89 protein-coding genes, 11 tRNA genes and 1 rRNA gene (1 of these 101 running past the window's edge) are annotated in these 95,815 nt (G+C 46.6%); 72 read left to right on the top strand and 29 right to left on the bottom strand.

Going from position 1 to position 95,815, the window contains the following annotated elements:
* Positions 1-3: 3 nt before the first annotated feature.
* The 20 genes from rrf to glmS all read left to right on the top strand — a co-directional run bounded on the left by rrf (position 4) and on the right by glmS (position 12,805).
* Positions 4-120: ribosomal RNA gene (gene rrf, locus BLS14_RS27755) — 5S ribosomal RNA — on the top strand.
* Between the two features lie 84 nt (positions 121-204).
* Positions 205-280: transfer RNA gene (locus tag BLS14_RS27750), tRNA-Asn, on the top strand.
* Positions 281-283: 3 nt separating this feature from the next.
* Positions 284-356, top strand: a tRNA-Thr gene (locus tag BLS14_RS27745).
* Between the two features lie 10 nt (positions 357-366).
* Positions 367-438 (top strand) — tRNA-Glu (locus BLS14_RS27740).
* 6 nt (positions 439-444) lie between these two features.
* A tRNA-Val gene (locus BLS14_RS27735) sits at positions 445-520 on the top strand.
* A 10-nt stretch (positions 521-530) separates the two neighbouring features.
* Positions 531-605, top strand: a tRNA-Gln gene (locus tag BLS14_RS27730).
* Between the two features lie 16 nt (positions 606-621).
* A tRNA-Lys gene (locus tag BLS14_RS27725) sits at positions 622-694 on the top strand.
* 10 nt (positions 695-704) lie between these two features.
* A tRNA-Leu gene (locus BLS14_RS27720) sits at positions 705-786 on the top strand.
* Positions 787-794: 8 nt separating this feature from the next.
* A tRNA-Gly gene (locus BLS14_RS27715) sits at positions 795-869 on the top strand.
* 20 nt (positions 870-889) lie between these two features.
* Positions 890-966, top strand: a tRNA-Arg gene (locus BLS14_RS27710).
* A gap of 16 nt (positions 967-982) precedes the next feature.
* Positions 983-1,056: transfer RNA gene (locus BLS14_RS27705), tRNA-Pro, on the top strand.
* Between the two features lie 9 nt (positions 1,057-1,065).
* Positions 1,066-1,136: transfer RNA gene (locus BLS14_RS27700), tRNA-Gly, on the top strand.
* A 576-nt stretch (positions 1,137-1,712) separates the two neighbouring features.
* Positions 1,713-4,505, top strand: a complete 2,793-nt coding sequence (ppc, locus tag BLS14_RS27695) for a phosphoenolpyruvate carboxylase (protein WP_090954858.1) — start codon at positions 1,713-1,715, stop codon at positions 4,503-4,505.
* Positions 4,506-4,760: 255 nt separating this feature from the next.
* The gene (sigW, locus tag BLS14_RS27690; RefSeq protein WP_017692117.1) at positions 4,761-5,327 is read left to right on the top strand and encodes an RNA polymerase sigma factor SigW; all 567 of its coding nucleotides are present in this window, start codon (positions 4,761-4,763) and stop codon (positions 5,325-5,327) included.
* A gap of 135 nt (positions 5,328-5,462) precedes the next feature.
* Positions 5,463-6,077 (top strand): zf-HC2 domain-containing protein, encoded by a 615-nt coding sequence (locus BLS14_RS27685; RefSeq protein ID WP_063567043.1) that lies wholly within the window; start codon positions 5,463-5,465, stop codon positions 6,075-6,077.
* Between the two features lie 425 nt (positions 6,078-6,502).
* Entirely contained in the window at positions 6,503-7,342 is an 840-nt protein-coding gene (gene cdaA / locus BLS14_RS27680) for a diadenylate cyclase CdaA (RefSeq protein WP_063567044.1), read from the top strand.
* Entirely contained in the window at positions 7,335-8,816 is a 1,482-nt protein-coding gene (locus BLS14_RS27675) for a CdaR family protein (protein ID WP_063567045.1), read from the top strand. Before cdaA ends, BLS14_RS27675 begins: the two co-directional genes overlap by 8 nt.
* Before the next feature lie 73 nt (positions 8,817-8,889).
* Positions 8,890-10,230 (top strand): phosphoglucosamine mutase, encoded by a 1,341-nt coding sequence (gene glmM / locus BLS14_RS27670; RefSeq protein ID WP_064640679.1) that lies wholly within the window; start codon positions 8,890-8,892, stop codon positions 10,228-10,230.
* Between the two features lie 330 nt (positions 10,231-10,560).
* Positions 10,561-10,728, top strand: a complete 168-nt coding sequence (locus BLS14_RS27665) for a hypothetical protein (protein WP_176854796.1) — start codon at positions 10,561-10,563, stop codon at positions 10,726-10,728.
* 244 nt (positions 10,729-10,972) lie between these two features.
* Positions 10,973-12,805 (top strand): glutamine--fructose-6-phosphate transaminase (isomerizing), encoded by a 1,833-nt coding sequence (gene glmS / locus BLS14_RS27660; RefSeq protein ID WP_063567048.1) that lies wholly within the window; start codon positions 10,973-10,975, stop codon positions 12,803-12,805.
* A 366-nt stretch (positions 12,806-13,171) separates the two neighbouring features.
* On the opposite strand, the gene BLS14_RS27655 is transcribed toward glmS, so the two are convergent.
* Positions 13,172-13,822, bottom strand: coding sequence for a nitroreductase family protein (locus tag BLS14_RS27655; protein ID WP_090811292.1), 651 nt, complete (start codon positions 13,820-13,822; stop codon positions 13,172-13,174).
* 129 nt (positions 13,823-13,951) lie between these two features.
* Between BLS14_RS27655 and BLS14_RS27650 the strand changes: the two genes are divergently transcribed.
* Positions 13,952-14,317, top strand: a complete 366-nt coding sequence (locus BLS14_RS27650) for a MerR family transcriptional regulator (protein WP_063567050.1) — start codon at positions 13,952-13,954, stop codon at positions 14,315-14,317.
* 43 nt (positions 14,318-14,360) lie between these two features.
* Here the strand turns inward: BLS14_RS27650 and BLS14_RS27645 are convergent, their stop codons facing one another.
* On the bottom strand, positions 14,361-15,035 hold the full coding sequence (locus BLS14_RS27645) for a VOC family protein (RefSeq protein WP_090954852.1): 675 nt from the start codon (positions 15,033-15,035) through the stop codon (positions 14,361-14,363).
* A 22-nt stretch (positions 15,036-15,057) separates the two neighbouring features.
* A complete protein-coding gene (locus BLS14_RS27640; RefSeq protein WP_090954850.1) occupies positions 15,058-15,939 on the bottom strand; it encodes a LysR family transcriptional regulator in 882 nt (293 codons plus the stop codon).
* Positions 15,940-16,099: 160 nt separating this feature from the next.
* Here BLS14_RS27640 and BLS14_RS27635 point away from each other — a divergent pair, with 160 nt between their 5' ends.
* A complete protein-coding gene (locus BLS14_RS27635; RefSeq protein WP_072735611.1) occupies positions 16,100-17,293 on the top strand; it encodes an MFS transporter in 1,194 nt (397 codons plus the stop codon).
* Between the two features lie 64 nt (positions 17,294-17,357).
* Here the strand turns inward: BLS14_RS27635 and BLS14_RS27630 are convergent, their stop codons facing one another.
* The gene (locus BLS14_RS27630) at positions 17,358-18,362 is read right to left on the bottom strand and encodes a helix-turn-helix transcriptional regulator (RefSeq protein ID WP_072735610.1); all 1,005 of its coding nucleotides are present in this window, start codon (positions 18,360-18,362) and stop codon (positions 17,358-17,360) included.
* 88 nt (positions 18,363-18,450) lie between these two features.
* Here BLS14_RS27630 and BLS14_RS27625 point away from each other — a divergent pair, with 88 nt between their 5' ends.
* A complete protein-coding gene (locus BLS14_RS27625; protein ID WP_063567055.1) occupies positions 18,451-18,894 on the top strand; it encodes a VOC family protein in 444 nt (147 codons plus the stop codon).
* Between the two features lie 89 nt (positions 18,895-18,983).
* Here BLS14_RS27625 and BLS14_RS27620 read toward each other — a convergent pair whose 3' ends face one another.
* From BLS14_RS27620 to BLS14_RS27605, 4 genes are all read right to left on the bottom strand, one after another.
* Positions 18,984-19,763: a PHP domain-containing protein gene (locus tag BLS14_RS27620; protein WP_090954848.1), complete on the bottom strand. Its 780-nt coding sequence runs from the start codon at positions 19,761-19,763 to the stop codon at positions 18,984-18,986.
* 64 nt (positions 19,764-19,827) lie between these two features.
* Positions 19,828-20,655, bottom strand: a complete 828-nt coding sequence (locus BLS14_RS27615) for an energy-coupling factor transporter transmembrane component T family protein (RefSeq protein ID WP_072735608.1) — start codon at positions 20,653-20,655, stop codon at positions 19,828-19,830.
* Positions 20,630-22,516, bottom strand: a complete 1,887-nt coding sequence (locus BLS14_RS27610; RefSeq protein ID WP_256336708.1) for an ABC transporter ATP-binding protein — start codon at positions 22,514-22,516, stop codon at positions 20,630-20,632. Before BLS14_RS27610 ends, BLS14_RS27615 begins: the two co-directional genes overlap by 26 nt.
* Positions 22,509-23,399 (bottom strand): DUF8171 family membrane protein, encoded by an 891-nt coding sequence (locus BLS14_RS27605; protein WP_256336707.1) that lies wholly within the window; start codon positions 23,397-23,399, stop codon positions 22,509-22,511. The genes BLS14_RS27610 and BLS14_RS27605 overlap by 8 nt, the downstream gene beginning before the upstream one ends.
* Positions 23,400-23,603: 204 nt before the next feature.
* Between BLS14_RS27605 and BLS14_RS27600 the strand changes: the two genes are divergently transcribed.
* The 5 genes from BLS14_RS27600 to BLS14_RS27580 all read left to right on the top strand — a co-directional run bounded on the left by BLS14_RS27600 (position 23,604) and on the right by BLS14_RS27580 (position 29,919).
* Complete coding sequence (locus BLS14_RS27600; protein WP_079697702.1) at positions 23,604-24,437, top strand: MurR/RpiR family transcriptional regulator; 834 nt, start codon at positions 23,604-23,606, stop codon at positions 24,435-24,437.
* Positions 24,438-24,742: 305 nt separating this feature from the next.
* The gene (locus tag BLS14_RS27595) at positions 24,743-25,693 is read left to right on the top strand and encodes a methyl-accepting chemotaxis protein (RefSeq protein ID WP_063567060.1); all 951 of its coding nucleotides are present in this window, start codon (positions 24,743-24,745) and stop codon (positions 25,691-25,693) included.
* Positions 25,694-25,850: 157 nt separating this feature from the next.
* A complete protein-coding gene (locus tag BLS14_RS27590; protein WP_063567061.1) occupies positions 25,851-27,569 on the top strand; it encodes a spore germination protein in 1,719 nt (572 codons plus the stop codon).
* Positions 27,570-27,622: 53 nt separating this feature from the next.
* Entirely contained in the window at positions 27,623-28,723 is a 1,101-nt protein-coding gene (locus BLS14_RS27585) for a GerAB/ArcD/ProY family transporter (RefSeq protein ID WP_072735605.1), read from the top strand.
* On the top strand, positions 28,720-29,919 hold the full coding sequence (locus BLS14_RS27580; RefSeq protein ID WP_063567062.1) for a Ger(x)C family spore germination protein: 1,200 nt from the start codon (positions 28,720-28,722) through the stop codon (positions 29,917-29,919). The genes BLS14_RS27585 and BLS14_RS27580 overlap by 4 nt, the downstream gene beginning before the upstream one ends.
* Before the next feature lie 270 nt (positions 29,920-30,189).
* On the opposite strand, the gene BLS14_RS27575 is transcribed toward BLS14_RS27580, so the two are convergent.
* The 6 genes from BLS14_RS27575 to BLS14_RS27550 all read right to left on the bottom strand — a co-directional run bounded on the left by BLS14_RS27575 (position 30,190) and on the right by BLS14_RS27550 (position 37,577).
* Entirely contained in the window at positions 30,190-31,047 is an 858-nt protein-coding gene (locus BLS14_RS27575; RefSeq protein ID WP_090954846.1) for a DUF4097 family beta strand repeat-containing protein, read from the bottom strand.
* Between the two features lie 35 nt (positions 31,048-31,082).
* Positions 31,083-33,485, bottom strand: coding sequence for an ABC transporter permease (locus BLS14_RS27570; protein ID WP_090954844.1), 2,403 nt, complete (start codon positions 33,483-33,485; stop codon positions 31,083-31,085).
* A gap of 3 nt (positions 33,486-33,488) precedes the next feature.
* Positions 33,489-34,247, bottom strand: a complete 759-nt coding sequence (locus BLS14_RS27565; RefSeq protein WP_176854794.1) for an ABC transporter ATP-binding protein — start codon at positions 34,245-34,247, stop codon at positions 33,489-33,491.
* Between the two features lie 144 nt (positions 34,248-34,391).
* Positions 34,392-35,834 carry a sensor histidine kinase gene (locus BLS14_RS27560; protein ID WP_063567068.1) on the bottom strand — a complete coding sequence of 481 codons (1,443 nt, stop codon included), beginning with the start codon at positions 35,832-35,834 and terminating at the stop codon, positions 34,392-34,394.
* A 21-nt stretch (positions 35,835-35,855) separates the two neighbouring features.
* The gene (locus tag BLS14_RS27555; protein ID WP_090954842.1) at positions 35,856-36,560 is read right to left on the bottom strand and encodes a response regulator transcription factor; all 705 of its coding nucleotides are present in this window, start codon (positions 36,558-36,560) and stop codon (positions 35,856-35,858) included.
* 198 nt (positions 36,561-36,758) lie between these two features.
* The gene (locus BLS14_RS27550) at positions 36,759-37,577 is read right to left on the bottom strand and encodes a helix-turn-helix domain-containing protein (protein ID WP_090954840.1); all 819 of its coding nucleotides are present in this window, start codon (positions 37,575-37,577) and stop codon (positions 36,759-36,761) included.
* A 144-nt stretch (positions 37,578-37,721) separates the two neighbouring features.
* On the opposite strand from BLS14_RS27550, the gene BLS14_RS27545 reads away from it, so the two are divergent.
* From BLS14_RS27545 to BLS14_RS32795, 3 genes are all read left to right on the top strand, one after another.
* The gene (locus tag BLS14_RS27545) at positions 37,722-38,498 is read left to right on the top strand and encodes a sugar phosphate isomerase/epimerase family protein (protein ID WP_063567070.1); all 777 of its coding nucleotides are present in this window, start codon (positions 37,722-37,724) and stop codon (positions 38,496-38,498) included.
* 27 nt (positions 38,499-38,525) lie between these two features.
* A complete protein-coding gene (locus BLS14_RS27540; protein ID WP_090954838.1) occupies positions 38,526-39,545 on the top strand; it encodes a Gfo/Idh/MocA family protein in 1,020 nt (339 codons plus the stop codon).
* A gap of 110 nt (positions 39,546-39,655) precedes the next feature.
* Complete coding sequence (locus BLS14_RS32795; RefSeq protein WP_176854792.1) at positions 39,656-39,808, top strand: hypothetical protein; 153 nt, start codon at positions 39,656-39,658, stop codon at positions 39,806-39,808.
* 69 nt (positions 39,809-39,877) lie between these two features.
* Here BLS14_RS32795 and BLS14_RS27535 read toward each other — a convergent pair whose 3' ends face one another.
* Positions 39,878-40,825 (bottom strand): aldo/keto reductase, encoded by a 948-nt coding sequence (locus BLS14_RS27535; RefSeq protein ID WP_063567072.1) that lies wholly within the window; start codon positions 40,823-40,825, stop codon positions 39,878-39,880.
* A 21-nt stretch (positions 40,826-40,846) separates the two neighbouring features.
* Positions 40,847-41,851 (bottom strand): Gfo/Idh/MocA family protein, encoded by a 1,005-nt coding sequence (locus tag BLS14_RS27530; RefSeq protein ID WP_090954836.1) that lies wholly within the window; start codon positions 41,849-41,851, stop codon positions 40,847-40,849.
* Positions 41,852-41,969: 118 nt separating this feature from the next.
* Here BLS14_RS27530 and BLS14_RS27525 point away from each other — a divergent pair, with 118 nt between their 5' ends.
* The 3 genes from BLS14_RS27525 (at position 41,970) to BLS14_RS27515 (ending at position 43,812) form a co-directional block, all read left to right on the top strand.
* Entirely contained in the window at positions 41,970-42,806 is an 837-nt protein-coding gene (locus BLS14_RS27525) for an AraC family transcriptional regulator (protein ID WP_063567074.1), read from the top strand.
* Between the two features lie 109 nt (positions 42,807-42,915).
* On the top strand, positions 42,916-43,323 hold the full coding sequence (locus BLS14_RS27520; protein WP_063567075.1) for an Rrf2 family transcriptional regulator: 408 nt from the start codon (positions 42,916-42,918) through the stop codon (positions 43,321-43,323).
* A 39-nt stretch (positions 43,324-43,362) separates the two neighbouring features.
* A complete protein-coding gene (locus tag BLS14_RS27515; protein WP_064640655.1) occupies positions 43,363-43,812 on the top strand; it encodes a nuclear transport factor 2 family protein in 450 nt (149 codons plus the stop codon).
* Between the two features lie 127 nt (positions 43,813-43,939).
* On the opposite strand, the gene BLS14_RS27510 is transcribed toward BLS14_RS27515, so the two are convergent.
* Together BLS14_RS27510 and BLS14_RS27505 are read right to left on the bottom strand one after the other, a co-directional pair.
* Entirely contained in the window at positions 43,940-45,154 is a 1,215-nt protein-coding gene (locus BLS14_RS27510) for a sugar efflux transporter (protein ID WP_090954834.1), read from the bottom strand.
* A 205-nt stretch (positions 45,155-45,359) separates the two neighbouring features.
* Positions 45,360-46,736: an MFS transporter gene (locus BLS14_RS27505; protein ID WP_090811321.1), complete on the bottom strand. Its 1,377-nt coding sequence runs from the start codon at positions 46,734-46,736 to the stop codon at positions 45,360-45,362.
* A 211-nt stretch (positions 46,737-46,947) separates the two neighbouring features.
* On the opposite strand from BLS14_RS27505, the gene BLS14_RS27500 reads away from it, so the two are divergent.
* The 5 genes from BLS14_RS27500 (at position 46,948) to BLS14_RS27480 (ending at position 50,659) form a co-directional block, all read left to right on the top strand.
* Positions 46,948-47,271, top strand: a complete 324-nt coding sequence (locus BLS14_RS27500) for an ArsR/SmtB family transcription factor (RefSeq protein WP_063567079.1) — start codon at positions 46,948-46,950, stop codon at positions 47,269-47,271.
* Between the two features lie 141 nt (positions 47,272-47,412).
* On the top strand, positions 47,413-47,601 hold the full coding sequence (locus BLS14_RS33330) for a hypothetical protein (protein WP_072735590.1): 189 nt from the start codon (positions 47,413-47,415) through the stop codon (positions 47,599-47,601).
* Between the two features lie 84 nt (positions 47,602-47,685).
* Positions 47,686-48,600, top strand: coding sequence for a helix-turn-helix transcriptional regulator (locus BLS14_RS27490; protein ID WP_063567080.1), 915 nt, complete (start codon positions 47,686-47,688; stop codon positions 48,598-48,600).
* Positions 48,601-48,630: 30 nt separating this feature from the next.
* Positions 48,631-49,629 carry a C39 family peptidase gene (locus tag BLS14_RS27485; RefSeq protein WP_256336706.1) on the top strand — a complete coding sequence of 333 codons (999 nt, stop codon included), beginning with the start codon at positions 48,631-48,633 and terminating at the stop codon, positions 49,627-49,629.
* Positions 49,630-49,642: 13 nt separating this feature from the next.
* Entirely contained in the window at positions 49,643-50,659 is a 1,017-nt protein-coding gene (locus tag BLS14_RS27480; protein WP_090954832.1) for a hypothetical protein, read from the top strand.
* Positions 50,660-50,834: 175 nt separating this feature from the next.
* Here the strand turns inward: BLS14_RS27480 and BLS14_RS27475 are convergent, their stop codons facing one another.
* Positions 50,835-52,397 (bottom strand): FAD-dependent monooxygenase, encoded by a 1,563-nt coding sequence (locus tag BLS14_RS27475; RefSeq protein WP_256336705.1) that lies wholly within the window; start codon positions 52,395-52,397, stop codon positions 50,835-50,837.
* Positions 52,398-52,574: 177 nt separating this feature from the next.
* Here BLS14_RS27475 and BLS14_RS27470 point away from each other — a divergent pair, with 177 nt between their 5' ends.
* Positions 52,575-53,285: a MarR family transcriptional regulator gene (locus BLS14_RS27470; protein WP_090954830.1), complete on the top strand. Its 711-nt coding sequence runs from the start codon at positions 52,575-52,577 to the stop codon at positions 53,283-53,285.
* Positions 53,286-53,558: 273 nt separating this feature from the next.
* A complete protein-coding gene (locus BLS14_RS27465; RefSeq protein ID WP_063567084.1) occupies positions 53,559-53,741 on the top strand; it encodes an aspartyl-phosphate phosphatase Spo0E family protein in 183 nt (60 codons plus the stop codon).
* Between the two features lie 61 nt (positions 53,742-53,802).
* Here BLS14_RS27465 and BLS14_RS27460 read toward each other — a convergent pair whose 3' ends face one another.
* Positions 53,803-54,681 carry a carbohydrate ABC transporter permease gene (locus tag BLS14_RS27460; RefSeq protein ID WP_063567085.1) on the bottom strand — a complete coding sequence of 293 codons (879 nt, stop codon included), beginning with the start codon at positions 54,679-54,681 and terminating at the stop codon, positions 53,803-53,805.
* A gap of 12 nt (positions 54,682-54,693) precedes the next feature.
* Positions 54,694-55,653: an ABC transporter permease gene (locus tag BLS14_RS27455; protein ID WP_024631474.1), complete on the bottom strand. Its 960-nt coding sequence runs from the start codon at positions 55,651-55,653 to the stop codon at positions 54,694-54,696.
* A 265-nt stretch (positions 55,654-55,918) separates the two neighbouring features.
* Between BLS14_RS27455 and BLS14_RS27450 the strand changes: the two genes are divergently transcribed.
* From BLS14_RS27450 to BLS14_RS27425, 6 genes are all read left to right on the top strand, one after another.
* Positions 55,919-57,679 carry a sensor histidine kinase gene (locus tag BLS14_RS27450; protein ID WP_090954828.1) on the top strand — a complete coding sequence of 587 codons (1,761 nt, stop codon included), beginning with the start codon at positions 55,919-55,921 and terminating at the stop codon, positions 57,677-57,679.
* Positions 57,654-59,246 carry a response regulator transcription factor gene (locus tag BLS14_RS27445; protein ID WP_176854790.1) on the top strand — a complete coding sequence of 531 codons (1,593 nt, stop codon included), beginning with the start codon at positions 57,654-57,656 and terminating at the stop codon, positions 59,244-59,246. Before BLS14_RS27450 ends, BLS14_RS27445 begins: the two co-directional genes overlap by 26 nt.
* 99 nt (positions 59,247-59,345) lie before the next feature.
* Positions 59,346-60,998 carry an extracellular solute-binding protein gene (locus BLS14_RS27440; RefSeq protein ID WP_063567088.1) on the top strand — a complete coding sequence of 551 codons (1,653 nt, stop codon included), beginning with the start codon at positions 59,346-59,348 and terminating at the stop codon, positions 60,996-60,998.
* A 304-nt stretch (positions 60,999-61,302) separates the two neighbouring features.
* Positions 61,303-62,991: a DUF6138 family protein gene (locus BLS14_RS27435; protein ID WP_090954824.1), complete on the top strand. Its 1,689-nt coding sequence runs from the start codon at positions 61,303-61,305 to the stop codon at positions 62,989-62,991.
* Positions 62,992-63,031: 40 nt separating this feature from the next.
* Positions 63,032-64,108 (top strand): hypothetical protein, encoded by a 1,077-nt coding sequence (locus tag BLS14_RS27430; RefSeq protein ID WP_143021590.1) that lies wholly within the window; start codon positions 63,032-63,034, stop codon positions 64,106-64,108.
* Between the two features lie 645 nt (positions 64,109-64,753).
* On the top strand, positions 64,754-66,196 hold the full coding sequence (locus BLS14_RS27425) for a hypothetical protein (protein ID WP_176854788.1): 1,443 nt from the start codon (positions 64,754-64,756) through the stop codon (positions 66,194-66,196).
* A gap of 211 nt (positions 66,197-66,407) precedes the next feature.
* Here BLS14_RS27425 and BLS14_RS27420 read toward each other — a convergent pair whose 3' ends face one another.
* Together BLS14_RS27420 and BLS14_RS27410 are read right to left on the bottom strand one after the other, a co-directional pair.
* Complete coding sequence (locus BLS14_RS27420) at positions 66,408-67,511, bottom strand: stalk domain-containing protein (protein ID WP_090954818.1); 1,104 nt, start codon at positions 67,509-67,511, stop codon at positions 66,408-66,410.
* A 610-nt stretch (positions 67,512-68,121) separates the two neighbouring features.
* A complete protein-coding gene (locus BLS14_RS27410) occupies positions 68,122-68,328 on the bottom strand; it encodes a hypothetical protein (RefSeq protein WP_063567093.1) in 207 nt (68 codons plus the stop codon).
* A gap of 337 nt (positions 68,329-68,665) precedes the next feature.
* Here BLS14_RS27410 and BLS14_RS27405 point away from each other — a divergent pair, with 337 nt between their 5' ends.
* The 5 genes from BLS14_RS27405 (at position 68,666) to BLS14_RS27385 (ending at position 73,607) form a co-directional block, all read left to right on the top strand.
* Positions 68,666-70,294 carry a copper amine oxidase N-terminal domain-containing protein gene (locus BLS14_RS27405; RefSeq protein ID WP_063567109.1) on the top strand — a complete coding sequence of 543 codons (1,629 nt, stop codon included), beginning with the start codon at positions 68,666-68,668 and terminating at the stop codon, positions 70,292-70,294.
* A gap of 310 nt (positions 70,295-70,604) precedes the next feature.
* Positions 70,605-71,075, top strand: a complete 471-nt coding sequence (locus BLS14_RS27400) for a disulfide oxidoreductase (protein WP_090954814.1) — start codon at positions 70,605-70,607, stop codon at positions 71,073-71,075.
* A complete protein-coding gene (locus BLS14_RS27395) occupies positions 71,075-71,521 on the top strand; it encodes a FixH family protein (RefSeq protein WP_064640639.1) in 447 nt (148 codons plus the stop codon). Before BLS14_RS27400 ends, BLS14_RS27395 begins: the two co-directional genes overlap by 1 nt.
* 172 nt (positions 71,522-71,693) lie before the next feature.
* The gene (locus BLS14_RS27390) at positions 71,694-73,175 is read left to right on the top strand and encodes an alpha/beta hydrolase family protein (RefSeq protein ID WP_090954811.1); all 1,482 of its coding nucleotides are present in this window, start codon (positions 71,694-71,696) and stop codon (positions 73,173-73,175) included.
* A gap of 24 nt (positions 73,176-73,199) precedes the next feature.
* Positions 73,200-73,607 carry a MerR family transcriptional regulator gene (locus BLS14_RS27385; protein WP_063567097.1) on the top strand — a complete coding sequence of 136 codons (408 nt, stop codon included), beginning with the start codon at positions 73,200-73,202 and terminating at the stop codon, positions 73,605-73,607.
* A 114-nt stretch (positions 73,608-73,721) separates the two neighbouring features.
* On the opposite strand, the gene BLS14_RS27380 is transcribed toward BLS14_RS27385, so the two are convergent.
* From BLS14_RS27380 to BLS14_RS27365, 4 genes are all read right to left on the bottom strand, one after another.
* Positions 73,722-74,399, bottom strand: coding sequence for a succinylglutamate desuccinylase/aspartoacylase family protein (locus tag BLS14_RS27380; RefSeq protein WP_063567098.1), 678 nt, complete (start codon positions 74,397-74,399; stop codon positions 73,722-73,724).
* Between the two features lie 95 nt (positions 74,400-74,494).
* Positions 74,495-75,463: an ABC transporter ATP-binding protein gene (locus BLS14_RS27375; protein WP_090954872.1), complete on the bottom strand. Its 969-nt coding sequence runs from the start codon at positions 75,461-75,463 to the stop codon at positions 74,495-74,497.
* A gap of 22 nt (positions 75,464-75,485) precedes the next feature.
* Positions 75,486-76,286 (bottom strand): ABC transporter permease, encoded by an 801-nt coding sequence (locus BLS14_RS27370; protein ID WP_072735579.1) that lies wholly within the window; start codon positions 76,284-76,286, stop codon positions 75,486-75,488.
* Positions 76,283-77,059: an ABC transporter permease gene (locus BLS14_RS27365; RefSeq protein WP_024631448.1), complete on the bottom strand. Its 777-nt coding sequence runs from the start codon at positions 77,057-77,059 to the stop codon at positions 76,283-76,285. The genes BLS14_RS27370 and BLS14_RS27365 overlap by 4 nt, the downstream gene beginning before the upstream one ends.
* A gap of 305 nt (positions 77,060-77,364) precedes the next feature.
* Between BLS14_RS27365 and BLS14_RS27360 the strand changes: the two genes are divergently transcribed.
* From BLS14_RS27360 to BLS14_RS27315, 10 genes are all read left to right on the top strand, one after another.
* Complete coding sequence (locus BLS14_RS27360; protein ID WP_064640635.1) at positions 77,365-78,207, top strand: DegV family protein; 843 nt, start codon at positions 77,365-77,367, stop codon at positions 78,205-78,207.
* A gap of 135 nt (positions 78,208-78,342) precedes the next feature.
* Positions 78,343-79,062, top strand: coding sequence for a response regulator transcription factor (locus BLS14_RS27355; protein WP_275078665.1), 720 nt, complete (start codon positions 78,343-78,345; stop codon positions 79,060-79,062).
* On the top strand, positions 79,059-79,991 hold the full coding sequence (locus tag BLS14_RS27350) for a sensor histidine kinase (protein WP_371121675.1): 933 nt from the start codon (positions 79,059-79,061) through the stop codon (positions 79,989-79,991). Before BLS14_RS27355 ends, BLS14_RS27350 begins: the two co-directional genes overlap by 4 nt.
* Before the next feature lie 129 nt (positions 79,992-80,120).
* Positions 80,121-81,044 carry an ABC transporter ATP-binding protein gene (locus tag BLS14_RS27345; RefSeq protein WP_090954807.1) on the top strand — a complete coding sequence of 308 codons (924 nt, stop codon included), beginning with the start codon at positions 80,121-80,123 and terminating at the stop codon, positions 81,042-81,044.
* Positions 81,037-81,735: an ABC transporter permease gene (locus BLS14_RS27340; protein ID WP_063567103.1), complete on the top strand. Its 699-nt coding sequence runs from the start codon at positions 81,037-81,039 to the stop codon at positions 81,733-81,735. The genes BLS14_RS27345 and BLS14_RS27340 overlap by 8 nt, the downstream gene beginning before the upstream one ends.
* A 104-nt stretch (positions 81,736-81,839) precedes the next feature.
* Positions 81,840-82,652, top strand: a complete 813-nt coding sequence (gene thiD, locus BLS14_RS27335) for a bifunctional hydroxymethylpyrimidine kinase/phosphomethylpyrimidine kinase (RefSeq protein WP_063567104.1) — start codon at positions 81,840-81,842, stop codon at positions 82,650-82,652.
* A 243-nt stretch (positions 82,653-82,895) separates the two neighbouring features.
* Positions 82,896-83,576: a response regulator transcription factor gene (locus tag BLS14_RS27330; protein ID WP_064640631.1), complete on the top strand. Its 681-nt coding sequence runs from the start codon at positions 82,896-82,898 to the stop codon at positions 83,574-83,576.
* Complete coding sequence (locus BLS14_RS27325) at positions 83,525-85,330, top strand: sensor histidine kinase (RefSeq protein ID WP_143038168.1); 1,806 nt, start codon at positions 83,525-83,527, stop codon at positions 85,328-85,330. Before BLS14_RS27330 ends, BLS14_RS27325 begins: the two co-directional genes overlap by 52 nt.
* A gap of 20 nt (positions 85,331-85,350) precedes the next feature.
* Positions 85,351-85,896 carry a CDP-diacylglycerol--serine O-phosphatidyltransferase gene (gene pssA, locus BLS14_RS27320; RefSeq protein WP_090954806.1) on the top strand — a complete coding sequence of 182 codons (546 nt, stop codon included), beginning with the start codon at positions 85,351-85,353 and terminating at the stop codon, positions 85,894-85,896.
* Between the two features lie 13 nt (positions 85,897-85,909).
* On the top strand, positions 85,910-86,395 hold the full coding sequence (locus BLS14_RS27315) for a DedA family protein (RefSeq protein ID WP_063566540.1): 486 nt from the start codon (positions 85,910-85,912) through the stop codon (positions 86,393-86,395).
* Positions 86,396-86,535: 140 nt separating this feature from the next.
* On the opposite strand, the gene BLS14_RS27310 is transcribed toward BLS14_RS27315, so the two are convergent.
* Entirely contained in the window at positions 86,536-87,726 is a 1,191-nt protein-coding gene (locus BLS14_RS27310) for a cation:proton antiporter (protein WP_063566541.1), read from the bottom strand.
* 375 nt (positions 87,727-88,101) lie between these two features.
* Here BLS14_RS27310 and BLS14_RS27305 point away from each other — a divergent pair, with 375 nt between their 5' ends.
* The 5 genes from BLS14_RS27305 to BLS14_RS27290 all read left to right on the top strand — a co-directional run bounded on the left by BLS14_RS27305 (position 88,102) and on the right by BLS14_RS27290 (position 91,375).
* Complete coding sequence (locus BLS14_RS27305) at positions 88,102-88,686, top strand: DUF420 domain-containing protein (protein ID WP_170867957.1); 585 nt, start codon at positions 88,102-88,104, stop codon at positions 88,684-88,686.
* A 72-nt stretch (positions 88,687-88,758) separates the two neighbouring features.
* Complete coding sequence (gpmA, locus tag BLS14_RS27300) at positions 88,759-89,502, top strand: 2,3-diphosphoglycerate-dependent phosphoglycerate mutase (protein WP_090954804.1); 744 nt, start codon at positions 88,759-88,761, stop codon at positions 89,500-89,502.
* A gap of 227 nt (positions 89,503-89,729) precedes the next feature.
* A complete protein-coding gene (locus tag BLS14_RS32790) occupies positions 89,730-89,903 on the top strand; it encodes a hypothetical protein (RefSeq protein ID WP_161490622.1) in 174 nt (57 codons plus the stop codon).
* A 152-nt stretch (positions 89,904-90,055) separates the two neighbouring features.
* Positions 90,056-90,964, top strand: a complete 909-nt coding sequence (locus BLS14_RS27295; protein WP_090954802.1) for an aldo/keto reductase — start codon at positions 90,056-90,058, stop codon at positions 90,962-90,964.
* 84 nt (positions 90,965-91,048) lie between these two features.
* Positions 91,049-91,375 (top strand): thioredoxin family protein, encoded by a 327-nt coding sequence (locus BLS14_RS27290; RefSeq protein ID WP_063566544.1) that lies wholly within the window; start codon positions 91,049-91,051, stop codon positions 91,373-91,375.
* A 204-nt stretch (positions 91,376-91,579) separates the two neighbouring features.
* Here the strand turns inward: BLS14_RS27290 and BLS14_RS27285 are convergent, their stop codons facing one another.
* The gene (locus BLS14_RS27285) at positions 91,580-92,368 is read right to left on the bottom strand and encodes an undecaprenyl-diphosphate phosphatase (RefSeq protein WP_063566628.1); all 789 of its coding nucleotides are present in this window, start codon (positions 92,366-92,368) and stop codon (positions 91,580-91,582) included.
* A gap of 239 nt (positions 92,369-92,607) precedes the next feature.
* Here BLS14_RS27285 and BLS14_RS27280 point away from each other — a divergent pair, with 239 nt between their 5' ends.
* From BLS14_RS27280 to BLS14_RS27260, 5 genes are all read left to right on the top strand, one after another.
* On the top strand, positions 92,608-93,240 hold the full coding sequence (locus BLS14_RS27280; RefSeq protein WP_090954800.1) for a TetR/AcrR family transcriptional regulator: 633 nt from the start codon (positions 92,608-92,610) through the stop codon (positions 93,238-93,240).
* Between the two features lie 176 nt (positions 93,241-93,416).
* Positions 93,417-94,250: a substrate-binding periplasmic protein gene (locus BLS14_RS27275; RefSeq protein ID WP_090954869.1), complete on the top strand. Its 834-nt coding sequence runs from the start codon at positions 93,417-93,419 to the stop codon at positions 94,248-94,250.
* 31 nt (positions 94,251-94,281) lie between these two features.
* Positions 94,282-94,926, top strand: coding sequence for an amino acid ABC transporter permease (locus tag BLS14_RS27270; RefSeq protein ID WP_064640624.1), 645 nt, complete (start codon positions 94,282-94,284; stop codon positions 94,924-94,926).
* Between the two features lie 16 nt (positions 94,927-94,942).
* The gene (locus BLS14_RS27265) at positions 94,943-95,689 is read left to right on the top strand and encodes an amino acid ABC transporter ATP-binding protein (protein ID WP_063566547.1); all 747 of its coding nucleotides are present in this window, start codon (positions 94,943-94,945) and stop codon (positions 95,687-95,689) included.
* A gap of 18 nt (positions 95,690-95,707) precedes the next feature.
* A protein-coding gene (locus tag BLS14_RS27260) for an OsmC family protein (RefSeq protein ID WP_090954798.1) crosses the window boundary here: on the top strand, positions 95,708-95,815 show its 5' end (the start). The gene runs 315 nt beyond the window's last position; the window shows 108 of its 423 coding nt (coding positions 1-108); its start codon is at positions 95,708-95,710; its stop codon lies off the right edge, out of view.

The raw sequence follows: 95,815 nt of genomic DNA, 5'->3' as shown, positions 1-95,815 counted from the left end.
GCGTTTGGTGGCGATGGCGGAGGGGTTCCACACGTACCCATCCCGAACACGACCGTTAAGCCCTCTAGCGCCGATGGTACTTGGACCGCAGGGTCCTGGGAGAGTAGGACGCCGCCAAGCGAACTCTTTCATCCTACATAGAAAACAGGCTCTGCATGTTAACGTTGTATGATGAATTGCATTTGCACTGCAAATGCATATTATTCCCTGATAGCTCAGTTGGTAGAGCACTCGACTGTTAATCGAGTTGTCACAGGTTCGAGCCCTGTTCGGGGAGCCATTTGCTCTCATAGCTCAGTAGGTAGAGTGCATCCATGGTAAGGATGAGGTCACCGGTTCGATCCCGGTTGAGAGCTTTGGAAATGGGGCCCGTTGGTCAAGGGGTTAAGACACCTCCCTTTCACGGAGGTAACAGGGGTTCGAATCCCCTACGGGTCATAGGATGGAGGCTTAGCTCAGCTGGGAGAGCATCTGCCTTACAAGCAGAGGGTCGGGGGTTCGATCCCCTCAGCCTCCACCACTTAACTTAATGGGGATTAGCCAAGCGGTAAGGCAACGGACTTTGACTCCGTCATGCATAGGTTCAAATCCTATATCCCCAGCCATTTTAGTTTTTAGTTTGAGTCATTAGCTCAGTTGGTAGAGCACCTGACTTTTAATCAGGGTGTCGAAGGTTCGAGCCCTTCATGACTCACTTTTCACATGCGCGTGTGGCGGAATTGGCAGACGCACTAGACTTAGGATCTAGCGTTTCACGACGTGGGGGTTCAAGTCCCTCCACGCGCATAGGTTTTGCGGACGTGGCTCAGCGGTAGAGCATCGCCTTGCCAAGGCGAGGGTCGTGGGTTCGATTCCCATCGTCCGCTCCAATCTTTTTAAAGTTTTATATGCGCCCTTAGCTCAGCTGGATAGAGCGTTTGACTACGAATCAAAAGGCCGGGAGTTCGAATCTCTCAGGGCGCGCCATTATTTTCATAAGTATCGGGATGTAGCTCAGCTTGGTAGAGCACCTGGTTTGGGACCAGGGGGTCGCATGTTCAAATCGTGTCATCCCGATTTTTATTTGCGGGTGTAGTTCAATGGTAGAACTTTAGCCTTCCAAGCTAATAGCGTGGGTTCGATTCCCATCACCCGCTTCATGTTTCATTGGAAAGTCTCTGTATATACAGGGACTTTTCTTTTATTTATAGAAACAACATCTCATTATAATACCAATCTCCTCTATATTCGTTTGATAAGTGAAAAAATACCTCCGAACTCCTTCATTAAATTCTGCTAAAAGAATCAAAAAATTATAAATACACTCTTTAATTTATTGCGTCACTGTGATAAAGTATACAAAAGCTTGCTTTGCCGGTCATGTTTCTTTATGTTTCGTCTGGTTTGTAACAATGGAAATCATGCAGATACGAATCTATTCAGGTACAACGAACATTCCCATTCTAACTGTATATTTATGAAAAATTTAGAATAGGTATGAGTTATTCGAGTAATGAAAAGTACGTGAAAAAGGTATCATGCGACAGCATTTGACCATTAATCGAAGCAGAACAAGAAAATGAATAATAAAGCGTGTTTTTGTGCGGTAAATCAGGGTAAATCCCCATTTTTACTAGTAGAAAAATAAAGATTTTCGTACCATTTTATTGTATGATGTTATGAAGGTGTCAAATTTACGTGTACGAATGGAACGATCAGATGGGAGGATAAGCATGACTGAAACTATGGTAACCGCCAGCAAAAGCCAATCCAACAACCTGCTTCGGCGAGACGTGCGGTTCCTGGGCAATATACTCGGAGAAGTTCTTGTCCATCAAGGAGGCACGGAGCTTCTAGATATCGTTGAGAAGATTCGGGAAACGAGCAAATCGTTGCGTGCAGAGTTCTTGCCAGAACTTTATGCAGAGTTCAAAACGATGATCCAGGAATTAGACTCGGAAAATCGCCATCAGGTGATTAGAGCTTTTGCGATTTATTTTCAATTAGTTAACATTGCTGAACAAAACCATCGGATCCGGCGTAAACGGGATTATGAACGTTCTGCAGGGGACGCTGTGCAGCCAGGATCGATTGAAAAAGCAGTACAAGATCTGAAGGAACGTGGACTGTCTCACAAGGAAGTAGAGGATATTCTAGAAGAATTATCGCTGGAATTGGTTATGACAGCTCATCCAACCGAAGCCATGCGTCGGGTTATACTGGACATCCACAAACGGATATCCGAAGATGTCATGTCACTTGATAATCCTACGCTGACGTTGCGTGAACGTGAACAGTTGCGGGAGAAGCTGCTGAATGAAGTCATTACTCTATGGCAGACTGATGAGCTTCGTGACCGTAAACCGACTGTGCTTGATGAAGTACGGAACGGAATGTATTACTTTCATGAAACGTTGTTCCATGTACTTCCGGATGTATACCAGGAGCTTGAACGCTGCCTGAATAAATTTTATCCTGACCATGACTGGCATGTGCCGACGTATTTGCGGTTCGGTTCCTGGATCGGTGGAGACCGGGATGGAAATCCTTCGGTAACTTCAGATGTAACATGGCAGACACTGTTGATGCAGCGTAAGCTCGCTTTGCGTGAGTATCAACGGATTATGATTGAACTTATGGGACATCTCAGCTTCAGCACGAACATCATCCACGTATCGGATGAACTGGTGCAGTCGATTGAGCAAGACCGTAGTTGTGTAACATTGAAAAAAGTGGATATGTGGCGAAATGAAAAAGAGCCATATCGCATTAAATTGGCATATATGATTGCCAAGCTGAACAATGTCCTGGATGAGAACAAAGTAGGACAGCCTGATCGCTATGACGGCGCTCAAGGACTGATGGATGATCTGATGATTATCGATCGCAGCCTGCGTCATCATTTTGCAGACTATGTAGCAGATACGACCATTCGTAAAATGATTCGTCAAGTGGAACTGTTCGGTTTCCATACAGCTGCATTGGATGTGCGTCAGCACAGCAAAGAGCATGAAAATGCGATGTCGGAGATTTTGGCCAAGATGAACATCGTAGAAGATTATGCTCGTTTGACGGAAGATGGCAAAATCGATTTACTGGCTCGTTTGCTGGATGATCCTCGTCCGTTGACTTCCCCTTATCACCAATACACAGAGGGGACCAAAGAGTGTCTGGACGTATTCCGTACGATCAAGCGTGCTCAGAGCGAGTTTGGGGCCGGTTGTATCACAAGCTACCTGATTAGTATGACCCAAGGGGCAAGTGACCTGCTTGAGGTTATGGTATTTGCCAAAGAAGTAGGGTTGTTCCGTAAAGAACATAACGGTGAAGTGGTATCTACGCTTCAAGCGGTTCCATTGTTTGAAACGATTGATGATCTTCATGCCGCTTCGGAAATTATGGAGAAGCTGTTCAACCTTCCGGTATATCGCGCAAGTGTGAGTGGACGGAATGAACTGCATGAAATCATGTTGGGTTACTCGGACAGCAACAAGGATGGCGGAGTGGTTACAGCCAACTGGGAGCTGCGCGTGGCGATGAATGCTATCACCGATGTTGCTAATAAACACGGCGTTAAGCTGAAGTTCTTCCATGGTAGAGGTGGGGCGCTAGGACGTGGAGGCATGCCTCTCAACCGCAGTATTCTTGCTCAACCACCACACACCATTGGTGGGGGAATCAAGATTACAGAGCAGGGTGAGGTTATTTCTTCCCGTTATTCCCTTCAGGGAATTGCATACCGGAGTCTTGAGCAGGCTACATCGGCTTTGATTACCGCTGCACTAAACGGTCTGGAGCCGCAAGAGTCGGCATCAGAGCGTCATTGGGATAGCATCATCAAAGATATTTCTCAAGTTTCCCTGACCAAATACCAGGATCTCATTTTCCGTGATCCAGACTTCTTTACCTTCTTCAAGGAATCGACACCGCTGCCTGAGGTTGGGGAACTGAATATTGGTTCACGTCCATCGAAACGGAAAAACAGCGACAAGTTCGAGGATTTGAGAGCGATCCCTTGGGTATTTGCCTGGACCCAAAGTCGTTATCTGCTTCCCGCATGGTATGCGGCAGGAACGGGACTGCAAAGTTACTATCAGGATAAAGAAGAAAATCTGGTTGTCCTGAAAGAAATGTATGAAAACTTCCCATTCTTCCGTACACTAATTGATACGGTGCAGATGGCTGTTGCCAAAGCAGATTTGGTCATTGCGAAGGAATACTCGGCTATGACTTCCAATGAGGAAGCACGTGATCGCATCTATGGTCAGATTGAATCGGAATTCAAACTCACCAAAGAGCTGATTCTGAAAATTACCGGAGAAGCTGAAATTCTGGATGATGTACCGGTGATTCAAGAGTCGATCCGACTTCGTAATCCGTATGTCGATCCTTTGTCCTACATGCAGGTCCAACTACTGAGTGAGCTCAGAGATATGCGTGAGCGTGGCGAGGATGACACAGAGTTACTGCGTGAAGTGTTGCTTACGATTAACGGCATTGCAGCAGGACTTCGGAATACGGGTTGATCGTTAATCTGCTTAACAATATATGAAGTGAATTTTCCAGCCATATAGATAGTAAAAGCTTAATTCTTTCCTCTGCTTGAGTGAGAGATGAAACGGGACTCCTTCGGGAGTTCCCGTTTTTACTGTTTTTGGCGGATATTTTCCGGCACAGTCTTGATTTTTGACCAAAGTTGATTTACGATTTGATTGGTGAATTACAAGTGTGGACGGGTATCAGAAGGCGGAAGACCCATCAGCATGTCTGGGGGAATAAGGGTGGACAATTTGGAGAACAGGCTTGTTAAGCTGGTACTGAAGGGTGACCAGCGGGCCTTTGCAGAAATCGTTGAATTATACAAGGACAAGCTGTTTCATCTGGCATACCGGATGCTGAACAATCGTCATGAAGCCGAAGACGTTGTACAGGAGACGTTTTTGCGTGTGTTTCGCAATATGGAGAAGTATGATCCGAACCAGAAGTTCTCAACCTGGATATACCGGATTGCAACCAATCTGTGTATTGACCGCTTACGGCGGAAGAAACCTTCTTATTCATTGGATGCAGAATTGAATGATCAGGAAGGGTCTGATGGTTATGCGATGCTTCCAAGCGATGATCGTACACCAGAGAGTGAAGCACTTTTGTCTGAAACACAGACACTAATCCGTGAAGCGATTGACAGTTTGCCGGCCAAGTATAAATCAGTCATGATTTTGAGATATTTACAGGACTTGTCGCTACAGGAAATCAGTGATGTGACAGGTATGCCCGTAACAACGATTAAGACTCGTGTTCATCGTGGGCGTGATTTTTTGCGTAAAAAACTGGAGTATAAGTTGTAAAGGTAAAACGTCTTTTATTTGGGCGAATTTATTTGAAACATATCCGAAACGGATACGTATGTAATGTATGCAAGTCTTATGCGTGCTTTTTGGCGATGCAAGGACTAAGTGATCTAAGAAAGGATTGGCTCTCATATGGATTGCAACTCGGCCGTCTCTTTAATGCATGAATGTTTGGATGAGTCGTTGTCCCCGGCCCAGAAGGTTGAACTGAAAAGTCACCTTGTGACCTGTCCGGATTGTCGCATGCGCTTTAAAGAGTTGGAACAGACGGAAATGCTACTCTTTGCCATGAAACACTATTCACCGTCTGCCTCGGATGAGCTGACCAATCGAATTATGAATGCTCTGCCCCAGCCCAAGAGACAGCAAATATGGCTCAAATGGGTCAAAGGACATCCCGCGCTGACGGCGGCAGCCTTCTTTTTGGTCGTGATGCTCTTTAGCGCCTGGAATTTCTGGAATCAGAATAACGAAATGGTCGTTAAGGGAAATAATCTGGACCAGATCGTGATTGAAGGAAACACGGTTATTGTTCCGGAGGGCAAGTCCATTGCTGGCGATCTTACGATAGAGAATGGAACTGCTCAGGTATACGGTGATGTAAATGGCAATCTGACGGTCATCGACGGACAGTTGTATCAGGCTTCAACGGCACATATTTCCGGTCAGGTGAAAAGTATTGATCAGGCGCTGGACTGGTTCTGGTACAAAATAACCAATATGGTAAATGAAGTGGCTTACCGCTAAATCAGGGTAGATTCTTCAATGGTATATACCAAGCAGGGTACCTCCAGATTGCTGGGGTACTCTTTTTTTATCTAATGACTTTGTAATTTATGGGATTTGTGTTGTTTCTGCGCAGTTTGTGACTCCCGTAACTTGCAACCTGAACGTTAACGTTATAACCTAGATACTAAAGAGAACATACTACTACATATAGATAAGCTTTTTGCATAAATCCAAAGAGCGTCTTTCAATCCGCAAAATATAGATCGAAATAATTCTATTCGTCTATACGTTAGTTGGATCAGAGTGCTCCTTCCTGGCCAACTTTTGTACCTGAGAGTGAGCTTGAATGGATTTTGCAAATGCGAGAAAAGGATTAATTAAATCCTAATGGGTTAATATGAGAGCAGGGTTTACTCATCAATGGGGATAGCGGGGGCTGGCTTATGAACTATTTTGCTGACTTAACGTGGAAAGAGTCCATTAAGGACGTTATCGATATATTGATCGTTACCTATATTATGTACAAATTGATTTTGCTTGTGCGGGGTACCCGTGCGGTTCAGCTGCTTAAAGGTATTCTGTTCCTTGTAGTGATCTGGGCACTAAGTACGTGGCTAAACCTCTATACGCTCAAATGGCTAATGAACCAGATGTTTACGTTTGGTGTCGTTGCGGTCTTTATTATCTTCCAACCGGAACTGCGCCGTGGTCTGGAGCAATTGGGTCGAGGCAAACTGTTTGGACGCTCGGCAGCAGCAAGTGATGAAGAATTAACGGTGTTAATTGGTGAGATTATTAAGTCCGTAAATTATTTGTCACGACGTAAAATTGGTGCACTGGTTGTATTCGAACGGGAAACGGGTCTGAACGATTACACAGAGTCCGGGATCCAGATGCAATCTCTGGTCAGCTCAGAGCTGATGATTAACATTTTTATTCCGAATACACCGCTCCATGATGGAGCCGTCATTATACAGGGCAAACAGATTTCGGCGGCAGCCTGTTATTTGCCTTTGTCCGAGAATCCGTTTATTAGCAAAGAGCTAGGAACGCGTCACCGTGCAGCAATCGGGATTACCGAGGTTGCGGATGCGATCTGTTTGGTTGTTTCGGAGGAGACAGGACAAGTGTCGCTTGCGATGAATGGACAGGTTGTTCGTGATATTAAGGAAGAATCGCTGATTGCCAAACTGTACGAAGAACTGCGTCCAACATCCAATCTGACTAAAAAGAATGGTTGGACTACCTTCTGGAAACGGAAGGGGGGACGTAAAAATGGATAAATGGTTCAATAACAACAATTTTGCCAAGATTCTCGCTTTAGCGGTGAGTTTGTTGCTCTGGTTCATGATACATCTGGATGAAGTACCAACTACGCCAACAATCTCGACCGGGACAACGAATAAGGTTGTGGAGCGCACTGTGCCTGTTCAGCCTTATGGACTCGACAGCAACTCCTATGTACTTACTTCATTAAGTACGGATGAGGTCCGTCTGGAGATTAAAGGGCAGCGTTCGATGTTAACTTCGATTTTTACGAATGATGATTATAAAGTGCTAGTGGATCTTAGTCAGGTGAAGGATGGGTCCAATACACTGCCATTGGTGCCTGATCTGCCTTCCGGGGTTGAGGTAGTCAGCATGGAGCCTTCCATGGTTACGGTCAACGTGGAAAAATTGGGCACCAAATCCTTCGATGTGAATATTGTACCCGAAGGAGAACCATCCGCCGGATATAACGCTGGAACGCCCGTTGTTGAACCTTCAGGTCCAGTTAAGGTAACTCTGCCGGAAGGGCAGCTTGACGCCGTAGAGAAGGTTCAGGGCAGTGTGAGCGTGAAGGATGCGAAGGATGACGTGACGCAGAAAAAAGTGAAGCTTCAGGCATATGATGCCGAAGGCAAGGTCATTGAAAATGCGATTGTTACACCAGAAACCGTAGAAGTCCGTATTCCTGTCAGTCAGCCCTATACAACTGTGCCCTTAAGAATCAAATATTCGGGACAGCTGCCTGAGGGAATGGTGCTCTCCACGGTTGAGCCAAGCGTGAAAGAAGTCTCGGTTTACGGCACAGAGGATGCGCTTGCGGGTATACAGTCCTACGACCAAGTAACCCTTGATCTCACACAGTTCGATGAGGCAGGGACGTCGACAGTTAACGTGGACTTGACGCCGCCGCCCGGTTTTGAGAAAATCGAGCCTAGTTCGATTCAGCTTAAGGTGACGGTATCGCCTTATGATGAGCTTCAGGAGACGACCAAAGTCTTTCCGAACGTACCCATTACGCTTACTGGCGCGGGAAACGGGCTGGAAGGGACACTGGTTACTCCCAAAAGTGGCGGCTTGAATATTACGCTTAGAGGTTCTTCAACGATGCTTGAAGGTCTAAGTAGCGATGATATCAAATTGACTGCGGATCTTGCTGGACTTGCGGTAGGTACGCATGAAATAAAGCTTGAGGCTGACTTGCCTCGGTTTGCCAAACTGGATGAATCATCAGTTGATCTGAGCGCTACCGTCAAAATTAGCGAAAAGTCTGATGATACGACGGTTGCTCCTGGCGAAGATCCGAATGATGAAGGGACGGTGGGGCCTGATCCTTCACCAGCCGAAGTCGAGAATGGGGATACCGAAACTGCTCCTGGAGAAGAAGAAACAGAATCGAATACGGACAATCAGGAGCAGAGCCAGCAGGGGAATACCAGTCGAGGTAATTCCAATAACAGTGGTAGCAGTAATAGTGGCTCCAATCCGTAAAAAAAATGTTCAGATTAGAATTTTAAAAATAACGTTTATGCTCTTATATGATGCGAATAGAAGGAGTTAGATCATGGGGAAATATTTTGGTACAGACGGCGTAAGAGGTGTTGCCAATAAAGAGTTAACGGCGGAGCTGGCTTACAGCATCGGACGTTGTGGTGGTTATGTGCTTGCAGGTGGTGTAGAAAGACCAAAAGTGGTTATCGGTATGGATACCCGAATCTCGGGGCTTATGCTGGAATCCGCACTGGTTGCAGGTTTGCTGTCCATTGGCGCCGATGTAATTCGTCTGGGCGTTGTATCCACTCCTGGAGTGGCGTATATTGCTCGTCTGCTGAAAGCTGATGCAGGGGTAATGATCTCGGCTTCCCACAATCCAGTTGAGGATAACGGAATCAAATTTTTTGGGGGAGATGGCTTCAAACTGTCGGATGAGACGGAGAACCGGATCGAAGAATTGATGGATGCAGAAACGGATCAATTGCCGCGCCCTGTGGGTGGTGGTTTGGGAACCGTAATAGTGGATGAAGAATCCCGTTATCGCTATTTGGACTACCTGAAAACAACGGTAAATGAATCGTTCTCAGGACTCAAAATTGTTCTGGACTGTGCTAATGGAGCAGCTTATGAGCTGGCACCCAAATTATTCAGAGAACTTGGTGCAGAAGTCATTGCCATTGGTGCTGAGCCTAACGGCCTGAATATCAATGAGCAATGCGGATCAACTCACCCGGAGCATTTGAAACAAGAGGTGCTGAAACATAATGCGGATCTGGGCCTTGCTTTTGACGGGGATGCGGATCGACTGATTGCTATTGATGAGACAGGCGCTGAGGTTGATGGTGACTTCATTCTGTGCATCTGTGGTGATGCGATGAATCGCGCAGGTAAGTTGAAAGACAGTACTGTGGTATCTACCGTAATGAGTAACATCGGATTCTACAAAGCAACGGAGAAACTGGCACTGAAAACAGCAAAGACTGCCGTGGGTGACCGTTATGTGATGGAAGAAATGCGCCGTGGGGGTTATAACCTGGGTGGAGAGCAGTCCGGTCATGTTATTTTCCTGGATTACAATACAACAGGCGACGGCATGCTGACAGCGATTCAGCTCGTGGACACGATGAAAGCTTCCGGTAAAAAACTGAGTGAACTTAAGGCGCTGATGACCCAGTATCCACAAGTATTGGTGAACGTTCGCGTTGAAGATAAGAGCAAATACGAGGGCAATTCGGCGATTGAGCAAGCTATTGCTACAGTCGAGCAGCATCTGGGTGATAATGGACGTGTACTCGTTCGTGCGTCCGGGACTGAATCCTTGATCCGCGTTATGGCGGAAGGACCAGATAAGGATGAACTTGAACAATTCGTATCTCAAATTGCAGATGTTGTGCAAAAAGAACTGGTATAGGACCTGATCTATAGGTCTTCCAAACACGGTTGTATCAAGGGAATCACTGTCTCATAAGGTTTAATCTAACAGGGTTTATGCCATACAAACCCATATTCCTACGTCCCGGCCTAGTGAGACCATGGGTCTGTTTATCCGGTCGGGATTGTGGGTAAATATGCCGAAATTGTCACAGGTACTTTGCTCCATTGCAAAATGAACCTGACGTGCATATAATGAGTGGAGTCGTCATTCAGACACAGAAAGTGAGGATCGTAAGGTACTAGTTACACAAGCGCCAGAGCTTGAAGTTGCGCGGGAAGGATTTTGATCGGTATGAATCTTGAAATAATGAAGATGCTACTGAGCAAGATCGACGGCAATCAAGCTGACGAGGTGGAGGTGTTCGGATTGTTCGGCGGGGACCTCCCGGTGATGCACCAGAGCCGTGAACCGGATTGCGGAAAATGGATGGGTGACTGTTCACACAACGCGCCGGTAGGTGCAAGATTCAACTAAAATTCAAATGAATGTGCGCGAAGAGCGTGAACAGTGCGCGGACGGGAAAATGATGTACATTCATGATTGCATCTAATAACAGCTTATGACTGCGGAGCGGCAAGAGGCTGCTCTGATCATTGATAATTGAATAATTGAAAGTTTTCATGATACGTTAGGCAATCATTTTCATTTTTTCGATATGCCGTGCCAGCCTGTTTCTCTTCGTGACACAGTATTCATATACAATCGGAGGAAATAAACTATGTGCGGTATTGTTGGATATATTGGTAATAAGAACACTCAATCGGTATTGGTCGAAGGATTGAAGAAACTCGAGTATCGTGGTTATGATTCTGCAGGTATCGCGGTATTCACACCAGAAGGTCTGCAAATCACGAAAGCTCTTGGTCGTCTTGCGAATCTAGAAGCTAAGCTGGATGGTGCACCACTGGTAGGTAATGCCGGAATCGGACACACACGTTGGGCAACTCATGGTAAACCATCGGATGAGAACTCTCATCCACACACGGATGGAAGCCAGAAGTTCTCTGTTGTGCATAACGGTATTATTGAGAACTACCTGGATCTGAAGGACGAATTGATGGCTCAAGGTCACACGTTCACTTCCGAGACAGATACTGAGGTTATTTCTCACCTGATCGCACGTGAATACAATGGTGATATCGTTAAAACAGTTCAAAAAGTGATCACGTTGTTGCGTGGCGCCTTCGCACTGGGTGTATTGACAGAGCATGAGCCTGAGAAACTCGTAGCTGTGCGTCAAGCAAGCCCATTGATTATTGGTATTGGTGAAGGCGAGAACTTCATTGGTTCCGACATCCCGGCAATTCTGGAACATACACGTAACGTGTACATTCTGAATGATGGTGAAATGGCTGTATTGACACATGATGCTGTCGAATTGATGACGATTGAAGGTAACTTTATTTCTCGGGAAATGATTCGTGTCGATTGGGATGCTGTAACTGCAGAAAAAGGCGGATTCGAGCACTTCATGCTGAAAGAAATTCATGAGCAACCAAAAGCATATCGTGATACAATGCTGGGTCGCATCGATAATGAAAGCAAAAAGGTTCAACTTCCTGAGTTGAAAATGACTGAAGAACAAATCAAAAATATTCGTAACGTTCAAATCATCGCTTGTGGTACAGCGTACCATGCAGGTCTGGTTGGACGTACTGTAATCGAGCAACTGGTACGTATTCCGGTAGAAACAGATGTTGCTTCCGAATACCGTTATCGTTCCCCGATCGTAAGCAAAGATACACTTGTGATCGTGGTGAGCCAATCCGGTGAAACGGCTGATACACTTGCTGCACTGCGTGAAGCACAGTCAAATGGTGCACATGTACTCGCCATCACTAACGTTGTAGGTAGCTCCATTGCACGTGATGCGGACGATGTGATTGCAACACTGGCAGGACCGGAAATTGCAGTAGCTTCTACCAAAGCGTATACTTCGCAGTTGATCGCGTTCAACCTGCTGGGTCTGTACCTTGCACAAGTTCGTGGCACGCAAACAGCAGAAGAGATTGCTCACATGCTGGCAGCAATGCAAGCATTGCCTGAGCAAGTTGAATCCATGCTGGAGCAAGCGGAAGCTATTAAAGGATATGCAGAGCAAATCTCCAAACATGAACATCTCTTCTTCATCGGCCGCGGTCTGGATTATGCAGTAGCACAAGAAGGATCGTTGAAACTGAAAGAGATCTCTTATATTCACTCCGAAGCGTATGCTGCGGGTGAGTTGAAACATGGTACGCTCGCATTGATCGAGGACGGTATCCCTGTCATTGCTCTGGCAACGCAGGAGAACGTTTTGGAGAAAACCGTGAGCAACATCAAAGAAGTGAAAGCACGTGGCGCAGACGTACTGGCAATTACGTACGAAGAGCACGTAGCACCATTGCTGAAATCCGTTGACCAAGCGTTTGCAATTCCTAAGACGCTGCCACTGCTTAGCCCGGCTCTGTCCGTTGTAGCATTGCAATTGCTTGCATACTACGCTTCCCTGGCACTGGGTCACGATGTGGATAAACCACGTAACCTGGCGAAAAGCGTAACGGTAGAGTAAGGGATTGTTAAATTCTTATAATATTTAAGTATAATTAAAAAGGGTCCTGATGACAGTTGTCATTAGGACCCTTTTTGTTATGAACCTTTCCATTATGAATCTAACGTTAAAGTTCCTATGTCGAAATCAGTAGAGGGCACATTTGTGAAATCCTTTGACTGAAGCCAAGTCCATAGGGTAAGCACTCTGGTTATAAGGACCGCACAGAGATTTTATCTATTTTTCGAATGAAAGTAATGACTCTCTACACGATTAATTTCTAACTGGTAATGCCCACGAGCAACAGGATAATTTGAAATGAGTTTAAAAATGATGCTCATAAATAGAGTTCTCCATTGGCATGTTCGTGTTGAAATTTATTGTTGGTTACGCCCAAGTCGTAATCGTTTCAACCGGGAGACGATAGGAAGGATAGCCATCTTTGGCTGCTTTACCTATGGAGATCAACATCACGGGCTGGAAACGCTCTTTATCCAAGCCGAAGGCTTCAGCGATCTTGCCTTTGTCATAACCGGCCATAGGGTTGGTATCATAGCCATGAGCACGGGCAACGAGCATGAGTTGCATGGATATGAGACCTGAGTCAATGAGATTAATATCACGTAGTTCGGATGCGTTTATGTTCGCATAATAAGGTTTTACCTGCTGCATTTGCATATCCATGATGTCTTGTGGCATGTATCCAAGTTCCACTGATTTATTGAAAATCTCTTCCATGTATTCAACGTTATTGGCATCGTAAAACACGGCAATGACAGCCGAGGACGTTAGTGCCTGTGTCTGGTTAAAAGAGGCTAGTGGTGCAAGCTTCTCTTTGCCTTCAGCACTGTCGATGACAAGAAAACGCCACGGTTGCATGTTAATCGCCGAAGGGGCACGTGAAGCTTTCGCCAGTATCTCGGTCATCTCCTGGCGGCTGATTTTGACTTCAGGGTCATAGACTTTAACGGAATGGCGCTCCAAGACGATGGTATCAAAATCATTTGTTTTGTTGAATTGGCCGGTAATTGTATTCATATGGATATCTCTCCTCATATCTAATATTGGTGAGAGTGGGTTATGGGATTACCTCAATTCGTCTCACTATGAGGATTGTAAACTATGAAGTATACTTTATAGCAAGAAAAAGAAACGAGGGCGATCCATATGAAAATTAGTGAAGTAGCCAAGAGTGTAAACCTTCCGATATCCACTATTCGTTATTATGAGAAGATAGGTATTATCACGGATGAACATATGCTGAGAGATCAAAATAACTATCGGATATATGCCGAGAGCATTATTCAGCATCTGGATGTAGTTAAACAATGTTTAGCTGTTGGTTTTACGATCCATGAGATCCAATCTATGATCTCTAAACAGGGATTTTCAAGTAATGAACAAGCGAGCATTATCCAAGCGAAAATAACAGAAATTGAAGATGCTCAGAAAAAATTAGAGAATTCCAAACAAAATCTGTACGATATTCTTAAGGCGGATATCACTTGTGAGGATGGTTTTGGTAAGTATTGAGTCGCACGTCCCTCTTGAGCTTTTCATTCAGTACACTCTAACATCAAATCGAAACAATGGAATACAGACCATCCTGTATACGTAGACTACCGGGTTGCCCCGTTGCAACCTTCACCTCAGTGGCAAAAACGCCGGGTATACGTCCGTCTGGGAACCAGGGCATCTCTTTATCGATTACAATAAACATGCCTTCTGCGTCACCGATGGGGGCAAATTGCTTTCCGTCTCCGGCAAAGGGTTCAAGGTGATACTGTCCATTCATTTTGCTTATGGTACCGGGTACATCTTCGACAGGCAGGCCGATCTCGCTAATGCACAGCAGCTGCCTAGAATCAAAGGTTTCTTCGACTGCATTATCCAACGAATGGTGAGCGATGAACTCCATCAAATTACCACTCGGGTCATAGAAGTAGAAAGCAGTAGCATCCCAGTAGGGGAAATAGAATTCATCTTTATCATCTTTAGAAAGCAAAGAGATGTTTCGATCTTGAACCCACTTCTTGGCTTCAGCGAGTTGGTTTGTCGGAATCGTAAATGCGACATGATAGAAGGGCTTTTCCTGATCAGGAGCTTGCTGAAATGAAAGGACCGAATTTCCTGTGCGAAGCGATACGGACGATGTACTCTCCTCCAGTAGCTCCAACTCCAATAACGTACCGTAAAACTGCTTCATGGCCTCCATTTGATGTGTGAACAAGTTAACCTCTTTTATTTGCATTCAAGTCACTCTCCCTCTGAACTTATCCTTGATTAAAATAATCAATGGTTTTCTCAATAAATGCTTTGGCAGATTGGGTCAGGTAACGGTCGGACCGATGAATGATCTCAAAGTGACGGTAAGGGGCATCGTCCGTGATTCGGATGATGCGTAGTGTCGGTTCATTCATTGCCTTGATCAGTGGATAGGGCAGTATCGTACCGCCAACGTTAGCTTTGACCAGACTAATAATGGAGGTTGCCGAACTTGTCTCCATAATTGTATTCAAGGTGAAACCATATTTCCGGCAATAGCCATCAACCAGTTCTCTGCCTGTGAATCCTTCTGGGAACATTACGGTCTGAATATCGCGCAGTTCCTTAATTCCAATCTCATTTCGTTCAGCCCAAGCGTGGTTTTCCGAAACGACGAGTACGTATTCTTCGCTGCACAAAGGAATGCGGACAAGACGGTCATCTGAAATGGAAGTAAGCTCAATGCCGATGTCTACTTCGTTATCCAACACTTGATTCAATACATAAATCGAAGAAACAACCTTTAATTTCACCTTGGGAAAATGGGCATGAAAATTAACGAGCAATGGAGTAAGACGGTAGTCCAAATCGGACGGTAGGACTCCAATCACCAGCTTGCCTCGCTGATCATTGCGGAATTCAGCTAATGCATCTTGGGTATTCTGTAAATGCCGAACCATTTGTACACAGTGCTCTAAAAATAGCGTTCCCGCCTGCGTCATCACAATCTTTTTGCCTACCCGGTCGAACAAGGGAACACCTAACTCATCCTCCAACGCTCGAATCTGTTGGCTCAAGGTAGGTTGAGAAATACCGATTTTATCTGCAGCACGTGTGAAATGGAGTTCCTCACAAACGACGATAAAGTTCTCCATTTGACGTATTTCCATATGCTTCCCCTCCAATCATTGGTTTTTATAATCATTTTAATAGAAACTATTGTATTGTTCAATCATTATAATACTTCTATACTAGTCTTGCACCACAAAAGATCTACAGCCTGGATCATTAGTGAATGCAGCTATATAACAATACATGAGGTGATCCTTAGTGAAACTGTTTTATATCGTTCTGGCGCTTATTCTGGCTTCATTGAATCTGCGACCACCCATTACATCCATTTCTCCCTTAATGAGTACCATACAAAGTGATCTGGGTATTAGCGGAATTGCAGCAAGTCTGTTAACTACGCTTCCCGTATTATGTATGGGTATATTCGCTCCATTTTCCGTAAAGCTAAGCAGGAGGTGGGGGAATGAGGGCGCGATCGTTTTGGCATTAATCCTCATTGGAGTAGGTACGGCATTGCGGTTGTTCGTGGGTGCAGCACCTCTGATGATGTTTACTTCATTTCTATCCGGTGTAGGTATTGCATTGGCTGGTCCGCTCTTGTCCAGCTTTATCAAACAGTACTTCCCTACGCGAGTTGCTGCCATGGTGGGGGTCTACTCTACAGCAATGGTCGTGGGGGCCAGCATTAGTGTTGGACTATCGGTTCCCCTTCAAAATCTCCTGGGGGGTTCGTGGAAGGGATCGTTAGCGATGTGGGCATTGCTCGCCATCATTGCTTTGCCGATTTGGATGAAATTAGCCTTGTCAGCACGAAAGGATCGACAAACGGGGCAGATTTCTACTGTGAACGTTGAAGCTCTTCCAGTGAAAAATAGTCGAGCATGGGTACTGACATTGTTCTTCGGCCTGATGGCAGCGATCTTCTATTCATTGACTGCATGGCTTGCGCCTGCGATCCAGAGCCAAGGATATACGAAAGAGACAGCCGGCAGCATCCAAACGTTATTTACGTTAATTTCATTGCCGTCTACGTTATTCATTCCAATGCTCGTTCACCGTTACCAAAAACGTGTATTCTGGCTTGTTGGATGTGCGTTAATGGAGTTGATCGGAGTCTTAATGCTGAACCTGTCCGTCAGTCCTTGGCTGGCCGCAATCCCACTCGGCATTGGTGCCGGGGGACTGTTTCCAATCGCTCTGATGCTGCCCATTGATGAGACGAATAATGCTCAGGAAGCCAGCGCCTGGTCAGCCATGACTCAATCGGGCGGTTACATTCTGGGCGCGCTTGGTCCACTGGCGATTGGCTGGCTCCATGATACCACGGGCAGCTTTATCCAAGCATTCTATGGTCTGGCTATAATCATCGTGCTGCAAATCATAGTTCAGTTGGCGATAGGCAATAAAAAAAGCTCTCCAGCGGTTCATGATAAATCAGAGTCCAGAGTTTGACGAAAAAAGATGGATATCGATTTGCGATGAGGTGTAAACATCAAGTGGTTATTGGTGGCGGAAGTTAAATGTGGTCGAGTAAATCCAGATAGTGTTGTTTTAAGGATTCTTTTAAGGTATCAGGCTCCATGATCTTGATAGACTTGCCAAAGCTTGCGAGATAGCGAATGATGAACTCAAGCTCATGGGCTTCATACGACCCGAGTAAATAGGCGTATCCAGATTGTCCAGTATCAGTTCCAGAGTCGTTAATAATCCGCATGGATGGAAACTGTTCTTGCTGGAACAGCTCAACGCCGGCTTCATTAATCAGACATATGAATGGGATAGCGTTCTCTGATGGTTTCCATAACGAGTGGGCATCCTGTAGATTGAGTTCATTAATATGTGATATAGGTTCGATGTCTGTCGCCTCGCATGAGGTGATTCGGTCACATCGGAACACACGGTACGCCTGTTTACCCAGATCATACGCCTCGCAATACCAGTAGCCTTTCATGGCATAGAGGGCGATGGGCTGAATGGTGCGTATGCCGGGCTTGGGTTTGTCGGGATTGGAATTGTTGTCTGGGTTACTGCTATTTCTGCGAATATGTCGATACGTAATCTGTATCACTATATTCTGAACAGCGGCCATCAATAGAAACTCCAGATGCTCACTATCCCGGATTTGCTCGGTGTGTCGGAAAGAGACCCGATGCTGGATTTGTTCAATATCCTGTCTCTGGTTTTCGGATAGGGCACTTAGAAACTTCTCGTGAATGGAACGAAAAGAGATCTGAAAGGGCAGGTTGGTAAAGCTGCGCAATGCCTGCATGGCAAAGTAGAGGGCATGAAGCTCACTTGTATTAAATGAAATGGGTGGCAGCTGCATTTGCTGAAGCAAACGATATCCCCCATAACGTCCATACTCGGCATAAATGGGAGCACCGATTTCCTCCAATGACGCGATGTCTCGTAATGCGGTTCTCTTGGATATCTGAAACTCCTGCATGAGATCTTGCAGGGTGAAGTGTTGTTTTTGATTGATAAAGCGCAGCATCTGGTTCATGCGTTCTGATTTTTTCATAAAAAAACCTCTCAATGGTGCCATGGATTGGCACCTTTTGTCGTTATAGTAAACAGTGTAATCCAATCACACGAAGGAGGCAATACAGATGAATTTTGAAGTGATCCCGTTTCTGTCGATGAATGGAGACGCTGCGGCAGCCATTGCTTTTTATGAGAAGTACCTGGGGGCCAATGTGTTGTTCAAGAAAAATTATAAAGAGATGAAGGAAATGAATCCGGGGTTTGAGTATCCTGAAGGGCAGGATGAATATATAACACATTCGGTACTCCAGATCGGGGTAAATAAATTGATGATTGCTGAGGAAGAAATGGATACGGGTCGACCGTGGCAGCAGGGAAACAGCACGTCATTATGCATTCAATCGAAAGATAAAAGTACGATGACGGAGCTGTATAATTCGCTGGTACAACATGAGCAGGTTAGGGTGTTGGTGCCTTATGAGCAAAACGAGTTTAGTCCGGGGTATGGAATCGTCCGTGATCCGTTCGGAATCGTGATTCAGCTTTGTGTGACGGTGCATGATTTTTAATTAGGTGAAAGTGAATCCGTAATGAGCCTGGAGGATGTATATCCTTTGGGCTCATTTTGAATTCTTTAGAAGTTGTGGTCTTCTTTTCCCTATACTTTTTGCAAACGGGTAGCTTCTAGCTTGGCAAGACGTTTCATCACTTTCTTCAGCATAACGGAGGCTTTGACACGGAGAGGAAGATCGTTGGATATTTCGATGCTGTACGTACCAGCGAGAATTTGCTCTTTGAGCTCGGCAACCGATGCACATGGACGATCCAGCACATTGAACACACTACCGTATTGCAGGCACTGGTGGGTATCGCTTCCGGCAGTGACGGGTTTACCGAGGGACTGGGCGAATGGTTCAACCTGACCGCGGCACGTCTCGATGCCGTATTGATACATATCCTTGGCGTTCAGATCAAAAGCGTCCAGACGTCCCAATAAATCACGATCGAGTTGATACAGCGGGGTGGACTCGCGGAAAGGGTGTGCGCCAATTTTGAGCAAAGGCCATGCTTCGGCCATATCCAACAGATTGGCAAAAGGAATGAATGAACCTTTGGCTGTATATTGCTCCAGGCCGCTGCGGACGGCAAGAATATGTTCTTTTTGACCCACCAGCAAAATATGTCCTGTCTCCTGAATATCCACTTCCATGCCGGGAAAAATGCGCAGTCCATCTGCATCGTAGTACTCCCCGTTGTATGGATAAAGACGATCCAGCGTCTCATAGACCTCGTAGAAGTTGCGGGTGTTAAAATGTTCGGTAAACGCAAGGGCTTCGAGCCCGCTGGCTATGGCTTCGTTGACCATTTCGGTGAAGTAATCGACCGAGAAATCAGAGTTTTTGGATAATTTGCCGTGTGTATGAAGATCAATGCGCATAGAAGACACTCCTTTATTCCATGAATGATTAATGGTATGAATAGTTACAGCATTTTATTTTGAATTACAGAATCTCGTAATGCCCGCCGAGCCAGAACAGCAGTGCAACATAGATTGCCGATCCGGCGAGAAATCCGAGGTCACGTGAGGTGATTTTCAGATGGGCGAGCTTCAGGCGTTTGGACTCAGGATGCTTCATGCCGTACGAGAAACCGCGTGTCTCCAGTGCTTCCACCGTTGTGCGGGAACGTTTGGCGGTAGCCAGCATTAGCGGGAAGAAAGACACAATGAACAGCTTCATATAGTAGACAACGAGTCGCCAGTAGAGCCATCCGTGCCGAGAGGGAACCTGACCCCGCAGTCTGTAGGACAGCATGATGTTGCGGAATTCACCGAACAGCACCGGCAATATGCGATAAGCATAAGAGAGGCTGAAAGAGAACGTCGCAGGCATGCCGAGCGCAAGTAACCCATCGCCGATCCGTTCCGGGTCCATGCCCGAAAAGACGGTGATACTCGCCAGCGAGACGATGGACAGCTTCAAGGTGAGCAGCAGCAGGGGGAATGCAGATTCCAGATTGCCACCGAAGAACAGCGAGATGATAAACATCCAACCGACCTGGCCGATTAATCCTAAGCAGAGAATGATAATGATAAAAGGAGCGGCTCTGGACAATATGGTGGTAGTCACCATCAACAGAAACATGCCGAGCAGCACAGTCCCGTTATGAACAAACCAGGGAACGATGGCAAAAAAGAGATACCAGATCAGCATGGCACGGGGATCAATCCGCGACAGGCTGGCATGTCCGCTGCCATATACGGTATTCATCAGCTCAAGCTGAATGCGTTCAATGGATATTTTGTCAAACCAGTTGCGGACAAGCTGCATGATGCATATCCTCCTTGGTGAGTGATTGATTCAAGAGAGTATCAACAAAAGCCTCGGTTGTCGGTGAAAGTGTCGGTAGACCCATCCGGTGGGAGAGCTCCATGATCTGTGTAAGCGCAAGTCCGGAGCGGCGCAGAAGGGACTCATCCGCAAACACGTCGGCAGGTGTGCTGTCTGCTTCCACCTGACCATTGTGAAGCACGATAACGCGACTAGCCCACTGGGTAACCAGCTGCATATCATGCGTGGCAATGACGGTTGTTCGCACATGCTGATCCAGCTCATCCAGTACACCTATCAGTTCCTCGCGGGTGGCAAGGTCCAGATTGGCGGTGGGCTCATCCAGCAGCATAAGTGAAGGCTTCATGGCTGCACCGATGGCAAGTGTGACACGCCGCTGTTGTCCGCCACTGAGAAGCCGGGCATCCCGCTCTTGCAGCGGAGTAAGCCGAAAACGCTCCAGTACATGTGCAATTTGCTGGTCAGCTTCCGGGATGCGACGGTTCTTCAGGAAATACGCGACTTCTTTACGAACACTGTCTTCGATAAACATTTCGGAAGAGTTCTGAAAAATATAGGCGACCTTCCCCGCCAGCTGCTCCAAAGAGGAACGGTGCGTAACTTCACCCAGAACACTGACACTGCCTTCTTGAGGTAGGCTAATGCCAGCCATCATCTTCAGTAAGGAGGATTTACCCGCACCATTGTTGCCAATCAAGGCAATCCGTTCTCCTTCATGGAGTGAAATATTAACTCCACGAATGACTTCATGTTCTTTTTTGCCCAGTCCTCTGTAACGCAGCCGGGTTTGATGAAACTGTACAATAGGGATCAACGGTTCAGCAGCCGAGGCAGGCGTTGAACGCTTGGTATTTGCAATTTGGCTAGAAACGTCGCGTGCCAAGTTCGAATAGGATGAAGGTTCATTTTGCAAAGAAGCGGATGGAATGGATGGGTAATGCTCGGCAAAATAAACGTTTGCTTCTTCCACAGTAATCGGGAAGCGTCGTTCTGAACCTGAGAGGCCCGCAATTGTTTTTTCTCCCTGCGATAACTCTGCAGCCTGAATAGCTGCCCGTGTAACCTCAGGAGGTTGAATGCCCAGCCGTTCCAGATCCGCAATTCGATTCAAACCTTCCTTAACAGGAAGGTTCCACAAGACCCGGCCTTTGTCCATCAATACCACATCTGCGCAGAAGTCGGCGATAAATTCAGTATGGTGCTCGATGACGATAATCGTCTTGCCATATTCCGTATTCAATTTCGAAAGACACTCATAGATGAGTCTTGCATGCTGCGGGTCAAGCTGTGAGACAGGTTCATCCACGATCAGGATATCGGGGTCGAGCGACAGAGCTCCGGCCAGAGCGAGCAGATGTTTCTGCCCACCACTCAATTCCCAGATGTATCGGTTATGAATGGTATCCAGACCACACATGGCAAGTGCGCGTTCTCCGAGCTCCCGATAGTTGGGCAGTCCGTAGTTGAGTGGTGCAAAGCAAGCCTCGTCCAAGACGGTGGGACGCACGAGCTGGTTATCGAAATCCTGATAGACGTAACCGATCTTTCTGGACAGATCTGCAACACTTCGCCCTTCGGCAGGCATGCCAAGTACATGAACTTCACCGGAGAAGTCTCCTGTGTAGAATTGAGGAATAAGGCCATTGAACAACTTGCACAGGGTGGATTTGCCGCAGCCGTTGCCCCCGATAATGGCTGTAAAACTGCCTCGTGGGAGTTCGAGTGAAGCTCCGTTCAGGACGGGCTCTTCGGAGCCAGGATACGTAAAGATGACATTTTGAATGGAAATGGCAGAATCCGATGCGGAAACAGAAGCTGATGTGGACATTTCATTATGCATAAGGGCGATTCTCCGTACCGGGTACCGTTTTGTTTTTGCTTCGTTTAGCGCGCATGATCAGTAATGTCACCACAGCAACCAATGCGGCAGCTCCGATACTAATCCATATTGAAGCCGAACCATATTGATCTGCATAGTCCGTCTCCCAAACAGCGAAGTTGATATCCATTTCGGACAGGGATTCCGCACCAAAGGCCAGCCCAAGCAGCAGCACACCGATCAGGATCAGTTTCGGACGGAAGAAGCCGATTCCTTCATACTTCATCCCTGGATTACGAGGTTTGATGCCGAGCAGTGGTTCAATTTTGCCATAGAGTAGGGGTACGAGATACAGCGTAGGCAGCAGAGCGAACAGGATGCCTGAGAACAGTACGTCATTCAGAAAGCCACCCCCTTCAATCAGCACAACACTTTCCGCAAGTCCAGGGACGGCTTCCAGCTGCTCCACACCAATCCACACTTTACCGATATCCACCAGTGAACTAAGGAACTGATGAATGATGACGCCTGTCATAGCTGCGATTCCGACCTGTCTGCGATTGCGAGGATCACTGACCATACGTCCTGCGACATACATGGCAAAGGAAAAGGTAAGGAATTTCTCCAGCTCGCCCAGTCCGCCAAATTGCCCCAGCATCAGCTCACCGAAGATCACTTCGCCAAGAGCCGCACCAAGGGCAGCAATCATGGGGTGGAACAAAATGCAAAGTGTCAGCGGAATGAAGGCAAAGTACTCAACAGACAATTCAATCGGTCCAAGCTGGAGCTTGGGAATAAGCTCTGTGAACATGTTGGACAAGCCGTACAGTGACATGGATAGCACAAACACCATCATTTTCTGTGAAGACGTCAGCGTATAACGCTCAGTCATCTTCTTCTTCATCGATACATACCTCCCTGAAAGTTGGTGATCATCATAGCCACAGTCTAGGGGCAGAGTATTAACGGGAAAGAAGACATTTGTAAATCGGATGTAATTTTTATTACACATTAAGATTTTAATGAAAAAAATATTACATACATAGCCCACTTCTCTTCCTTTCAACTGATATACTGAGTGCAGAGCGAGAAAAGGAGTGCATACGGAATGAATTTGTTTACTCATAAAGAACAGCTGTCGCCAGGTCATCTGAAAATTGCTGATTTTGTTGAACGCAATCCGGAAGAGATTCTGTTCATGACGGAACAGGAGATTGCGGACAGGTTGGGGGTCAGTATTGCGACCGTATCCCGTTTCTGGCGGGCGGTTGGATATGACAATGCCAAAGCATTCAAAATCCGGCTTCGTACATCCGAAGACACTACACCTGCCCTTAAATTAAATAAAACCATATCCCGCATGGATACGGACAGCCTTCCCGTTCAGTTACTGGAGGCCTCCGTCAGCCATTTGCAGGAGACGTTATCCCATATGAAGCAGGGGGATCTGGAGCACGCAGCAGCGATCCTTGCTGAAGCACGAAGAGTATATGTGTATGCTCCAGGGCCTTCCGCTGGTTTGGCGGAATTATTGTCCTTTCGGCTATCCCGATTCGGATTGACGGTCATCCACCTCGCCGGAGGTGGCCATGAATTATTGGAATCACTGATGCATATGCAACGGGAGGATGTTGTGCTGCTGATGTGTTTTACAAGACTCTTGCCTGAAGCAGAGGTCATTCTGGATTATGCCAGAGATACAGGCAGTAAAGCCGTACTTGTAACAGATCGGGAAGACCTCTTATATGGATTGGGGACGGAGTTATCTTTTTACGTTAGTAGAGGGGAGCTTGGCGAATTTCATTCCATGGTTACTCCACTACTGTTAATGGAACAACTGGTGCTGGCGGTGGGATTGATGCAGAAGGACCATGCGCTGTCTAAGCTGGAGCGGCTCGCTGACTTGCGCAGTCGGTACGCAGATAAATTGCCGCGAGACTGATGGATGAAACAGGTAGCGTAATATACAGAGACGACTACTGATAACATCAAAGCTATGGAAGGTTATACCATAATTAGGGGCGGTTAATCCGCTCCTTTTTGTGTTAGAATTTGCTCATGAAAAATAATGTTTAGACAGTTAGTTTATTGGGTATAAAAAGTCAAGCCGTAACCGAATTGTTAGAAATTGATTTGGGAGTGATCCAATTGACTGCAATTGGAGTATACAATAATAGAGTCGTCTCTATTCAGTTGAATACATAATTGCACTACAACAGGAACTGCCAGAATGAGAACGGTTTAATCATGGGAAGAAGTCAGGGAGTGGGGATCGCTTTGCCTATAGTAGATGTGGAAAAAAAAGATGTTGTTACCGATGCGCTGGTCATTAAGGCCATGGAGAAAAGTCTGGCTATCATTCGATTCGATATGGATCGACGGGTTACGTATGTAAATGAAGTTTTTGCCCAGACGATGGGCTATTCCGTAGCTGAGATGTATGGCATGCAGCATGAGCAATTTTGTTTCGACGAGTTCGTGAAAAGCCCTGACTATAACGCGTTTTGGAGTAGTATTTTTAACGGTACTAGCTTCCAGGACAAGGTTGAACGCAAGGATGCAAAGGGAAATCCCGTATGGCTTGAAGCGACATATATGCCCGTCTATGATGAATTGAATCAGAATATATTGGGTGTGTCCAAAATAGCTACAAACATCACGACCCGTCAGAATAATATTTCAGCTGTAGTTAATGAACTGAAGACGATGTCACATGATCTGAACGAACATGCTGATATCGGCATTGAGCGAAGCCGTGAGCTGATGTCCAGTATCACGTATATATCTGAAGTTTCCGCCCACAACCGAGCGACACTGAATCATTTGCAAGAACAGGCACGTTCTATCCAGGGAGTTGTTAAAACGATTCGCGAAATTGCGTCGCAGACCCAGCTTCTGGCCCTGAACGCTGCGATTGAAGCGGCACATGCAGGCGAATATGGGCGCGGGTTCGATGTTGTAGCCAAGGAAGTACGCAAACTATCGGCCATGGTCGAAAATTCCATTAATGAGATTCGGGATAGTGTGAATGGGATAACCAAAGAGATTACGAACATTTCTGGCGGAACACAGAAGGTTGAAGGCTACGTGGAGCGAAGTCAGCAGCAGATCGAGGTGGCGTTGAATGATTTTACAACCATTGCGGCGTCTGCACATCTACTTGATGAGAAGGCGCAACACGTAACCAAAATCGTATAGATAAGGTAAACTCCAATAACCCCTAGGGAAGCGGGTGCCAATAGAGGCATCTGCTTTTTGTTGTTCAAAAAAACGGGAATTATTGTGAGCAATCGGGGAAACAATACTCTGGAATACCTGCAAGTTCATAGCGCAGAGAAATGTTGGGGTGAGGGTGATGTGGTCAACGATTTGGTCGTACGTGCCGGAGTGGCCCATATGGTTACAGGCTTTTTTGTTATGTGTCATTCCGCTATCGATTCTGAAAATAACCCGTTGGATTCGTTCTTCCGTGGATCAGGGAAGCTTCGCAATTTCTACAGATCAAAACCAAGGCAATAACGACGAGCAATCTGTATCATCAGGATCTGATGAGAACCAGAGTTTAGAAACAGGGCGTTATGCCAATATCAAGCTTACCGGGAATTATGTTACCGATTTAATTAGTTCAAAGGAGACCTTTGCTCAGAATGCTGATGTACATATTCGAGAGTTTACAATACGAGGCACGAATACAAGGGCAGCGGTCATGTATATTGATGGTCTTGTGGACCAGCAATTGATTGATGAGCATCTGATTACACCTCTGATGATCAGGGGTGTACCGGAACTGCAACAGGAGAGCTTCCTTCATCCAGCCGATATACATCAGATTAAGAACTATCTAAGTAATCAACTTCTGCCTGTCAGCCAGATACAGGAGACCGAATCGTTACAGGAGCTGGCCTTGGGAGTACTTGGGGGTAAAAATGCACTCCTTGTGGATGGCATGCAAGGTGCACTGATGATTGGCACACCCAAAGGAATAAGCCGCAACATTGAAGAGCCCTTGTCCGAAGCATTGCTTCGCGGGCCAAGAATTGGATTTACGGAGCATCTCAGTGACAATACAGGTATACTGCGACGCTTCGGAAGCAATCAGAGTTTGTTTATTCAGAAATTTGAAGTGGGTACCCGGATCAAGAAGGATCTTGCTATCGCGTATATAGAGGATATTGCCGATCCTGAGCTTGTGGCAGAGGTCCAGAGGCGCATAGAAGGATTGGATATGGATGTCATGCTGGAATCCGGTTATGTGGAGCAGCTAATTGAAGACGATGAGCTGAGTCCGTTTCAACAGATCCAAAACACGGAAAGGCCAGACCGCGTAATCAGCGGAATGTTAGAGGGACGTGTTGCCATACTGCTTGATGGTACACCGTTTGCCTTAATTGTGCCCGCAACCTTCAGCATGCTGCTGCAATCTCCTGAGGATTATTATGAGCGCTGGATACCAGGCACATTTCTGCGCATGCTTCGTTTTCTTGCAGCCATGATTGCGCTATTTGCTCCTGCCTTGTACATCTCCTTTATTTCATTTCATCCTGGTCTGATTCCCACGAAGTTGGCATTGACCATTATTGAGACGCGAAATGGTGTACCGTTTCCTTCCATTATTGAAGCTCTCATTATGGAGACAGCCATTGAAATATTGCGTGAGGCTGGTATACGTCTGCCCAAACCGATCGGTCCGGCGATGGGCATCGTCGGTGGTCTCATTATTGGGGATGCGGCCGTACAGGCCGGTATTGTCAGTCCATTTCTCGTCATCGTAGTTGCGGTAACGGCGATCTCCTCATTTTCCATCCCTACCTATAGTGCTGGAATTACACTGCGAATTTTACGTTTTACAGGCATGTTCAGTGCAGCGGCGCTTGGATTATTCGGGGTGATTATGTTCTTCCTGCTTATTTGCAGCCATCTCGTGCGCCTGAAAAGCTTTGGGGTTCCCTATGTCAGCCCAGTGGTTCCGTATAGCTTGAGCGAATGGAAGGACTTGCTGATCCGTGCACCATTAAAAATGATGAGGCGGCGTCCGCGCATGATGAACCCTACCGATCCGGATCGCAAGAAATAGATGAATAGCAAGATTAACATAAACATTTTAAACCAGAGCAAAGAGGTGATAACGTGAATCGTCCCACGGATAAGCTGACGACAACCCAGACCGGAGTCATGATTATCAATTACATGCTGGGCGCTGGGATTTTGACACTTCCGCGTACTACGGTTGAGGCGGTAGACACACCGGATGTCTGGATCTCCATCATCATATCCGGGCTAATCGCCACGTTTATCGGCATTATGCTCGTCATCCTGTGCCGACGATTTCCTGGCAAAACGGGTTTTCAGTTTGTTCAGGAAATAACAGGTTCATGGATTGCTTTTATACTGGGAGCGGTTGCGATTATCTATTTTCTGGTCATTTCGGCATTTGAAATTCGGGTCATGGCAGAAGTAACCGGACTTTATCTGCTGGAAGGAACACCGGTCTGGGCTATTGTTATGGTCTTCATGTGGGTGGGCATCTATTTGAACTCAGGCGGTCTTGGTGCAGTAGCACGTTTATTCGAGATTATTTTGCCCATCACACTTATCATTTTTGTCATTGCGATTTTGCTTAGCAGCAAACTGTTTGAAATTAATAACCTGAGACCCGTATTGGGAGAAGGGATTATGCCGGTATTCAAGGGACTTAAGTCAACTTTGCTTGCGTATACGGGCTATGAAGTGATGTTTGTCATCATGGCTTATATGCAGCACCCGCAAAAAGGGATCAAAGCGGTAATGTGGGGTACGCTCGTTCCGACAGGCATCTACTTAATTACGGTAGTTATGGTAATCGGAAGTCTTTCCATTGAAGGCATGAAAACTCGAACGTGGCCTACCCTGGATCTGATGAGAAGCTTTGAGCTACAGGGATTGATCTTTGAGCGTTTTGAATCGCTGCTGCTCGTGATCTGGATCATGCAAATCTTCTCGACCTTTTCGATCACACACTATGCAGCTACCGTTGGCTGTGCCCAGTTGTTCAAAAGCAAGAAAATTTTACCCGCCATGTTTATCCTGCTGCCTGTAATTTATATCATCGCCTTAATTCCCAAGGATGTGAACGAAACATTTCAACTGGGGGATGCGGTGGGTAATTTATCCATTTACCTATTTGGAATTCTGCCTACAGTCCTGCTGTTGATTAGCATCCTCCGCAAAAAAGGAGGGAAGTACGCATGAGTCGCAAAGTCAGATTAGCGCTATTGCTGCCTGGATTAATGCTGCTGTTGTTTACCTCTGGATGCTGGAGCAGCAAAGAGATTGAGGATCTTAGTGTGTACGTGGGACTGGGTATTGATGTTGCCAAAGAGACAGAATTTGAGAAGAGTGTGAATGAACAGGGTGGACACTATCCGAAAAGGAATAATATCACAGCTACGGTTCAGATTGTTCCTAAGGGATCATCCAAGGAAGAGAGCCAGCAAGGATCACCTGGAGCAGGGAAGTCCTATTTTAACGAACAATTAACAGGCGATTCAGTTATACAGATATTTCGTCAGTTTTCTCTGAGAAGAGATCGGCCGCTGATTGGACATCATCTGAAAGTCATCGTGGTATCCTCCGAGGTGGCCCGGAAATTCAGACTGGATCAACTGCTTGATTTTGTGTTGCGTGATAATGATATTCGGCCAAGCTGTCTGGTTGTTGTCAGTGATCGCAGGGCACTGGATGCATTGACGTCCAACGATCCCAGTGAGATTCCTTCATTCTACCTTACCGGACTTGTGGACAATGTGTATCGTACCAATAAAATTCTGCCACCAGTCTCACTCGCCAAATTGGATGCAACCATGCAATCGGGGTCGAGCTATTTGCTGCAAAATGTCATCTCCTATGAGGGGGAACATAAGTTTTCGGGAGCGGCCATTTTTAGCGGGAAAACGAACCGATGGATCGGAAGTCTGAATCAGACGGACATGGAGGGACTATCCTGGGTACAAGGAAAAGCGAAAGGTGGAGTCGTTAAGACGTATACACACAAAGACGGCAGCACTATAACCTACGAGATTAAACACATAAAATCGAAAATTATTCCCACAGTTAAGGGCGACGATATTTCATTTCATGTTCAAATTGAATCAGACGGCTGGTTTATGGAAAATTGGACAGCTCCGGAAGCGCATGGTTCTGAGCATTATCTGGATGGTCTGGAGAAGGACTTCGGTCATATGGCTGAACAACAGGTAGATCAATTGCTTCACAAAATGCAGGATGTCTACAAGGTGGATGCAGCAGGGTTTGGCGATAAGCTGCGAATCAAATATCCACGGGTATGGAAGAAAATTAAAAATAACTGGGACGAAACGTTTAGTGAAATTCCAATCACGTATGATATTAAAGTTAAAATCACAAATCAGGGATCATCGACGGAATAAGGGGACGTTCTTTTTGTTTTTCTGATCGCTGCAATTAGTTTGAATTGTGCCTACGGAAGTGGTGACGGAAGCGGTAGGTATCTGATCCGTGGGGACCCAAAGCTAATTTTTGAGAAGTGACTTATACAACATGTACAGAGAAGAGCCCTCTCTGTCCGATAACGGATTGTAGAGGACTCTTTTTGCGTGCTTTTTCGATAGACACAAGCCTAGAATCTCTTTACTTAATTGAGGATAAGCGGATTGCCACCAGCTAATGAGCTTAACCAATTATTTGTTCTCCACTGAAATGGAACCCAAGGAAGTCTGTATGGAGAGCAAAGGGCCGCCGCCATTAATGTCTGTTTTTCCCTTTGCCGCACCCGAGACTTTGCCCAAATCTGTCGCTGTTTTCAACGTGTATGCAAGGTTGGCTGGGAGAATGGCTGTGACCGTGCCTACTTCTGTTGAAGCTTTGAGCTGGCTTCCTTCGGCAAGGTTGTTCAGATCGAGACGAATAGTGCCTGCATCGGATGTAATCGATGATTTTCCGTCCACTTCAACTTCGGCAAGTTCAATCGATCCCGTATTGTTGGATACATCATAACTGCCTTTCAGACCGGTGAGTGAAATAGTGCCTACCTCGGTGGATATCTCATACTCCGCGACTTGGGCAGGAACTTCCACAACATAGTTAACAGTAAAATGGGAGTTGCCCAGATTTTTGTTGGCCCAGGACCATATATCCGTTCCATCCTGTCCTTTGGCTTGAAGCTGGACGGACGTCCTCTTCCCTTTGGTTATCAAGGAGACTTCCGCATTCTGGCCGAGTTCTTCCAGCGTAGATTCACCAGAACGATTGTTTAATGCCTGAAGGGTTGTGCGGACATGAAGCCCGCTGTCTTCACTGCGACGTATCTCAATATTTCCAACGGAATTTTCAATAATCAGTGTATTGGAAACCTCCTGCAGGCTTGCTTCAGCAAGCTCCTTGTCTATGGCGTTGCTGCTAATCAACTTCATCCATCCGGACTCTGCACCTTGTGAAGTGCTGCCTTCGGATGGTGATGTGATGGGGTTATTCGTGCATGCAGCCAATAGACTGACTGAACTCAGGGCAACCAGAAGCTTTTTGTATACTCTTCGCATGTTCTTGTCTCCTTCATCCTTCATATGTTCATGTATTATTCAACGACCAGGATACGTGGGGATGCATCTCGGATCACTCTCGAGGATACCCAGGAGCCAAGAGCTGCGGCAAGAATACTTAGACAAGCAAAGATTATAATGCCTCCCCAGTTCAAAATGAGAGGAATCTGTACAATCCCGTATCCCGATAGGACTTTTTCAAGCAGACGCGACAGCACATACACACCGACAACGACTCCAAGTACTGCGCCGATGGCGGATAGAGCTGCAACGCCCATGGCAACGGACAATCGAATTCTTCTAGAAGTCATGCCTATGGACTTGTAAATACCGTAGGTTTTGCTTTCTTTACGAATACTGATTCGGCAGGTACTAAAAATGATGATAAACGTAACGAGAATAAACAACAGACCGATGAGAGCCATGGGGTAAACGAAAATGCTTGCAGCTTCAGCATATACGGAATCAAGCAGGGTTTTCTGCGTGACGATGGAAGCAGAGTCTTTGAATTGTTCGTTTAACTGCTGCGCAATGGTCTCTGCCTGCGATGGATCATTGACATTGATAAAGGCTACATTGACATCCTCATAATTGGGGTTCACACTTCGCACAGCATCAACGGTAATACGCCCAGATACAGACAGGTTGGAGATAGCCTGGTAGACGCCTGTGATCATGAACGTACGCTGTTCACCCTCGATATAAAGGTCGATCAGGTCGCCCAAATCCTTGTTCAACATGCGTGCAACACCTACACCAATCGAAATTTCATTTTCACGTTCAGGATTGGTACCTCTCAATGTTTCGAACCCAAGCTCTTTGTAATTCCCATCAAGTACACTCAGGTAGAGACTGGTGGATTGGCCGGCCATTTTCGCTGATGACTCGGGACTGACGACCCCTGTGATGTTCCCTTGCCAGCCCACATTTTTGATGCGAGGGTCCTCTTCCAGCACCTGCTTTAACTCATCCTTGGGGAAGGTAGATTTGTTCACAACGACGGCGGCGATGTTAGCATTGTCGTAGCCCCACTTGGCAGCTGTCTGATAAATTCCGGTAATGCTGGTCAGTACAACATATCCAAGGACAAGCACAGAGGCAGCCATCGTGGTTAACAGCAGCATCAGAACAGAGCTCTTGGTATTCTTGATCAGATTTCGTATGCCAATGACGGCGGCTACTGGCAGCCGGGCAAATCCAACCCGGTTGGCTAGAGGCGAATTCATGCGTCGGGCCAAGCGGGTATTTTCTGTTTCCGACATACCGTAGCGGATGGCTTGAACAGGCTCGATGCTGCGCGCCTTTTTGGCGTATAACACAACGAATAATATTACCAGCGCAAACAGCAGTATGCCGACTAACATGGCTGCTCCGATGCCTTCCATCGGTACATCTCCATTGCCAGTTCGCAGAGAAGACACAGAAATGTTGATAATGAATTTGGATACAAACACGCTCAGCGCCAGTCCTGGAATAACGGCAATGATGGACAGCAGAGCATATTGAATAACATAGGTACCGATTGTTCTCCCGGAGGTCAATCCCAGTGATTTCAGAATCCCTATTGTTTTGTAGTTGGCCAGAATGGCATCCGAAATGGTAAATCCAATGGTGATGAGAGCGATAACCATCATGACAGCACCCAGGAAAATCATAATGAATCCAATAATCTGATTGATGATCAGATAAAAGGATGAGATACTTTCAAATTCCATTTTGGTTTCCAGAAATGGGGCACCCGTCTCGCTTGTATAACGATCCCAGTAGCTGGAGTTCGTACTGTAATCATCAAAATGGATGCCCATCATGTGAATATCTTTTCCTGCAAGCGTACTAAAATCATTTTGGTAATCCGTACTGTTCATCCAAATTCTTGCCGTATTGGTGAACGGTGCTCCATAAGGAACATCCACAACAATAGCTGAGACTGCGAGGTCAAGTGTGGTAGATCCAGTTTTGAATTGAATGGTATCACCGACAGCGATGTTATAGCCATTCGCCATGGAAGTTGGGATCCATACGCTTCCTTGTTCAGGAGCCGAATGCTGTGTACCACTTGCAAATACAAGTTCATCTACACTCCACGGAGGAGGCGGGGTATTCATCATGTACAGATAAAGGTTAGGGATGTCAGTGCCGCCAAAAGTGATGCCCGACAAGGTGCGGTAAGTAAGCAAAGGTGAGACTTGAACACCGTTCTGGGCAGCCCACCAGTCATGCACAGTTTGGGGATCATTCAGTCCTTTGTCGAACGTCAAGATCTGATGGGACCCGTTGGTCCGACTATGCATTTCCTTGAACTGGTTACCCGTATTGGCCAGAATGATGACAGATGTGGACACCAGTAGTGTAGACAGCAAGATAAGCAAGGTGATAAACAGATTCTGTGTCTTATTTTTGCTCAGGTAGGAAAGGCTCAGTTTCAACATAGCAGCCATAAATTACTCCTTTCCCGACACAAACGCGAAGACCATCGATTCCCGATTCTGGATCTGGTGTTCGTCATATTTGTCAAACTCGAGAATACCTCCAACCTTGCCATCCCGGATAAAGATCAGACGATCCGCCCGGCAGGCTGCCTTGATATCATGCGTAACCATCACAACAGACTGTCCCTTACGGTTGATATCGGTCAGGATATCCAGCACGGCTTTCCCGTGCTCATAGTTGAGGCTTCCCGTGGGTTCATCTGCAAAGATGATGTCCGGTGAATTGATCAGCGCACGTGCAATAGCTGCTCGTTGCTGCTGGCCACCCGAGGTTTGGGAGGGGAGACGGCTATTCTGGCCGTTGATATCCATTGCCTTCATGAGGTGGGTGGCACGTTCCTTGACCTCACTTTTTTTGCTTCCGGCAATGTAACCTGGCAAGGCGATGTTGTCCTGGATGGAAAGATCGGGCACCAGATTGATACTTTGGTAGATGTAGCCGATTCTACGGGTACGGAATTCGGATATTTCCCGCTCACTATAGGCGTCAATACGCTGATCCTGAAAATAAACCTCGCCGGCTGTTACTTGGTCTAGTCCGCTTAACAGATAGAGCAGCGTTGATTTGCCTGAGCCGGAATTACCCATGATGACCGTGAAGTCCCCTTCATAAATATCAAGATCGACGTTGCGAATGGCATGGTATTGTTCGCTTCCAGTATTATATGTCTTGCATAAGTTTTGAGCGCGGATAATGGATGTTTTGGTCAAGCAGATCACTCCCCATGACAGTATACGATTCATTCTAATAGGGGAATGTTGAGAAAGACTTATCAAATTATGAATAAAGTATTACAGCCCTATTGGTAAATGGATTGAGATGAAGAAAAGAAGGTTGGAAATGAACTTCTATGCTCAGCAGATTGGAAGAGTAAACTGAAACAGAGTGCCCTGTCCCTCTTTGCTGGAAAAGGAAATATGTCCTCCATGGGCTTCGATTATACTTTTGCAGATGGACAAGCCGAGACCGGTTCCCTCATGAATATTCCTTGCGGAAGGTGAGGAATTCCCCCTAAAATATCGTTCAAACACAAAAGGCATATCCTGAGCTCGAATTCCCTGCCCTGAATCGGCGATACTAATCCTCAATTTACCTAAATCAAGTTCCGCGTTAATCCGAATAGAATCTCCCGGGACGGTATGTTTGAGCGCATTGGAAACCAGATTGGACAGGACCTGTTCAATTCGTATGGGGTCCATTCGGATAAGAACATTGGGAATATGCTCCGGCTCCTCATAAATCAGACCGTTCATTCGTACGATATGTCCAATAGGGTTCAACATCGTTTCAAATGCGGATCGACTGTAAACCTCACGCGGCTCCACAGAAATCTGCCCCAGCTCCTGCAATGCATGAACAAGCAGGTCCTCGACAAGACGAGCTGTTTTGTCCGTATTGGTCTGCATGACTTTCATATACTCCATCAGAGTTTCTTTATCGGAGCATATTCCTTCCAGAATAGCTTCTATGTAGGCTTTTACTGTTGTAATAGGTGTTTTGATATCATGAGAAATATTGGTAATGAGTTCTTTTTGCGCAGTTTCCTGCCGGATACGAAGTTCGCTTAAATGCATAATTTCTGTACGCATCAGATCAAACATGGCGTATAGTTCGCTCATCTCATCCATGCGGTTATACTGTACCGGTTCATTATATTGTCCTTTGAGAATGGATTCGGCATGTTTCTTCAACTGATGAATGGGGGAGAGCAGCTGTGTCTTTAATTTTCTCTTCATCAACACTAGATAAATGCCAAGAACCATAGAGGTGATCAAAAGCGTACCCAAAATAAAGAAAGGGAATGTCACCGTTTCTTTCACCATAACCATTGCCTTAGGAATCGTGAAGAGGGCATTGCCAATCTGGCTTCCTTCGGGACCAGCCATAAGAGGGAAAGCGATGTTAAGCGAATCGTTTCCGTTCGTGGCCTGTGCGGCATGATTCAGATCATAATGCAGGGCTGATCGCAGATTGACTTGTTTTCCTTCGGAGGTGGGAGAAGAGGACAGCAATATAGTCCCATCCAATCCAACATAAGAAAGCTCTACCCCGTTTTCCTTGACGATAGAAAGAAGATTTTCTCGTACTCTTGTTTCCTGCAGGAGATGAATATTCTGTTCCAGGTTAAGCAGGATGGGGTTAACCCGGAGACGAACTTGCTGGATGGACACAGTAGACTCAGTCGAATTTCGGTTTTCTAGCAGATTAAGAAATAAAACCAGACTACATCCGATCAGAATAAACAGGAGGAAGAACGATGCTTTGAGCCATCGTGCCGACCAGGTGTTCAGTGACATGTTGTCTCCTCCAATCTTTGCCTATTCATGATTGAATTTGTATCCCACGCCCCAGACGGTCTTTAGAACAGCAGGATGGGAGGGGTCTGCCTCAATTTTTTCTCTTAGTCTGCGAATATACACGGTTACCGTATTTTCATCTCCGTATGCAGCATATCCCCAGATCGCATCCAGCAATTGAGACTTGGAGAAGACCTGATTTTTATTGCTCGCCAGATAATGCAGGAGCTCAAATTCCTTGGCGGAAAGAGAAACCTCGTTACCGTCTAAAGTGACCTTATAGGCTTTCTTATCAATCTCCAGGTTAGCCAAACGTAGTAGATTTGTTCCGTCTCGTTCGGTCGCTAAAGATAAACTGTCATATCGTCTAAAGTGTGCATTAATTCGTGCGAGTAATTCGCTCAGGGAGAAGGGTTTGGTCATATAGTCATCCGCCCCGAATCCCAGGCCGAGCACCTTGTCGGTATCACTGCCTCGTGCACTCAATATGAGAATGGGAATGTTGTTTCTCCGCCGAATTTCCCGGCATACATCGATCCCGTCCATATCCGGAAGCATGATGTCCAGAATAATATAATCCGGCTGGAGCATGTCCATCATTTTCAACCCGTCTTGTCCATTGCTGGCCACTGCGGCTTCATACTGATTTTTGGTCAAATAATCTCGCAAAATGCGCGAAATATCATGTTCGTCTTCGATAATTAAGATTTTACGTTTGGTTTCCATTGAAATCTCTCCAAATAGTAGAGTGGTAGAGTATAAGACTAACCTATGTATGAATCTGTAAGAATACTATATTTTAACTATACAGTTTTGTTTTCGTGAAGTCATGGGAACTACAAGAGGTTTTTTTGAAAGAAAGCAGCCGATTGAAATCAGCTGCTTTCATTATAAAGAAGGAAGAGGATCGAGCCACAACTACACTTATAAATGCTCCAGATCAATGGATTGATGGGCCTGGGATTTGAGATATTCAGCCGGGGACATTCCAAAGTGGGATCGGAATACCCGGTGAAAATAGGAATAGCTTGCAAAGCCGCATGTTTCGGCAATATGCTCTAGGGTCATATCGCTGTACTTCATACGCTCCAAGGCAGCGTTCAGCCGAATCTCAATCGCATACTGGATCATCGTTTGGCCGTAGTGCTCCTTGAACAATCGCACCGCACGAGACAGGCTTAGTCCTGCGTAGCGGGCGGCTTCTTCGAGTTTGAAGGTCACAGTGGCATGTTCTTCAATGAATCGTTTCAGCTTCAGTGTCGAAGAAACAGAACGATCCGTCTGGATATTCTCCTTGATGGCCCGATCGATATACAGACACAAACCACGCAGCAGTACGTCATTCAGTTCTATATTTTCCTCCAGCGGTCCACGGCGTTTCTCCAGGAGCATACTGCGCCAGAGACTGACCAATTTATCATCCAGCCCGATGTGGCTCACCGTGGATCGATGATGACGCTTCCACCAGCTATCAATCCAATCCCCTTCACAGAACAAATAATAGTCTCCGCTGGACAATCGGCCCTCCTTGTGAGGTTCTTCAACCACGAGATAGTAATCGTCTCCGGGTTTGAGTAGCAGTAAATCCCCGCCATTCATCTTAAATTCTTCATCCTGCACATATACCTTGCAAGAGCCTTCGGTTTGCAGACGGAACAGATAAGTCTGCAACTCGCCCTTCATATTATGGTTAAACGCCTTATAGTGATATGAATAGTCACAGATCAGTACTGAGGTTTCCAAAAGATGTAATCCTCCAAATTTAAAAATTTGATCAGATAGTTCATGTTCTGACGATATTGTATATGTTCATTCTAGCCTGTTTTGCGTTAGGATGATACCAGATAGAGCAATGAAAGCAAATTTGAGAGCAGAGGTGCATCTATTATGAAAAAACTTAATATTGGTTTGCAATTGTTTACACTCCGTGATGAAACTGCAGCAGATTTCCGTGGAACTTTGCGCAAGGTAGCAGAGCTTGGTTATGAAGGTGTCGAATTCGCCGGATATGGTGACATTCCTGCCGAAGAAATGAAAGCGCTATTGGATGAGCTTGGACTGAAAGGTTTCAGCAGCCACGTTTCATTACATGCTATGCGTGAAGATCTGCAACAACAAATCGACTACCTCAAAACTATTGGGGCTCAATATATGATCTGCCCTTACCTGATGCCTGAAGATCGTCCAGAGAATGCAGAAGGCTGGACCAAACTGTTCAACGAATTGCAACAATATGGTGCAGAAGCGACTAAACAAGGTCTGATCTTCGGTTATCATAACCATGATTTTGAATTCCACGGTCAGGTTGGCGACGAAAATGCCTTTGATGCAATGTTTGTTCAAACGACACCTGAAGCGGTTCAAGTGGAAATGGACGTATGTTGGGTGCAATTTGCTGGACAAAATCCGATTGAGTATATCAACAAATATGCAGGTCGTCTGCCGTTGCTTCACTTGAAAGACTTCAGTAAAGACGAACAGGGCCAAATGAAGACATTGGAACTGGGACAAGGTTCCGTTAATCTGCCAGCTGTTATTGAAGCGGCTACAAGTGCAGGTGTAGAATGGCTGATCGTGGAACAGGACGTTTGCCAGAATCCACCGCTTGAAAGCGTAGCCAACAGCCATAACTGGCTGAAACAGAATTACTTGAACCAATTCTAATTTATTTGTCAAAGGAGACATTTGTACATGAGTAAAATTAAAGTTGCTGTATTCGGCTGTGGAGCCATTGCCGAGCGCAGACATATTCCAGAGTACGCTGCCAATGAGAACGTAGAACTTGTCGCTTTTGCCGATCCGATCGTGGAGCGTGCGGAGAAGATGGCCGAAACTTACGGCGGTAAAGCTTACTCTAGCTACGAAGAATTGCTTGCAAGCGAAGAAGTGGATGCGGTCAGCGTTTGTACGCCGAACTACCTGCATGCTTCGATGGCCATTGCTGCTGCGAATGCCGGTAAACATGTACTGGTGGAAAAACCGATGGCGGTTACTACCGAAGAAGGCGAGCAAATGATTGAAGCTGCCAAGAAAAACGGTGTGTATCTGATGGTTGGACACAACCAACGTTTGATGCCTCCACACGTAAAAGCCAAAGAAATTCTGGACTCCGGCAAACTCGGTAAAGTCCTGAATTTCCGTACTTCCTTTGGTCATCCAGGTCCGGAAGGCTGGAGCGTAGACGGTGCAGAAAGCTGGTTCTTCCGCAAAGAAGAAGCGATTATGGGAGCCATGGGTGACCTGGGCGTGCACAAATCGGACTTTATTCGCTATTTGCTGGATGATGAAGTATCCGAGGTTGCTGGTTTCATCAGCACACTGCACAAGGAAAACACCAAAGTGGACGATAACGCAACATGCCTGCTTCGCATGAAGAGCGGTGCAATCGGTACGCTGGTAGCGAGCTGGACACAATACAGAGCAGGAGATAACAGTACGGTTCTGTGGTGTGAAAATGGTGTGATGAAGATCGGAACGGTAGATGGTGACGAGGTTATCGTTGAGATGACTAACGGTACGGTTGAAACATACAAAGTAGGCGCAATGTCTACCAACGAGAAACAAGTACCAAGCGGCGTTATTGACGCTTTTGTCGAGTCGATTGTAACGCAAACACCTCCAAGCATTTCCGGTGAAGAAGGTCTGCGTTCCCTGCAAGTGATTCTGGCAGCATTTGAATCCGAGAAGACTGGTCAAATCGTGAAGCTGTAATCGTAACGATATCATCGTCATTACTTTAAAAATTTGACTATCTCATATTAAAAAGGGGCTTACCTCCAGAGAAATATTTCTGGCGGGTAGTCTCTTTTTATTACTTTTTCATGACAGCCAGATGGGTAGAATCCGTAATAGAGGACAAGTCTGGACCCGAAGTTTGGCGATATGCTGATCCTAGCGAAAAGCGATTATTGATCCTGCCTGCGGCATGGCTACAATGGTTGAAAATGGTTAGCTGGCATTCCAAAAAGGACTGACCACTCCGCTACATCGCGGAAGAGTCAGTCCTTTCATCATCAAGATTGAATTAAAAGTGTATGCCAGTTTTACACGCTTGGTTTCACATTACTGCCCAAATCCAGCCAATCGAGTTCTTCACGAGTTAGTGTGATACGAGAACCTTCGTCACAGGAGAGCAATTCTGCCTGATTCTGGGCACCTATCAACGCACAGGTTGGAAACGGCTGATTCAATACATAAGCGAGAGCAATCTGGATGGGGGAAGTCTTTTTCGACTCGGCCAATTGTTCAGCACGGTGCAAACGTTCCCAGTTACCGTCACTGTAAAACACACGAACCAGATCTTCATTGTCCCGAACTTCAGGTGTGAATCGTCCGGTAAAGAAGCCACGAGCCTGGGATGACCAGGACAGCAAAGGAAGCTTGGTGCGTTCATGCCATGCCAGTGTTTCATCGTCTGCTGATACACAGCCGGCCCAGAACGGTTCATTCGCTTTGGCGAGACTGAGATTCGGACTGCTGAATGTAAAACCTTTCAGACCGTTAGCAGCTGCGTATGCATTAGCTTCTTCTAGCCGCTGCCAGGTCCAGTTGGAGGCGCCGATCGCGCCGATTTTGCCGGATTCAATATGTTCGTTCAATGCTTCGAGAATCACTCCAACGGGTGTGTTGGGATCGTCCCGATGCAGGGCATATAGCTCCACATGTTCCGTTTGCAGCCGTTCCAGACTGGTTAGAAGGTCACTGCGGATAGCATCAGCGTTAACGCGTGGGCCATTCTGGTCATGATGTGCACCTTTGGTCAAAATAACGATCTCGTTACGGTTACCCCGTTCCTGCATATAACGTCCGAGCACTTCTTCACTCTGCCCGCCACAATAAATATGCGCGGAGTCAACGGTATTACCGCCAATCGCCAAGAATGCATCCATGTTCGTAGCTGCTTTCTCATAGGAATCATGGTAAAAATAATCGGTTCCTTTAATCAGTCGGGAGATAGGTTTACCTGCACCAGCAATTTCAATGTATTCCATAATTCAGTTCATCCTCTCTACTTATAGTGTAATGCGTGTACGTTCTTCCGCTGAACGAAGACAAGCTTCGAGTACTTTCATATTGGCTATAGCATCGGATGGATCGAAGCGCAGAGCTTTACCTTGAAGCACAGCTCGTGCCATATCGTCGCCCTGGAGGGAGTAGTGATTGATCTGTGGGACTTCAATCTCCTTACGCTCACCGTCAACAGTTACGAAGAAGTTGGAGCTGCGATCCCTATTGCTGATAAAGGCAGAAGGAACCTCAATGATGCCATCTGTTCCAAGTACCTCCAGTGTGTTGCGGAAGGCTGCCCACATGCTGCTGTCAAAGGTGACGCCAATATGATTGTCGAACTCAAGCAAGCCGGAAGCCATCATATCCACATGATCATGTTCAGGGGAGAACATGCCAATGACGGTTGCCGCCGAAGGCTCTTGACCAAGTATCAAGCGTGCTGCACTGATGGAATAACAGCCGATATCATACAGCGCACCACCGCCCCAATCACGCCGAAAGCGAACATTACCTGTAGAACCTGAACTGTTGAACGAAAATGTACTATGAATGCCGCGGATTTCACCAATTTCTCCGCTGGCGATAATATCCTTAATCTGATCATAACGTGGATGGTGTCGGTACATGAGGGCTTCAGCTAGATGCACACCAGCGTCTTCGCAGGCTTGCACCATTTCCTGAGCTTCCTGCTCCGTCAGTGCCAGTGGCTTCTCACACAAAATATGTTTACCAGCTTCTGCGGCACGGAGTGTCCACTCCCGGTGCAGATGGTTCGGAAGCGGGATGTAGACCGCATCAATGGAATCGTCAGCAAGCAAAGCTTCATAGCTGCCATAAGCTTGAGGAATGCCGAGTTTGTCAGCAGTTTGTTTTGCTTTTTCTTCATCTCGACTAGCAATGGCAGTCACTTCATTCAACTCGGATTGCTGCAAACCTGGAATAACGGATCCTACGGCAATGCTAGCGCTACCAAGAATTCCCCAGCGCAGTTTTCGATCTGAATTCATTTGTTGTTTCCTCCTATGAATGAATGTATATTGTGATTATAAGTAATAGATGAATGAATTAAAATGATAATATATTGAAATGAGTTAACACAATATTGTTTAGAAAAGAGAATGGGCCATGATGAGACAGACTGTATTGTTAACCCTACAGGATATTCCGTATTTTTGTTATCCAGAATCCGTTGGACTTTATGTCGACCACCCTGAGCACACCGTATTACGAGAGGCTGGCGCACTTAACAACTTCAATATTCACTACGTTGCTGCGGGCAAGGGCTACGTGGAAGTGGAGGGGGTAGTGCATGAGCTTCGTGCGGGTCAGGCTGTACTATATTTCCCACAGCAGCGGCAGCATTACTACAGCAGCGAAGATGATCCATGGGATGTGCGGTGGGTTCATTTTTACGGTGAACGGCTGCATGATTATATGATTGAGCGGGGGTTGCATCGCAATCTGTTGTGGACGCTGCGGCAGCAGGCTCCATGGGAAGAAGCACATATGGCCCTACTAAATGAAGCCGAGCAGAACCGGATGCTGCGTCCTGCCCAACTATCGACCCTGACCTACGCTGTGCTGGCCGAATTCGTGCAGCATGCTGTTCCACTGAAAAGCACACGCACAAGCAAGGCTGAGAGCCGTATCCTTGGACTGCTTCCACAGATGCAGCAGGAGGCATGCCAACCGTTTTTGTTACAAGATTGGGCGGATATGGCGGGTGTGAGTTCGTATTACTTTTGCAAAATGTTCAAGAGTGCCGTGGAAATGACCCCGATGGAATTTATAACCCGTTCGCGGTTGCAGATGGCGAAGCAGTGGCTGCTGGAACGGCCAACGGCCAACATTGGACAGATCGCAGAGGAGGCGGGGTATCCCAATGCCAGTTATTTTAACCGCCAGTTCTTAGCCCATGAGGGAATGACTCCAACGGATTATCGCGGGCTTTACCACAGTTAAATGTAATGATGTCCGTTTGTTTGATTTTGCGGTAATTCTAGACGTTTGACAGAGCGTTCAATCAAGTCTATTATAGATAAATTAAATCCGTATACAATGAGGTGCCCTCATGAAATATTCGAAAGCTACAAACTATGCCCTGCACACCATGCTTTTTCTGGTTGCGACCGAACCGGAACAACTGGTCAGTGTACATCAATTAGCTGAGATGCAGAAAGTATCTCCAACCTACTTATCTAAAATATTGACCAAGCTGGTTAAAGCCGGCATGATCGAATCGACTTCTGGTGCCAATGGTGGTTATCGGCTTAGCCGGAAGAATCCGGATCCTTCATTTTTGGAGATTATCCATGCCATTGAAGGACAGGCTTCCCTGTTCGAATGCTCGCAGGACCATAACGAAGGCTGCCTGATTCAGCAGGTGATGGTTCGTGCGGAAGAAGAGATGGAGAGCTATTTGAACAATAAAAAAATGTCTGAGCTGGCTGCCCAGATGAAAGCTGCACATTCCGTATAATATATTTGCTTACATCTTAGATTTCTGGAGGGACAACACATGAGCCAAACAACCATCACAGGACTGGAACAACTGCTTGCACTGGAAAACATTCGGAACACCAAAGCTCGCTATTGCCGTTATATTGATACGAAGCAGTGGGATACATTAGGTGAAGTGTTCGCTCCGGATGCCGTAGCTGATTTCAGTACAGAAGGCAATCCCATCCCGGTATTAACAGGTCGCGACACCATTGTTCAAGTATTCCGAGATTTGGTGCATGTTGCCGTAACTGTGCATCATGTACATAGCGCGGAAGTTGAATTTGTATCCGAGAATGAAGCCAAAGTCATCTCTCCAATGGAAGATTGGGTGACGTTTCCTGAAGGCAATGACAATAAATCCTTTCACGGCTTTGGACACTACCATGAAACGTTTGTCAAAATTGATGGTCAATGGCTCATCCAGCATACTAGCCTGAAGCGACTTCGTCTGGATCTGTTTGAATAATGTTTGTATTCATATAAGAATATTTAAACGATAATAACGAAAGCCCCAAGAGCGCTATAGCTGCGTCCTTGGGGCTTTGTTTTGTTCAAGCTTTTACGTTCACTCAGGCTTGCATCCAAGGATCTGCTTAGAGTGAAAGGGTCTGACGTTTCTCTTTTGATAATTGTTGTGTGACAACAAGCATGCCTAATGAAATCAGAACGAGCAGTAGACATACCCAATAGGAATTTCGATATCCCCACGCTCCGGCTGTCCATCCCCCGACCAGACTACCAAATAATCTTCCCAACGTGGAGGCATTGGAATAGAGTGTTGACGCATAGCCGGGCATGGACGGAAGCAGATCCTGCATGTAACTGATACCGATAGCAGAGATGACGGCGACAAAGAATGCGAGCAATAGTTGTCCTGCCAGCAAGTGCCACAGTTCCGTGGAGAACAAAACAATGACATAATAAGCGGCACCCATCAAGGAGCCCCATAACATGAGTGAGCGGTTGGGATATTTAGAGGCGAGCAGACCCAAGCCTAACATAATCGGAATCTCGAGCCCCGCGCAAAGACTGGAGATCCAGCCAACTTCCCGGGTTCCCCCGCCCAGATGGTGAATAATGAACAGTGATGCATTCAGATTATTCATCCAATGTGCCATATACAGGAGTGTAGTAATGAGAAAAGGCATATAGATTCTTGCATCCTGATGCAATTTCATTTGTATTCCGCCTGTAGATGCACGGAGGGTAGAAGGCTCGGGAGCCTTTTTTAAGAGAAAGAAAAATAATAACGCATTGATCAAAAAAATAAAACACGTTGAACTAAAAATACCGGTGTATCCAATATACGCAATCAGTAAAGTTCCGAGTAAAGGTCCTGTAATGAATCCCAGTGAAAACGCGGAGCGCAGGGTTGAATTGGCCACAGCATGATCGACGTCCGTTGCGGTATTGACCGCTTCTCTTGCAGCTGCGAACAATTGTGGCATGGCGGGAGATCCGAGCGCAGTCAGCACCGTCATATAGATAAATAATAATGTGAAGTCGTGAATCCACAGATATCCGCCAAAAGCCAGAGCATTGCAAATCATGGCAGTCACCAGAATTATTTTACGAGCTCCGGGTTGATCTGATCGTCTGGCGATCCAGGAACTGAACAGCACACCCGCCATAAGTGTTACTGCAGTGAATAATCCGAATGTTGCGATGGATACTTCAAGGCGGGTTGTAAAGTAGACCGCAAGAAAGGGCGCACTAATTGAAATAGCCATACCTTGCAACAACATACAAACGAGAAACAGCCGGTATGTAGGGATACGAAATAGTGAATCAAACTGTTGAAGCTTCATGTGCGAAAGACATCCCCTTGATTTTATCATTTTCAAAATATCTATACGATCTGTTTATAATATAAGAATAACAGAGATAAAGTAATACGTATTGATACCTTATAGTCTAATAACAAACAAAAAAGCCAGAGATCAGACTCTATCGGTCCAATCCTGGCTTTCTTATATGAAGAATCTATTATAAGTAAGAACCTATATAACCTGCTTAGTGTGAAGCGATGGTTTTCTTCCGTGACTGCATTCTCAGATACACCTGGGAGAAAACAATGGATGCCAGAGCAACCACAGTCATGCCCCAGAAAATATTAGTATAAGCCGATGATAGTGGCAATTGCTGCATGGCTGTCAATGCCACGCCAGTTACGGCAACACTAAATGCTCCACTGAAGAACTGGCTGAGCTGGAACAGTCCCATGCCTGCACCTACTTGATCCATCGTCAGATTGCCCGACAATTCATTGGATACACTTGTTGTCAGTGCAGAGAAGCCTACGCTAAGCAGAATGTATACGGCCATAATGGCATAGATGCTGTCGTCTGCAAATAGAGCAAACAATCCGGCAGCAGCGAGCAGCAACCATGGTGCGAACTTGAGCAGTTGTGTATTGCCGTGTCGGTCAATCATGCGGCCAATTCGATTGGATAACAGCATGGACACGATTGCACCCGGGAAGATGACAAGCCCAGACTGGGCCGGAGTCAGGCCATACAGATGTGCCAGAATTTGCGGTAGCAGGAACAGCGTTGAAAAGTTGTTAATATACGAGACAATCCCCAGTGAGCTGAGCATCATATATTTTTTGTTTTTGAACAGAGCCGGTTGCACAAAGGGATCAGCCGCACGGCGAATTCGTAGCCAGAACAGGACCAGTGCAGCCGCACCAATAACGAGGGTTACCCATTCACGTGAAGTCAGGAATAGCAGGACACCGGTTGTTCCAATCGCCAGTAACAGCGCGCCGAGCAAGTCGAATGAACCCTTTTGCGGCATCTCACTTGGAAGCAGTCTGAAAAATACAGGTATCAGAAACAAGGTTAGTCCAGTAACGATAAACAGATCATGCCATCCGAGGAACTGTGTAATACTGCCGCCGATCACAGGTCCAAGTCCAAGACCCAGTGAGCTGGCCGACATGACAACAGCCATGGATTTCCCCCGGCGGTCACTTGGAATGTAACGAGTAATAAGAACGATAGCTAGCCCTGGTACAGAAGCAGCACCCGCAGCCTGAATCAGACGTGCAATGAGCAGAAGGATAAAATGGTTACTGAAGAAACCAAGAACGGATGCCGCACCAAGCAGTGTAAGACCGGTCGTAAACAGGGTGCGAATCGGAATAAAATCCGATAGACGTGAGAACGTGATCGAGGAAATAGCAAAAACGATGGAATAACCGGTGACAATCCAGGAAGAAGAGACAGATGAGAGCATAAATTCAGCTGCAATTTTGGGTAGGGCCAGATTGAACATCATCGTATTCATAACGACAAGCACAACCGTGAAGCCAAGTAGACTTACGATTAACCCTTCCTGTATTCCTGCTGTCCGTTCCCCAGATGATGCAGTTGCGGTGTTGTTCATAAAAACCTCCTAGATTGATGTGTATTTCGCAACATTTCAGAAACGGTGTGTAACATTTGCAAAATGTGGTATAGAGTGAATCCCATGCCTGACAGCAGGGATACATAAACGAAATATGTTTGTAAGTTCGATTGGTATCGAACATTAGAAATATATCATGGAACTATGCTAAAATACAATGGATAGTCTGAAAAAAAAGGAGACTACAACGATGAAAATTTTGCACCATCCTCAAGTGCAGGATATCGAACTTTCTTCCGTATTGTACGCATTAAGTGATCCGATCCGTCTTGGGATAGTAACCGAAGCAGCCAGAAATGGTGAGCAGCCATGCAGTCATTTTCGTGTACCTGTTGTAAAATCTACGATGTCACACCATGTTCGGACCCTGCGGGAAGCCGGAGTCATTCGGGTAAGAGTACAAGGTACACAGCATTTCCTGACGCTAAGATCCGAGGATCTGGAAGTGCGTTTTCCTGGTCTGTTGCAGCCTTTATTACAAGCGGCAGCTCAGTCTGAAATACATGATTCCTAAAAAATGTCCTTTCTTCAAGTTGAAGAGGGGACATTTTTTTATGTTGGGTATATTCCATACTGCTGCGACATTCTATGTCGTACCATGCCCTCTATAATAACGGTGAACACACAAACCATATCGAAAAGAGGTTCACAAACGTTGGCAAAAACAAAAAGAGGACGCGTCCTGTGGAATCTACCATCCCGAGGAAGAGGAACATGCCCGGTGTGCAGCAGCACCCGGATTAAATTGTTGTATTCGCAAACGAAAACTGATGGTACAAGTTTGAAAGTATGCAAGAAATGCTCCAAAGCTGTGCAGTCCAGAGTGGACAAGGTAACCGTATAATATAACAGGCCTGTTCTTCGGAACGGGCCATGTCTTTTGGTATAATACAATTACGAAATACGGAATAAGCCAGGGGGCGAGTAAATGAGCAATATGCATCGTATTCACTGGTTTGACGAGCAGATTCGGAGTGGACGTTTTCCGAACAGCAGCTGGCTTGCACGTGAATTTGAAATATCCCGGCGCCAGGCCCAGCGTGATATCGAATATATGGCGATTTCTCTGCGTGCCCCTCTGGTGTATATAGCAAAATATCGGGGGTATTGTTACGAGGATCAGACCTACCGGTTGCCCCATTTATATATGACGGAAGAAGAACAGCGGGTGCTTAAGTATCTGGCGCATCGTTATCGGCATTACAGTTATGATCAGTCGGATGCGGTAAAGCGTGTGGCGCATTTGCTGGAGCGTTTTACGCTCGAGGAACAGCAAACAGGAAGTAGTCAGCTTCCTGTGTTTAAAGCAGATCCGCAGCAGCTTCAGTTCTTTGAGATTTTGTCCCATGCGATTGCCGAATCCCGCAAAGTACATATCCATTACAGAGATCATGCCGGAGAACGGCAATTTACCTGGTGTCCATTGAAGATGCTGTCCCAGTTCAACGCCGATTACGTGGTTGGTTATGAAATGGACCCTTTACAGCAAACGGCCATCCGGCTGGAGGGTATGATTTATGTACAGATGACGAACGAGACGTTTCAGTGCCAGACAGACGGGTTGCTGGGTGCATGGGAAGAGGCGCTGCCTGTCCGTAAACCGTTTGTCGCTGAGATAAGACTGAGAGAAGTGCAGCAAACAGAGTTGTGGCAAGGATATCGGATTCGGGAGAAGCAAGATCAGGTTCACTGGATTGAATTTTATGATACGGATGCTTTCCTACAGCATTTGTTCATTAGCGAGTGGGAGGAACTGTTGTCTCCAACGTGGCTTAGACGAAAGTTTCAGCAAAGTGCTGAAAGCATAATCGATAGGCTTGCCATGATCTCAAAGCAAACCTGAGTTAGTACAACCATAGAGAGGAGATTTTTTTTGACTGAAGTTGTGTTAGAAAACCTGATGATGAAGCGGGAGTCCAAATCGTATGTGGATAGCCTACACGCCATATTGACCCATGCGGGTCTGTTTCAGGGTTCCAAGTATGTGCTAGCTGGATATACGGGTATGGCATTCAAACTATCGGTGCATCGCAGACTACTGCCCATGTCGGTTACAGCCTATGGTCAATGGGGAGAATCCCATCGCCCTGGAATCGATAACTTGGGGATATTCACGATCTGGGATGGGGGACGGACACGTCATCCCACATTCGGGTATTACCAGCGGGATGCGGTGAGTTGGGTAAAACGCAGTTTGGATGGAGGCATCGGGGTGATTTACTGGATTCCGGAATTTGGTGTCATTCATGGGTATGATGACGGTGACCGCATCTTTTATGTGCAAGATGGCTGGAGTAAGGAACCACAGATTTTGCTGTATGACAATTTCGGATTGAACTTCACCGGGTTCTGGTATTGTCAGGTCTTTGGTGACCAGGTACATATGCCCGAACAAGAGATGCTGTTGGAATCATTGAGATTGGCGATTGAGGATTGGGATATTCCTTATCGACTGCTGCCTGATCGAAATATCGCTTCGGGCAGACTGGCGTATGATGTGTGGGTGCAAGCCCTACGGAGTGGAGATTACGATCATTCGGGTGCTACGTATATTTTGGAATCCTATTGCCAGTCCCGAACTGAAATTCAGATGTATTTGCAGGATGTGCGGGGCATATGGACCGAACTGGACCAAGCCTATGCATGTTATGAACAGCTTGGAGCATTGATTATACAGATGAAGGGATGCATGATTCAGGAACATAACAGATGGATCATGCAAGCAGACGCCACAGAGAAGCTGGCACAGGCTTTATTGGAAGCAAAAGCACTGGAAGAGCAGGCTGTTGATTATTTTCGTGTGATATCCCTAAAGTATCCTGACCGCAAACGGTCCACCGTGCCACGTTGGGGAGCGCACTCGGCGAGATAGAGAGGAGTAGAGGATGGGAAGCAAAATACTGCCGGATTGGATTGATTCTACACAAAGCAGGAATTCTTCACGTGAACACATATCATGGAACGGAGCGGGCTCTTATATAGATGCGATGTACAGAATTCTGGTGCATAAACAGTGGACGGATTTACCGCGTCACATGATTGCGGGAATGACCGCAAGTGTGTTTCGATTAGTAGTGGATCGGCGTCTAACGACAGAATCAATCTCAGCGTACAACTGGATGGCCGAGAACTTTGTAGCTGCTGATTTCATAGGCGTCACGACCGGACAACACGGGGGATTTTCGTTCGAGCCGACCTTTCCGCTCTATCAGAAGCAGGCCCTGTTGGATATTAAAGCTTCCATTGACCGGGGTGTAGGGGCCATTCTATGGCATGACCAGTTTGTCATTTGCACTGGATATGATGATGGGGAGCAGATGCTGTTCATTTGTGAGAGTCAAGAAAATGAAGTCATTTGTCTGCCCTATGATTCTTTTGGTCGGAACAGTACACCATACTGGTACTATCAGGTGCTTGAATCCCATTCAACTGTAGACATATGGGAAGTATGTAAGGAATCATTAATTCAGGCCGTATACAAATGGGAGACCCATGATTACATGCTACCACCTCAGGATTACGCATGTGGACCTGCTGCTTATGCAGCCATTGCTGATGCCCTACAATCTGGTGTATATGAAACCGATCAAGCTGCCATTGTTTTGCGCTATTATGCTGATTCGAGAAAGGATATGGCCTCCTATGTTGCAGAGCTTGAGCATTTATCCAATCAGATGAATCATGTTGTGCAGGCGTACGCGTTACTCGCAGACTTATATGCTCAGATGATGGAGAAGGTTGAGGATTCAACAGCGTGGGATGCGAAGGAACCAGGGCATGTGCTAAGGGTGATCCATCTGATTAAGCGAGCAGGGGAAACGGAACAGCGTGCCATTGATGCCATTAAGAATGCCTTCCCAGAGACGATCGGCAATCGTTTTGAGGATATTGGATTAAGATGAATGGAACAGTGCACATATTTCAAAATGGAAAGATTATTGACAAACAGACCAGAAATGACCGCTGAGTGCGGTCGTTTTCGGTCTTATTTGAGTTTAAGTAAGCCACATATATGGGCGGGTTGAAAGACGACCCTCATACATTAACTGCACTAGCATTCATAGTCTCGCATGAGCTTCAATTCGAGTTGGATCCGATGGAACATGGCGGGGCCAACATTCTGGCTACATTGTCGAAGGTTGCCTGCCAGTCGGTCGTAATGATGTTCGCGATATAACCATCTGGCCGTATCATGACCAGCGTGTCGCTGGTGATGCCGTAGATACGAGTCAATTTGCCGCTGGAGTCATGGAGGACGTTTTGTTCTGAATCGTGTGCGGTATCAACGACGTAGCAGTGTAATTCGGCACCGCTGGTCGGCCAGTTCAACTTGGGAAGTATCTTGGCAGCGTTAGGACCAAAGGCAAGCAAAGTGAAGTGAGGCCCTTGATAGATGTCGAACAAACGCCGTTCCCCACCAGGTCCGTTGCAGGGAGCATCTGGCGCCCGGTCACCGACATGAAGGGTCCTTGTGGCCGATTTTTCGCTAGACGCGAGCGGTCCACCATTGTACGAAAGTCTAAGCTGTCGCTCCTCGTCTCCACGCTTGAGGCTAGCCAGGCGATTTTTGTCTAGCTTGGCGTACAGCTCGCTGGATTTGCTGAGGACGCGAGCGGCAATGGGTTGACGCTCGGCCTCGTAGCTGTGAAGCAGACTATCGGGTGCCCCAGCAGTGACCTGCCCTATTTTCCAGCCAAGGTTATAGGCGTCCTGTATACCCGTGTTGAGACCCTGTGCACCGGCCGGGGTATGGACATGAGCAGCATCGCCTGCAATGAAGACACGTCCCGACCGATAGTGTTCAGCCAGTCGAACGTTGGGGCGAAACACCGAACTCCAGGTAATGTCGTAGAGACGCAAACCTGTGAGATTGTGGAATTGAGTGGCCAGTGCGGCTTCGTCAAGGTTAGGCTTTTCATCTGGTGCCAGCCTGATCATGACTTGGAACTGATCGGAGTGTGGCAGCGGGCAGGCTCCGACAAACGTGCCACGTGTGCGTGGCCACATATGCCACCTATTGCGAGACAGTTTGTCGATCGAGCCGTCAATAATGAGCGTACGGTCAGAGTCGGTAGTCTCTCCGATAAATCGGATACCTGCCCCTTTGCGAACGCTGCTCGAACCTCCATCTGCTCCGACGAGATATCTGCTGCGAACCTTCTCCCCGGAAGAGAGAGTCGCCGTTACTCCATCGGCATCCTGTTCGAATTGCTCCAACCCGTTGTTAAATTCAATGGTTAAGCCGAGACGTTTCAGTAGGCGGTGTAAGATGGCATCCGTTCGGTGTTGCGCCAACAGGAGAATGTTTGGATACGGATCGCTCGGTGTTGGTTTATTTTGCTGCTGCATGCGCCAAGGCACAGTTAGCGGTCCAATATGAAAACCGGCAAGCGGGTAAGAACTTCCCTCTGACTGAGCCTCTTCCAGCACGCCGAAGTCCTCCAAAACCTCCTGGGTTCTTGGTTGAACTCCCTTGGCACGGGAACCTTGAAAGGCGTGAGGGGCTTTGTCAACGAGTCGGACACGAAGGCCGCGTCGAAGCAGGTCGACTGCAAGAGCGGAGCCAGTCGGTCCAGCTCCAGCGATGAGTACGTCAATATCGTAATGTTGGGTCAGTTGAATCTCCTCCTGATCACCCATATCGCAATGGATGAGATATGATGCTTTGTTTATTGTTTCTTAGAAACTTTTTAATTTCCGATGAAACAATCATAGTTTAATCCTTTACTGCTGTCAATATTGTTTCCAGGAAACTTTAATTGTCGGACATACCCTGATATACTGGTATGAAGCTAACAATCGTTGGAGGAAAATTGAATGATCAACCCATCGGAAAATCAAAATAGAGATCACTTAATTCAAGAAGTATTGGAAGCAGTGAAAGATATACAGATCAGATTCCAATCAGAAGATGACGAAGAAAAACAGTGGTTGCTCCAAAATAGTCCTAATCCGGCTGTTGAAGAGCTAATCAAAGAAATGACGGTGACAATGCTGCATGTGCTGGATGCTATTGGTACACTCGAGCCAGTAAACGGCATAACCATTTCAAAGCAATTCGGCTTCTCCAAAGGGACGGTCTCCAAAATCACGAGAAGACTCGTGTCTCAAAACATCATCGTAACCGAGTCACTTCCGGATAACAAAAAAGAAGTTCTATTCCGTACCACATCGCTCGGAAAAGAGATTTATCGTTTGCATCAGGGCCTGCATCATCAGATTGATCTTGGGGTTCATCATTTCTTGCAACGGTATAACGTGGATGAGTTACAGTTTCTCGTCAACACCCTCCAGAAGACATTGCATACATCATGGATTCATTCGCAGACAGAGGAGGAGGCCACTGAACTCGTCCCAAGAGAGGCGCCTACAAGCAAGGATTCAGAAGCTCATAGGGCCAATAGTTCTACATCGATGACCGATGAAATGAGCGAAATCATGTCTATGCTCAACAAGTTGGATTCCCGTAATTTGAAGAAAGCAAAAACCATATTAAATGATGTTTTTTTTGCAGACTATGAGGACTAGCCACATAATATTTCATAAGGAAATGGTGTGCAGGTTTCTGCGAACAATAAATTAAGGTATAACAAAATACCGGATAAGGCTTGATAAGCCTATCCGGTATTTTTTCGTATTTTGCCACATCTGAGTCCATTGCTCATCCTTATTTCAACCTGTACAAGAAAAAATAATCATAAATTCGATTTTGGGGTAATGTGCAGCTCCCTTTGTTCCGAATATTATAATAGATGGTCTTTTTTGGATGGAGGATATTGAAGGACAACAGGGGGCGGGAGTATGGTGCATAATCCGGAAACCATTCAGGAATGTATCGAAAAGGCACGACAGAGGCTCTACCAGATTGCAAACGCTCATAAAGAACTGTGGCATCCGGAAGTCATTCGTCAATCGATGGTTCTGGATGAACTCATTAATCAATATAACAATGCCATTCGCGGAAAGACATCCCGAAGTAAATAACGGCGCGTTATAAACCTCGGGATGAAATGATGCGAATGCATTCAGTTTTAGTATACGAACCCTATTCTTTTACGGCCCCAAGCACAATTCCTTTTACAAAGAAACGCTGCAAGAATGGATACACGAGGAGGATTGGCAGTGCCCCAATAAAGATCTGGGCTGCGTTAACGGTACGCTGCGACATGTTCTGAAGCTGCGTCGCATCGACATTCATATTGGAGAAATCCTGTTGCACGATAATGGTTTGCATTAACGTAGCGAGCGGATATTTGGCTGCGTCATTCATATAGATCAACCCGTCGAACCAGGAATTCCACTGCCCCACCATGGTGAATAGGGAGATCGTTGCAATGGCCGGCATGGACACAGGCAGATAGATGCGGAACAATGTGGTGATATGGTTGGCACCATCGATGAACGCCGCTTCTTCTAGCTCTTTGGGCACGTTACGGAAGAAGTTCATCATGAGAATTAGGTTCCAGACCGCCACAGCGCCCGGCAAAATCAGAGCCCACATGGTGTTGATCAGTCCCAGCTTTTGAATCAGGATATAGGAAGGGATCAGTCCGCCACTGAACAGCATCGTGAAGATGAAAAACCACGCGTACAGTGAACGTCCCTTAAAGTTCAGACTTTCCTTGGATAAAGGATATGCCGTCAGGGTGACCAGCACCATACTGAGCAGCGTACCGAACACGGTACGTTGCACTGAGATCCAGAGCGCGCTAAGAAAGTTACTGTTACCAAACGTTTTGGTATAAGCGTCGACTGTAAAATCAATCGGCCAGAGCGTTACCAGATTGGCGGAAGCTGCCGCTTTACCGCTGAAGGAAACCGCCAGAATGTGGACAAGCGGCAGCACACACAGCAGCGAGACGGCCGCGATGAAGAACAGGTTGAAGCCGTTAAATATACGGTATCCGGTCGTTTTGTGATACACCTTAATTCCTCCTTAGAAAATGCGGTAATTAGCGATTTTGTAAGCCATCCGGTAGGCAGTAATAACGAGGAACATGGCAACAAAGGATTTAAACAAACCAACCGCAGTTGCAAAGCTCATTTTGCCATTCAAAATACCCATCCGGTAAACAAACGTGTCAATAATATCGCCTTTATCATATACAAGTGGATTGTACAGGTTGAAAATCTGGTCAAATCCAGCATTAAGAATATTCCCCAGTGATAGCGTTCCCACCACAATGATCATCGGCACGAGTGCAGGCAGCGTAATGTGTAGGGTCTGCTTAAGCCGTGTTGCCCCGTCAACTTCGGAAGCTTCGTATAGAGCAGGGTTAATGCCCGCAAGGGCTGCAAGAAAGACAATGGTACCAAATCCGAATTCCTTCCATACATCACTGATGACCACGGTTACACGGAACCAGTCGCCATCTCCCAAAAAGAAGATCGGTTCAATGCCAACGGCCGCCAGAACCTGGTTAATCAGTCCGCCTTCGGGGGAAAGCATGTCCAGCAGGATGCCGCCCAGTACAACCCAAGACAAGAAATGGGGTAGGTATACCAGCGTCTGTGAGAACCGTTTGAACGTGGAATTACGTACTTCATTCAGCAAAATGGCAAACACAACCGGGGCCACGAGTCCGGCCACAATCTTCATGGCGGCAATCAGTACGGTGTTCCAGATGACCTGAACACTATCCGGATATTCGAACATGAATCGGAAGTTATCCCATCCTACCCATTTGGAGCCGGTGAATCCCAGCCATGGTTTGAAATCCTGAAACGCAATAATAATGCCGCCCATAGGCACATAGGCGAACAGCAATGTGAGCAATACCGAAGGCAGCAGCATCAGATGCAGCGGCCAATTGCGTTTGAAATTCCAGCGGGTACGTTTGCGTGGATTGTGTGTTGCCTGCCGCACCGGCGTATTGGTCGTTAGTGGTTGTTCCATAGCCATCAGGTCCCTCCTTTATATCGTCCAGCCTCTGCATAATGAGGCTAGTAAGCCTCTGCAAATAGTGGAGCAACTGAATTATAGCAATGGAAACGGGCGGGCTATAGAACAACATTTCAAGGCGGATGTTGATTTATTAACTTGTTAAAAACGTATACCGAATAGTGACTCATTTGAAATTCAGTATAGATATGTAAGGGGTTTCAATATAAAATAGGACTTCGATGTGTATCTTTACTTTAATCCGGGACAGGGTGAAGCAATGAAATTTACAGTATTCTCAAAAACAGTCATGCTGCTGGTCTGCTTGCTGGTACCCATCTTGCTGCTCTATACCTACGCGAATCAGGCGAACGTGGACATGATCGTCGAGGAGAAGCAGCAGTCCAGCTTGAACCAGTTCAACTATTTTAGCTCTCAGGTGGATAAAAATATTGAACAGCTCTCGCTTTACGGGCTGACTTTGCTGCGTGATCCAAGCATTCTACACTATCGTTACATGACAGAATCGACCAGCCAATATGAGAAAAACAGCATCTATCTCGATATTCTCGACAAATTGTCACTATACCAGTCCACCAGCCGCTGGAAGAACGATATTACCATTGTTCTGCCTCAGGCAGAGCTGGTCCTATCCACCATGTCCAACCGGACGGTCTTCAATGAGAAGATGTTAAACTTTCCACAGCCAGGCCGATGGCAGTTGAACGAAGGCAGCTTCACTTATTTCTTTACGGATAACTACGAGTGGAATGAAAAACCTGTGACCACGGATGTACGAACGGTGATGGAGATTGATTTTGACCCGATGAACATTGTTGCCATGCTGGATGATTTCAAGGAGGCCCAGGGAGGAGATCCCTTTCTTCTCGTCCCTGGCAACGAGCCTCTGTTAAATCGGAGTGCGGACCCCGAGCTCGTGGAAGCGGTGATGCGGGACATGCCATTAACCGAATTGGATAGTGAAGGCAACCATCAGCTGGAGGTGGGGGGCAAGCAGTACTTGGTCAGTTATGTGCTCTCCAAACAACTAAACGGAATCTATGTTAACCCGGTTGTACTGGATGATTTGCTTACGCCGATGGACAAGAGCCGAAATATGTTTATAACCTCGATTTTGCTGCTGCTCGTGCTCAGTATTGGCGCTGCCCTGTTGTTATACCGAAAGGTACAGGTGCCGATACAACGTCTGATGAGAGGTTTGCAGCAGATTCGCAAAGGACAGCTGTCCACACGAATTCCGGTCGATCACTCCCGGGATGAATTCGCTTATCTGACGCAGAGCTTCAATCACATGGCCGAGCAGATTCAGGAGCTGATCGAAAAGGTATACGAGGAACGCATTCGCTCGCGGGAAGCGACGTTGAAGCATCTGCAATCACAGATCAATCCTCATTTCCTGTATAATTGTCTGTTTTATATTAAAAATATGACGCAGCTCGGCAACCGCGAAGCGGTTATTGCCATGTCGCTCAGCCTGGGAGATTACTATCGCTACATCACACGTGATGAGAACGATATGACGACCGTGGAAGAGGAAATCCGGTTGTTGGACAATTATTTGTCCATCCAACAGATGCGCACCAACCGTTTGTCGTATGAGATCGCTGTACCGCAAGAACTGATGCAGCAGCACATTCCGAGGCTGCTGATCCAGCCTATTGTGGAGAATGCAGTCATTCACGGCATTGAACCGATGGAGGGTAGCGGTCACATCGTGGTTACTGGCATGGCAGCACATGAGCAAATCGATGGAAGGGAATACACACGATACAGTCTGTTTGTCGATAACGATGGTGTTACTTTGACGCCGGAAGAGATTGTTAGTCTTGAGCGAGAAATCAATGAACCGATGGGTGAAGAAATAGGCACGGGTACCTGGAATGTACACCAGCGGCTCGTTACACGATATGGTCATTCTTCAGGACTTCATTTTGGAGTGATCCCTTATGGGGGTCTCAGTGTGGAAATACGATGGTTTGAGGAGGAATATCCTAATGATGAATCTAATGGTCGTGGATGATGAACATTCAGCGGTGGAATCGATTGCAGCCTCCATACCGTGGAGAGAACATGGGATTGGGCACGTATATAAGGCGTACTCGGTGAAAGAGGCATTGCAGCAAATGGCCGCACATCAGGTCCATATTATCATCACCGATATTCGTATGCCGGGCTTGTCTGGTCTGGATTTGGTGAGTCATATTCGTCAAAAGTGGGAGCGGACCAAATGTATCATTTTATCTGGACATGCATCCTTTGATTATGCGAAGCAGGCACTCCGTCATGGAACAGTGAGTTATCTGCTGAAACCAGTGCGGGATGAGGAGTTGATTGAAGCCGTGCAGCAGGCCTCCGTCCAGATTCGGCTGGAGGGAGAGAAACAGTTGATGCACCAGCGCGCCATGTATTCGGTGAGAGAACATTTACCGGAGAAGCGGGCGGGATTAATGAAGGATGTGCTGCTTGGACATAAATTTGTAGAGAGCGAACTTGTGGAGAAGCTGGAGCAATTCGAGATTGGATTCCGTCCCCAGGACAAAATGCAGCTGCTGCTTATCCGCTATGATGACCCACAGCCAACAAACAAGGCATTCCGTCTAATGAAATACGCCATCTCTAACGTCGTGGAAGAAATCTTTAGCAGCAGCTATAATCTCTGCCATACGGACGATGCGTATGATGATCTCGTTTTCATGGCAAGTCCGAAACAGGCACAGTCTGAACCGGAACTGCTGATGGGGCGGCTCGGAGAACGGCTGCTTCACAGTGTGAAGCAGTATTTAAACGCGACGATTTCACTATCAGTCAGCCGGATAGGCCGTTTTCCAGAGCAAGTTCCGCAGCTTTACCATCAAGCTGTAAGTGCACTGCGCAAGCAGGCGGAAGCAGGCAAAGGTCTGCATCTCAATGCGGCTGCCGGCTCCCATGGATCAACATTGAAATCACTTGCGGCACTTTATGAGCCACCCGGACTGACCGCACTGCTGGAAGCAGGACGGATGGAGGACGCCAATCGCAAGATTGATGCGATTTTTGCCGAGTTATCGGATAGTGTGTTCCCGGAGCATGTCTATGTTGCTTTTCACTATCTCGCTGCCGCGTTCTCCTACATGGCTCATCGGGAGGGCAGACAGTTGTCCGATGTCCTTGGTGAGCAGTATCAGCAACTGTTGAAGGACGGCTACGGCGTGTCACTTCGTAGTCTGGAAGCATGGACCCGGAGCGTGATGGAACAATGGGCTCTAAGCACAACCGATACGGGCCAGGAAAGTGGATCGAACATGATCAGACAGGTCCAGCAATGGATTGACAACCATCTGGGCGAAGATCTTTCCTTGCAGGTTATTGCAGGGGAGGTACATTTGCATCCGGTGTATTTGTCCAAAATGTATAAACAATCAACGGGTGAAGGCATTAGTGACTACATTATCCGTTCCCGGATGGAACGTGCTGTTCACTTGCTGAAACACACGGCAATGAAGATTTATGAAGTCGGTCAGGAAGTGGGATATAACAATACCCCTTATTTCATTCAAGTATTCCGTAAACATTATGGCCTGACCCCGCAGGATTTTCGGAACGGTTAACAAATCAATATGAACATTGAAATTGTGATATATGTTTGCTTCCCCGGCTGCACTATCCTTTTCATGTAAGGGTATTCAAAGTGATTGAGGAGGGGTTTCATGTATAGAAAAATGATGACTGCATTGCTTGCACTGACGATGGTTGCCGTAACGGCATGCAGTTCGGGGGCAAAGGAAGAACCATCCAAGGAAGCGGCTGCACCACTTGCGCTGCAAGATGGTAAGTATGAACCTGCGGTTCAGATGAGCTATTTGCGAGCCTGGAATGATGATACAAAGTTTAAGAACGGAGAAACTGCACAGAACAACGTGCACACCAAATGGGCCAAAGAACGTTTGGGCATCGATCTGACCACACCTTGGGCTGTATCCGTGACCAATGATGCTTTTTACACGAAGCTTCGTCTCTCCCTGTCGGCTAATGAAGAGCTGCCGGATATCGTCTCCATCCGTGGTGACTACAATCTGGTGCGTGAGTTGATTGAGTCGGGTAAATTCGCCGATGCAGGTGAACTGTTCGATAAGTATGCATCTGACACATGGAAAGGGGCTGCTGAATCCGCACCGGAAGAGTGGTACCCGTACATGTATGAAGGTAAACGGTATGGCGTTCCGATCTTTGACTATGCTTACAACGGAGACCCGGTAATGTTTATCCGTGAAGACTGGCTGAAGAAGCTTGGACTGGAAGAACCAAAAACGATCGATGAGCTCGTTACGGTGATGGATGCATTTACGAATCAGGATCCGGATGGTAACGGTAAGAAAGATACGTACGGTCTGACGGTCGGCATGAAAAATGCCCTCAATACCTGGATGACTGAATCCGGCTGGATCTTCGGAATGTATAACACGATGCCAGGACAGTGGAATCTGAATGCAGAAGGAACACTGGAATACGGCTCGGTTCAACCGGGTGTGAAAGAAGGACTTGCAACGATGAAAGACTGGTTGTCCAAAGGCTATCTGCCGAAGGAAGCCGGCGTATATGATGAGATTAAGGCGGCTGAATTGTTTACAGCAGGCAAAGCGGGAATCATTGTGGGACCGCACTGGATGCCGAACTGGCCGATCGATGATGTGAAGAAAAATGTGGACGGCGCTACCTACAAAGCAATTGCCCTTCCAACCGGACCGACTGGCGAGAGCCATCACCACGGTTCAGGTGCTAGCAACGGGGTCGTGTTGATCAACAAGGATATGGCAAACCCAGAAATATTCTTCACGTATCAAAATTATTTGTTTGATAACTTCGCTAATCCAGAAGTGGGTGGGGAGTTCGAACATGGCTTTGCCCAAGGATATGACTTTGATATTGTAGATGGCAAAGTGCTTGGTGAAGCTGATTTGAAAGACGGCGTATCCCCGCTGAAGTATACACTTACTTATGATGGTGCCCGTATTCCTAACCTGATGATGGATACGTTGGCAGAACTCGCTACAGGTAAGGAAGCAGAAACACCTTTCGAGAAAAATACGAAAATTGCCAACAAACCTGAAGTATTTGCTGCGGCTCAAGTCGTGGTAGCTCATAAGGATGATGCAATCAAGAACAAATTTACGGGTGCACCTACGGATACGATGAAGATGAAGAAAGATGCGCTCGACAAGCTGGAGAAAGATACGTTCAGCAAAATCATTTACGGTCAGGTTGGCATCGATGAATTCGACGCGTTCGTAACGAAGTGGAAATCCATGGGCGGCGATCAAATCACAACGGAAGTCAATGAATGGTTCAAAACAGTTAATTAATACCTTGAATGATTTACGAGATGAATCATACTAAAGTAATACAAGAAGGAAGAGGTATTTCGTGAATACACCGGATTTGGGCGGAAAGTCGCCTGAATCCGGTGTTTTTGTTTTGTATGCGGAATGCTTAGACATGTACGAAAGAGCTTATCCATTAATTTCTCTGCGTACAACCGTGCGTAAGACTTATTGTTTCGAAGATGCGTGAGAGAGTAAGATAATAGGTAATATACGAACATCAATACGTAATTTTTAGCATAGATGGTTTGAGGAATGATCTGATAAATGGGAAGGCGGTTGAAGCATGAGTACACTCTATGATCAGGCAATGGAAGAGATGATTGAGGTCATTGAAGAATGGTTTAGTGAACAGTTGAAGCGGGATGACCTGGAAAAGGCTGTGAAGCGAACTACGCTGCAAATGGGGATTTTTAATGATATTTTGCTGGATTACAGACCTGGACGGACTACAGTAGACAGTGTGGATCTTGGATTGGATGAGGGATTGAAATCGAAGAATCCCGGTCCCTTTACCGAGGAACAGGTACGAAATGAGATCCAGCCCAAGCTTGTAGAAGTGGTTCAAGAGAAATTGGATAAGCTGGCGGATACACCGTTGATCGACTATCGGTTTACCTTTCGCGGGAAATTTCCAACGACAGAAGGAAAGCTGCAAGTGACCATGCTCGAATATATCAACGAAGGGAAAAGGCAGCAGTTGCTTGAGCGCATTCATACATACGTAGACCATAAGCTGCTAAAAGGTTCATATCCAACAAAGCCGTTGGAATCCTTTTTTTTGACGCGTCACCTGCTTGATCCGAAATTGTTCCCTGAACTGGACGTAGCGTGGACTATAGCGCAATATGATCGCATACAGGAGTTAAATAAAGGGCGTCAGGAAGCTCTGGCGGAGCATCGTGGTGATATTATTCGTGCGATAACGTCTTGGGCGGAGAATCATTTTTTGCCACGCTACTTTGATGTACAGCCTTCTGCGTACAGCGCCAATGTATATACACTTAAGCCAGGTGCTTCTTTGGAGGAGGACCAGCCAAAGAGCGAGCATGGGCAGCAGGTGGCACAGCCTATCGATCTGCTGCTATATGCAGCTGTGATGATTCTTCGTTATGAGCCTATTTACAGTAAACCGAAAGGCCTTACTTTCTTGGAACTGGCCAAACAATTGGGTAGTAGCCGTGCGGTTCGTATGATGACGGAAGGTAGCGGAACCTATGCCAAGGAAGATATTCATGTAAAAAATGAGCAGATGGAATGCACAGCCAACGATGTGTTCTCGATCATTACTATCATCATTCGCAAGGAAGAAGCAGCTGCCTACGAACAGGCCATTGCTTTTATCACCCGTTTGCTAAAGCAGGGCTTCCCCAAAAGTTACAAGATCAAGCTCAAATCCAGCGTGAAGCAGTATCTGTCTGTTAAAGGGCTTGCGAAGTCGGATACCCATCGATTTTTCGCAAACGCACTGGAGTACCCGGAGCTGCGTCCGCTACTTGAAGAGTATGCACGTGCAGCGATCGAAGAGTTCGAATTTTATGCGGATACAGAGGGTGAAAAGAACTGTATGCCAGGCAGTTATGCAACCTTCGGACTTGGATTGGCAGATGAGCGGTATTTCCCGTTGGTTGAATATTACATGGGTGAAGTGGATGATGAGCACCAGTTGGTACAGGATAAATTCACCGTTGCCTTTGCTGAGACACATGGTGTAACGGCCAGTTCCATACCTGCATTAGTTACCTGCCTGCGTCGCTCTACGGATTCCCTGAAGCTGAAGATTCAGCCAGAGTTGGAGGATGAGGAGAAGCTTGAACTTCTGGTCCAATCGCTGCAAGGAATGGAAACCTATGAAGTGGAGCATGTGTTGTATCCGATCTGGGGCAAGGTAGAGAAGCTTGCAACGCTGGCACGCAAGGCTGAGGGAAGACGGAAAGAATTGCTGTTAGAACTGTTAAAGGCCGCAGGGAAATAAGGATATACCCGTGAGTGGCTTTTCAAGGTTGATGTGATGTATGAGGATACAAGTAAAGGTGGATGAGTATATGGGGCCATTGAATCGAGATGCATGGAAAGGGCTGTCTGCTCAGGAAAAAGAGGAACTGTTGCGTGGGATGGTCAGTTATTTTCCCACAGGTTTGAAGTATGAAGAAATGGAGACATTTGAACGATTCGGTCAGCGAATCGAGACAGGTGTATTTTCGTATGATGAGCAGAGATTTGTGTTTGTGCCTGGTGATCGGGTGACACTCGGCTGGGATCGCTGGCAGGATGGAATGAACGAAGAAACGTCAACCGATTTATTAGAGACGGTCAGTGAGTATGGTGTGGAAGACGTGGATTCTTTTTTAAGTAGCCAGATGTCTCCGGTCAGGGAAGTGCACATTGCTCCCATGCTGGTGGAGTGCAGGAACCATTCACTTGGCTGGATTGAAGTGACGGAAGCTGAAGCGATGGCGCAAGAGAGTGCCTATTTTGCAGAAGAGTTGGAGAAGTTTAAGTTGTCCGATCTGAACCAGTATGAACTGCATCAAGAGTTCCGTCTGGTTCGTCAAGGTGAGGCAGTACAGGTATTTTGGTTCAATGAAGATTTGACGTTGGAGTATTTAATCAATGAAGAAGCAAAAGCGGGTTTTGGTTTGCTTACTGAAGATGAGTGGGAGTATCTGTATGGAGGGGGCTGCCGTACGTTATTTCCATGGGGAGACAGCTTCGACTACACGATGAAATTGAAGCATTTTGGAAGCCTCGAAGAGGTGGAGGGAATTGTGGATGAATCGGCAGAGCCGGGCCCTTCTCTAGTAGTTGAGAATGACCGTCCGTATGACTTGGAGCTGTCCAACTTTTTTGGTGTCCATTTTGCTGGAGATCCCTATAATTATGAGCTTACGCTTGATGCGTCTGGAAACATGATGCCCAAAGGTGGCGACGGTGGCGCGATGATCTGTGGTGGCATGGGTCCGTTGGTCGGTTTCCTACCCGCTGCGGCCGTATACTATCGTGACAGTAACGCAGGTGAGTTGGACTGGGAAGATATGATCGATTATATGAACTATCGGAGAGTGATTCGTTTAGCGGATTTGGAGGTGTAAACGTTATTTAAAAATAGATCTTCGACTGCGAACTGGAAGTAAATGTAATGAATGTTTAGGTCGGAAGTTCTATACTTAACAGGTCACATAAAATATACATTACTAGAGAAGGAGTTAAGTATGTCCAGAATATCTATTTGTTTAGTTACTGTGTTGGCTTGCGTTATGCTTTTTTCCTTACCCGGACTAACAGTTGCAGCTTCTAGCCCTGAAACCAACAAGCAAAGCACGCAATCCGCAACCACTTCTTTAAAGGAACGTGTGAGGCACAGCATTAATTTTGCGATCAGAGAACATGAGGTTGTTGTAGAAACCATCCGAACGAGTTTTGATACAGGTGAAAGAAAGGTGAATGAATATCACTTTACCGAGAATGCAGTTCTCCCCCAAATTTATACGGGCTCAACGATAACTTCAGGGCATTCTGATACAATTGTTTCCGATACACCACTAGGCTTAAAGGGTTACATAACTTACTATGCTACGGATAACAATCAATATTATTACGTCTTATATGAGTATGATTACAGTAGCAACTCTCTTCGCAAGGTACATGAAGGTGAAAATAGAATTTACTTGGAGCCACAATTAGGGATATTTTATACGCTTTATGTAAAAGAAGAACATAAACCAATATACTATTCCATGACTACAGGCAACAAGGTATATACTGGCGGGCAAATTTTGCTTGAGAAGGATTTTACCGATACGGATTATGCCATCTCACCACTCCCGCAAACCCGTAACGTTGGTGTATATTGCACAAGTAAGTACCAATGTAACTATATTGAATATGGTGGTGCCAAAGGAAAGACAGCCAAGGTGAAACAGCTTTGGATGAAGCATGACATAAAGACAGGGCTGTCTACCAAAGCTTTTCAGGCAAGTACAGATGTTAATCTGAATATCTCACAAACCAACACAAGAGACCGCAAATCCGATTGGACTGTTGTTGCGACCAAGAATGGAAAGAAAATAACACTTCTGAAAGATCGTATTGGCTATGTTCATACGTCTGTCTCACCAGAAAGAAAAACGCTGATACTGGTTACTGAGAATGGACTGGATAGTAAGATGGAATCGTCCACGGTTCATTTATATGACCTAAAGACCCTCAAACTGATTCGAACTTATGATTCTCCCTATCGTGCTCGCACAGAGGGGGTTCAGTGGATAACAGAGGATGAATACATTATTGAACAGTATTTTTCAGCTCCAGGTTCATTTCCTCCCTCTCTATATATCATTTCAGAGAATAAACATCTGAAACTGCAATATGATACATACCGAGAATGGAAGGGCTACTGGGATTCATTTCAATTTTCTGGCATATTCTTTCCTTTACAACCCGTAGCCATCAAGTCCGGAGAGGGAGTATTGAATTATAAGGGACAACCTTCATTTTATTTGGAGGGGCAACATTATGTTCCTCTAGAGGAATTTGCCAAGGCTTTTCATATTCAATATGTATTGGGTAAGGAACAAGTCACATTCAGTCGTGGACAGCGTTCATCCAGTGTGGATCGATCCTCAAGTAAATTGCTGACACTCTATAACCAGACCTTTATTCCTTTGGGACAATGGAACAAGGATTTGGGGCTCAAAGTGTCTGAAACGAAGGCTTACTGGGGCAATAAAGAATTACTAATTAGTGATGATGAGCGTAATACGAGTGCAGCCATGACACCAGAAAACCTTGCTTTTCATGCAAGTGCCCGGCGAATTGAAAGAGTAGGGGATATCTACAAGTTGGATCAGAACAATACAAAGTCATTGGAATCATTTTATCCGGATCGTATTGACGGTGTGGTTCTGAATTTTGACCGAACTTTGACTTTATCAACTTCTACTCTCCATTACATGGATCTAACTAGAGTGTTGTTTACCAATCAGGACTATACCAAGGTGCTTGGGACGTTTTCCATAACGGACATGCCAGAAGCGAGGTGGGGAATCAGTACGGAAAAGATTCCAGAGCAGGCGTTACAAGATGGTGTTCTGACCATGATTATACCAACGAAGGAAGATGAATCTACACTTGTCTACACTTTGAAACTTCCAGGCCCTTTTGACAAAAATAATTTCTAATCCTAGATGCTCAGAAGTACAGCTGAAATTTTATATAGCTGTGCTTCTGGGCATTTATTGGATCAATATAATGAAATTTGTTGTCTGACCGTACAGATGATTTTTACATAAGAAAAAAACACATCGAAGTCTCACTTGTTTATAGAGAACTTCAATGTGTCTTGATATAAATATTTATTTTTATGTTAGTTGATTTTCTAATAATTAGCCTTTATTTCACTTTTTGCACAGATACAGCCATTTGCTCCAGCTGTGTATGAGTCAACCCATTATTTGCCGAGCTAAGGGTTACATAGCGATCATCCAGTTTGAATGTCAGCATGTCGGTTTGATCCGGTGTGTACCATTTGGCGGTAACACCGTTTGGCAGTTTAACATTTTTGCCGTCATAGCTGAAGGAATAGTCTTTAGGCGACACAGTGACATTCATGTGATTGAAGACAAAGTTTACACCATCGCCGCCAGCAGCTACGTTTTTGAATGAATCTCCGGCAATCATGTGTTGTGGTGCGTAAGCAGTCTCGAATCCTTGGAATTTCGCAAAGGCTTTGCGGATGGCGGCTGACTGTTCTTGGGTATATTTCACATCAGCGAAGCCCGTAATGCCCTGATCATTGCCTTGAACCTTTTGCACAGATACAGCCACTTGCTGCAACTGAGCCTGAGACAGCTTATGGTCAGGTGAGCTTATTGTGACATAACGATCATCCAGTTTGAACGTGAGCATACCCGTTTGATCGGGTGTGTACCATTTGGCTGTGACACCATTGGACAGTTTTACGTCTTTGCTATTGTAACCGTCCGAATAGTCTCTTGGAGACACATCCACTTTCATATGATTAAAAGTAAAGCTTACTCCATCGCCGCCAGCACCTACACTTTTGAACGTATCACCTGCAATCATCTGTTGAGGAGCGTATGCTGTCTCGAAGCCGTCGAACTGTGCAAACGCCTGTTGAATGTCTTCTTTTTGCGCTGCGCTATAGGTTACATTGCTCAATGTAGAAGGATTGCTTGGAGCTTCGCCGATGATCACCTGTCCTTTTTTACCGTCATACGATACAGGTACATGCAGCGCATCAGCAATGGCACGTACAGGCAGATAAGTTGAATTGTTGTAAGTGATTGGAGCGAGTTTCTTGCCATTGCCATCCGTTGGTGAGTATGCCGCACCGTCTACATTGAAGCTGATCCCGTGGTTGAGATATGCCGAGATTTTCTCCAGTTGTGTTCCTGCGAATACGCCCGTTGCTCCTGTTAATGTCATGCCCAGTACCATCATCGTTGCTGCGGATTTCTTGAAGTTTTTCTTCATGTGTATAACTCTCCTTTAGTTTATATAAGTTGAATTGGGGGATTTACACCTTGCGACTCCGAGTGCAGTACCAACTTCCGATCGCTCTTATCCCCAGATTTTCTTGAATCCTTTTATAAGGGGAAATCCGGGGATAAAGGCGAACGCTACGCTTCTTCAGATTGGTTCTGCCCTCTCCGTTATGGTGTAAAAGTCAGATTCAACTTATATATTGTGTTTTTTTAAATGGCTTGCTGTCCTTATGGCTTTATATTACCCGCTGAACATATCCAGAATAATTCTGAATTATCTCCAACTTGTAAACATGTGTAAGGATCTTGGCATTTGGAATTTGTTATTTACAGAGGAGAGCATTCACATTATAGATGTTGGAGAAGCAAGGAGAGAGAAATGGGAGAGAATGTAGATGATTTTGAGCAGGGATACACGCAGGAAGGTAAGTCTTTCAGCAGGAAAAGTCTTTATGAACAAATTCATTTGTGGGTGGTACGTGGACTCTTGGCCATCATAAGAGAGAGGGGAATGGTTCGCCAAACCATCCCATATGTACAACGAAATTTTGAATTACTCGAAAAGTTCAGACATGTACTTTGCTGAGAGTAAGCGCTATTCAGTTCACTAAATACAGGACGAAACCGCCTATGCCGAGAACGATGGCACCAACGTATACATAAGTAAGTTTGCTCAGATTTTGCTTGGTCCTGCGATCATATTCGGGGTTGCTGGTCTGATTCGCTTTCGAATTCCCGATGATCATGGTAGCAATTCCACCGAACAGGGCAATGCCAATAATTAAAATATAGGGCAGCAATGTCATGCGATGAACCTCCTTCATTGAAATCAATCGTTCTGTTCATTGTACTTCAAGTTTACCTTGGATGTAAGCTTTTTATTGATAAATTAAGGAAAATAAAGTCCTTCACTTACAGTATGTATGCAGTGCTGAATGGAGCGGATCACTATAATTTTAAATTTTTAAATTTGAGATAAACCTTGTTGTGGCGCTTATTTGCGGCTTTCCTGGACGGAGGCTGCAATTTTTTTTGCCCAGAGAGGTGATCCAGATTGAAGAACCCTGCGTTACACCCTATGAAGACGACGACGAGGAAACAAAGGATAAACAAAACTAACCGAGGAGTGAACACGTAATGAAAATGAAAATGAAGAAATTTATCGCACCCATGCTGAGCTTGACGTTATTAATGCCAGGAATCGCCGGGGCTGCTGCAGCACCACAGACACCAATGACTACAATGAAGGCAAGTGTTAATACACCTGCTGCTGACCTGAGAGCGAGCCTGGATCACCTGTTATCCGAACACTTTGCACTCGCAGTAACCGCAATGGCGAAGGCATATGACGGAGCAAAAGATGCAGACGCAGCTTACAAAGCACTCGACCAAAATGCATTGGATATGCAGCCGGCAATCGCTTCCCTTTACGGTGATGCAGGAGCCAAAGAATTCGAACGTATCTTCCGCGCTCATAACAAATATACAGATGATCTTGTGAAAGCAACTAAGATGGGTAACCAGGCTGGAATCAAACAGGCACAGAATAATATTAACGGTTTTGTAGAAGAATTCTCTACATTCCTCAGCACCGCAACGGAAGGCAAATTGCCAAAAGCGGCAGCTAAAAATGCTTTGAAAGTACATGAAGATCTCGTGCAAAAAGTATTTGATGAATATGTAGCAGGTGACTATACAGATGCATACAAAGCTTACCGTGAAGGTTTCAAAGAAATGTTCGACGTGAGTAAAGCACTTTCCACAGCAATCACAACACAAATGCCTGAGAAATTCGAGAATAGCAAAGCGGACACACCAGCAGCTGATCTGAGATCTGCACTGAACCACTTGGCTTCCGAGCACTTCGCTCTGTCGGCTCTGCAGATGCAAGAACAATACGATGGCCGCACAGCAGCATCCAATGCACTGGTTACAGCTGAAGCTGGAAACACAGCGGATTTCAAAGCAGCGATCGCTTCCATTTACGGTAATGACGGTGCCAATGCGTTCGAGAAAATTTGGGTAACCAACCACGTGAATGCACAAAGCGACTATGTAACAGCCGTTAAAAACAATGATGCAACCGCTCGTGCAGCTGTCGAGAAACGTATTGACGGATTCACAACGGAGTTCGCGACATTCCTGGATTCCGCAACAGCGGGTAACTTGCCAAAAGCTGCCGGACAGCAAGCATTGACTACACATGAGAAGCAAGTACAACAAGTATTGGATCAATACGCTGCGGCTAACTACGGAGGTTCGTACACGACCAACCGTGAAGGATTCAAAGTTATGTTTGGTGTAGGTCAAGCCTTGGGTAATGCAATTGTCACGCAATTCAATGATAAATTCCAAGAGCAACCCACTACACCGACAATGCCTGAAACAGAGACAACAACTGTATGGATGCAGCTGAACAGCAAAACGCTGAAAATCAATGACAAAACAACCAACATGGACACCACGCCAATGCTCTGGAAAAACACAACCTACATTCCATTGCGCTTCTTGAGCGAAGGAATTGGTGCAACCGTGAAATGGGATAAAAAAGCACAACAAGTAACTGTAATGGCTGGCAATGATACACTGAAGTTCTGGGTGAACAACAATGTTATGGAAGTGAACGGCATGAAGAAAAATGTGGGCGCAACAGTCTTTGTTAACAAAGATGGACGTACACAAGTGCCACTGCGTTTCATCGCTGAGCTTCTTGGCTGGGATGTAAAATGGGCGCAAAAAGATGGCTCCATCACACTGACTAAATCCATGTAATCACTATTTATAAAAAGAAGAACGAAAAAAGCTGCCCCATACGGCAGCTTTTTTCGTTTTCATTTCAGCGCCTTTACCTTCATCTTACTTGGTGAACCTGCAATCCAATCTGCATCACATGGACGCAAAAAGGCCACATCAAAATATTCAAAAATTTGGTATAATCAAGGGAGCCAGCAACCTCGCCGTAACGTATAATTGATCACGGTACGGTGGTGGACTGTACATAATCTGATTCACTAGCCCGTTGGAGTCATGTATGTTGTATTATTATTCGGTATGATCAAACAGGAAAAGGGGGTTCAAGCGGATGGACACAGCTTCAAAGCCTGAGCGACGGGCAAAACATATTGATACCCGTCTGTTTATTGCCTGGGCCGTATCAGTCATTGCGACTGGGGGCAGTCTTTATTTTAGTGAGATTAAGGGATACATCCCCTGTGATCTGTGCTGGTTCCAACGGATCTTCATGTATCCGTTAACGATTTTACTTGGCATTGCCTACTTCAAGGATGACGCGGGAATTACCAAGTATGTTCTTCCCCTTAGTTTCATTGGAGGCGGAATCTCGTTATACCATGTAACGATTCAGCGTATTTACTCGGCTACGGGCAGTTCAGTGGCATGCGGACAAATTCCGTGTTATACCGATTACTTGAACTGGTTTGGTTTTATCACAATTCCGTTACTTGCACTGATCGCATTTATCATCATTATTGTTATGCTGTGGGGAATTGGCAAAACACCAAAATCTTCTTCAGAAGAAAGGACAGATGATTGATGAGCGGACAAGTCCGTTGGTTCATGCCCTTCATCATTCTGACCCTCCTGATCGTAGGGTGTTCGGAACAGAAGCAGTCCCAGTCAGGTGAGATGCCGGAGATGATCAAGGTGAAGCTCATGGTACCGGACAAGGTGTCCATTAAGGAAAATGTTGCCTTGCAGATCCAGCTTACACAAGGGGGGCAGCCTGTGAATGATGCGGACCGTGTGCAGTTTCAGATCTGGAATGAAGAGGATGAACCGGAGGCACCATCTCTGGAACAAGGCATGATGAGTGCAGAAGAGCTTGAAGCCAAGGGAGCCATCACCGCGAAATCAGCAGGTGAAGGATTGTACGAAGCAAGCTACGCGTTTGAGCAATCCGGAGTCTATATCGTACAGGTCCATGTTACTGCTGGTGCAATGCACACCATGCCCCGAACGAAGGTAACTGTGGAAGAATAAATCGATAAATACAGCCCGATAATGTTGACGTACAAGCTACTTCCGGCCGCGTCGTTTATCGGGTTTTTGCATGTGTAATTCGTGATTGTAAATTTCTCGTTTTTATACCTTGACCTTGAAGTATACTTCAAGGTTTATCCTTGATGTATTACAACATGTTGGAGGTAAGTCGATGAGAATTTTGGAATGGATTTTGGTCATTGTGACGGTTATTAGCGCAGTAGTCATATTGATGGCTCCCAAACGTCGGGCAGTGAAAGTGGGTACGTTGTCGGCATTGGCACTGGTTATTCTATTGCATGGGGTAATCGATCGTTTTCGTGTGCAGCTGTTGCCCACCTATATCGTAGCCCTTGTTTTACTGATTGTATTGGCGATTCAGCTGTGGAAGTCCGGACGCAATATGCAGAACATACAAAAACCGAAACGTCGTTCGTGGTTCAAAACCATCTTGGCATCTATTCTGGTGCTGGCTCTCAGTGCAGGTTCAATGGTGCTAACGTCGCTTTTCCCTGCATTCACGATGCCTGAACCGACAGGTTCATTCGCCATAGGCACCTATTCGCAGCAGTTAACGGATGAATCTCGGGAAGAGACCAAGACGGCTGAAGCGGGTGATAAGCGAGAACTTATGATTAATGTCTGGTATCCTGTAGATCAGGAAACAGCCAAAGGATTACCGCTAGAGCATTATCCTGCCGAGTTGGGAGAGGCGATCAGTCTCGTATTTGGCATTCCACCGGTGGTGTTCAGTTATCTTGATACGATTCCCACGCATGTGGTCAAAGGCGCTGAGGTGTCTGCCGCACAGAGCAAGTATCCAGTATTGCTGTTTTCACCTGGAATACGCTCTGCACGCTTTCAAAGTATGACCGCGATTGAGGAACTGGTAAGCCACGGCTACATTGTTGTTGGGATCGACCATCCGTATACCTCAGCTCAAGTGACATTCCCGGATGGACATGTTGCTTCGTATGAGCCGGATCCTGACGATCTAACGTCAGAGGAAGTGTATCAACATAATATAGAAGGTGTTGGCATTCGTGCAGCTGACGCAAGCTTTGTACTGGATACGCTCACCCAGTGGAATAAACATGATCCGAATCAACTGCTCGAAGGCAAGCTTGATCTGGATCATGTCGGTATCTTTGGTCACTCTTATGGTGGTGCGACAACAGCGGAAGCACTAGCGCAGGATAGCCGTTTCAAAGCAGGACTCAGTTTGGAAGGCGGATTCTGGGGGAGCGTATCCACTACAGCCTTGAAACAGCCGTTTATGTATATCATGTCAGGTGGAACAGCCCAAAGTTTTGACCCGAACGCCACTGCCAAGGATAAAGTGTTTTATCCTGAGTTTGAAACGGATTTGGATCGGGTGATGACAAGCAGTCTCAATGATACGTATTACTTGACCGTGGATCATTTCTTCCATCAGAGTTTCACGGATATTCCGTTAATTTCACCTAAACTGTTTGCCAAAGGCATAACACCAGAGCATAATGTGGACATTACAAGATCATATACATTGGCCTTCTTTGACCGTTACTTGAAGGGAGAAGAGCAGCAGCCTTTGCTGGAAGGGTCGTCAGACCGTTTTCCCGAGGCCACTTATGATAACAAGTATACCAAGCTGCGGAGCAATCAGGCGGAATAACTCGGAGATGGATGGAGGAGTAGCATGAAAACCATGACAAGAGGAGAGTTAGCCAAACGTACGGGTGTGAGCATGGCAACGCTCCGGTACTACGAGGACAGTGGAATTCTGCCTGCTCCCCGTCGTTCGTCCAACGGATATCGTGTGTATACCGAGGATTATCTGGTTAAGGTCAAATTCATTAAGGATGCTCAATCGCTGGGTTATTCTTTAAAAGAAATACAGGATACGTTACAGCTGCTTAGTCAAGAGGACATGGAGAGTGAAGCACTTAAAACACTTGTACGTGACCGAATTGAAGAGATTCAGTCGCATATCGATAACCTGCAGCAGATGCAGACACTTCTTGCAGGGTTGCTCCTGACGCCAGAGCATGATATTCACAATTACATTGAATCTTTCCGGATCAACAAGGAAGATGGCAATTCATAAGATAACCCTGTAACCAATAAACACCTTCATAGATCATCCCTGACGCGTTTGGCGTGAGAGATATCTTTGAAGGTGTCTTTTATGTTTCCGGCTCTTCATAACGATTCAAGCAATTCAAAACAGGCCTGCTTCGCGCAGGAAATGGTCCACAATTTCTGTCTGATACTTGATCCGGTCTGATCGGTTCAGACTCCAGCAAGTCTCTACGGTAACCGAGCGAGCTTGAAGCAGGCGAGCTGCGGCTGTTCGTGCTGAACCGGGCAACTCGTGCTGCTTCAAATTGAAGTACCTGTCACGAATGGGAATCGAACGATTCATTCGCCCTATAATTCGTTTGCATACCGGAACAGCCTTGCTGCCCGGATTGGTAATCAAGGTTTGTCCCAGTACCCGTGAGCTGCGTTGGGATAATCCATTGGCTTCATGTAGGTCCAGCCACCAGGCAGGTCCATATTGACGGGCAAGCCGAAAAACAGCGGAAGCAAGCGGATGTTTGGCTTTGCCAGAAATATGCCGTGGGAAGGTGCGATTTAAATCAGGTTTTCCTCGGCTGTTGTTTCGATAAGCCTTTTGATTCACTCGTGGAATAATAATGAGGAGTCCACGAGCCACGTGTCGCCGCCCTGCCATGCAATCATTAGCCAGCTTCTGCGCAGCGGCCATGCTCGCGGTTTCATTTCCGTGAATGCCCGATGTAATCATGATGACGGGTCCGGGCTTCGTGCCTCGAACGAGGTAATAGGGAGTGGCGTGTGCACTGGATGCAGCAAGTGTGTGTTTGGTAACAAGCATGACACTTCACCTCCGCTATTACAGTACGTCATGTCCTTCCCGCATGTAACGGCATTTGAACAGGCCCTCATCCAGTTCTGAATAAAATAGGCCAGTCAGTACACTCGATGAATAATATCCTCGAAATCCGGTTCTTTCATCTCGACATCCTCAATCTCGCCCCACTGTTCGAGCTGCTTCAGAATGTCCATCGTGCTCCACTCTTTTCGATTTACCTCGACAGTGACGATCTTGCCCTCTGCCCCTGTGATCTGAATGGCGGTTGATATAGCATCCGGGATATGATACGAACCGCGATACGTCACTCGAATAATCGTTGGCAGACCGATGGTGTCGCGCAGAGAGGGAATCGAGCCGTCATACGTAAGTTGACCGTGATTGATCACCATCACCCGACTGCATAGCTGTTCAATGTCGTCCATATCATGGGTGGTCAGCAAAATCGTTTTGCCAAACTCCTCATTTAATGTACGAAGAAATTGACGAATGTTCCGCTTCGCGTTCACATCCAGTCCAATCGTCGGTTCATCGAGAAAAAGCAGTTCCGGGTCATGCAGCATGGAAGCTGCCAGATCAGCACGCATCCGCTGTCCAAGCGAGAGCTTGCGGACAGGCGTAGCCCAGAACGATTCCAGATCCAGCAGCTCGGCGAACTGGGCTAATCGTTTCGTTTTGTCCTCCGCACGAACTCCGTACATCTCGGCCAGAATATCATACGAATCCTTCACGGGCAGATCCCACCAGAGCTGGCTGCGCTGTCCGAACACAACACCGAGACGTCCAACCGTACGGCGTCTTTCCTGGTGTGGATTCATACCACCGAGCAACACCTCACCCGAGGTCGGATGAAGGATGCCCGTCAGCATTTTGATCGTGGTGGATTTGCCAGCCCCATTGGGGCCGATATATCCAACAAATTCTCCTTTGCCAATATCAAAGCTAATGTCTCGAACCGCTTCCTTGGACAGATACTCACGTGAAAACAAGGTGCGAAGCCCGGAGAACCGGCCCTCGCGAACCACAGGGGTTTTGAATTCCTTTTGCAGATGCCGCGCTGTAATCATAGTCATGACGATATTCTCCTCCTTAGCTACCTGTACTTTGATATTTGGTTAAACCGAATTTCCAGAAACGCAGACTTGCGGCCAGACTCAGGACGGCTACAACAATAATGGCACCAAGAACCCACGCACCTAGTTCGCCGCGAAGCAAATAAAGTGACGGAACATAGTTAACGAAACCCACCGGGATTACGGTCAGCAGAATGCCAGACATCCATTTGGGATACAACGTCAGCGGATATTGGGCAGCCGTACGCGCCGCATCCTCGGTGATCGTCTGCAATTCCTCAATGCGTGTGGTCCAGAATCCAAGCGTTGCCGTGGCAAGCCCAATCGAAAAAAGAATGATGGCACCGGTCAAGATGACGAGCAGAGAGAAGGGGATGACAGTCCAACCGATCTGTCCGCTATGCATCATGCCTGCCAGAGACCAACAGAGAATAAACCCGCCTTGTAACACTTCACCAGCCATGATGCGGAAGTTTTGTGGCAGTAAGGCCAGCAATACGGGCATAGGACGGGTTAACAGTTGATCGAGTTCGCCGCCGACCAGATACTTTTCCAGATGATGCACTTCGTTGCCAAACGTTCGATACAGTGTCTTGGATAGGGTCATGATCGCGAAGAGGTAACCAATTTCATGTAGGGACCAGCCTTTAATGGCTCCGAATTTGTGCAGCACCAGAGCAACCATCAGAAACTCGGAGATTTGAATCAATGCGGCCAGAACGGAGGCCATGACAAAATTGAACTTGTATTGCATCCGACTGCGGATGCTTGTTCGAATGAGCATTTTATATAAAGTGAGCCAGGAAGTTGTTTTCATCCGCCCTGCACCTCCACTTTACGGCGCAATACCTGGGTGATCGCCAGACAGACGAATGTCATGAGGACGCACCAAATCAAGGTTCCCCATAACAAGGAGCCATTTTCATAACCCAGATAGATTCGGGTCGGGACATAGAGCAGGAAAGGATAGGGAGATAACCAGGCAATTCGTTCAAGCCAGTCTGGCAGCCATTCCAGCGGAATGAAGAAACCAGCAAGCAGATTCATCATGGCGTGATTGCCCCAATGCAGCCAGGAGGACTCCGTAGTCCACATCGCGGTGGCGCCAATAATGTAATTCATACAGATGGATAAATAGGATGCGCCGGCAAGACCAATTGCGGCAAATAGCAGGGTTGAAGCTTCTGAGGGCCATTGTAGAGAAAATACGATGGAGAAGAGCAAGTAAATCGGAATGCTTTTGTACACGAACTGGTAGGCAATCTGCCCCCATTCACGTGCCATCAGGTGGGTGAACAGATGAACCGGCCTCATGAGATCAAGCGCGATCTGCCCTGTCCTGACCGTGAGTGGAATACCAAGTCCATTGGTGAGAAAACCCGAAATCCAGAGAGAGGATTGCGTAAACGCAATGTAACTGATCATCCCCTGTGTCCCGTATTCTCCGAGAGAGTGGTCGGCCCCGATGCCAATCCAGAGACAGGCATACATGTAACCGAACATGGCGCTTGCCAGGTTATGTACCATGTGGGCCCCGCGGTATTGCAGGTTCCGGGAGTAGGCTTTGGAAGCCAGAGTGAAATAAAGCATGTGACACCTCCGATAAGTTGGTTGAACGGCGGTTCCGTTCACTTCAGTCAAGGCGAAAAAGAGAGAAGGACAACAGCATACCAATTTATTCCTTCACAGGCAAGACATTTTTTTGGCATATACCGGAAGAAATGAGGCTGTTCAACAATGCGCCACAAGACAGTGGTTTGTCCGTTCCTTTATAATTGGGGGGCAAAGACGCAAACGTTTACAATATGAACTATTCAAATTTTAAATAATCCGCCGGGCATGTGCCTGACGATTGAGGATACAGCTTCAACAATCCGGCAAGAGAGAAGGTTGGAATGAGTAAAATTGCATGGGTCACGGACAGTACGAGCACACTCGATCCGCTATTTGCTGAGCAGAATCATGTGTACATCGTACCTCTTCGCATCGTTTTTGGAGAGGAATGTTATCGAGAGACAGAAGACATCTCGTCGGAATTATTCTATGAGAAACTTGATGGGGCTTCACGCGCAAGCAGCTCACAGCCGCCGATTGGTGAATTTATTGAACTGTATGAGTCGTTGAAAGGTAAGTACGATGAGATCATTACCATTCATTGCTCCACTGCGCTTAGCGGTACGCTGCACACATCGATGCAGGCTGCCGAAATCGCAGGTGTGACGGTTACCGCCATTGATTCCAGAGCAGGGGCTTATCCGCTGCGGGAGATGATTTTGCAAGGATTGGAATGGCAGAAGCAAGGCCAGACAGCATCCGAAATCAAACTTCACATCGAACAGATGATTAATAACATGTCCTTTTACCTCATTCCGGCCAGTCTTCAGCATCTACACCGCAGTGGGCGTGTGTCGGGGACCCAGCTTATTCTTAGCCAATTGTTGAAAATTCATCTGCTGCTTCGATTCGAAGAGGGCAAAGTGGTTGTGAATGAGAAAATTCGTACGTTCAAACGGGCCAAACAGCGTATGCTGGATGTGCTCAAGGTCGATATGGGGAAAGTGAAGCATGTATGTATCATGCATGCGAACAATCAGGAAGAAGCCGTTACAATCAAACAGCAGATTGCAGATTTGCTTCCCCGCTTGAAGACGGAAATTATGCCTTTTATCCCTGTGGTCGGAATTCATGCAGGTGCGGGCACGATTGGACTGTGCTGGATACGAAGCGAGACGGTATAAGGTTGTAAATGAGACCTGGCAGGAGGTTCACTTTGAAACATGAAGTGGCGAACCTGCCGGGTTTTTCGTATTTCATTGCCAATTGATGCAAACTGTGAGGTAATAAAGGAAAACGTTCAAGTTGGAGGGAATAGCGTGTCAAGTTATCGCTTGCTGCTTGTTGAAGATGATCGCTCAATTAGTGAAATGGTCGGTCCTTATTTGGAAAAAGAGGGCTATGACGTCTCTTATGCATATGACGGACTGGAGGCGGAACGTCAATTCAGCCAATCACCGTCAGGCTATGACTTGGTCATTCTCGATCTGATGCTGCCACATAAAAATGGTATGGAAGTGCTTCAGACCATCCGTGCCACCAGTCTGGTGCCTGTGCTCATCCTGTCTGCAAAGGACGGAGAGGTGGACAAAGCCCTCGGCCTGGGATTCGGCGCTGATGATTACTTGAGCAAACCATTCTCGCTGATCGAGCTGACAGCTCGGATCAAGGCGGCTATTCGTCGTGCCAACTATACCGCACAGCCTGCAACTGTGGTCGCTCCGAAGGTACAGCGCATTCACATTGGCGGACTTGTGGTCGATACGGAAACGTATGAGGTAGAGCGTGATGGCATACCTGTAAAGCTTACATCCAAGGAATTTGGTATTCTCAAAATGTTTATCACCCACCCTGGCAAAGTATTTACCAAGGCTCAAATCTACGCCTCTGTCTGGAATGATCATTATTATGGCGACGAAAATATCATTAATGTTCATATGCGTCGTCTGCGCGAGAAGCTGGAAGTTGACCCCTCCAACCCCCGGTATATTAAAACATTGTGGGGTATCGGCTATAAGCTGGAGGTGGACCCGGCGTGACGTTGATCTTTGCCTTTTCAACCGGGATATTGGCTCTTATCGTCATTCTATTAAGCGTAAGGCTGCATAAACGTAGTACCCATCTAACTTACATACATGAGAAATTGACCTCTATTATAGATAAGAATACATTTGAACGCCTGCTCGTCTTTAACAGTGACCCCCAGATAAGCCAGCTCCTTAAGGACATGAATCAGTTACTGGATCATGCACATCGGGCTGAGGCGGGTTATGCCAATCAGGAGAAGGAGATGCGCAACATGCTCTCCAATATCTCACATGATCTGAAGACGCCGCTTACGGTTGTGCTTGGTTATAGTGAAACGCTGCTGCATAGCACTTCCCTAACCGATCAGGAACGCGTAATCATGACTGGAAAAATCCAGGATAAAGCGCAGGAGGTGCTGCGTCTGATTCATTCCTTTTTTGACCTGGCGAAGCTGGAGTCGGGGGATAACGAGCTTACTCTGACCAGGGTCAATATAAGCGAATTGTGTCGCTTGAAGATGATCTCTTTTTATGACATGTTAACGAATCTAGGTCTGCAAGTGGAGCTGTCCATTCCGGAAAGCGATGTCTTCGTGAAAGGTAATGAGGAAGCACTGGACCGTGTGCTGGATAATCTGATCACCAATGCCATGAAATATGGAGCAGATGGCAAGGTACTTGGCCTTTCACTGGAGTATTCAATAGGCGAACAAGTAACACTTAGCATCTGGGATCGGGGCAAGGGCATTCCTGAACAGGAGCACAGCCGTGTATTTGAACGTATGTATACGCTGGAGGATTCCCGTAATCGTCTCTATCAGGGAAGTGGTCTGGGTCTGACCATTACGAAGCGGCTGGTGGAGCGGATGGGTGGAAGTATTGAGTTGCATAGCGTACCTTTTGTACGAACAGTATTTTTGGTTTCATTAAAACCTTGTTAGGTGCAATTTATAGCTTTCACGATAAGCTTAAGGTTTTTGTAAGATTTGATTAATAAAAAAGAAGACTTTTCTCTTTACAATACAGATATAAGAACTCGTCAGGGACGAACGTAAAGGAGAATAAAGAACATGACCTATATTGCGCGGACCATAGGTGTGACTAAGACGTATGCAGGGGCAGAGGTTGTATCGAACGTCAATATGAGTATCAAGCAAGGGGAGATTTACGGGTTTCTTGGTCCGAATGGAGCGGGGAAAACGACGATGATGAAGATGCTGACCAACCTGGTGAAGCCGACTGTAGGCGAGATTGAATTGTTTGGAGAAAAGCTCACGCCTACTTCTTATGAATTGCTGAAACGAATGGGCAGCATCATTGAATATCCTTTTTTCTACGATAATCTGTCCGCCAAGGAAAATCTGGATCTCCATTGTGAATACATGGGGTTTCATAACAAAAAGGTCATTAACGACATGATTGAAAATGTAGGTCTCAAGGATACTGGCAAGAAGCCTGTTCGTGACTTTTCTCTGGGGATGAAACAGCGTCTAGGCATCGCTCGTGCGCTGATCACAACACCGGAACTGCTCATTCTGGATGAACCGATTAACGGGCTCGATCCCGTAGGCATCAAGGAGATGCGCGATTTGTTCAAACGTCTCAGCTCCCAGTATCGCATTACCTTGTTGATCTCCAGCCATATCCTCGGGGAAATTGAGCAGGTTGCAGACACCGTTGGGGTCATTCGAAATGGGCGTCTGGTTGAAGAAGTATCCATGGACAGCATTCGTGGGAGACACAGCGAGTACATTGAGCTGCAAACGTTGGACCCACGTAAAGCGACCTATGTGATGGAACATCAGCTAGGGTTGAAAAATTATAAAATGATCGATGACCATACCGTACGTATCTATGATCTGGGCATTGCTCCATCGGAATTGACAGGCAAGCTGATCGGGCATGGCGTTGAGATTGAATCCATTTTCAAACGTGCTCATTCATTGGAAGAACACTTCATGAGCTTAATGAAAGGGGATGGGGACGTTGCTTAAACTGATCCAGCTGGAACTGCGCAAACATCGGTTTGCTCGAAATTTCAGAACGGCAGGAATCGCCAATCTCGTCCTTATCCTGTTTCTCATCATGATAGGATTCACCGACCAAGGGGCAGAAGATTATACTTTTGCTGATTACCATGTCTCCTTCATGTTAATAGATACGTTCGCCAGAGCCGTATTTATCATCTTGGGCGGTGCGCTGATAGCGAAACTGATTATTAGTGAGTATCGAAATAAAACGATGAACGTCATGTTTACCTATCCGATCAAGCGCCAGAAAATCATTGCTGCCAAGTTGATTATCATCTTTATTTTTACCTTTATGATGATTTTGTTTACCGATCTGCTGATGGGAGCCTTGCTGGTTATCACAAACCAATTCTACTCCTTCATTCCCGACACGTTGACGATGAGTGATGCACTGGTACTGCTGCTGAAGTACACGATTAGTTCCTTGTCCGCTGCGGCCATGGCTCTGATCCCTCTATTCTTCGGAATGCGCAAACATTCGGTCACGACCACACTGGTATCATCCATTCTGCTTGTACTTGTGGTGTGTTCCGGATTTAATGGACCTTCTGTGTCAATTAACTCTATCGTCTTCATTCCATTAACACTGGGGGCGATCGGACTGTGGATTGCTTCGCTGTCCATGATTCGTCTGGAGACAAAAGATGTGAACTGATTCCTTTGGAAACCATACTCCGTATGGCTTCACATGCCATTGACATCTGCTCGTACAAGGGATAGGATAATGTCAACTGAAGGACGAAGGAGAATGCAACTACCATGACGATTCCAAAAACATTAACAATCGCTGGTTCGGATACGAGCGGCGGTGCTGGGATTCAAGCAGATTTGAAAACTTTTCAGGAGCTTGGTGTGTATGGCATGACTGTGCTGACTACTGTTGTGGCTATGGAGCCTGATACGTGGGATCACCAGGTCTTTCCTGTGGAATTAAATGTAGTCGAAGCTCAACTGCGCACCGTTCTGGATGGTATCGGCTTTGATGCAATGAAGACGGGCATGCTGGGTTCTGTAGACATCATTGAATTGGTTGCGAAGCACATCCGCCGGAGCGGACTGCCACAGATCGTTATCGATCCGGTAATGGTCTGCAAAGGTACGGACGAAGTGCTGCAACCTGAGAATACAGAAGCAATGATCGAATTCCTGTTGCCGGGTGCTGATCTGGTTACCCCGAATCTGTTTGAAGCATCGCAGCTCGCGAAAAGTGGACTGATCCGCTCCAAGGAGCAGATGGAAGCTGCGGCAGCTGTCATTCATGATCATGGGGCGAAACATGTCCTGATCAAGGACAGAGGCGTTATTAACCCGGGTAAAGCAATGGATCTTCTCTATGACGGAACGAACTACGAATGGTTTGAAGCCGATGTTGTTGGCTCCGGATATACACATGGTGCAGGCTGCACCACATCTGCGGCAATTACCGCAGGTTTGGCGCGCGGTCTTACTGTGAAAGAGGCTGTTCGTGAAGGTAAAGCCTTCGTGACCAAAGCGATTGCTGGCGGATTCCCGCTAAACCGCTTTGTTGGCCCAACGTTGCATGTAGCACACCGACTGGAGAATCAACGCTAAGCGGTGCGCACATGTAGTGTGTAATCGCGGAGAAAAAACGTGGTCTCAGCCGGAAGTAGCTGTCAATGAGCAGGGGTTTGCTCGTTGACGGCTTCTTTTTTGTGCAAAAACGTATGAGATTTAGTAACTTTTGGTATATATTAATCGTATATAAGATGGAGTTCATTCCAGAACATGGCTGGACACACGGACGACACACGGAATCGTTATGTTAACAACAGAATGCTAAAAGGAGAGTCGGCCATGGTCAGAACAGTGCTTCTGGTGGAAGACGAAAGCCGCATTCGTGAGATTGTGGCCGATTATTTCATAAAAGAACAATGGAACGTTATTGAAGCAGAACATGGGGTAGAGGCGCTGGAATTGCTGGCACTGCATGAAGTCGATCTAGTCATTCTAGATGTGCTGATGCCGGAAATGGATGGATGGACCCTCTGTGGGCATATTCGTTCCCAGTCGACCGTACCTATTATAATGCTGACTGCCCGATCCGAAGATGATGACAAGATTCATGGCTTCCAGCTCGGCGTGGATGATTATGTTACGAAGCCATTCAGTCCTCGTGTACTGGTGGCACGTGCAGAGACATTAATGAAGCGAGTAGAGGGTGCCGTTAGCAAGGAGCAGAGTGTGATCCGGTTTGGATGTGCGACAATTGATCCCTGGGCGCGGCGGCTTGAGAAGGATGGAATCGAAGTGGAGCTTGCTCCCAAAGAATATGACCTGCTGCTGTATTTAACTCGCAATCAGGGAATTGTACTGTCCCGTGATGCCATACTTAATCGGGTATGGGGATATGATTTTGAGGGCGATTCGCGTGTGGTGGATACCCATATCAAAAAGCTTCGCAGCAAACTTGGGGATGAAGCCAAGTGTATCCGAACCGTTATCGGTACGGGTTATCGATTCGAGGCCGAGGCATGAGACGTAACGGTGTAACGATGAAACTGTTTCTGGTCATGGCCGGGTTTCTGCTTCTTCTATATGGAACAACGGTGATTGCCCAACTCGTCTGGTTCCCGGACTTTTACCAGCATCAGAAGATCAGCAGCATTAAGAAAAAATTGACGAAATTTGAACAACAATATTCCACGGGACATTGGAACGATGTGCAGCTGGCCAAGGAAACCGGGAAGTTCATGCGGCAGAATCAGTCGCATCTAGTCATCCTGACGAATACAGGTAAGCTGGTCAATGACCCATTTCACATCGTGCTTCTGCAAGAGGATGGCAAGCAGGTAAATATATCGCTGTCGTTGTTTATCAACAGCGAGAACGCAGGATGGCTTGCTTCACACTTGAAGTATGGTCAGCAATTGACCGTTACAGGCTCAGCAAGTGGAATGAATGATCCTATGGTTTATCCACTCAGGATAAAGGATCAGAGCTCCGTGGTCAGTGGAACGGAAGATTTTCAGGAGTTAACAGAGCCGGTAGAAGAATGGTCAGGAACATTGAAGGACGTTGTTCTTCCCAACCTGGGGACATGGAGCCAGAGACAGGGTCTGCTCGTGCAGGCGCTGGATAGCCGCTTCCCACTGTCTACGGAAGATCAGCTCAGTCTCGCCAACGGAAAAATGATTAATGAGGAATGGACCGATAGCTGGAGTGGTGTACGAAATGTGCTTACCATTGCTCCGGTGCACAGCTCGGGACCCCAGCAACAGCTCATTTTTTCCCTGACGTCCCTGCAGGAGATGAGGGAGGCGAGTGAAGCTACACAACTATTTTATGCGTATTTTGGTATTGCTGCATTTGTGCTGATTGTGTTCCTTTCACTGCTTCTGTCCCGAATTGTCACCAAGCCATTACTTGCCCTGAACCATGTTGCCAAAAAGATGTCCACCCTGGATTTCACGGTGAAATCGCCCATCCGCCGCAATGACGAGATTGGCAGTCTGTCCAACAGTCTCAACGCGCTGTCGACGACATTGGGTCAGACTTTGGAAGAACTAAGGCAGGCGAACAGTCAGATGCGTACCGATATGGAGATGAAGCAGCGGATTGAACAGCGTCAACGGGAGTTTTTTGCCGATGCATCCCATGAGCTCAAAACGCCTATCAGCATTATCAAAGGGTACTCCGAAGGGTTGAAAGATGGAGTCAGTGAGAGCAAACGTGAGCGTTACATCGAGATCATTGCCGATGAAGCGGTCAAAATGGAAACGATGGTCGAAGAGATGCTGGATCTGGTACGGTTGGAATCCCAAGCGATTAAGCTGAACACCGATGCAGTGGCTCTTGGAGATATGATTGAAGATATTGCCGGACGTCTGGGTCCACAACTGAAGGAAAAGGAACTGGAGGTTGTACTGGTCTCCACCACAGAGCAGACCGTTGAGGGAGACCGCAGCAAGTTGGAGCAAGTCTTCTACAATATGATGATGAATGCTATACGTCATGCCGTTCCTAAGACCGATATTATGATTGAGATCAGCAGGCCGGAAGGGCAGGTTCGAATCTCCATCGAGAATCAGGGTGAGCAGATTTCGGAAGCGGAGCGGCAGTACATCTGGGAAAGATTCTACCGCGTGGAACGCTCGCGTAATCGCAAAATGGGGGGGACCGGGCTTGGACTGGCCATCGCGAAGCAGATTCTCGATTTGCATGGATGCAGTTATGGCGTGGAAAACACGCCGGACGGAGTCCGTTTTTATATTATTTTTCCTAATGCTTAGTACGAAGGGGAGTCAAGTCTATGAAATCTTTACCGTCCATTCTAACGTTGGGCAACTTAACTTCAGGCATGCTAGCTGTCATTATGGCTATTCATGGTGAGTTTGCGCTGGCCGTGACGATGATCTGGGTAGCCATGTTCTTTGATCTGTTTGACGGGTTTGCAGCCCGCAAGCTGCATTGCGAGGGGGAATTCGGCAAAGCGTTGGATTCATTGGCTGATGTTGTTTCGTTCGGGACCGCACCCGTGTTGATCCTGTATTTGAACTCCATGAATGAGGTAAGTGCACTGGGTATGGTGCTGACAGCATTATTCCCGGTTTGTGGTGCATTGCGTCTTGCCCGTTACAATTGCCAGAAGACAGCAAGCCATGGTTTTGTTGGCATGCCGATTACGTTTGCAGGCGGTCTTATGTCCTTTTTCGCGCTCTGGAGTCCTTATTTTACTCATGGTGTAGCCTATCTTGTCATTATCGTATTATCCGGTCTAATGGTTAGCCAAATCCGATTCCCGTCTCTAAAACAAGTGCTAGCCCCCCATGAGAAGGATATTGTGGAACCGAAATAAGGAGCGAGTCAGTATGGAATTTGCAAGAGAATTTATTGGTCAATATGGTTATTTCGCAATTTACGGACTGCTGGCTCTTGGCGTGATTGGCATGCCTATTCCGGATGAGGTGATGATGACCTTTGTCGGTTATCTCGCCTCCATCTCGGTGCTGAATTATTCGGTGTCCATTGTTGTCAGTTTTGGTGGGGCGTTTACTGGAGGACTTCTGAGTTACACGATTGGCAAGAAGGCCGGGCGGCCACTGGTTGAGAAGTATGGTAAATGGGTCGGAGTCAACGCCAAACGGCTGGGCAGGGTGGAGTCCTGGTTTTTGAAATACGGGTACTGGTCCATCATACTGGGCTACTTCATTCCAGGCATTCGTCATCTGATGTGCTGCTTCTCCGGGATCAGCCGTATGGCTATCGGACGATACGTCCTTTTCTCCAGCATTGGGGCATTTATATGGTGTGTTGTGTTTATATCGATCGGCTTTTATGTAGGTGTGTTAACTTAAAATGGGACAGCCTGTTATGAACTGGCGAGGATAAAGACCTCTTGTTAATGGAGTGGTCTTTTTTTGTTTGTGTTAATAAACTCCCTTGAAAAATGAAAAGCCCACCGCAATATGCACGGTGAGCAGAAATAAATTTGGCTTCACCCATTCAAATGGGATTCCTCAATGCCTTTTTCAACCTGTGGCTCCCCTTTTTTGCGTGCAAAGGTGATTTTGAGTAAAGGTGGCGTAACCAGGGTTGTAACGATAACCATGATGACCACACTGGTGAAGTACTCAGGGTCGAGTAATCCGGAAGCAAGTCCAGTGGAAGCAATAATGAGAGCAACTTCCCCTCGGGAAATCATGCCTGCACCGATGGCGAGGGAGGATGAGCGATCAAATCCGGTCAAACGCGCACCTGCTCCTCCGCCCAGCAGCTTGGTTACAATGGCGATGAGACTGATGACGATAATGAACCAGATCTGTGAACCCACGCCGTCAAAAGTCACGTTCAAACCGATGCTTACAAAGAATACCGGAACAAAAATCCCGTACGCGATCGGTTCAAGTTTCGTTTCGACCTCATGTTTGAAGTTCGTTTGAGAGATGGCGATACCTGCCGCAAAAGCCCCTATAATGCCTGCAACACCCATCCATTCTGCAAAGTACGAAAAGCCAAAACAGATGATTAATCCGGCTGTAATAACGGTCTCCGTGACCTTCAGCGGTGCCATCCACTTCATAATGCGTGGAACAAGGAACCAGCTGGCAGCGATAATGACAACAAAGAATAACAGCTTCTTGCCAATGAGCAGAGGGATTGAAGTATCGGTTGCCCCTGTTCCGAGCAAACTCATCATGACAGCGAGGATGACAACAACCAGTACATCATCGACGACAGCGGCTCCAAGAATTGTTGTACCCTCACGAGAGCTGAGCTGATTCATGTCTTTTAACGTTTGAACTGAGATGCTGACCGAAGTGGCACAGAACAGAAGTCCAAAGAACAAAGCGTGTGTCTGCGACATGCCGAACGCAGCGGCAGCTCCATAACCTCCGATGAATGGTAAAATGATACCACCCACGGCAACCGCAAAGGCTGCCTTCCAATTTTTCTTCAATTGCTCCAGATCCGTTTCGAGTCCAGCAATGAACATGAGCAGTAATACCCCAATTTCGGACATATAGTGGATGAAATCATCCGGTTGTACCCAGCCGAGCAGGGCAGGTCCAAGAATAACACCGACGATCAATTTGCCCAATACCGATGGTTGACCGAGTCTTACCGACAAATCTCCAGCCAACTTGGTGAAAATAAGAATGAGTGCAAGTACCAAAATAAATTCCATAGTTGTTCTCCCTTCCAGTAATAGCGTTTATAGGGTAACCAGCCCAAGGGAAGATCATTCCAGCCTTAAAACAGAAAAAGGCATAAAACGGCGTATGTCAAGCGTGCCGCTTTATGCCTTAAAAAAAGACAAGGAGGGCCCTTGGTGACAGGCTCCTCCAGTTCAACGCGTATGTGATTAATTACATTAATTATACCATGAATACAGGGTGGGGTAAACCAGTGATGGTGGGCTTTTAATGAAAATGGCCTGAAGGGGGCACTTTAAAGGTATCTGACGAGGCTTTTTGTTCAGAGTGTTGTCACTTAACAGTCGAGAAATGGCAAGATATAATGAGATAGAACATAGAAGTTAGGATATGAGGAGGATTTTTCATTGGGCAAACAGGACAAAGGGGACCCGAACATTCAATCCAATCAGATTGCCCCGACCAGTAATAAAAATTTTGCAGGTCTCATTATTACCATTTCCATTATCGCCAATGTCATTATTTTATTGTTGTTCTTTGCACCGTCGATCGGATACAAAGGCGATGTAGCCTTTGACATTACAGTGTTGCCGCGGTTTAACGCCGTGTTCAACAGCTTCACCTTTATCTTCCTGCTTGCGGCCCTGATTGCCATTATCAAGCGGAATGTGAAATTGCACAAACGTTTCATCCTTGCTGCATTTTCAACGACCCTTTTATTTCTCGTTACGTATCTGTCGTTCCACTATTTGTCTCCGGAAACGTCCAAATACGGCGGGGAAGGCATCATTCGTTCCATCTATTTCTTCATTCTGATCACACACAGCATCCTGGCAGCCATTATTGTGCCGCTGGCTCTGTTCACTCTGGTATGGGGTTGGACGAATCAATTGAAGAAACACCGTAAAATTGCTCGCTGGACGATGCCAATCTGGCTGTATGTTAGTTCCACGGGTGTAGTTGTATATCTGATGATGGCACCGTACTATTAATAATTTCACATATCATGGGCATATCCGGCTCGCCTTGCGGGTAATGGTTTCATGGAAGGAGGATTCACGCTTATGTACAGAGTCGTATTGATTCGCCATGGACAGAGTATGTGGAACGTGGAGAACCGTTTTACCGGTTGGACGGATGTGGATCTGACGACCGATGGATACGGAGAAGCGCGTAAAGCGGGAAAGATCCTGAAAGAACAGGGTTTTGATTTTGACTACGCTTATGCTTCAGTCCTCAAACGCTCCATTCGAACACTGGATATTGCACTTGATGAGATGGACCGGATGTGGATTCCGATCACGAAGACGTGGAAACTGAACGAACGTCACTATGGTGCACTGCAAGGACTGAATAAACAGCAGACTGCGCTGAAGTACGGTGAGGATCAGGTGAAGGAGTGGAGACGCTCCGTTAGCGTATCTCCCCCAGCACTGGACGAAACTGATGAGCGGTATGTTCAGGACCAGGACAAGTATCAACGGCTGGGCTGCACCATCCCTCGTACCGAGAATTTGATGGATACATCGAAGCGGGTGCTGGAGTATTGGAATGCAGAGATCAAACCGGTAGTGTCAGCGGGCAAAAGGGTACTCATCTCCGCGCACGGCAATACGCTCCGTTCACTCGTCATGCATCTGGACCAAATGTCCGAAGCGGACGTAATGGCGCTTAATATCCCGACAGGCATTCCACTGGTCTATGAACTGGATGAAGATCTGCATCCGATCGGGCATTTCTACCTTACTGCGGATGGTTCCACCTACAAACATGAGGAAATGACTCATGTCGCACCACCGTCCGATTGACAGGACGATTGTTATGACTAAGCAGGTTATACAGTAGTAACAATGATCTCGACTTATACATCATGTTAGAAGATGGCTCCTGAATTTTCATTTTCAGGGGCCATCTTTTTTACGCTGTAATAGGCCATTCTCTAATTTAAGGCATCGCATCTGACGTTTCGTTTTTCTCCCACAGGGTAATCTGAAGCAAGAGACGATGTACATTAATCCTGAAGGAGGAACAACATATGTCTAAAAAAAGTGGAATTATTGTAACAGCCATTGGAGCAGGCGTGACTTATTTGATGAGGAATAAAGAAGCAAGGGATAAGCTGTTCAGTACGGTATCAGGACTGATGAAAAACTCTAGTCCATCTTCAAAACCGTCTTATGGAAGCAAAAAAGGTTCACGTGTGATTTAAAATAGATTTTGGCATAGAATCAATTAGTATGAGAAGCCCGGAGCTGGTACGGTCCCGGGTTTTTGTGTGCGTTCATATGTCATATGCGATTTTTGCCAGCAAGAATGATACAATGTAAACTTGCAGAACGTATGGAAGGGGATGTACAACATATGAAGAAAAATCGTCTGGGTTCATCCGAACTCATGGTTGGTGAAATTGGGTTAGGCTGCATGTCGCTTGGAACTGAAGTGAAACCTGCCGTAGTCTTGATTCATGAAGCATTGGATCGTGGCGTTAATCTTCTGGATACCGCTGACCTGTATGATGCAGGATTAAACGAAGAAATCGTGGGCCAGGCTATCCAGGGACGCCGGGAGCAAGTCATTGTGGCAACCAAGGTTGGTAATCGTCGCATACCGGGAAAAGAAGGCTGGTCATGGGACCCGTCTAAAGCCTATATAAAACAGGCTGTACGAGACAGCCTGAAACGGTTGCAGACAGATTATATCGATCTGTATCAACTGCATGGTGGCACTCTGGATGATCCAATTGAAGAGACGATCGAAGCCTTTGAGGAACTGAAGCAGGAAGGTCTTATCCGGTATTACGGCATATCCTCCATCCGGCCTAACGTGATTCGTGAATATGTGCAGAGAGCTTCCATTGTCAGCGTGATGAACCAATACAGCGTTGCGGATCGCCGGGCCGAAGAGGAAGTATTGCCTTTATTGGAGCAAAAGGGCATTAGCGTTATCGCTCGTGGACCTGTGGCAAGTGGGGTTCTCGCTGATTCTGGTGCTGCCAAGGCAGATAAGGGTTATTTGGATTATACTCCTGAGGAGTTGCACATCATACGAGAAGGCCTGGGCCGTTTGGTTACAGACAATCGCAGCATGGCTCAAACGGCCATTCGTTATGCTTTGGCGCATCCGGCTGTTGCCGCTGTCGTGCCAGGTGCCAGTTCGAGAGAGCAGTTGTTGCATAATATCGCTGCTTCGGAATCTGCACCACTTACGGCTGCGGAGATTAACGAAATACGGGAGCTGAGTCCCGCCAATCTCTACAAGCAGCACCGTTAAACGTTGGCAGCCTATTTTCAATTGTAACTATACGAGGTACAATGAAGGTCAACCATAAAGAATCAAATAAGGGAGAGAAGACATATGGAAAGAATTCAAAGTGAACAACAATATCGCGATACAATTAATTCTGACGGAATGACCGTCATTAAATTTGATACAACCTGGTGTCCGGATTGCAAAAACCTGGATCGCTTTATCGGGGACGTTATCGACCAGCATGCGGATAAAACCTTCTATGCCCTCGATGCAGAAGAGTTCCTGCCGTTTGCTGAAGAGAACGGTGTACGCGGCATTCCAAGCCTGCTCGTATTCCAGAACGGCAAGAAAATTGCACATCTGCACAGCAAATGGGCAAAAACGCCTGCTCAAATCTCGGAGTACCTGCAAACTTTGGAGTCCAAGGTATAACCATAATCAGTTCGTTTAGTTCGCAGTAGTTATATGAAACGCCTCCTATCGCTGATAGGGGGTGTTTTTGCTGTGGGGGAGGGGTGTAAAGGCCGAAATGAAAATCCGCTTGTTGAAAAGGTTGTGTGAAATTAAAAATGGCAACCTGGTTCCGAAAGGAACAGGTCGCCATTGGCTTTTTTGTTACATGACTTGAAGATAGGGTTACATCATTAAAATGATAAAGAATACGGCTGCCAGCACGAAGCGATACACTGCAAAGACGGTCAGACTCAGTTTTTTCAAAATAGACAGGAACGTCTTAATGGCAAGCATGGCTACGATAAATGCGGCAATGAATCCAATCGCGAAGATCGGGAAATCGCTGGTATTCAGATGATCGATACTTTTGTATAGATCATATCCTGTGGCTCCAATCATAATCGGCACAGAGACCAGGAATGTAAATTCTGCTGCGGCAACTCGGCTTACCCCTGCGAACAGTCCACCGGAGATCGTCGAACCGGAACGGGAGAAGCCTGGCCATAATGCGAGAATTTGAAAAAGACCCACTACAAATGCCTGTTTATACGTAATATCGTCTACATCATGGGTTGTAATGCGCTCGCTGCGGTGGCTCCAACGTTCAGCGATAATCATCAGAATACCACCAATAACAAGACTGTACAGCACCGTTTGTGCTCCAAACAGATGCGCCTTGATCCAGTCCCGGAATACAAGTCCAATGACTACGGCAGGAACCATCGCCAAAAAGATATGTATGAGGTTCAGGCGGGAGGTGTAGCTCCTTTTGCCTCCGGTGAAGCGGAACATATCAATGAATTTGTTCCAGTACAGCACAACGACAGCTAGTACAGCTCCGAGTTGCACAACCACCTCAAACGTTTTGACTGACTCGTTGTCCTCCGATAATCCCAGCAAGTGGGCAGTCAGAATCATGTGTCCGGTTGAGGACACGGGCAAAAACTCAGTCAAACCTTCGATGATGCCCATAATAATCGATGATATAAAGTCCAATTCTCTTCCTCCTTGAAATGCAGATGACAGCTTATAGGCTGTCCTGCGTGACAATGCCTGCTCATTAGAACAAGGCTATCATCTATTATGATCACAAATGCGCCCAACTTCAACTTATGCTCGTAATGAATTGTTTAAAACCATATTGACAAAAACCTAGTTATCCAATAGGATATACATTAACTGACTGACTGATCAATCGGGAGGATAGGCAAATGTCTAAAAACAATCATTTGGAACCCGGAGAAGAACGCCGGGACCAAATTATACGCATAGCGATGGAGCGTTTTGCGACCCAGGGCTACCATCAGACGAAAATTTCCGATATTGTCCGGGAAGCCGGCGTCGCGCAAGGCACTTTTTACTGGCACTTTAAAAGTAAGGAGGCCATTGCGTCGGAAATTGTACTGACCGGCAGGGAGAAGCTGCTTGAAGCGATCGGACAAGGCTACCGCAAGGATGCCGGATCGGTTGAGGATATGGTGAGAGCTTCTGAACGGCTGTTTACCGACTTATTCTCCTTTGCAGCGGACAATCGTTATTTTATGGAGTTGTTGCTTAAAGGCATCGTGTCCGAGGATTCAGTACGCCGTCTGGTCGAGGAGACACGTAATGCAGTGGAACAAGCATTTCGCCACAACATGCAACGGGCCATTGAGCTGGGCATGCTGCCGGAATCCATGGATGTACCGCTTCGCGCTGCGCTGCTGGTTAGCATGATTGAAGGCATGATTACGCGCTGGCTGTTTGGTTCGAAGGAGTTGCACAGCGAGTTCTCATCAATGTCAGCAACGACGCTGGCTGCGGAGGCGGCAAGCTTTGAGTTTTACGGACTGCTCGGCACATAAAAGTGTGCTGGCCCTGGAGCTTTATTTTCAACAACTGGATTAAATATTCACATGATTAAGCCAGCAGCAGGGAATAATGGGTACAACTGCAGTTTAGGAAGACAGGAAACAGAAGTTTCAACAAGACATGACTACATGGATGAGAGGAAGTTAATGACATGAATAAAACATATGGAATGAAATCTCGCAAAGGCTGGACTTTAACAGCCCTGCTGCTAATGACCGTGCTGGTACTCAGCGCTTGTGGCAGTAAAACTACGGACAATGGAAGCAGCAATGGAGCACAGGCGAACAATGAACTGGAGCAGATCAAGTCTGCTGGCGTCATCAAAGTGGGAATGATGGGCACGTACGCTCCATACAACTTCCTGAACGATAAGAAAGAAATGGACGGCTACGATGCAGATATCGCACGTGAGGTTGCGAAGCGTCTTGGGGTTAAGGTGGAATTTGTATCTCAGGAGTTCTCCGGCCTGACACCAAGTCTGCAAGCCAAAAAGCTGGATGCCATCATCAGCCAGATGACGATTACCGATGATCGGAAGAAAGTACTGGATTTCAGTGATCCGTATATTACGAACCAAGTCAAAATCATTGTGAAAAGTGATAATAATGACATTACCAAGTTGGAAGATTTCAAAGGAAAAACGATTGGGGTAGGTCTGGGTACGAATGATGAAACGTATCTGCGTAATGAAGTGCTGCCGAAAGTTGGCGACTTCACGATTAAAACCTATGACGATGTTATCTCTTCACTCAAAGACCTGAATGCTGGACGGATTGATGCCACAATCAACAACATGTATGCGCTGAAACCCATTGTGGATGCCAACGGACTGAAAATCAAAGCCGTAGGTGAACCGATTAAGAGTGACCAGGCAGGTATTGCTGTGCGCAAAGACAATCCGGAACTCGTAGCAGCACTGAATGATGCACTGAAAGGCATGAAGGATGACGGTACGTACAATACCATCTTCAAAAAATGGTTCGGTGAAGAGCCTGCGCAATAATGAACCGGCAGGGCGAAGGGAAGTTTGATCCATGGAATTGGTATTTGAGAATATCCCCTTCTTTCTGAAGGGGGCATATTACACGCTGTATGTAACTGTGATTTCAATGTTTTTTGCTTTTATCATCGGGTTGCTCGTCGCTATCGCGCGTCTGAAAGGACCGATGTGGCTTAGAATGATCGCCCGTTTCTACGTATCCATCATGCGGGGAACCCCGCTGTTGGTGCAATTATTCGTTATTTATTATGGGCTGGTCGATTATGGCGTAACCTTGGGCTCGCTCACCGCAGCCTGTCTCGGGCTTAGTCTGAATGCGGGTGCATTTCTGTCGGAGACGTTTCGCGGAGCCATTCAGGCGGTACCAAAAGGGCAGACGGAAGCTGCATACGCAACGGGGATGACCCCGGCTCAAGCGATGAGACGGATTATCTTCCCGCAGGCTGTGCGCATTGCCATCCCGCCGATGGGTAACACCTTTATTGGCATGCTGAAGGAAACATCACTTGTGGCGGCGATCGGTGTTACCGAGTTATTGCGGTCAGCACAATTGCTTGTATCACAATATGCGGTGAATATGCCGTTTTATCTGGCGATTGGCGTGATCTATTGGATTATGAGTATCGGCTTCTCGGCCATTCTGGAACAAGTGGAGCGCCGGCTTGCCCGGGCTTACTGATAGGAGGGGAGAACCGGTGATTACAACAACAGGATTGACCAAACGTTTTGGAAAAAATGAAGTTCTCACAAATATAGATCTGCATGTCGATGCGAAAGATATTGTTGTTCTGCTGGGACCCAGTGGATCGGGCAAAAGTACGCTTCTGCGCTGTCTGAACGGTCTGGAAGAGCTCTCTGGCGGCAAGATTGAAGTGAATGGTGTAGTGGTAGACAGTTCAGACTCGCAGCGAATCCAGCGGGCACGGGTACTTGAAATCCGTCGGCAGACAGGCATGGTATTCCAGCAGTTCAATCTGTATCCGCACAAGACGGTGCTTGGCAATGTGATGGAAGGGCTCGTGACTGTGAAAAAAATCAAGCGGGACGAAGCGGCCGAACGTGGCCGGATTCTGCTGGATCGGGTCGGTCTGTCGGACAAGCAGGATGCATATCCATCCCGTTTGTCTGGTGGACAGCAGCAGCGCGTAGCGATTGCCCGCGCACTTGCCATGGAGCCTGAGGTGATGCTGTTTGACGAGCCTACCTCAGCCCTTGATCCCGAACTGGTGGGAGAAGTGCTCTCCGTTATGAAGGAGTTGGCACAGGAAGGCATGACGATGCTGGTCGTTACGCATGAGTTGAAGTTCGCCCGGAATGTGGCTAACAAAATCGTCTTTATGGCGGATGGATCAATTGTGGAAGAAGCGAGTCCACAGGCCTTTTTTGAACACCCGACCCAGGAGCGGACACGAAGATTTTTGCAGCAAATTACTGAATTCTAAGAAAGAAGGATAAACATCATGAATGTAACAACGGTATGGAAAGGCAAACGCGCATTTACTTCCGAAGGACCCTCTGGCTACGCGGTTGGCATGGATGCCACAGCAGCCTATGGTGGTGACAGCAAG

The sequence above is a fragment of the Paenibacillus sp. OK060 genome, from assembly GCF_900101205.1.
Taxonomy (GTDB): Bacteria; Bacillota; Bacilli; order Paenibacillales; family Paenibacillaceae; genus Paenibacillus; species Paenibacillus marchantiae.
Note: the sequence above shows the minus strand (reverse complement) of the source record. Positions and strands in the feature narration are given on the sequence as shown.

Bases quoted from the DNA above. Each gene is read 5' to 3' on its own strand.
- ppc (WP_090954858.1), top strand. From the start codon at position 1,713: ATGACTGAAACTATGGTAACCGCCAGCAAAAGCCAATCCAACAACCTG.
- BLS14_RS27685 (WP_063567043.1), top strand. From the start codon at position 5,463: ATGGATTGCAACTCGGCCGTCTCTTTAATGCATGAATGTTTGGATGAG.
- cdaA (WP_063567044.1), top strand. From the start codon at position 6,503: ATGAACTATTTTGCTGACTTAACGTGGAAAGAGTCCATTAAGGACGTT.
- BLS14_RS27675 (WP_063567045.1), top strand. From the start codon at position 7,335: ATGGATAAATGGTTCAATAACAACAATTTTGCCAAGATTCTCGCTTTA.
- glmM (WP_064640679.1), top strand. From the start codon at position 8,890: ATGGGGAAATATTTTGGTACAGACGGCGTAAGAGGTGTTGCCAATAAA.
- BLS14_RS27665 (WP_176854796.1), top strand. From the start codon at position 10,561: ATGAAGATGCTACTGAGCAAGATCGACGGCAATCAAGCTGACGAGGTG.
- glmS (WP_063567048.1), top strand. From the start codon at position 10,973: ATGTGCGGTATTGTTGGATATATTGGTAATAAGAACACTCAATCGGTA.
- BLS14_RS27655 (WP_090811292.1), bottom strand. From the start codon at position 13,822: ATGAATACAATTACCGGCCAATTCAACAAAACAAATGATTTTGATACC.
- BLS14_RS27650 (WP_063567050.1), top strand. From the start codon at position 13,952: ATGAAAATTAGTGAAGTAGCCAAGAGTGTAAACCTTCCGATATCCACT.
- BLS14_RS27645 (WP_090954852.1), bottom strand. From the start codon at position 15,035: ATGCAAATAAAAGAGGTTAACTTGTTCACACATCAAATGGAGGCCATG.
- BLS14_RS27640 (WP_090954850.1), bottom strand. From the start codon at position 15,939: ATGGAAATACGTCAAATGGAGAACTTTATCGTCGTTTGTGAGGAACTC.
- BLS14_RS27630 (WP_072735610.1), bottom strand. From the start codon at position 18,362: ATGAAAAAATCAGAACGCATGAACCAGATGCTGCGCTTTATCAATCAA.
- BLS14_RS27625 (WP_063567055.1), top strand. From the start codon at position 18,451: ATGAATTTTGAAGTGATCCCGTTTCTGTCGATGAATGGAGACGCTGCG.
- BLS14_RS27620 (WP_090954848.1), bottom strand. From the start codon at position 19,763: ATGCGCATTGATCTTCATACACACGGCAAATTATCCAAAAACTCTGAT.
- BLS14_RS27615 (WP_072735608.1), bottom strand. From the start codon at position 20,655: ATGCAGCTTGTCCGCAACTGGTTTGACAAAATATCCATTGAACGCATT.
- BLS14_RS27610 (WP_256336708.1), bottom strand. From the start codon at position 22,516: ATGCATAATGAAATGTCCACATCAGCTTCTGTTTCCGCATCGGATTCT.
- BLS14_RS27605 (WP_256336707.1), bottom strand. From the start codon at position 23,399: ATGAAGAAGAAGATGACTGAGCGTTATACGCTGACGTCTTCACAGAAA.
- BLS14_RS27600 (WP_079697702.1), top strand. From the start codon at position 23,604: ATGAATTTGTTTACTCATAAAGAACAGCTGTCGCCAGGTCATCTGAAA.
- BLS14_RS27595 (WP_063567060.1), top strand. From the start codon at position 24,743: ATGGGAAGAAGTCAGGGAGTGGGGATCGCTTTGCCTATAGTAGATGTG.
- BLS14_RS27590 (WP_063567061.1), top strand. From the start codon at position 25,851: ATGTGGTCAACGATTTGGTCGTACGTGCCGGAGTGGCCCATATGGTTA.
- BLS14_RS27580 (WP_063567062.1), top strand. From the start codon at position 28,720: ATGAGTCGCAAAGTCAGATTAGCGCTATTGCTGCCTGGATTAATGCTG.
- BLS14_RS27575 (WP_090954846.1), bottom strand. From the start codon at position 31,047: ATGCGAAGAGTATACAAAAAGCTTCTGGTTGCCCTGAGTTCAGTCAGT.
- BLS14_RS27570 (WP_090954844.1), bottom strand. From the start codon at position 33,485: ATGGCTGCTATGTTGAAACTGAGCCTTTCCTACCTGAGCAAAAATAAG.
- BLS14_RS27560 (WP_063567068.1), bottom strand. From the start codon at position 35,834: ATGTCACTGAACACCTGGTCGGCACGATGGCTCAAAGCATCGTTCTTC.
- BLS14_RS27555 (WP_090954842.1), bottom strand. From the start codon at position 36,560: ATGGAAACCAAACGTAAAATCTTAATTATCGAAGACGAACATGATATT.
- BLS14_RS27545 (WP_063567070.1), top strand. From the start codon at position 37,722: ATGAAAAAACTTAATATTGGTTTGCAATTGTTTACACTCCGTGATGAA.
- BLS14_RS27540 (WP_090954838.1), top strand. From the start codon at position 38,526: ATGAGTAAAATTAAAGTTGCTGTATTCGGCTGTGGAGCCATTGCCGAG.
- BLS14_RS32795 (WP_176854792.1), top strand. From the start codon at position 39,656: ATGACAGCCAGATGGGTAGAATCCGTAATAGAGGACAAGTCTGGACCC.
- BLS14_RS27535 (WP_063567072.1), bottom strand. From the start codon at position 40,825: ATGGAATACATTGAAATTGCTGGTGCAGGTAAACCTATCTCCCGACTG.
- BLS14_RS27530 (WP_090954836.1), bottom strand. From the start codon at position 41,851: ATGAATTCAGATCGAAAACTGCGCTGGGGAATTCTTGGTAGCGCTAGC.
- BLS14_RS27525 (WP_063567074.1), top strand. From the start codon at position 41,970: ATGATGAGACAGACTGTATTGTTAACCCTACAGGATATTCCGTATTTT.
- BLS14_RS27520 (WP_063567075.1), top strand. From the start codon at position 42,916: ATGAAATATTCGAAAGCTACAAACTATGCCCTGCACACCATGCTTTTT.
- BLS14_RS27515 (WP_064640655.1), top strand. From the start codon at position 43,363: ATGAGCCAAACAACCATCACAGGACTGGAACAACTGCTTGCACTGGAA.
- BLS14_RS27510 (WP_090954834.1), bottom strand. From the start codon at position 45,154: ATGAAGCTTCAACAGTTTGATTCACTATTTCGTATCCCTACATACCGG.
- BLS14_RS27505 (WP_090811321.1), bottom strand. From the start codon at position 46,736: ATGAACAACACCGCAACTGCATCATCTGGGGAACGGACAGCAGGAATA.
- BLS14_RS27500 (WP_063567079.1), top strand. From the start codon at position 46,948: ATGAAAATTTTGCACCATCCTCAAGTGCAGGATATCGAACTTTCTTCC.
- BLS14_RS27490 (WP_063567080.1), top strand. From the start codon at position 47,686: ATGAGCAATATGCATCGTATTCACTGGTTTGACGAGCAGATTCGGAGT.
- BLS14_RS27480 (WP_090954832.1), top strand. From the start codon at position 49,643: ATGGGAAGCAAAATACTGCCGGATTGGATTGATTCTACACAAAGCAGG.
- BLS14_RS27475 (WP_256336705.1), bottom strand. From the start codon at position 52,397: ATGGGTGATCAGGAGGAGATTCAACTGACCCAACATTACGATATTGAC.
- BLS14_RS27470 (WP_090954830.1), top strand. From the start codon at position 52,575: ATGATCAACCCATCGGAAAATCAAAATAGAGATCACTTAATTCAAGAA.
- BLS14_RS27465 (WP_063567084.1), top strand. From the start codon at position 53,559: ATGGTGCATAATCCGGAAACCATTCAGGAATGTATCGAAAAGGCACGA.
- BLS14_RS27455 (WP_024631474.1), bottom strand. From the start codon at position 55,653: ATGGAACAACCACTAACGACCAATACGCCGGTGCGGCAGGCAACACAC.
- BLS14_RS27450 (WP_090954828.1), top strand. From the start codon at position 55,919: ATGAAATTTACAGTATTCTCAAAAACAGTCATGCTGCTGGTCTGCTTG.
- BLS14_RS27445 (WP_176854790.1), top strand. From the start codon at position 57,654: ATGATGAATCTAATGGTCGTGGATGATGAACATTCAGCGGTGGAATCG.
- BLS14_RS27440 (WP_063567088.1), top strand. From the start codon at position 59,346: ATGTATAGAAAAATGATGACTGCATTGCTTGCACTGACGATGGTTGCC.
- BLS14_RS27435 (WP_090954824.1), top strand. From the start codon at position 61,303: ATGAGTACACTCTATGATCAGGCAATGGAAGAGATGATTGAGGTCATT.
- BLS14_RS27430 (WP_143021590.1), top strand. From the start codon at position 63,032: ATGAGGATACAAGTAAAGGTGGATGAGTATATGGGGCCATTGAATCGA.
- BLS14_RS27425 (WP_176854788.1), top strand. From the start codon at position 64,754: ATGACTACAGGCAACAAGGTATATACTGGCGGGCAAATTTTGCTTGAG.
- BLS14_RS27420 (WP_090954818.1), bottom strand. From the start codon at position 67,511: ATGAAGAAAAACTTCAAGAAATCCGCAGCAACGATGATGGTACTGGGC.
- BLS14_RS27410 (WP_063567093.1), bottom strand. From the start codon at position 68,328: ATGACATTGCTGCCCTATATTTTAATTATTGGCATTGCCCTGTTCGGT.
- BLS14_RS27405 (WP_063567109.1), top strand. From the start codon at position 68,666: ATGAAAATGAAGAAATTTATCGCACCCATGCTGAGCTTGACGTTATTA.
- BLS14_RS27400 (WP_090954814.1), top strand. From the start codon at position 70,605: ATGGACACAGCTTCAAAGCCTGAGCGACGGGCAAAACATATTGATACC.
- BLS14_RS27395 (WP_064640639.1), top strand. From the start codon at position 71,075: ATGAGCGGACAAGTCCGTTGGTTCATGCCCTTCATCATTCTGACCCTC.
- BLS14_RS27390 (WP_090954811.1), top strand. From the start codon at position 71,694: ATGAGAATTTTGGAATGGATTTTGGTCATTGTGACGGTTATTAGCGCA.
- BLS14_RS27385 (WP_063567097.1), top strand. From the start codon at position 73,200: ATGAAAACCATGACAAGAGGAGAGTTAGCCAAACGTACGGGTGTGAGC.
- BLS14_RS27380 (WP_063567098.1), bottom strand. From the start codon at position 74,399: ATGCTTGTTACCAAACACACACTTGCTGCATCCAGTGCACACGCCACT.
- BLS14_RS27375 (WP_090954872.1), bottom strand. From the start codon at position 75,463: ATGATTACAGCGCGGCATCTGCAAAAGGAATTCAAAACCCCTGTGGTT.
- BLS14_RS27370 (WP_072735579.1), bottom strand. From the start codon at position 76,286: ATGAAAACAACTTCCTGGCTCACTTTATATAAAATGCTCATTCGAACA.
- BLS14_RS27365 (WP_024631448.1), bottom strand. From the start codon at position 77,059: ATGCTTTATTTCACTCTGGCTTCCAAAGCCTACTCCCGGAACCTGCAA.
- BLS14_RS27360 (WP_064640635.1), top strand. From the start codon at position 77,365: ATGAGTAAAATTGCATGGGTCACGGACAGTACGAGCACACTCGATCCG.
- BLS14_RS27345 (WP_090954807.1), top strand. From the start codon at position 80,121: ATGACCTATATTGCGCGGACCATAGGTGTGACTAAGACGTATGCAGGG.
- thiD (WP_063567104.1), top strand. From the start codon at position 81,840: ATGACGATTCCAAAAACATTAACAATCGCTGGTTCGGATACGAGCGGC.
- BLS14_RS27330 (WP_064640631.1), top strand. From the start codon at position 82,896: ATGGTCAGAACAGTGCTTCTGGTGGAAGACGAAAGCCGCATTCGTGAG.
- pssA (WP_090954806.1), top strand. From the start codon at position 85,351: ATGAAATCTTTACCGTCCATTCTAACGTTGGGCAACTTAACTTCAGGC.
- BLS14_RS27315 (WP_063566540.1), top strand. From the start codon at position 85,910: ATGGAATTTGCAAGAGAATTTATTGGTCAATATGGTTATTTCGCAATT.
- BLS14_RS27310 (WP_063566541.1), bottom strand. From the start codon at position 87,726: ATGGAATTTATTTTGGTACTTGCACTCATTCTTATTTTCACCAAGTTG.
- gpmA (WP_090954804.1), top strand. From the start codon at position 88,759: ATGTACAGAGTCGTATTGATTCGCCATGGACAGAGTATGTGGAACGTG.
- BLS14_RS32790 (WP_161490622.1), top strand. From the start codon at position 89,730: ATGTCTAAAAAAAGTGGAATTATTGTAACAGCCATTGGAGCAGGCGTG.
- BLS14_RS27295 (WP_090954802.1), top strand. From the start codon at position 90,056: ATGAAGAAAAATCGTCTGGGTTCATCCGAACTCATGGTTGGTGAAATT.
- BLS14_RS27290 (WP_063566544.1), top strand. From the start codon at position 91,049: ATGGAAAGAATTCAAAGTGAACAACAATATCGCGATACAATTAATTCT.
- BLS14_RS27285 (WP_063566628.1), bottom strand. From the start codon at position 92,368: ATGGGCATCATCGAAGGTTTGACTGAGTTTTTGCCCGTGTCCTCAACC.
- BLS14_RS27280 (WP_090954800.1), top strand. From the start codon at position 92,608: ATGTCTAAAAACAATCATTTGGAACCCGGAGAAGAACGCCGGGACCAA.
- BLS14_RS27275 (WP_090954869.1), top strand. From the start codon at position 93,417: ATGAAATCTCGCAAAGGCTGGACTTTAACAGCCCTGCTGCTAATGACC.
- BLS14_RS27270 (WP_064640624.1), top strand. From the start codon at position 94,282: ATGGAATTGGTATTTGAGAATATCCCCTTCTTTCTGAAGGGGGCATAT.